This is a genomic window from Niastella populi (genome assembly GCF_002078015.1).
In the GTDB taxonomy this organism is placed as follows: Bacteria; Bacteroidota; Bacteroidia; order Chitinophagales; family Chitinophagaceae; genus Niastella; species Niastella populi.
The window spans coordinates 1-87,757 of sequence record NZ_LWBP01000201.1; the positions used below are offsets into that span (position 1 = coordinate 1).

Consider the following 87,757-nt stretch of genomic DNA (forward strand, 5'->3'; position numbering starts at 1 on the left):
GTATCCTATGTCATGCTATTTATCACTTAAGCGTTAAGCATTCAGCCTGAATTACCTCTGAAACCTTTATCTATACCCGTATCCTGAAAAACCGCAGGTAAGAACAGAATCCTTGCAGTTCCCAACCTAAGCCCGTTTATAATCCGAAACCCACAGAAAAGCGGAACGCTTAACGCCAAACGCTGAAGGCCAGATCCCGAGTTTCGAACTTGTATGAATTTATTCAGGAAACTCAAATTTCGAAAACCAGCGTTACGCGTTCAGCGTTATGCCAATCCAATGAAAGATCAGTAAAAACCCGCCTTTTGGAAACCCACCAAAAGACATTGTCCTCCCGACCAGTAGGGAGGATTTTTTTATTTATACATGCTTTTAAAGTATTGACCTGGGATCGTTGGAAGGATGCACTTTTATCTGCATCATGGTGGCTATGGAACGCGCCCGTTGTTTTATCAGTTCGGCATTATCGCCTTCGAACAGCTCATCCACCGTAGCCAGGAACAGCTTCAGCCATTGTTCAAAATGGCCCGCCGTCAGCGGTGACTTCTGATGCAACTGCACATGGGCCGCCATGGGGTTGCCCTTGAAGCTCCCGGTCTGGAACAGGATGTTCTCCCAAAATTCGTACATGCGCGGCAAATGAAGCTCCCAGTTCACCCGGGCAACATCGTTGAACAGGTACCCTATCGTTGCATCGGCCCTTACTTTGGTATAAAACGTATCAACAAGCAACTGTATGTCTGCCCGGTTGGCAATATCCATTTTCATAAGTCTTTTCTATTAAATTTTCTTACCGACCACCAAAGGGGCAGCAAAGCCCAGGCGATCATGATCAACACCGTAGCCATCATACCCCATTTGCTGCCAAAGAAATCACTGAAGATGGCACTGGTAGCGCCCATCAAAGCCGAAATATCGAGTTTTAACAGGATGAGGATGCGCGCCAGGTCTACAGGATTTAAACAACTGAACACTACCATTGGTTTTTCCATGGGATAATCCATAAACTGGAACAAAAGGAATAACACAATACCGTCAAAAATAAGGGTAAAATAGAACCATAATAAAATAGCAACACCAATTCCTTTTGCCTTATCCCTTGTCAGCACCGAAGCCAGCAGCGCAATGGCTACAAATACAATGGTTAACAACAATCCCATGGCCGTCATCATAAGCCCAACATCGGTTGGCGCATATATAAGCACCGGCACACCGCAACCCACCAGAAAAGCCACGCACATAGAAGCAGCCAGCCCCGTAAAAATACTCAGCCAGATATTTACCCGCCGCAATGGCTGCGATACCAGCAGTTCAATGAATTCGGCGGCATTATACACGTAGATGGTTGAAAAAACGATGCTCACCAGCGGCACAATGATCAATACCAGGTTCAGCAGGCTCAAAATGCCTTTAGATGGATTGTCCTCGAGGTTGAATACGCTGAATGAGATCACTGCCAGGAACAGTGTAAAGGCAATGATGATCCTGTTGCGTAAGAGGTCGAGCAATACGTATTTGATGATCTTTTTCATTGTTGATTGTTTACACCATGCACTTCGTTGTTGTGAATGGGGAGTGGTGGGCGGTCAATGGTCAATGGTCTCGCGATTGTTCAGATTTTATTACGACCTTGCCGGGCCGGAATCATTTGCCGTTTGCCGTTCAATTACCGGCACTCATAACCTGCGCAATGGCGCGTGATAATTTCTTTTCGCCCGTATCTTCCTGCAACTGGCCCAGCGATTTATGAAAACGCAGTTTGCCTTCTTCCATATAAATCACTTCCGTTACTATATCATCGAGATCGCTCAGGATATGTGAAGTGATCATCGCCAGTTTGCCCTGCTGTTTTTCCTTCATGATCTTTTCTTTCAGGATCTCGGTAGATAAGGGATCGAGGCCGGCCGTTGGCTCATCGAGGATCAGCACATCGGGATTGAAAAGAAAGGCCAGTGAGGCGCTTACCTTTTGCCGTGTTCCGCCCGATAAAGTGCCCATTCTTTTATGCATCATGCCATCAAGCCTGAATGAATGGATCAGTTCTTCATCGAGCGCACCAGCCGATCGCTTGCGTATGTCTTTCATCATATCGAGCACCTGCGCAATGGTCATATTTTCGGGGTAACGGCCAATTTGCGGCATGTAGCCAATGGCCGAGCGGTACTGCCAGTTATGGGCGATGTTCTGTTTGTTGAAGGTGATGAAGCCGCTGTCGGGCACCACCATGCCTAGCAGGCATTTGATGAAAGTTGTTTTGCCCGAACCGTTGGGTCCTATCAGCGAGATCGTTTGCCCTTTAGTACAGGTAACGCTTACATCGTCGAGGGCGGTAAGTTTGGAAAATTTCTTGGTTACATTTGTAGCAATGATCATAAAAGAAAATGTTACAGGAGTTACATGTTGCGGGTTACAGATTACCGTTTTCAGGTTGCCAGCGCCTGCATGTCGACCGGCGCGGCTCCCCACATTTTTACCCGGTAACCGGCAACGGTTTTATTTAAACGCTTTCATCCGGGGCTGATCGTCTTTCAGATTCTCGGGAATAAACCCGGGAATTGTTTTCTCTGCCTTATCGAGCAAACTGGTTATAAAACTGCGGAACAACATCATGGTGACCGGGTTGCGCTCGGCTATCATGGCGTATACACTTACCGGGCGGTACGGCACATCGCCTACCCCATCGCGGTTAAGATCATAACCCTCATATTTATCCCAGTAATTGCTGTTAAAGCTGTTCAATACCAACGAGCCATTTGTTGCCACATCAAAACTGTTTCCCAGGAAATTGTTCTGTGTTACGGTATTATCGCTGCAACTGGCCTGGATCTTCAATGCCCAGCCGTTATTGTGAAACACATTCTTAGCTACCTTTATACGGTTGGTACCTTCCATATAAATACCCGTGGTATTGCGAACAAACCGGTTATGCTCTATCCGGCTGTCGGAAATTTCTTTCAATAAAATGCCGTAGGCGGCGCTGCCCCAGTTTTCAATAAACGTGTTTTGCAACATGATAACGCCTTTGGAAAACATAACGGCCACACCGGCACCATTATCTTTGAACTGGTTGCCTACATAGGCATCGTCATTGGAGAACATAAAATGTAACCCGTACCGTACGTTGCCGGTACTGGTATTGTTTTTTATTATGGAATTGGTAACGAATTCGAAGTATATACCATCGCGGTGACCGGTAATGGTATTGTTCAGGATCTGCATGCTATCGCTCTTCCAGCAATGAATGCCGTTGGCTGAATTAATTTCATTGATGGCATTCGAGCGCAGCTCGTTGCCCGAGATGGTACAGCCGGTTGCATGCTGGCTGTAAATACCAAAGAAATTATCATCGAACCTGTTGTTGCGAATGGTTACGCTGCGGCTGTTGACAATGCGAATAGCCGCAATATCATTATATCCCGAGTAACCGCTGTGCTGAACGGCAAAACCTTCCACTACCACGCGGCTGCTTTTAATGATCATGATCTCATGCTTCTTCTGCCCGTCGAGCACGGGGTACCCGATGCCTTTCAGGTAAAGCGGTTTATTTACAATAATGGTGGGTTGCCTGTAAACACCCCGTTCTACCATGACCGTGTCGCCCGGCATTGCGTTGTTAATGGCCTCCTGAAGCGATTGCAACGGTCCTGCCGGACGAACGATCCATGTTTTGGCATTTGCCGTAATTGTAAATACAACAAGGCTTATGGCCAGGCAGAGGTTTTTCATATGATCATTGATTGATTTCATTCCATTGTACATTTTTTCCGTTCACCTGTTGTTTACATTGTTCCCTGCCTGCTTCTGTGGCAAAGGCGGCAATGTTACTTCCCATGGGGCTGTGCAGCTCACCGCTGGTCAACAGGAAACCGGTTTGTGCCTGTACAAATTTTGTTGGGGTACCATAATCAAGCAGGTAAACTCCTGCAACATTGGTTTTTACTGAATGGTCGGATCTTAAAAACGAGGATATGCAGTGTATGTCATCAAACCTGTATACTTTACCTTTTCCGGTGATGACCTCACCGCCGAACCGCTGATCTAAAATGGTCATTTTACAGAAGTCACAGGCATCCTTTCCGAACTGAATGGGTTGCGGACCGGTGCTGCAACTGCTGGCAAACACCATTATAAAGATGGCCGCGGTGGTTAAAACCGTCCTTACATTGGTAAACGATCTTTTTGTTCTTCTGCGCAATTCAAACCAGGCGATCAATACCATTATAACGCCTGCACCGGTAAAGATCCAGCCGCCGGTATCGGGTACTGACCATGCGCCGAAGTTGAGGAGCTGCTTATAGCCGATCAACGGCGGCTGGTACGACATACCGGGCACCTGTATAGGCGCGGAAGGGTCAAGGTTATGTCCGTAATCATATTCCCAGCGATAAAAATCGATCAGCGCCACCAGGGCAAACAACAGGTAACCTGTCACCCAGGTAATAAAGAGCCACCTGCGGTTCAGGAGCGCTGCCACCAACCCGATCAACACAAAGGCGCCGATTATATAGGGCAGAACAGTAAATTCAACAAAGTCTTTTTCATGCAGGGTACGCATGCCTATATAATGGTTCAACCCGTTCACTACTTCCACATCGCCGCCCAGTTTACCGGCATAGATCTTCAACCCGAGGCCTTCGGGATACTGCGGGGCCGACAATTCGATACGCCAGATGGGCAGGAACAATACTCCGATCAGCGACAAAGCGCATATAACTGTTATAATTCTTGAAGTAGTGGATAACCTGTTGTTCATAAAATTCGCTTGATCAACCGTGTCACGGTGTTGAACCGTGACACGGTTAGTTATTACCTGACAGCTTCTGCATCATTTGTTTTACCTAAACTAAAACTTAAGGGCACGTTATTACCGGGGGCCGATACCCTTATATACCCACTCATTTCCTGGTGCAATGCACTACAGAAGTCGGTACAATAAAAAGGATACACCCCTGGTTTTTCGGGCACCCATTTCAGGGTTTGCGTTTCACCCGGCATGATCAGCAGTTCGGCATTGTTGGCGCCTTTTACCGCAAAACCGTGTGGAATATCCCAGTCCTGCTCGAGGTTGGTGACGTGGAAGTATACTTCATCGCCTACCTTAACGCCTTCGATATTATCGGGGGCAAAGTGGCTGCGGATAGAAGTAGCATATACATGCACCTTATTGCCTTCACGCACGACCTTCGCTTCTTTTTCGCCTTTGGTTACGTAGGTATTGGTATTCTCCTCGATCTTGTACAGTTTCGTTGAGTTCTTCGACACCAGGTCGGCCGCAATGGCCTGCGCATAGTGCGGTTCGCCAATGGTTGGAAAGTCGAGGATCAGCTGCATTTTATCGCCGGAGATATCGAACAGTTGTGCGCTTTGCGCCAGTTCGGGACCTGTTGGCAGATACCTGTCTTTCGTGATCTTGTTATAGGCAATTACATATTTGGCATTCGGTTTACGGCTATCGCCGCCGGGTACGCACAGGTGACCGATCGAATAATAGGTAGGTACGCGGTCAAGCACTTTCAGCTCTTTGATATTCCATTTTACGATCTCGGAAGAAACAAAGAAAGAGGTGTAGGCATTTCCTTTTCCGTCAAACTCGGTATGCAAGGGGCCTAAACCTGGTTTCTGTACTTCGCCATAAAGCGCAGCTTCATATTTGATCACCGGTATGCCTTCAAATTCGCCGTCATAGGCTTTATCGGCAATGGCCTTTTGAATTTTTGTATAGGAAAACACAGGCACCAGGGCAGCCAGTTTACCACTGCCTACTATATACTCACCGCTGGGGTCAACGTCGCAACCATGCGGCGATTTGGGACATGGGATGAAATAACAGATATCTTTCAGCACGGCCGGATCGAGCACGGTCACTTCGTTCAGCATCTCCGATTTGGTCATATGTGATCTTTCGTCATAACGGCTGCGGCTGTACTTTACATTTTTCTTTACACCTTTGCCGGCTTTCAGGTACTCTTCCGCTTTCTTCCAGTTAACCGCCAAAATGAAATCCTTATCGCGCTGTGAAGCGTTTACTTCAAGCAGGGTATTGGCCTGTTCAGAATTATAACAGCTAAAGAAGAACCAGCCATGGCTGGGGCCTTTACCGGCATGGCTCAGGTCGAAGTTCACACCCGGGGTTTGCAGCTGGAAGGCGATATCCATATTTCCGGTGCCTTTATCAACGCTGATAAAGCTGAGCGAGCCTTTGAAATTCTGTTTGTAAGAACTGATGGGCACATCCTGGTTATCGCCTATCGGCACGCTGAACCGGGTTCCGGCCACTACGTATTCGGTATTCTCGGTAATGAAGGGCGAAGAGTGGTTACCCGCACTGTTGGGTAATTCAATGATCTCGGCTGTACGGAAGGTTTTGAGGTCAACACGTGCAACACGGGGAGTATTGTTGGCATTGGCAAACACCCAGCGGCCATCCACTTCACCATTGGTTTGTGACAGCTCGGTATGGTGCAGGTCGTCCCAGGGAACAAAACCATGCGAGGTGTTCAACATGCCTTTACTGTTCTCGCTGTAACCATAACCTTTTTCGGGGTCAACTGAAAATACCGGGATAACGCGCAGTAAGCGGCCAGAAGGCAATCCGTATACGGAAAGCTGTCCGCTAAAACCGCCTGAAACAAAATTGTAAAACTCATCGTACTTACCGGGCGCCACATACGCTTTGGCAGCGGCATCTCCGCTCACAGCGGTGGCCGCGTTATTGGGTTTACAGGCAGGAAGCCAGCAAGCCGCAGTTACAGTTAAAAGAAGGAATGTCTGATTGAAGGGTTTCATATACTAGTTTATTAGGAGCGTTTTATTTATTATGTTGATGTTTTTACGTTCATGAATGGCCTCGTGAATGGTCAATGGTCAATGCCCTCGCGATTATTCAGATTTTATTACGACCCTGCGCCGCCCGAAATTTGAGCCGATTGCCCCCGCCTTCGCTTACGCTTCGGACGGGCAAGGATTGCCGACCTGTTCGCCGTAGCCCGGCGAAGGCGAATTGCCGTTTGCCCGCGAAGCTGCATTCCATTATCCCATTATCACATTATCACATTAGCTAATTATTTCACTCCATCATTCTGCCGCATGTATTCATATACATTGCGCGCTTCTTCATCGCTAAGGTTCTGGTTGGGCATACGCACCAGGCATAATTCAAGCATGGCCTGCGCCTTGGCGTCTTTCTCCAGCATTTCATCAACATTGGTGATGAAGTTCAGGATCCATTCGGGTTTGTGACGCCTGGTAACATCTTTCCAGCCGGGCCCAACGAGTTTTTCATCGCTTAACTTGTGACAGGATGCACATTTGACATCATATACTTTCAATCCCGCTTCGGCCATTGGTTTATCGAGGGTTGCGCTAACGGCCACATCTTTAAATTTTCCGGCGCCTCTTTCAGGATCATAAGCAGGATTTCCCGATTCCGTTTTCGCCGGCGTTGATGCGGCGGGTGTTTCCTGTTTCGATGCATTACCCGAGCAGGCATATAAACCAACAGCCGCGCTCAGTATCAAGATCATTTTTTTCATACAGGTGATTTATTTGATTGTATTACAACACAAGATTACGCTGCCGCGGAGGGGGCCTTTATGATTGGAGTCATAAATGGGGTTCAGGAATTGAAAACCCGCTGTACACGCCATTGGCACATGACGATCATCATACCGGCCGAACGCGCTAAAAGCACGTATGGCATTGGGTTTCATAAGATCCACTGCCATCGTTCCGGCCGGGCTACCTGATTTAAATCATACCGGCTGCTGTATAAGATCATGTGCATACCTGAACACCCGGGTTAGTTTTGATACAGTTAATTAACCATCTATGATGATCGATATCGACCTGCTGCTCACCTGGGGCGCTACATATAAGAAAGTACAACATGATGAAATCATTTTTCATGAAGGCGGCTGCGCCAATTTTTATTACCAGGTGGTAAGCGGTTCGGTACGATGGGTAAGTATAAATGAAGAAGGCCGCGAGTTCATTCAATTAATGGTTGAAAAAGGTGAGAGCTTCGGCGAGCTGCCGCTGTTCGATGATGGCTGTTATGCGGCCACGGCCATTGCAGAAGAAGATACCGTCATCATCAGGTTGCATAAAAGTAACTTCCTGCAACTGCTTAAAGATAACCCCGACATTCATTTCGCCTTTACCAGGCTGCTGACCGAACGCATGCGGTTCAAATTCCTCACTATTCGCGAGCTGGCGTATTATAGTCCCGAACACCGCATTCGCACTTTGCTGACCTATTTCAGGAAGCACCATAAACATACCTGTCCGGTTTGCCACCAGATAAAACTTACGCGGCAACAAATAGCCGATATGACCGGCCTGCGTGTTGAAACGGTTATCAGGGCTATGCGGCATCTGCACGATAAAGGAGAACTGGTAATAGAAAAAGGAAAGGTGTATAGCCTCGAGAAATGAAAAATTAAAAATGAAGAACAGAGAAATGGCAAAGGAAATACAGAATAACGCATCCCGACGGAGCTCTGCTTGCCGGGATGCCGACCGAAGCGTCGGCATGTTCAATGTAGAATGTTGAAGTTGAAAACAGAACGGAGAACTGTAAATTGCTTTGTTGCGTCGCTGCCTTTAATTCTTCTTCAACAACAACATCGATCCACATAATGCATGGGAATGATAATTGCAGCCCTACTGCGGCAAGCACTGTTAAAAGAAATTGAACCATTCCCATTACATTGTTAATTCGATAAAAAACTTTTCTATGGCTATTCAAACCAATGCAGGCTCACAAACAACACCCCGTTCTTCGGTTATGCCCGATTCAAAACTGCATCAGTTCTTTATGCAACAGCTACAGGATGTGTACTGGGCCGAAAAGAAGCTGGTAAAAACATTACCCAAATTGTCCGATGCTGCAACCTCTCCCCGTTTAAAGCAAGCCTTTAACGATCATCTTGAACAAACCATCAACCATGTTACGCGGCTTGAAAATATCTTTCGCCTTTTAGGCGAAGAGCCCAAAGCCTTGAAATGCCCGGCTATGGCAGGCATTGTGGATGAGGGAGCCGATATTATCGATGAAACGGATGATGGCAGCGCACAACGCGATGTAGGTTTGATCTTTGCAGCTCAAAAAGCGGAGCATTACGAAATTGCTACTTACGGTGGACTGGTAACGTTAGCCCGCACTATGGGCCACGACGATGCGGCCGAACTGCTCGATCAAACACTAGCTGAAGAAAAAGTGACCGACAGCTTACTTACCCGGATTGCAGAAGAGGATGCCAATGTGAAAGCATGCAATGAAAAATACGAGGAATAGGCTGAATGCTAAACGCTTAACGCCTTCAGCAATACACCTTAACTCAATGCGTTCGATTCAATAAAAGCTGTTCGCACACCAAATAGCGCACAGCTTTTATTGTTTAGCAGCCCCTGTTATCACCGTTTATACTTCCGTTTGCCTTCCGTTTTCCACCCCGGCCTAAGCCTTTGCCTTCAACCCTCACCGTTTCGTGTTAAGCGTTCTGCATTTCGCGTTCCGCGTTTAGCGTTAAGGGGATTATAAATAATGGTTTTATGCCATACTAAGGGTCAATTAGTATTTGCTCTTAATAATATCCACAGTTGAAATTCGTTTGTGATTTTGAGCGTTAATATTATGTATCAATAAAGAGGCCGAGAGATGAAACTTCAACCATCTGATCAATTAACCAATGCCCAGGTAAAAACCGGGTTGCATTTGATATTAAAGGATGGCCTTGCTACCGAGACCATAAACACACTTACAGCCGGTACCTTTCTGGTTGCCATAGCCTTATACATGGGCGCCTCGAACGTACAGATCGGTGTGCTGGCAGCGCTCCCTACGTTAACCAATATATTTCAGCTGGTATCGGTATGGCTGGTGCAACGGTTCAATAACCGCCGCGCCATAACAGTAACCGGCGCCATTTGCGCCCGCGTCCCTTTATTATTGATCGGAACCCTGCCCTTATTGTTTTCCGATACGGCCAGCGTTTCAGCCCTTATTTTTCTTTTGTCGTTTCAATACCTGTTTGCCTCTATTGCCGGTGGCAGCTGGAACTCCTGGATGCGCGATCTTATTCCACAACAGATACTGGGCAGCTACTTCTCTCACCGCAGCCGCCTGATGCAAATATTGAATGTTACGCTCAGCCTGTTCATTGCCATGAGCATAGATCACATAAAGGAACATTATCCCGCCCATGAGATCACAGCTTATGCCTGCATGTTCATTATCAGCGGTATAGCTGGTATGTGGGGCGCTTATGCACTTGCGCGCACCCCCGAACCAAAATCAAAACCTATTAACGATAACATCGTTAAGCTTTTCAGCAAACCGCTCACCGTGCCCAATTTCAGAAAGCTGCTGGTGTTCAACTCCTGCTGGATCTTTGCGTTCAACCTGGTTACACCCTTCTTCTCGGTATACATGATGAAGAACCTGGGTTTACCACTGGTATATGTCATCAGTTTAAACATTGTTAGCCAGGTGAGCAGTATCACTTCTATAAAATTATGGGGAAGATGTTCAGACCGTTATAGTAACAAAACCATTATTCGCATTTGTGCTCCGGTATATATAACCTGCATTATGGCCTGGTCGGTGATCGGCATCATGAGTTCAGTATTCATGCTGCCTGTGCTGGTGATCATGCACATGCTGATGGGCGCTTCCAATGCAGGCATCACGCTTGCCCTGCAAAACGTTGGGTTAAAACTGGCTCCCGCCGATGAAGGCATCGTATACCTGGTAACCAAAAACATGTGCACGGCGGTATTTTCAGCAACTGCCCCGTTAGTGGGTGGTTTACTGGCCGATTTCTTTACCAGCCATTTTGTAATTGATTTATTCGGGCGCGGACAATGGAACCTGTTCTTTATGGCAGGCGCCGTGGTTGGTGTTCTTTCAATGAAATTATTAAAGGCCGTTAGTGAAGATGGCGAACTCGATAAAAAGTTGCTGGTTGCCGAACTGCAACATAATTTCAAAAAACGCGTACGCAACTGGCATCACCTGCCCATCTTACGCCGGTATTTTTATTTGCGCAAAGCTATAGTTTTCAAGAAAGGCCTCTCGCTTGAATTTGATGACCTCATTCAGTTCAAAGGCTGGAACGAAAGGCAGCCAAAAGCCTAAGGGCAAATACAGCTGCAAGCTGTAAGCCACAAGCCGAAAGCGAATACAAATACAGCTGCAAGCTGCAAGCCTTAAGCTGCAAGCAAATACAAATACAGCTGCAAGCCACAAGCTGCAAGCAAATACAAATACAGCTTAAATGCTACAAATACAGCTGCAAGCCACAAGCCGCAAGCGAATACAAATACAGCTGTAAGCCTTAAGCTGCAAGCAAATACAGCTTAAATGCTACTTCACCGGTTTTTGCCTTCCCTTTATCAACTCAATCACCTGTATCAACTTATCAACTCTCCTGTATTTGCTTTTTCATTTCTCATTTACCTGTATTTCACTTCGACGTTGGAAATTCGATATTCGACATTCTTCTGTTTCATTTCTCATCCTTCATTTCCAATTCCTCATTTCCCTGCTTTTCATCACCCTCAGCCGGTATCGCTTCGTGGTGCAGATCCTGAATAAACTGCATTTTCAGATGGTCATAAAACGAATGCCGGTCAACGAGATAGGAAACCATTGTAGCTATCATGCCAGCCAGCATTAAATGAAATATTACATTGTGGCGGTCGGTCATTTCAAGTACCAGTATGGCCGACGTAAACGGTGTGCGGGTAACACCGGTAAGAAAACCCACCATACCGGCCAGGATCAACAGGTTTACATTCGTGGCCGACACATTGAACCATTCGCCCATAACGGCGCCGATACTGGCGCCTGCCGCTAACGCCGGTGCAAATACGCCACCCGCAGCCCCACTTGTAAATGAAATGATTGAACCAACGATCCGCACAAGCGGCATATACCAGGGCAAATGTTTATCGGCGGTGAACAGCGCATGCGTCATGATGTCTTTGCCCGACCCTAAAGCCCTTTCGCTTATGAAGTAAGCCATGGATGCCAGTAACAATGCACATATTGTTAAATAAACAACACGTTTTGAAATATTGAACGAGCGCACCCATTTCATAATAGATAAAATTATCCGCGCCATGCCACTGCCTAACAGGCCGCTTACAACTCCTACAGCAATTACCCCAAAGAAAATATAACCCGATAAATTACTTACATCGGGATAACCGAGGTATAAATAGGGGCCCAGTAAACCCTGCGCTGTTAACCCCGCAATGATCACTGCTGTAAAAAGGGCGGTTTTGAAATAACTGATATGGGTACGGGTTACCTCCTCCATCGCAAACACCACCCCACCCAGCGGGGTATTGAAAGCGGCGGCCAGCCCGGCAGCGGCGCCGGCCTTTATCATATTGCTTTTTGAAATTTTGGGCCACCAGGAAGGCAATATTTGGTTGATAACCCTGAAAACGGAGCCGGCGATCTGAATGGTGGGACCTTCTCTTCCCACTACCCCGCCGCCAAAAACCATAATGATGCTGGATACCATTTTAAAGAAGATGATGCGTACGCTCAACAGCTTTTGCACCAAATGGTTGTATTTGGGTGTAGTTAGTTCAACTGCGGCAATTACCTGCGGTATACCACTGCCCCGTGCCCCGGGCGCAAACCTGAACACCAGCCACCAGGCAAGTACAAAGGTGATGGGCGTAATAATAAAAAGCCACCAAACGCCATGACGCATCACCCATTCGGTGCCCATTTCGGCCCAGGAAAACAGTTTGGTATACAACACCGCCAACAAGCCGGTTATCACGGATGCTATCCAAAAGGGAATGGCCTGTAACAGATTGGTTTTGACCCGTTCATTGTGCAACTGGTCGTACCCCCATTTTAAACGGAGGCGGAGGGCTTTGATGAGCTTCTTCATATATAATATCAGAGCCTGTTACTGCAAATACCAATCCTCACCAGTTGATCGGGCTCCCCGGAATGGTTTTCTGGTAGGTAAAACTGCAGAAAGATCGTAGGCAGAAAGTATCCAGGCTATTCGTGGGCAAAGATATGCACGGCGTAGCCACCCCCCGCATTAGAATAACATGAGAAATTGGCGCCTCGAACACAGTTTATCCCCCGGCAGGCAACGTTCCTAAAAACTTACTCCAAGCCCCAGCAGCGCATTTACCGAGCCGAACTTATATTTTTGGGTAACGGTAGTTTCGGGGCCGGGAACGGGTGTCATCGTATAGGCCGTGTAGTCTTTTTTGGCGGCGGCATTAAAAGAAATCACATCGAAAAGTACATATACCCGGCGGGTGACGTTATACTGCAATCCCAGGCTTACCTGGTAACAAAACATGGCAGGCAGTTTTTCTTTACTTACCCACCCCTGCGAAAAGGCCAATCCTCCCATACCGGTAATAGCCCAATCGTATGAAGGTATCGCTGTTTTACATATACCTGCACTGAGCTTCGTAACCAGGTTCAATTTATCATCGACCAATGGCGTTACAAAAAAGCCGCCGGCCATTAACTTATACATCTTCCATTTACCGGTATTTACGTAAACCCGGGACAAAGAACTGACAGGGTTCTTCGACAGGAAATCCCTGTACCCTTCCTCACTTTGCATATTTACACTATACCCGCCCGTGAGCAACAGTCCAACATTTTCTTTCAGATAAATACCTGCCGTTACATTGGCAGCCATGCCGGTTTTGGCCATGCCGGGCTGGTCTTCATCGAGTGGGCCGTTGTATGAGCTTTCAGCAAATTGTCCTATAGGAACAGACGCACCAAACGACACTTCAGCAAACATTTTTGGGAGCTTACGCTGGGCCTGCAGTGCGCAAAAGATGAACAGGAAACCGGTTAAAAGTATTAGTGATCTTTTCATATTTAGCATTTAATTGTTCCTGTACATAATGTGGCCATTAAATACAGGAACAGAATTGTGTTTCAACTTTCTGATGTAAAAGTCCGATCCCCCAACCGGCTAATGACCCACCCACCCTTTCACTTGTTGCATCAGGCGGCAAATAACAGCCAAAGGAAACGGTTAGCAATAATCGTATATAAAAAAAGCACCACTGCGTGGCGCCCGGAAACAATATAAAAATTTGCTCAGTTAATGTAAAATATCAATTTATGGAAAGTTTGCATAAGAGCGGGTAAAGGCAATAGGCGTTGGTGTATCAAAGTGTGTTTGATACTGCATGCAAAGGTATCAGGCTGCTCCTGAACAGAACAGCACTATACTTTTACGGGGTGAAGATTGCAATTGATCAGTGTTCATAAAAACGCCCTGCCACTGTTATATTACTCAACAGCAAGGGGATGTGATTTCCATCGCTCCAGTTTATGGATGTTACGGGTATAAAAGCCGGTAAGGAAACCCGGAAAACCTACTTCTTTTAGTTTTCCTTTTACCCGTTCCTTCATATCATCAACTGTAATGTTACGCACTGTGAATTTTCCGTCGAGGAAACAGTGACTGCAATACATTTTGCTTATGGTGCCATCCGCATGAGTGCCACCATTATCCCGTTTCATAGGCATACCGCAGGATTGACAGCATTTGTAGGCTCTTTCCATAACAGTCGATTTTTAGTATTAGGAAATTCGATTCGGAATATTTCTAATTTACAAAATTCTGCCGTACGACGAGCACCAAACGGCAATTGTTTCGATTTTTTTTGAATATTAAATCTGCACTGTGTCATTTTTTGCCCCATATGCGGACTTTTTACGCATTTTTAGCGCAGATCATTAAAATCGGTAAATAAAAAATTTATTAAGCCTTCAGGACAATAATGAACAGCTAAAAGGTTTTGACGCCTACGGCGGGTTAACGAGTTGATAAATTGGCAGGGCCTGCACCGATGAAATTGCGGGGGTTAGCCAAGGGGCAAAAAAGAAGCTCGCCACCGGCCGGGCAGCACACCTGTAAAAACAAAACAGGGAAGAAGCGTTTTACCGGCTTCTTCCCTGATACTATAAAAGTTTGATACCTGGTTACAACTCAACCCGCTTCATCCTTGGCACCAGGAAGTGCATGATCACCCATGCCAGCAGGTACACACTACTACACACGGCAAACATGATGTAATAGGCTACTTCAATTTTTCCGATCTCACGGTAGTGAACAAACAGGTTCTTTTGCACTACTGCCGAGAACAGGATTCCGCCCAATGCTCCAAACATACCGCCAATACCGGTTACCGATGCGGTTGTATGCTTGGGGAACATATCACTTACTGTTGTAAAGATATTGGCGCTCCATGCCTGGTGAGCCGACGCGGCTATACCAATTACAATTACCGCCAGCCACATATTTACATTACCGGCCAATTGTGCAAAGAAGATCGGGATCACAAAGAATGCATATATGAGCATAGACGTTTTACGTGCTTTGAATGGCGCCCAGTTGCTGTTGATCAGTTTCATTGGCAACCATCCGCCACCAATACTTCCGATGGTTGAAATGGTGTAAACAAGCGCCACGGGGAGTGCAACATCGGTTCCTTTCAACCCATACTGGCTGTTCAGGAAATCGGGTAACCAGAAAAGATAGAACCACCAGATGGGATCGGTAAGCAATTTACCTATGGCAAATGCCCAGGTTTGTTTATAGGTAAGCAGTTTGGCCCAGCTAACGCCTGGTCTTACCTGCTCCGAAGCCGGGGCTTCATCGATATCGCTGTGAATATATTCGTATTCGGCCTGAGATAATTTCTTTTGCTTTTTGGGTACTTCATAAAACATGAACCAGAGGATGAGCCAGATAAAACCCAGCGCACCGGTAATAATGAAAGCAGACTCCCAGCCCCAGGCCTTGGCCATAAATGGTACTGATGCCGGCGCCAGGATAGCACCGATATTCGCTCCTGAATTGAAGATCCCCGTAGCCAGGGCGCGTTCTTTTTTAGGGAACCATTCAGCCACTGTTTTAATAGCAGCCGGAAAGTTACCAGCCTCAAAAACGCCCAGGAAAGCGCGGGCAACGCCAAAACCTACTACGGTATTAACCGCAGCGTGCGCAACGGCAGCGGCACTCCATAAAGTAGTAGCTACCGCATAACCGATCTTGGTTCCTAATTTATCAACTATGCGGCCGGCCAGTAATAACCCAACGGCATAAGCGATCTTAAAGGCGATCTCCACATTGGCATAATCAGCATCATCCCATCCCAGATCGGTTGTGAAGGTTTCTTTTAATAAACTGATAACGGCACGATCGAGGTAGTTGATCGTAGTAGCAAAGAAGACAAGGCCGCAAATGGTCCACCGGTACTTTCCTATAGCTTGCATGTCAGTCCTTTTTTTAAGGGAGAAACTGGGAACAGGTGTGGCACACTTAGAAAGTGTGCCACACCTTCCAGCTTCAATTATTATTTGATATTATTTAGAATCTCAAGGACGGCTTTCGTCTGCGACGTAAGCTTCTCGTATTCCTGATTTTGCAGTACGGTTTTGCTGATGAGCTTACTGCCCATTCCTACCGCTACCACTCCGGCATCGAACCACTCTTTGATATTTTCAGCCGTTGTATCAACCCCGCCGGTTGGCATAAACAACAAGCCGGGAAACAATTCTTTAATGGCAGCAATATAAGAAGGTCCCACTACGCTGCCCGGAAAGATCTTCACCATTTTAGCGCCGCTCATTTCGGCGGTGAATATTTCCGTTGGCGTTAAACAACCGGGAATCCATAACAAACCGGCATCATGTACCGTTTTAGCCACAGGCGCATATACAACCGGGCTAATAATGAAATCAGCGCCGGCGCTGATGAATTTTTGTGCATCTTCAACGGTCTTCACCGTTCCAATTCCCAATAACATGCCGGGCATACTTTCGTCCACTACTTTACGTAATGCCTTAAAGTTATCTACCGCTTCAATGCCGCGGTTGGTATACTCCACCGCTTTGATGCCGGCATTGTACAATGCCTTCAATATATCGATGCTTACAGTTGCGTCTTTATGGAAATACAACGGCAGCATTTTCTGCTGCGTTATCTGACCTAATATATCCTGTTGATTCTTCATTATTTTTTAATAGATGCTTTTATGTCGTCTACCGATTTGTTGGTAGCGTCGCCTTTGATGAACAGTTTCTGGAAAGCGGCCGCCGTAGCGAACTCAAGTATTTCCTGCGGCGCCTGCTTTTTATAAAAGCCATAGATCAATCCCGCCATGTAACAATCGCCACTGCCCACTTTATCGACTACCGTTTCGGTTGTATAAACCTGCGAAACATGCAATTGATCATTGGTGTATAAAGTGGTGTAGTATAAAATGCCTTTATGATCGAAGCGGAAGGTGTTGGCCACTGCTTTACAGCGCGGGTATTGTTTTATGATCTCCTTTGAAGTAACCAGGGCCTGTTCGAGATACATTTCTTTTGTATCGGTAGTAACCAGGCCGGCATGCACCGGTATCTGCAACATCTTTTCGGCTGCCCATACATTACCCATGATCACATCGCAGTAAGGCGCCAGGCGCATCATCACTTCGTGTACCGGAACACCGTACTGCCATAATTTGGCGCGGTAGTTAAGATCGATGGAAACAGTGATGCCTTTTTTGTTACATACCTGCATTACCTCTGCACACACATCGGCGGCATCGGCATTGAGGGCCGGGCAAATAGCACTTACATGGAACCAGCTTACTCCTTCGAGTATGGTGTCCCAGTTGATGGTACCGGTTTGTAAACGGGCGAATGATGATTCAGCGCGATCGTAAATGACACCGGCATTCTTTACATCCAGGCCCTGCGGCAGATAATAAATGCCGATCCGCTGTCCGCCAAACTGAATGGCAGAAGTATCGATATTCCATTGCTTCAGTTGATTCACCAACTGTTGCGATAAATAATTATCGGGTAAACCGGTACAGTATTTCACCGGTATATTCCAGAGGGCCAGCGCCCTGGCTACATTCAGTTCAGCACCGCCTACGTGTACGGGCATCGATGATTTAGCCAGCCATTCTCCATCTGTATCGGGCGATAACCGAAGGAGTAACTCTCCAAAGCTTAGTACATTCCCCATTACCAGTTGAAGTAGGTTTTAGCGTTGTTAAAACAAATATCCTGTATTACTTTACCTACCCAGTCGATATCGGCAGGCAATTCGCCGTTTTCAATATCATCGCCGAACATGTTACACAACAAACGGCGGAAATATTCGTGGCGGGGGAATGAAAGGAAACTTCTTGAATCGGTTAACATTCCTACGAACTTGCTCAGCAGTCCCATGTTCGAAAGGGCGTTGATCTGTTTGGTCATGCCGTCTTTCTGATCGAGGAACCACCAGCCTGAACCGAACTGTACTTTTCCTGCCACGCTGCCATCCTGGAAGTTACCGATCATGGTAGCCATCAGTTCATTGTCGGCCGGGTTCAGGTTATAAAGAATAGTTTTAGCCAGTTGATTATCTGTATCGAGCCTGTTCAGGAATTTCGACAACTGACGGGCCTGTGAGAAATCGCCGATAGAATCCCAACCGGTATCGGGGCCCAGTTGTTTCAGCATGCGGCTGTTGTTGTTACGCAACGCGCCAAGGTGGTATTGTTGTACCCAGCCTTTTTCCCAATCCCAGCGGGCAAATTCAACCAGCATGGCCGATTTGAATTTAAGGTTCTCTTCCAGCGTCAATTCTTTACCGCTTCTTACTTTGTCGAAAGCGTTTTTGATGGCTGTTTCGGTATAATCTTCAGCATAGATCTGCTCAAGGCCATGATCGCTGACCGAACAACCCATGGTAGCAAAAAAATCGTGCTGCTTTTTCAATGCCTTCAGATAATCGGCATAACTGCCTACAGAGGTATTGGAAGCTGCTTCCACCTTTCCTACATATGCTTTGAATGCAGCGGCATCATCTACGTTCATGGCCTTATCGGGGCGGAACGCAGGTAATACCTTTACTTCAAAACCGTCGGCTTTTATCTTTTTATGGAACCCGAGGTTATCGATGGGGTCATCGGTTGTACATACCACTTTTACATTCATCTTCTGCAACAAACCGCGAACAGAGAATTCCTTTGTTTGCAGTTTCGCTGTAGCCTCTTCATAAACCTTTTTAGCGGTTTGGCCATCCAGGATGTCGTTCACCCCAAAGTAGCGTTGCAGCTCGAGGTGCGTCCAGTGATATAACGGGTTACGTAAAGTGTAAGGAACGGTTTCAGCCCATTTCTCAAACTTTTCGTAATCGCTTTTTTTACCGGTAATATAATCTTCATTTACACCTGCGGTACGCATGGCGCGCCATTTGTAATGATCGCCATACAACCATACCTGGGTAAGGTTTTCAAATTGGGTATCATTGGCTATCTGATCGGGAGGTAAATGGCAATGATAATCTATAATGGGCATTTGTTTGGCAAACTCGTGGTACAGTTTCTGCGCAGTGGGTGTTTGCAGTAAGAAATGCTCGTCAACAAACTTTTTCATGATGTGTGGTCAAAGGTGAATGGTGAATGATAATAGGTGAGTTGACTCGCTGCATTCACCATTCGCCTGCTATTTTAAAAATAATAAAATCCTAAACCAGGGGCCTCAGAACTATGAACTATGAACTATGAACTGAGAACTATGAACTGAGAACTAGAGTGAAACTCCCCGCTTCCAGGGAATGAAATCATCCTGCCCATGCCGAACGGCGCTTATCTCCAGTTCACCGCTGGCCACTTTGATCACATAGTCCAGAATGCGCTCACCAGCCTGCTCAATGGTTTCCTCCCCTTCGATGATGGTGCCGGTGTTGATATCGATGATATCACGCATTTTGTTATATAAAGCGGTATTGCTCGATAATTTAATTACGGGTGCAATGGGGTTACCGGTGGGTGTTCCCAAACCGGTAGTGAACAACACTACATTGGCGCCGCCGGCCACTTCGGCTGTGGTCGATTCCACATCATTTCCGGGTGTGCACAACAGCGTTAAACCGGGTTTGGTTACTTTTTCGGGATAGTCGAGCACATCGGCTACCGGTGAAGTACCGCCTTTTTTGGCGGCGCCGGCCGATTTAATAGCGTCGGTGATCAAACCGTCTTTGATATTACCCGGCGAAGGGTTCATATCGAAACCGCTGCCTACGGCTACGGCTCTTGCATTATAGGTCTTCATCAGGTGCGAGAAGCGTTTGGCCACATCTACCTGTATGCAACGGTCGCTCAGTTCCTGCTCAACACCGCACAGTTCGGGGAATTCAGAAAGAATTACCGAACCGCCAAGGCCTACCAGCAGATCGGAGGTATAACCGATAGCGGGGTTGGCTGAAATACCGGAGAAGCCATCGCTGCCACCGCATTCGAGGCCAATGCACAGTTTGCTCAGCGGTGCAGGCTCGCGTTTGGTTTGGTTGGCAAGGATCAAACCGGCAAAAGTATGTTTTATGGCAGCAGCCAGCAGATCAGATTCAAGCCCGATCTTTTGTTGCTCCAGGATGTACAATGGTTTTGCGAAACTTGCGTCGCGTTTTTTGATCTCCTCTTCGAGAATAGATACCTGCGCATTCTGGCAACCAAGGCTCAGCACGGTAGCGCCGGCGCAGTTGGGGTGCGTAATGTAACCAGCCAGCAGTCCGCATAATGCCTGCGCATCCTGGCGGGTGCCGCCGCAACCACCTTCGTGGTTGAGGAATTTAATACCATCTACGTTGGGGAATAACCGATTTGACTGTTCTTCCGAGGCTTCGGCGCGAATATCTGCATTCAGAATGTCTTCCACGCTTTTACCGGTCTTGTATAATTCTATCAGTTGCTGTGCCTGGTATTTGTATTTTTTGTTACGGCCGTAACCGAGGTCGCGCACCAGCGATTCCTGCAGCACATCGAGGTTGCGGTTCTCGCAGAATACCATGGGAATCACCAGCCAGTAGTTGGCGGTTCCCACCTCGCCATTGGGGCGATGATAGCCCATAAAGGTGCGGCCGGCGAACTTTGAAACGTCAGGCTTTTTCCAGTTGGTATTGCGCCTGGCGCTGATCTCGAAATCGTTGGCTGCGTGTTTTACATTGGCTGTAGAAATAAGGCCGCCTTTTTTAATGGGCGATTGCGCCTTTCCTACCAGCACGCCATACATAATGATGGAGTCGCCTGCGTTCAGATCGGTAGCTACGAATTTGTGCTTGGCAGTGATATCCTCAAGCAATGTATACTCCTGCCCGTTCAGTGATACCGTTTCACCTTTTGATAAGTTGGTAAGTGCTACTACCACATTATCATCTTCATGAACTTTTAAGACCTTTTTCTTCATTACGCCAATACTTTTTTGGTCTGATGTGTTTGAATTGTTTTAGCTACGCCGGCTTCCAGCAATGAGGCCATATTGTCTTTCACCGCCTGTGCAAAGCCGGGAATTGCGCTCAGATCGGCGCCCCACAGGGCAGTGTCGGCCAGAACTTCATCGGCCAGTTGAGCCGGTGTCGATTTGCTCCATTTTTCAAAGAAATAGGCCGCAAAGTCATCCTGGATATGGTATTCCTTACCCTGCCATTCGCCGTAAAATTTATCCTGTTTTTTAGTTACGGGCTTCAAAAATAACAGATAAGCGGCAAATCCCAGAGCAATATTCTCCGGCACTGCATTTATCCGTTCTGCATATTTAAGGATCACGGGCACATTACGCATTTTCATTTTTGAAGTATACTGCATGGTAATGTTTATCCAGTGGTGCTCGATATTCGGGTTGGCGAAGCGGTCCAGTACCTTATTTCCAAATGTTTGGGATACGCCCTGCTCTACATCGTAGGGAATGCCTGTAGCTATTTCATTTAACATCAGCCGGCTGATAAATGTTTGCATACCTGAATCGTCCATAGCCTGCTTCACGGTTCCGAAACCGCCCAGGTAGGCCAGTCCGCACGACAAGGTATGCGTACCATTCAGCATACGTAATTTCAGCTCTCTGAACAGGTTGATATCGGGTGCAATTACCACGCCTTCATCAACCGGGGCGAAAGTAAGCACCGATTTTATATGTTCGCCGCCCTCGATGGCCCAGAGGCGGTAAACCTCCGACATGGTGAGCAGCTCATCTTTATAACCAAATTTTTTCTCCAGCCCTTCGCGGAAGGCGCTGTCGGGTTTGCCGGGAACGATACGGTCGACCAGGGAACTGCAGAAATAGTTACAGTTCTCGAGCCACTGAATGAACGTATCGTCGAGGCCGTTCAGGTGGGCCAGTTCCAGTACGATCGATTCCAGTTTTTTACCATTATCGGGGATCAGTTCGGTGGGCACGATCACCATACCGCTCTGGCGGCTGCCGTCGAAAGCCTTGTAGCGCTCGAGCAGGAAGGCCAGCAGTTTGCCGGGAAACGAAACGGGCGGCAGGCGATGGATATCGTCCTGTACCAGCTGAATACCTACCTCGGTAGTATTTGAAATGATGATCTGCATGTTCGGATTGTGCGCACATTGCAGTATTTCGCTCCACTCATCCTTTGCGCTCAGCACGCGGCTGATAGAGGAGTTGATGATGTTCTCTTCCACTGTTTTGCCGTTATCCAAACCACGCACGCATTGCGTGTACAATCCATCCTGTTTATCGAATGCGGAAGAATCGCTGTCGGTTGATTTTACAACTACCACCCGGCCATTGAAAACGCCCTGGCGGTTGGCTTTATCAATAAAATAATCAGGTAACCCGCGCAACAATACGCCAGTGCCGAACTGTAATACTTTTTCAGGAAGATCAAATATTGATTCAGCAGGCGTTACTACGTCCTGCGCACTGATATTTTTCAGGTTATACCTCGAAAGGATCATACACTACGCGTTTAAAATTTAAAAATCTCTTTATTTAATGATCGGTGATCGTTTTATTGAACAGCCTTACAGTTCAACTTTGCAATATCTATCGTTCCGGGCTAATACCTGTCCTGCACTTACCTTGCCCCTGCTGTTTTTACCGCTTGCATCGTAGTGATGACCAGCGGCTAATATATTACTTCTTCGATGTCTGCAGCAGCAGCCATTTGGCCAGTTCGTAAGCTGCTTTGGCATTTTCATACTCAGCGGGGATCTTCCGGCCATCGGTGTACTCATTGTACAGCCAGGGATCGCCAACCGCAAACACGGTTCCTTTGCCATATTTTGCCACTGCCATTATGATATCGTTCTCCACTTTTACCAGCGGTTTGGCGGGTGCTTTTGCCTCAATTATGCTGATCTCTTTCAGATAGGCTTTTTTGGTTTGTTTGAACACCTCATTGCCGGCAGGAATGGGCACGGCGCCGGTTTCGTACTGGTTGCCTTTTACAAAGTTGCGGCCCCGGTTACTGAAGTTGATGCCAAAGGTATTGGCCAGTTTATTGAAATGCAACAGGTCGCAGTTTAAGCTGTCGTTGGCCATCAATACCAGCACACCGCCTTTCTTAACCCAGCCGGCAATAGCTTTTACATGGGCTTCCTGCACATAATTCGGGTTCCTGTTATCTTTTAACCCATCGGGGTCAACAACGATATATACATCGCTTTTTGCCAGGTTGGCTGCCGTGGGCGCCTCTTCCAGCGTACTGAGCTTTGCGCCGTAACTGCTGAAAATATCACCGAGGTAGCTGAACCCGTTATAGCTCATTTCGTTCCAGGTATAATGCGTGGGGTATTTGAACCCGTTCAGTTCTTTTTTGTCTTCGTGGTTGAAATAGTAATCAACCGTTACGGTTTTGCCTTTACCGGGAAATACCGAAGGATAATTTTCCATTTCAGCACCGGCCAGCAGGTAGGCGCCAACGCCTTTCCAGTCGTTGACGATCACCGGTTCGCTCATATAATAGGCAAAGCTCCCGTCGCGGTACGGTTTGCCGCCCAAACCTGAAACCTTTACGGTGCCTTTCAGTTGTACCTGGCCATCTGCATTTTTATCGACAAACCTTTTCAGAATGCCGGCATAACCTTTCTGCGCATTGGTCCAGTACGTGGCAGGCAAATACCCTTTGCGAACGCCTTTTGCCATGGTATATACCAGCATGGCGGATGCCGATGCCTCGAAGTAGTTCTTAGGTTCGTTCGGCATATCGATCACATCGTACCACAAACCGGTTTTGGCGTCCTGTACTTTGGTAATGGCTTTTGTGAAGCGGTTCAGGATGCCGATGATGGTATCGCGGCCGGGGTGACTGGCAGGAAAATAATCCAGCGCATCAACCATAGCCATTCCGTACCAGCCTAATGCCCGGGCCCAGATGTGGGGCGACAGGCCGGTTTCCTTATTGGCCCATTTTTGTTCTTTCGATTCATCCCAGCCATGGTACAGTAACCCTGTTTTGGGATCGCGGGCATGCCGCTCTATGGCTGCAAACTGGCGGGTGATATCATTGAAAACAGTATCTTCTCCAAACAGCATGGCATATTCGGCATAGAATGGCTGTCCCATGTACAACCCATCGAGCCATACCTGCCAGGGGTACACTTTTTTATGCCAGAAGCTGCCTTCGTTGGTTCGGGGGTGTGTTTGCAACTGGGCGCGCAAATGCTCCGCCGCTCTTTTATATTTTGCTTTTTCGGTTACCCGGTATAAAAGCAATAACTGTTTACCGTTATTTACGTGGTCGATATTATATTCATGGGGTTCATATCCTCTTATGTTGCCATCTTCGTCGACCCATGCATCGATGCTTTTTTGAATGTAATTGAAATAGGCGGGGTTGCCGGTGGCTTTCCACAACGATTCCATCCCTTTTAAAACAACGCCCATGTCGTAGCTCCATTTACCAGGTTTTTTGGCGGCAGAATCGTTCCACCAGCTCATAACCGAAGCAGCCATACCCTGCGACCAGTTCTCTTTACCTGGCACTATGCCCGATACTGCTGTACCCTGCTGGGCGAAGGCGTTTATTGAAACTGCACTGCTAATGACAAACAATACGTGTGAGATCTTCATGGTTATTTTTTTGAACAGGTTTCAGGTTTGCAAGTTACAGGTTTCAGGGGATGCGCAGGAGGTGTGCCACGGTTCGTTTGCGTCGCCTGGGTAACCGTGGCACACCTTTAAACCTAAAACCTGTAACAGTTTTATACTTAACTAATGCTTGTTATTTATTTTATTGTCACATTTTGTTCAGAAGCCCCAAACTCATACAGGATCTTTTCTTTGGCTTTTGAAGCATCGGTATTTTGAATATTGATGCTTTTTGTTCTTTCACCGGCCACTCTGAACAATAATTCCGAATCCTTTTTATAATTCAGCTTATCGAAAGTAAGGCGGTCGCTGTTGATGATATCTACAACGGGATTGGTGTGGTTGCTCAGTATCGTTATGTTCTTAAAGGTAATGCCCGATGCTTCCTGGCAATCGATGCCTTTTTCGGCCTGCAGCACCATGTTCTCGAGGTGAATATCCTTTACATGCATTTCGGGTAAACCGCGAATGAAAATGCCTTTGGCCGCACCGTTACAAACCACATTCTTTATCACAAAATTCCTGAACTGGGGAGTGGCTTCGGTCACCGGCAGGGTCTCTACTTTTGGCAGTTCTCTTTTTTCACCGGCGAGCGCAACCGGGTCAACCGACATATAATACATATCGAACAGGATCGCTTCGCCGGGGATATCGATCATTTGAATATTGTTGATATTGATATTCTCTACAATACCGCCGCGGCCGCGGGTTGTTTTAAAACGCAAACCGATATCGGTACCAATGAACGTGCAGTTGCTGATCCACATATTGCGGGCGCCGCCGCTCATTTCGCTGCCGATCACAAAACCGCCATGCGCGTGACGCACTTCGCAATCACGGATGATCACATTCTCGGTAGGCATGGCCCTTTCTCTTCCCCAACGGTCGCGACCGCTCTTCATACACAAACCATCATCGCCTACATCAAACTTCGAGTTCTCTATCAGCACATTCTTACAGCTTTCCACATCAATACCATCGCCGTTCTGTGCAAACCAGGGATTCAGTACCGTAACGTTCCTTACGGTGAGGTGCTCGCTCATCAACGGGTGCAAACACCAGGCTGCCGAGTTCTGAAAGGTTACCCCTTCGAGCAGGATCTTTTTGCATTTTGTGATCACCACCAGGTTGGGACGCAGAAAATCTTTAATGCTATTATAATATTCCGGTGTTCTGTCGGGGGTGATCTCACCGGGATTCTTCATTTTAGTGGGCTTCAGCCATTGTTCGGAGGGATACCACGATTTGCCGTCTTCGCTGACAATACCGCCGGAGGCGATCCATTTTTTCCACTGGCTTTCGGTAAGTTTTTCTTTTCTTACCTGGCGCCAGGCCTCGCCGCCGCCATCGATTACGCCATAGCCGGTGATACCGATATTGGTGGCATTGGTAGCCGAAATGGGCGACTCGTTACGCATTTGCGGTAATCCTTCCCAATTACCTGCTACCAGTTTATATTCACTGAAATCTTTTGTGAATTGTAATAACGCGCCCTTTTTCAGGTGCAGGTTCACATTGCTTTTCAGCACCAGCGGGCCGGTAAGCCATAAGCCGGCAGGAACAACCACTACCCCGCCCCCTTTCTTATTACAGGCATCGATAGCAGAATTGATGGCCTTCGTGTTCAACGTCTGGCCATCAGCAATGGCTCCAAACTTTGTAATGTAAACTGAATCTTTTCTAAAACTGGTTTGCTGTATCACCGGCAACCTGCCTTGTGCCCATATACCAGAAGAACATGCCATTAAACCAATTACTGCTGCTGCTTTAAACCAATTGTTCATTACACGTTGTTTTCTTCAATAATTTTTAAAATGCAAAGGTATGAGCCCCGGGGAACCAAACCGATGATTTAATGATCGGTGCGTACGCCTGCAGTAATTTTGGAAAAGGTGATTATCAGCGCGTAGCAATACAATCGTTTCAATAGATGAAAGTTACAAGTTACAAGTTGCAGGATACAGGGAATACCTCCCTGAAACCTGGAACCTGCAACCTGCAACCATTCATAATACCTGTTTTTCAGGGCAAGTGTACACAGATATTTAAACCCGCCGAAACGAATATGGAATTTTATTTACGCAAACGTTACCGGCAACGATAACATACGGGTTGAAAATAAAATGCTGGCAATCAGCGTAAAATTACCCAGAACCATACCCCTTTACGCGACTGCCAGCAAGAAGATTGGAAGAGCTTGTGGTTTGTAGTTCATAGTTTGTGGTTGTTCCCCATGTTGAACTTCACCTTAAATCCTTTGACCTCAGCACCTGAGAACGGGCAGGTTCTCCCAAAACTGCCGGTTTCTACAGGCCCCTGAAAGGTCAATACTATGCAAACCACACATCCCGTTTTGTTCTATACCTGTTAAATAACCGGTAACCGGTACCTGGTAACCAGTTCCTATTGGTATCCTTCATTTTGAGTGAACTCGCTTTTATTGGTAACCGCATCTATCTGGATCTGCGGAATGGGCCTTACCGTATGGAAAGGTTTTATAAATGCTGCCGCATCGGGATTCATTTTATTGATGCGGTCGATCAATTTATTGGTTCGCTTCAGATCGAACCAGCGCAATTGTTCGCCGGCAAGTTCTCTTGCCCGCTCATCGAGTATAAAATCGAGGGTTATATCCGATGCCGACACCTGCATCGCCGCTTCCTGGCCTGGAATAGCGGCCCGCGTACGGATCTTGTTAAGATAAGTAGCTGCCGGTCCCGGATTACCCAGTTTGAACGCTGCTTCAGCAGCTATCAGGTACATTTCGGCCAAACGAATTACAAAAACATCCCTGGCGCTTTGGGCTTCGCCCTGCACTGCACGTGTAGAATCCTTGAATTTCTTCAACGACACATAAAATTTCTTTCTCTCGTCTGTACCGCCGTTTGAGGTATAAACCCGGGGCATATCGTACGTCGTATATGGCTTTGCATTCATTTCGGCAACGTTCTGCGTGTCTTTGGCGCAATACGCTACGGTATCGCCTATTTTAAAAGTTGAAGTAAGGCCGGGGTTGAACAGGTTGCCTTTCTGCGTACCGGCTTTATTGCAATACCATACGGTTTGAAAAGACGACCGGTAGCGGGAATCGATCTTATCGTTGAACAGATCGAGTAGCGCCTTGGTTGGCATATAGCGGTTGAATGGCCGGCCATTGTTCACATCCCTGAACAGGATGTTTGAGTTTATCTGGTCATATACCATCAGGAACAGCAAATGCCCGCTGTTTGAACCGCGGGGATGCCCGTAAGGATAGGCTGATGTGCGAAGGTCGTTGTAAGTAAGGTTAGTGCTGTAATCGACGGCCCATATCACTTCCTTATTCTTCAGATTGCCCATATTCCACAGGTCGCCATAGTTCGGAACCAGTTGATAACCGTAGCTGGTAGTGTTGATCACTTCATTTGCCATGTCCATTGCCTGTTGGTTCATACCCCGGGTCAGGTACATCCGGGCCAGGAAGGCTTTGGCCACAGGTATGGTGGCACGGCCATATTCTGCGGAAGTGGCCGGCAGGTTTTTCACAGCATAATCGAGGTCTTCGAAGATCTGTTTGTAAAAAGTTTCAACCGGTGTTTTATTGGCGCTTGTAACCGCCCCTGCATTGGGCTCTGTTGTAAAATGCACTCCGCCCCACACTTCTACGATATGCCAGTTATAAAAAGCCCGTAAATAGCGTAGTTCGGCTTCACGGGCGGTTTTCTGCTGTGCGGTATAATCCGTTACTTTGGCTATGCCGGCGATACCGGTATTGCACAGGTTTACGGCAGCGTAAAAATTGGTCCAGATAAGCGACAATGCAGCCAGGTTCCCCTGCAGGTCTTTATAAGTTGACAGGGCAGGGTATACATCGCCGGTACCGCCGGTCCAGATATCTGTACCCATTTCCGAGATCTGGTAACCTTCTTCCTTTCCGTACCAGAAACGGGTGTAGGTATAGGCGGCATTTACCAGCGTTTCAAAGCCTTTGGCTGTAGTATATGCAGTAGAAGAGGTAATGCCGGATGGGTTATACTCCTCTAATTTTTTATCACATGAGGCGCTTATGACTGCCCCTGTCAGCAGCACAAGCAAGATCTTATTTATATTGTTTCTCATTTCAAAGCGATTGATTCAATTAAGAGATCTATATAAAAGGGCGCAATGCCCGGTGCTGTTAAAATTCAAGATTCAGGCCGGTAACAATTAATTTATTCAATGGCCGGTCTAATGAACCTTCCCCTTCGGGGTCATAATCGTCTATTTTAGAGAATGTGAAATAGTTCCTGGCGCTTACATACCAGCGCAAGCTGCCCACCCCAAACTTTTGGGTAAGCGTTTTGGGCAGCGTATATCCGAGGGTGATATTCCTGATCTTCACAAACGAGCCGTCTTTATAACCCAGTGTAGTACCACCGTACATTTGGGTGCGCGATGTTTTAGAGGTTGGCCGTGGATAATCGTTGCTGGGGTTCTCCGGCGTCCAGTAATTCACATTGGCGCCGTTCTCAATGCCGTTGATCTCATATTTGGCAGCATAATCGGAATTGATGGTTTGGCCCATTCTTGCAAACACATACACGTTCACATCGAAATTCTTAAAGGTAAAGTCGTTGCTGAAACCAACACTGTAATCCGGAACGGCAACACCTACTACCCGGCGGTCGTCGTTAGCCGTTATTTGTTTATCATCGTTCAGGTCTTTCAGCCTGATATCGCCGGGTACTCTTCCATACACTGCTGCCTGGCCCGAATCGGCGGTTTGCCAGATGCCCTGTTTTTCATAATCATAAAACACTTTGGTAGGAGAACCTATTATCCATCCGTTGGCAATGTCGTTTTGTTTACCAACCAGCTCAACAATGCGTTCTTTATTGCGTGTATAGGTGATATTGCTCGCCCACGAAAAATTGTTCGATTTAATATTTATAGTGCGCAGCGCGATCTCAAAACCCCTGTTGCGGGTTTTGCCCACGTTCTGCACTACTTTCTGGTAGCCTGAAGTTGGCGGCAATACCCGGGGCAAAAGCAGGTCGCGCGTTCTGGAATCATAGAAATCCACGCTACCCGTAATGCGGTTTTGCAATATTCCGAAATCGAGCCCGATGTTGCTGGTAGCGGTAAGCTCCCATTTCAGATCGGGATTACCCGTTTGCGGATCGAGACCATAAGAGATCGCCGACTGATCGTTCCATGAGAAGGGGATCAGTATCAGACCGCTCTGCGTTGAATAGGCTTTTACCGCAGCGTTACCGGCAACGCCATAGCTAAGCCGCAGTTTCAGATCGCTGAATGTAGACTGGCCTGCCATAAAATTCTCGTCAATCGCGCGCCAGGCAAAAGCTGCCGAGGGAAAGAAAGACCAGCGGTTTTGTTTCGATAACTGGGAGGCGCCATCTGCACGGCCCGTAAGCGTAACAAGGTACTTACCCTGGTAACTATAGTTCAGCCTGAAAGCACCCGACATCAGGTTACTGCCCACATAATTACTCCAGATACTAACGTTTGATGGATTACTGATCAACGCATACCACGACTGGCCGGGTAAAAGCTGCCCGGTACCGGTAGCGTATGAACTATCCTGTTTGTTGGAAAGATAACTGGTCACCAGCATTACATCGAGATTGTGCTCGCTTATTTTCTTTTGCCAGGTAACAATGTTCTCCCAAAGGATATCAACCTGGGTGGTATTGTTCACCCGCGACATAGAGCCCGTAGCCAGGTATCTGTCGATACTGTTCTCGTGACTGAACTGCCCGTTGCGGGAACTGCTGTTGGTTATACCGAGATTACTGCGCAGGGTAAGATCCTTCAGGGGTTTCCACTCGGCATATGCTGATGATAAAATACGGGTGGTGTTGAACTGGTTAATATAATTGCCCGGCACATCATTCTGCAGCGGGTTGGCCTGTGCGCCGCTTCCCGGGTTCTTCGACAAAGTACCATCGTCATTGTATGGAGTATAGTACGGGAATACTTTCATGGCGGATGTCAATACATTGTCGGCCCGCCGGTTCTCATCATAGTAGGTGACCTGGCTTTGCAACCCAACTTTTAAGGTGCTGACAATGGTTTGATCGATATTCAACCGGAAAGTATACCGGCCAGACTTGTCGTTCTTCAGCAAGCCTTTCTCTTTGAAATAATCAAACGAAAAGAACACTTTGGTTTTTTCGGAACCGGCAGCCACGTTCACGCCATAATCCTGTTGCGAACCATCATGCAGTATCGATCCGGGCCAGTCGATATTTACGCCATCCCTTACCGCCTGGTAAGCAGCGCCGAAAACGGTGGGATCATCGGCCGGCGAGCTCCAGGCTCCACCGGTACGGGCCACCTGCCTTTTCAGATCGGCCAGCTGCTGTGTGTTCATGGGGCGGGGATAGCCGGTGAGTTTGGTAATACCATAATAGGCATTGGCGCCTACGCGCACCTTGCCGGCCTGGCCTCTTTTTGTAGTAATGATAATTACGCCGTTAGCGCCACGGGAACCATAAATAGCGGTAGAAGAAGCGTCTTTCAACACTTCCATCGATTGTATGTCGTTGGGATTTATATCCTGGAAGTTCGAATACTGTATGCCATCCACTATAAACAATGGGTTGTTCTGGGCAAGCAGCGAGCGGTTACCACGTACGGTAATATTTACGTTTGAACCGGCGCCGCCGCTGGTGCGGGTGATATCAACTCCGGCTACCTTACCCTGCACACTTTCCATTACGTTACCTGCCGGCACTTTTTTTACTTCATCGCTTTTCAATGAAACAACGGAACCGGTAAGGTCTCTTTTCTTTACGGTGCCATAACCGATCACCACAATATTTTCGAGGCTCGATGCGGTAGATACAAGGGAAAGATTGATCTGTGTTTTGTCGCCTATTTTTATTTCCTGGCTTTCGTAGCCAACATAGGAAAATACAAGTATATCATCGTCCTCCGCTGTAATGGTAAATACCCCCTGCTCATTTGTTGTGGTGGCCTTTGCTTTTCCCTTTATGGTCACCGTTACGCCTGAGAGGGGACCTCCGTTTGGGTCAGTTATTTTACCGGTTACTTTTTTTTCGGCATTTTGCTTACGGGCATCTTCATTGATAACGATGAGCCCGTTGGACATGAACCGGTAAGTGAGTATGGTTTGAGAGAACAGATTGTCTAATGCCTGGCGAATGTCGACGTTTTCGAGGTTGATGGTCACTTTTTGCCTGATACCCGTTAACTGGTTGTTGTACAGGAAGCGGTAGTTTGTTTGCTTTTCAATATTGATAAGGATGCCGGCAATTTCGGCATTTTTGTACCGGAGGTTCAGCTTCTCCTGGCCGAATCCCCTGGCTGAAACCTGCAGCACACAAACAAGCAATAAGAAAGAAGTCATTTTCATAACAAGCAGCGCATTGGAAAGCAACGGGTTTTTTACACCCGTTATAAAACTTTTCATACATTAGTATTATTATGGGTTAAGAAATCACTATCCCTTCCCGCCTGCCAGCGGGATCGAGAGAATAAAACACCGAAAATTTTAACCTGTAATTCGCGGAGAATGCGCCAACATTCTCCGTTTTTTTTGCTTACGTAGGATGCATATTTATTTTATCGATTTTATAAACACCTCATTATTATTGATCGATACTTCAAAAGGAACAGCTTCTTTCAATGCCATAAAAGCCTGTTCAACCGTTTCGTTTTGCAGGGAACCGTTAAATACCAGGTGCCGGGCGGCATCGTCTTCAAAGTAAACCCTGATATTATACCATCTTTCCAGTTTAAGGGCCAACTGCTCGAAATTGTCGCCACGAAATTCGAGCCGGTTAAATACCCAGGCTGTTTCAGGATGTTCGTTCTCTTTTACCGTGCTGTCGATCCTTATTATTTGCTGGTTTGTTTGAAAAGAAGCGGTGGAAGCCGGATTCTTCACTATACCTGCATCTGCGCCGTTGGCAGGCAACACGATCTTTTCGTTGGGATGCAGATATACCGGCCCGCCGCTTTTATCGCCCTTGCGGGTGATTTGTACCAAACCCCTGATAAGCGTAGTTTCAATGGTTTTTTCTTCGGGATACGACTTAACGTTAAAGGCCGTACCCAATACTTTTATATCTATGCTGCCGGCATGAACAATAAAAGGTTTCCGCTGCTGCGTGGCAGCCGAGGTTACATGCACCACATCGAAATAAGCTTCACCTTCCAGTGTAACTTCACGCACCGGGCCGTTGAAACTGGCATATACGATGCGGGAGCCGGCATTCAACCAAACGGTTGAACCATCGGGCAGAATAGTTCTTGTTTTACTTCCTTTCGGTGCTACCACTTCATTGGCAGCAAGCGTATTTTGTTTTTTCTTCCAGGCCGCAAACAACCAGGTTCCCACGCCTATGGCGGTTACAATGGCAGCCGCCCAATATATTTTCCGCCATTTTCCAATGCGAATGACCTGGCCGCCTTCCTGCTTTACCGCAGTTTCGGCAGCCGCTAATTGCAGTATGCGGCTTACCTTGTCCTCAGCGGCGGGCTCTTCATGTACAGGCGTGTTCACAGACCATAACTGGTGCAGCATTTCATACTGCTGCATCAGTTCGGGATGCTGTTGTAATAAGATATTCAGTTCTTCTTTATCCTGTTCCGTAGCATCTCCGCTCAAACTGCGAGACAACAAAAACCAGATTCTTTCGGGTGTTTCCATTTGCGCCAAATGCGTTTATGACTATATGGACAGGCGTTTTTGAAAACACCATTAAAAGAAAATGAGATTTTTTAGAAAAAATATTGAATGACGAATTTCCAGGGAAGACAGGGGAATGTTGAATATCGAATATCCAATGTTGAATGTAGAAGGGAATACAGGAAATGAGAAATGAGGAATAAAAAATGAACAATGAGAAAGGGAATACAGAAAACAGAAGAATAACGAATGGTCATTGCAGCTGTATTTTGTATTCGCTTGCAGCTTGCAGCTGTATTGCTTGAGGCTTGCAGCTTGAAACTTGAAGCTGTATTTTGTATTCGCTTGAAACTTGCAGCTGTATTTTGTATTCGCTTGCAGCTTGAAGCTTGAAGCTTGCAGCTGTATTTTGTATTCGCTTGCAGCTTGAGGCTTGCAGCTTGCAGCTGTATTTTGTATTCGCTTGCAGCTGTATTTACTTTAGGCTTTTAGCTTTCGGCCTTCGGCTGTATTTTGTATTCTGCTAACCTGCAACTCGGTGCAGATCTTTTTTATGGCAATGGCCATTTGAACATCTACCGTATTGACGGAAATATTGAGAATTTCGGCTACTTCGCGGTGTTTGAGGCCGTCTTCACGCACCAGTTTGAAGATCATTTTACAGCGGGGTGGTAAATTATCAACTGCCTGTTGCATGCGTTTCATCATTTCGGCAGTTACCAGCAGGTTGTAAGGATCGGCAGCAATTTCGCCGGCTTCGATATCCAGGTCATCGAAGGGCGCCCTGATAAGTTCCGTTGCTTTTTGGGCAATGGCATTCAACGATCTGTTCTTGACAGCCACATATAAATATACAGTAAGGTTCTCGATTTCGTTTATGCGATGGCGGTTGCTCCACAATTTTACGAACACATCTTCTACAATTTCTTCAGCAGTTTCAGGCGAGCGGGTGATTGCACGGGAGAAATGGTGCAGCCGTTTGCTGAATAATTTGTATAGTTCTGCCAGGTATTGTTCATTTCCGGCATATATACCTTGCTGAATATGTGGCAGGCTAATGGTCATACATTTTTCATAAGCAGTCAATCGCCGATAAATGTAGTCATTTTTTCCTTACTACGAAAGTGTACCACTTACAAGTGTGCCATCCCTGCTTATTGGAATGGCACACTTGTAAATCTATTCAACTCTAAACCAATCGATATCGGCAAAACCGGCATCGTTGGTAACGGTGGTGCGCGTGCAAAACAAACCTACTTTGGCACCGATCCATCTTCCCGGCAAAGCGGTGAACACATCGCCGGCAGGCGAAAATTGTTTTCCATCTTCACTATAGGAAAAACTACACTTTGCGCCGGCATTTACCTGCACCCTGAAATAAGCCGTTGCTCCGGAAATTTTACCTATCACTTTTTCCTGCTCCGGTTTGCCGGCCTCGGCACCATTACAGATCACGTACGAGAGATACAATCCATCGTCTTTTTTCGTAAGCCCTACATATGCATAATCTGACCCCATTACGATCATTCCCACTTTTTCATTGGCCAGCCGCGGCTTGAAATCAAGCTTCGTTGTAACGGTAAATGTTTCGGCCGGAAATTTCTGCATCAGCACATTCGGCACAAACCATAAATTTTTTGCCGTATCTGACACCAGGCCTGAGAACAACCGCAGGTAGCCGCTGCCCGGGAAGGCCCAGTAGGGTTTGGGGTTGGCCTGCCATTGCCACTGCAATCCCATGGTATGGCCATTGAACTCATCAGACTCCTGTGGCGTTTGCACCGGGTATGTTTTACCGACATTTGGTTTTTTATATTCCATTACCGGTTCGCCCTTTCCGTCGCCATCTTTATCAACCCCGATCACCGGCCAGTTATTCACCCATTTCATCGGTTGCAGGTGTACGATCCGTCCGTATGCATTCACATCCTGGAAGTGCAGGAACCAGTGCTCACCGGTTTTTGTATCAACCCAGGCGCCCTGGTGCGGACCGTTAATGGCAGAACCGCCCTGGTCCATCACCACTTTTCTTTCATATGGGCCGTAAATATTCTTTGAGCGCAGCACCAGTTGCCAGCCTGTGGATACCCCACCGGCGGGAGCGAAGATGTAATAATAACCATTTCGTTTATACAACTTGGGGCCTTCCAGCGTTGGGTCCTGATCGTGACCATCGAACACCATAGCGCCCCCATCGAGTACTTTTGTACCGGCAGCATCGAGTCGTTTAATTACTACAATACTTTTTATACCGGCGCGGCTGCCGGCATAGGCATGCACCAGGTACACTTTCCCGTCATCATCCCACAAGGGACAGGGGTCAATCAACCCTTTGCCGCCTTCCACCAGTATGGGATCGGTCCAGGGGCCATTGATGCTTTTTGACTTTACCACGTAGATGCCAAAATCCGGATCGGGGTAATAAATGTAAAATTCACCGTTGTGGTGCCTGATGGCCGGCGCCCACACACCCATGCCATGACGGGTCTGTGAAAAATGATCGTATGGCGGCTGGCGCTTCAGGGCATGGCCGATGATGGTCCAGTTAACCAGGTCTTTTGAATGAAGAATGGGCAGGCCCGGAATACCATCGAAACTGGATGCCACGAGGTAATAATCATCACCTACCCGGCACGCATCGGGATCGGAGTAATCGGCATAGAGCACCGGGTTTTTATACGTCCCGTTCTTTTTGTCCGACACCCATACTTTTGAAACGTATGGTTGTTGGGCAACAGCACTTAAACTGATCAAAGAGAGACTTAGTAGAAATAAGTTTTTCATTACTATAAATGTTACTTTATCTTTTAGAACAGCTACAAGCGAATACGGCCTAAGGCTTAAAGCCGAAAGCAAATACAGAATACAGCTGCACGCGCAAACAACAACCAGTGAAACCACCAGTCAACTTGTTAACCTGTCAACTCGTTAACCCGCCTCTCTTTATCAACTTTATCAACATTATCAACTGTATCAACCTTATCAACTTCCCCTGTATCCCCTTTTTCATTCCTCATTTCACAAACCCCATCTCCACCAGCCACTCCTCACATAAGGTCGTCCACAATTGAGTGGAACCGGGATTGTTACGCAGCGCAATGTTATGACCGCCCTGCGGAAAAACATGAAAACTGGTTGAAATATTCTTCTCCAGCAATGCCTGGTAAAAATACAGGCTGTTGCGCGGGTCAACACCTTTATCATTAAACGCACCCGCAATAAAACAGGGCGGCGTGGTTGATTTTACCTGTAACTCCATCGAATACTTATCCACCATTTCTTTCGACGGCGTTTTGCCCAATAAATTTTCCCGGCTTCCCTTATGCGTATATTGGCCCATGGTAATCACCGGTGAAACAAGGATGGTAAAATCGGGGCGAAACGATATCACATTGAGCGAATCGCCAATTGCGCTCACATCATCGGTAATATTTCCCAATGAAGCCGCCAGGTGTCCACCGGCCGACACCCCCATTATCCCGATCTTATCCGGTTGCAGATTCCACCTGGTTACATTAGCACGAATGACCCTGATGGCTCTTTGCGCATCCTGCAGGGGACCGGTTTCCGGTTTTGCCAGATCGGGTGAGTTAGGCAACCGGTAGTTCAACACAAAAGCGGCAATGCCCATTGTATTATACCATTTGGCCAGTTGAAAACCACTGATCTGGTAGGATAAGTGATGATAACCGCCACCCGGACAAATGATCACCGCACATTGTTTATTCTCCTGCGCAGATGGAAAAAAGGCAAACATGCCCGGCACGCCCACCTGGTACACGCGTTCATTATTGATGCTATCTTTCAATCGCATGCCTTTCGTATTAGGCATTTTTCCCGAAGGCCACAAAGGAATAAACTCCTGCGCCTCTGATGCAATCGTGCTTAACAAAATCAAAAAAGTTAAGCAGCCAATCCTGTAATACATGCACAAAAATTTTGAAGCCAAGTTACATAACTTATTATGATCATAAAGGTGTACCACGATGTAAAGACGTGGCACACTTCATTATAGTTGCCGGCAACGGTATTATTGTTTTATAAATCGCAACATCACTTTATCAGACAACCGCTCCAGTTCTACAAAATACATTCCGTTCGGCAGGTCGCTAATGTTAATAGTTGTGTAATTGGTAGCAGGCCTGCTGCGCCATACGCCCATTAAACGGCCGCTTACATTGTAGATCCTTATATGCGCCGGCGTGTACAGTTTTGTATGAAAAATATTTACATAACTGCCGGCCGGGTTCGGATTGATCGTATACGTTCCGTACGCAATACCTGTCACCAGAACATTTAAACCGGCGGCGCCGTTGTTTTGTATCACCACATTGCCGTCATACGATCCTGCAGCCGATGCATTCAACCTGATCATAAGGGATTTTGCCAATGTACTTCCGGTAGCAACTGTAAGCGCAGGAACCTGTGCAGCGGTATACCATGTTTTGCCGGTATCAGCTGACATTTCATATGCCGCAGGTGGTGTTACGGTAACAGTGCCGGCAACGTTCGTGACAGACAACTTAAATGTTTGCGCATCGGTTGGCCTGCCCACGGTTTGTGAGAAAATATTTAAAACCCCGCTTGTGGTAACCACCGGTATGTTACTAGCAGTGGTACCGGTTACCGCCACATTTTGAGTAATGGCGCCGGTGCTTTCATGGGTTATATTACCGGCAGATGTGCCGGCTGCCGTTGCATTTAACCGAACCTGAATGGTTGTTGCGGCCACTACCCCATTTACTGCTATTAGCGTCAGCGGTGAGGCGTTGTCATACCAGGTTGTTCCGTTATTCGACACCTGGTAACCTGGGGGCGGCGTAATGATAATACCGGCCGAAAGGGCACTGCCCGATACGGAATATGTTTGTTCTACAGATGGTGTACCTGCGATATGCGAGAAGGCATTCAATGTACCGGCAGTTACGATAGCCGGTTCAGGCTCTTTGGTGGTAGTTCCCTTCACCATCACATTCTTCAGCTTGGCATAACGGCCCGGGCTACCAGAACCCGTGCAATGGTAAATGCGGAAGAAAAGCGTATCGCCTGCCGGCAGCGTAACACCGGCTGACCCATTGATGAGCATCGCGTACACATCTGTAGTGCCGGCTGTCTGATTGCTCACATCCACCGCATTGGTAAACGTACCGCTGGTGCCGGGCGTAACCGCCGTACCATTCTTTGCAACAACTTTTATTTCGGTTGAATCGGTTCTGAAACCCGATTGCGAATACACGACGGCCATTTTGGTTCCGCTCGAGGTATTGTAAAACGAGGTTGATAACAATATGGAATCGATGCGTAAAGTATACTTCGCATCTGCCACAATAGTGAATTGTTCATAATAAAGCCTGTTGAGCGTGCCCCCCGGCCCGCCGCCGGCGGTGGTCCATGAACCGGAGCCATCCGTTGACGAACCAAATGCCTGGCCATGCAATGCCGAATAAGCCGGTACGGCAGGCGCTGCGGCGCCATTTGAAATATAAAGGTTGTTAAACACAGGCATCGTTCCTACCACACCGGCAGCCCGCACATTGGCACTATCCTGGTTGTTCGTGGTAAACGGCCATTGCTCCAGCAATATGGCGCTGGTGTTCAGCGGGTCGGCCTGTACGGTTCCATTCACGGCCACATTCACACTATTCGCATTGGTTGATGAACAAACTATATTTCCGCCGATGGCGCCAACCGCTGTACCGTTGAGACGTACATAAATATTGGTATTGGCCAGCACACCACCCGTTTGCGTAACTACGAGTGGCGAACTGCCGGTAAACCAGGTCGAATTATTCGACGATACTTCATAACCGGCAGGTGGTGTAACCGTAATGCCTGCTACCAGGTTCTCGCCGGCCAGCACGAACGACTGCGCCGTTGAAGGCGTACCCAATCCCTGCAAAAAGCTGCCCAACACGCCCTGCACGGTAATGGTTGGTTTGCTGGTAACGAAAGCCGTATCTGATGTAGTGCTGGTATAACCGTTCTTCGACAGGCGAACGATATAATAATAGGTTTGTCCGGGCGGCGGAACACTTTCTGAAAAACTAAAATTACAGGCTGAGTCCTCGGTGCTTACCTGTGTATTTATTTTTGTGAAGCTGGTTTTATCGTTGCTGCGGTACAGATCGCAGGTGATACCACTCATTGGCCACGACAGGTTCCAGGTAAGGATTGTATTACCCGCACTTTTCTTTGCTATCAGGTTGGAAGCGGAAAGCTCCGGCGTAAAGGGAGCACTCAGTTCTGCCCATGTTGCGTAGGGGTTCCAGGTTGCCATGGCAGGCGTATTCGCATTTACAAACACCGTATCGTTGTTGTAATACTTAACCGCATCGGCAGCGGTAAGCTGTTTTGTCCACGCTAAACGGCCGCTGACATTTACCGGCGTGCCGTCATAATTTTTTGAGTTGTATTCGCCATACGTAATATAACCGGTATTGGTACCCGCATCCCAGGCGCTCCAGCCTTCCGCTTTAACGGTTGATCCCATTTGGGTATTCAGGAAAACGGTCTTGTTACGTGATTTAGCCGCATCGGCGGTACCGGCATCATTTTGCCAGGGCCGGCCAAGGGAATACAACGTAAAGCCCCGGTTCTTTGTGATCTTACAATCGCGGAATACGTAGCCATAACCAGATTCAGCTTTGGTGTTCACGGCTGTCACATAGCCGCCGGCAGCGTTATCGAGCCGGGTGCGCGGATAAATGATACAGGTATCGAAAATGATGGTGGATGAACCGAACAGGAAATCGGTATTGCCGTCGACATAACAATTTTTGAAATAACATCTTGTTCCTTTCACGTTACCTCCATAATAAGTGTCCTGCCCACCATTCATGCGGCAATTATAAAATACCACCCGGTCGCTGGTGGTATATACCGCTACCGCCTGTGGGCCATCGCCCGGCGCCGGCACCGCTGCATTGGCATTGATACCATAACCGGTGGCATTTTCAATTGACAGGTTCATGAACATTACATCGGGCGCATTGATGATCACCGTACCACAGGTAGATGTTCCATAGGTACCACCGGCGGGATTCGCTTTACCCGAATAATTATCGTATGAAATGATCGTTTCTGCCAGGCTCTCCCCTACCAGTTGCATGAATGGTTTATTACCGGGTATTGTTACCGTTTCAACATACTTGCCTTTCCTGATATAGATCGTATAAGGAGCTGTTTGCGCTGTTGGCGCCGCATTGATAGCCGCCTGTATGCTGGTATACTGGCCGCTGCCATCTTTAGCCACAACCGCTTTTGTACCAGCCGGCGGTGTGCTGCCCGCAGGCACCGTATTTCCGCTTACGGCAACATTAACAGTTGTTGCACCGGCGCTGCTTACCACTATGCTGCCGATGTAAGAACCGGTTGCGGCAGCGTTCAGCCGAACCAAAACAGCAGTGCCTGAAACAGTGCCGCCAGTGGGCGTTAACATAACTGCCGACGTGCTCCAGTTGGTTCCGTTATTAACAGATAGTTCATAACCGGCTGGTGGCGTAAGCGTAATATTACCGGTAAGGCTGGTGCCCGATACCGTTATGGTTTGGGAAGTTGCAGGTGAACCGACCGTTTGGGAAAAAGCGGTGAGCGTACCGGTAGCGCTGACGGCCGGCGCCGGCGTGGTGCTTTCATCGATCACCACATTTGCCGATACAGCGGTTGCCGAATAGTTATATGCCTTGTCGGCAGTAAATATATAGTAGTAATATCTTGTCGATGACAGCAAAGCAGGGTCGGTATCAGTATAGGTATTATTTGTTCCCAAATAAACCACCTGGTAGCCGGCGCCCATTGTATTGCCAACAATATAAACCCCGTTGGCATTGGGCACAGGTGCGGTAGACGATGTACTGCGCACTACTACATACCCCCCACCATCAACGCCGGAGGCCGGGGCCGTCCAATCGATTTTTATCGTATTGTTATTGACGTTACCGGCGGCAACGGGTGAAGTGGCGGCATCGGGTGCGGTTGCATCCAACGCATTACCGGCATATACTACAAAATCATCGATATCGAAAAATGGCGGCTGCGGGTTACTTGTTTTTATACCTGCATAGGTGCTCGTTGGCATACCGGAAGGGGTTGTAAGCGTTCCCGAGAAAAAATACCAGGTGCCCGGTGTGGTGGCTGCGCTCAATGAGGCCGTGGTTGTTGAACCGCTTGAATTGGTTCCCCCGGTTGAGCCGGCTATAGTTGCCCAGGCGCTCAGGACAGTTGTACTGGTCAATGCAGCCGGCGCGCGGTACCAGAACTGCACTACGTATGAAGTAGACGGCGCCAACGGCGTAGTAGTGCATACCGGTGAAAATATATATTTATTACTTGAACTGGCCTGGTTATAATGCAGGAATTTATCGCCTGTTCTCGCATCGGTCGATGCAATACTCCATGCGGCCGATACTTCCCATTGTGTGGTTGACGTATGTGATGTAACCGTTGTATACGACCCGTCGTTCTGCTTTTCAAAACCGCCATCCATATCGGCATTAAAACCAAAACCATTAAGATAAGTGGCAAACAGGCCGTTCACCGGCAGGCTGGTGGTAGCGGCGCCGGCGCTTACATGTGTGATATTACCGGCGTACGTGCCCTGGGCGGTTGCATTCAAACGCACCCTGATGGTGGTACTGTTTAATGTACCGGCTGTGGGTGTCAATACGATAGGGCTGGTACTGCCATACCAGGTGATGCCATCGGTTGACAGTTCATAGGAAGCCGGGGGCGTAATGCTTACATTTCCGGTAAGGTTGTAACCGGCCACTGTATAGGTTTGTACATCAGATGGACCGGCCGATGTTTGTGAAAAATACCCGATCGTTCCACCCACTGCAATGGCGGGGTCGGTATTCACCACGCCATTCAGATAATTCTCGAGCATCGTATACCCGGTGCCGTCGTAAGTATTTCTGTCGGCCGCATCATTGGGGTTCAAATTATTACTCAGCTCCCAGCTGTCGGGCATACCATCATGGTCTGTATCTACCGGTGCTGCAGTACTGTTCAGCGTGGGCCATGCATTCACGGTTAAGTTATAAGGAGTACCATGCGGATAGCCGCCCTGTACATCTATTATACGGCCTGTTCTGTTGCGTACGTCGTTTACGATGCGCTGATCGAGCGTATCGCGGCGGGGCAAAGTGGCGCCTGCCCCCTGTAGAACAGATTCAAATGCATCGGTAGCAGCCTGTGTGGTTACCGTATAACCCAGGTCGAATGGAGTAAGCGTTTTTACCAGCGCGGTATCACTGGCGGTGGTTTGCATGGTTACGCCCGACCAGTTGTTATTGGTATTTTGGGTAGAGCCATCGACATAATTCCCATTCACATGCCATTTGCCATAATCGATCGCATCTGTTTTGCTGGGGTTGCAAATGCGGTACTTGACACCAGACCCGGTATTGGGCCCCCACTTGTAATAATTGTTCACTACATTATAATTACCGCCTTCGCCGCCATATACGGTATTGATACCCCAGTTATACAACACGTTGTTGCGGTAGTCGACATTCTCAATACCTATGGTGCTGGGGGTATAGGTTCCTATGCCTGAAAAACGGGGATTGCGGTTGCGGCAGGCAGCATACAGGTTGTGATGAATAGTAGCTCTTTTACTGCCCTGGATACCACCGTAACCGTGTTGTTCATAATCGGTATCGCCGGTTTCCCAGTGATAGCTATAGTTCAGCGGTTCGGTTATAAAGCACCATTGTATGGTAAGGTTATCGCCACGGTAAATAGTAAGTGCTTCATCGGCGCTCCAGCTGATACTGCAATGATCGATGATGATATTATTGGCGCCCAATGCGCCAAATGCGTCATCGCCGCCACTTCCATCGACAGGGTTTCCCTGCGCATCTGTTTTTTTCTGGTTCTTATCGCCAAGGCGGAACCGGATGTGCCGTACGATCACATTATCGCCACCGATAGATACCGGGTGATCGGCGATACAAATGCCATCACCCGGCGCTGTTTGTCCGGCAATGGTGGTATTCGCCCTTATACTCAGTTTTGAATTGAGGTGAATGGTACCCGATACCCTGAACACCACCGTACGATACGTTGCCGTGGCAGACAAGGCATAACGCAGACTGCCGGGATTGTTATCATCGTTCAGGTTGGTGACCTCAAAAACGGTAGTTGGCGTAGAAGCCGTACCGCGGCCACCGGTGGTGAACATGCCGGCCCCTTCGGCGCCCGGAAACGCAGGTTGTTGCGCCCGGGTTGTAACCAGCGTGAACATTAAAGAAAACAGTGCAATGGCACAGCGGGTAAAGTTTCGCATAAGCAAACGTTAGTTGGTGAATGGTCAATGGTGAATGGTGAATTCGCACCTTCAACATCACACATGATTTAATTTTCAAATCAATATTTTTGAACAAAAGATCATTGCAGGGTAACCGGCAATCGTGAATCGTGTAATGCTCAATTTCATGGCCGCTTAATTAATTTCACGCTACTAAAAACGCAATAATCCCAGGCAAGCTTGCCACATCTGCATTGTATGCCTGCAACTGAAGCTATGCTTCATTCACAATTAATCCCGCTCTGCGGCATTAGCATATCAGCACATTAGCACATTAGCTAATTAGTACATTGCATTCATGTATTCGTACAGCTGTAAACTGACCTTACTTTCTGATCCTTTCGGCAAGGACGAGGTGTAAACTCCGGATGTTCTTCAAAACGATCTGTGCAATGATACGCGCGCCTAACTCATTGAAATGCGTATTATCTTCTTTTCCTTTAGGATAGTTGGGATGTTCATCGGGGGCCAGGTGGTTAAACAGGAGTTTTGACCGATCTACTCCCCATTGCTGAAACAAGGCCTGCGCTTCTTTATCAAGATCGATCAACGGTACATTATTTTCTTTAGCCACATCACGTACGATCTGAGCGTACACATCGTGCGTTCCAACTATATGACCGGTTGAATCGAAATTGCGGCGCGCCACCGGCGTCAGCAGCACCGGGCTGGCTTTCTTACTACGGGTATCTGCGATATATTTCACCAGGTTCGCCCTGAACTGGTCTTCCGTGGTATAACTTTTCTTTGTTTTTACTTCGTCATTATGACCAAACTGAATAAATACATAATCGCCTTCCTGCATGTTGGCCACTACCGGCGCCCAGCGATTTTCCTCCATGAAAGTTCTTGTGCTGCGGCCGTTCTGCGCGCGGTTATCGACCGTTACGGTAGAATCGAAAAAATAAACAAAAGGCATGCCCCAGCCATTTTCAGGATACGTACGCTCCGCTTTATTCGACATGGTTGAATCGCCTATAAGCCACACCGTGATCTTCTTTTTGGGTGGCAGGGCGAATGCTGCCAGTATCATTGACCCTATGAATAATATCCTGTTCATTAGTTCTTGTTTATAATTTGTCAACTGCCTGCGGTCGTGAAACGTGAAACGGCTAACGGCAAACGTGAAATGCTCTTACCTCATGATTCGCCATTAAACGCTCACATCGCTACTTCCAGCCTTCACCTCCCACTTCTTACTTCAGCCTTCCCTTTATCAACTCTATTAACCCTATCAACTTGTAAACTCGTCAACTCCCCGATCTACTTAACCAACCCATTCACATACATTTCTATATTGGTATATTGCTTTTCCAAAGTGCAGATTGCAGCATCTGCCGCATCCCCGGGGTTCAACCCATTCGCCGTTTCCCATTCATCGGGCATCCCGTCCTGGTCTTTATCGGGTAATGCCGGGGTCGCATTCAAAGCCGGCCAGGCATTTACGGTAGCTTCGTATGGTGTACCATGCGGGTAGCCACCCTGCACATCTATAAAACGGCCTTTCCGGTGTTTTACATCATCGATGATGCGTTCGTCGAGCGTATCGCGTTTGGGTAAACTGCAACCCACCTGTTTCAAGACCAGTTCAAAGGCTTCTTTGGCCGGCTGGGTGGTTACCGGTACAGTTGAAAATGGCGCTGTTGCTTTTGCCTGTGCGGGGTCATCAACGTTTTTACCGCCCATGCGTACCCCCAGCCAGTTGTTACTGCTTACCTCCTGCGATCCATCGACATAGTTTCCATCTACAAACCATTTTCCATATGCGATCTTTGGTGGTTTGCTCCAGGGGTTCACTACCTGGTACTTTACATTCTTCTTTGTTTCAGGTCCGCAGCGATAATAATTGTTCACGATATTATAGTTACCGCCTTCGCCGGCATAGGCATTGTTGCCGCCCCAGTTATAGATGACGTTGTTCCTGAAATCGACATTTTCTTCGGGGCTGTTTCTTATGCCATCGAAACGCGGATTGCGGCTGTTGCAGTGCGCAAAAAGATTATGATGGGCCGAGGTATGTTTTCCACCCCAGATGCCGCCATAGCCATGCCGCTCAAAATCCTTATCGCCTGTTTCAAAATGATAACTGTAGTTCAAAGGCTCTGCAATGAGGTTCCATTGTAAAGTGGTGCTATCGCCATTGTAAACGGAGAACGCTTCATCGGTGCTCCAGCTCATGGAGCAATGATCGATGACAATGTTCTTACGGCGGCTGCCGCCAAATGCGTCGTCACCGCCACCGCCATCGACCATGCCTTTGTTTTGATTTTTATCGCCCATGCGAAAGCGCAGGTAGCGCACAATGATATTGTCACCGCTTAAACCTACGGGATGATCGGCCAGGCAAATACCATCGCCGGGCGCTGTTTGCCCGGCGATGGTAACATTACCCTTTATTTCAAGTTTCGATTGTAAATGAATGGTGCCCGATACGGCGAATACAATTATACGCGGCTCTTTTGCCTGAACGGCTTTTCTAAAACTGCCCGGGCCATCGTCGTTCAGCGTATTCACGACTATCACCCTGCCCCCTCGCCCGCCCGTTGTATACCGGCCAAAGCCTTCAGCGCCGGGAAAGGCAATGGGTTGGGCAATTGCTGAAAACAATATAAACTGTAAGGATATTGTTAAAAAGATATAGTGCATTCTTTTCTTCATAATGTATCGATGCGATTCAGTTGAACCGCGTTTTTATTGCATCTGCAGCTTCGCTTACAGTTAGAACGCCCAGCGGGGGTCGCCCACCGGACCACCTGAACTGTTGCTTGTTCTTAGTTCAGAACCAGCCGGCAGTGTAAAATCACTGCTGTTGCCAGTCCACCCTGCGTCGACAGTTTTATTATTTTGCATCGTTACAATAGCAGGAAATGTAGCCGCCACTGCAGGAGAAGCGCCATTGGTAAGGTTAAAGGTATTGCAATAAGACATGTCTGCGGTCGCCGCGGTTGCACGCATAAGGGCTGTACCGCTGGTCGATCCCGGCATCGGTGTATTGCTGATAATGCTATTGCTGATGGTTAGAATAAGTGGATTGGCATTGGCATCAATAAAGAAATTGTTCCGGGCGTCACGGCCAAAACTATTGATGGTGCATTGATCTATTAAAATAGTCGGCGGTACGGCCACCGTTATATTCGTGCTCCAGCCGATAAAAGCGCGGCCCAGGTTGTACAGGGTGGAATTGGTAAATTCAAGTTTTTCGAACTGCAGCTTTTCCATAGTAAAGAATGTGTAGGCATTCAGCGATTTACAATCATACAGTTTGCAATTGTTGAATTTCATAGTACCAATCTTATGAGCGTTGTTAGCAGCCCTGTTGCCTCTGAAAATACAATTCCCCATGTCATGAACATAACAGTTCTCAACTATTATATCGGTGAAAGTAGCCGCTTCCGAATCACTGTTCAACCCTGTAAGATTTAGAAAGTACAGCGCCTGGGAAGCCGTGGCATTGGCAGCCGCGCCGTCGAACTCAATACCTTTTAACGTAATGCCGGCGCCGGTTCCTTTAAGGGTGATTTCCCTGTAGTTGACCTTTGTATCTGCCGGGTTACCCGATACCGACTGAATTGTAATTGTTTTTTGCAAAATGATCAAATTAACGAAAGCACCAGTGCCATCTACACAATTATAGGTGCCCGGGTCAAGACCAATTACATCGCCGTTTGCAGCATTATTGACAGCCGCTACCAAATCATCTGAAGGAGTTAAAACCACTGTAAATATACTTGCAGCGGGAGTAACGAAGTTCATTGTTCCTTTCACCTTGGTACCCGCTAAAATTATTGCATTGTAAGTTGTATTGCCTGTCAGCCCGGTAATTTGTTTAAATCCTGCCGCTACATCATTTGCATCAAGATCTACATCTATCTGAGACCCGCCGGTTGGCAGGAGAACAATTTTGGTTAAACCGCTTGTAATTCTCCACCGCAGGATAACGCTTTTGTCTTTAAGTTCCGCATCCAGTACCGGGAAAATGATCTGTTCGCCTGTAATAGAAAAACTGCTGCTGTATTCCCATTTAGAATCACCAATATTGTCAATTGCGTTGGCTTTTACGCGGGCAAAATATTTTTGCTTTATTACAAGGTTATCATCTGTGATCGACAATGTGGTTGAGTCAATGACAACAGAATAATCGATCCCTGATTGAAAGAGCGAATCTTTGGATATTTCTACCGTATACTGAACACCTTTCCCCGCGGTATAAAGCGATGCAGGCCACTCCAGCTTTACTGCAGTTTCACCTGATGCAGCGGTGATTTTGGCAGGCTTGAAAAATCTGTCGGGTTCAAAAACGTCTTCTACATCTTTCTTACATGACACATTCAATATAACAAGCGCCAGCAGCAGTAGTAATCCTTTTATAATTGTATTTATAGCTTTCATATGTGTAATAAGTTAGATATCCGTAATGCAATCATTCAATCATTAATACCCATAATCCTGAGAGAGATTAAAATTTTGATTCAGAATGCCTGTGTATATAGGAAACAACTCCCTGCTGTTTTCCTTGAATGCCAGGGCAAATCCCTGCCTTGAACCTGTTATGTACTCTTCGGTAACTGCCGCTCTCCAGTTTTTCTTTAAATGGCCCGACGGAGTTGTAGTTGTTTGATCAGGCTGGTACATTACTTTGGATACTTCTCCCCCATACAGGTTGAAATCGGCTATTTCGGCGGGAATGGTCCCGTTTTTCAGCTTATTGGCAATCGTATAAATGTATTGGGGTACATTGGCGTAACGGCCGGTTCCGGTCATAAATTCTCTCAGTTTCGCTCTGGTTTCGGTTATTTTTGAAGCCAGCAGGTTCCAGCGGATAAGATCGTATTTCCGAACTCCCTCACCGCCGAATTCAAGCAAACGCTCCTTTGCAAGTGCATTAAAAAAACCTGCTTTATCTGTAGGCGTTGTGCCCATTCTGCTTTCATAACCTGTATAAGCCCTTTTACGTACTGCCTCATAAGCGCTGATGGCCTGGGCAGATGGTCCGTTGTTCAATTCATTATCTGCTTCAGCAAACATCAGTAACACATCGGCATATCGCAAGATCGGCCAGTTGATCCCCAGCGTTTGGTTGGTGCCGTTTATGCTTGTCCAGTATTTCCGGTATTTTCCGTCGCGCATATCGGTAGCGCCTGTGAGCACTTTGTTATCGGTACCATCTACTTCAAAATAAGCAAGCGTTACATCACGGCGGCTGTCGCCAATGGAATCGAATTCATAAAAATAAGTCGGGATCGCAACAACGCCGCCATTAGCCGATCCATAAGATGAGTTGGCATTTATCCTTATTCCGTTGGCATACCCCAGTTTGCTGTCGGTTCTTGCATTACCGCCGAATGCGCCCGCCTCAAATATCCATTCGTGGTTGGCGTCCTGCCGGTTGCTGTTATGTAGGGTTTTGAAAAGGTTTTCAAAACTCGGGTTCAAGCCATGTTTACCGCTCTCCATAATTTCACGGCACTCATCGAGGGCAATTTTATAAAAGTCTTTATAATCATCTCTGCGTGTCATTACCTGCGGTTCACGTCTCAGCGAATAGCCGCCACGCGCCAATGCGATCCTTGCACGAAGCCCTTTTGCAGCTCCTTTCGTAATGCGGGTACTGAGATCCTCTCCCGCCTCGCCCCGCCAGGGTAACAGTTCGGCAGCTGTATTTAGATCCTCAAGCAGCACATTGTAAATCGAATCACGATCGGTTTTAGGCAGGTACAAATTGGAAACATCTGCAGAGGGCTGCAAATGTGCCGGCACATCGCCCCAGTTACGGATCAATTCATGATAAAACTGCGCACGCAACGTAAGTACTTCACCATATAACCTGCGCATAGCCGTCTTCTCTGCGGCAGTACCATCGTTGTATAAATCAGACAGAGGAATATATTTGATGCAGATATTGGCTCTTTCTATGCCTTCGTATAATTGTATGAAGGGTTTGTCTAATTCGGTGTTGTCGGGGCTTGCGCCATAACAGCTAAGCCCCCTTCTATCGAGCGGGTTATAGTCGCCCGATGTTTTAAAATCTTCTGCCGCCATGGGATACAAAAGCGAAATACGGCTTCCATAACCATTATCGCCCATTAACTTGTTGTAAACCCCAATTACAGCCGATTCGGTATATGACAAACTGGGGAATACCGCATCCTGTGAAACGGTAGAAGGGTTTTCTACATCAAGATATTTTTTACAGGATGAGCATACAATTAAACCTGTAGCTATTAATATAAGAAGTGCTGATTTTGAATTTCTATTTTTCATCGAGGCGATCGTTTAGCGGTTAAAAAGTAACATTTACACCAGCCAGAATATACCGGCTGCGGGGATAAGCGGCATAATCGACACCGGGAGTAAGCGGGTTACTACGGCGCGTATTCGCTTCGGGATCAAACCCTGAATAACCGGTCAGTGTCAGCAGATTATTTACGGTGGCATACACCCTGAACTGGGAAAACACTTTACTTTTTTTCAACAACCCATCGGGCAGGGAATAACCCAACGTCACATTGCTGATACGAAGGAACGATCCATCTTCTATCGCAAATGAATGCAGGAAGTATTGACCGGCGGATGGGGTCCAGTATTTTGTATTCGCATTTAATTCACTCAGCGCAACCGGATCAGTGACCTTCACACCATTATCGTCATACCACTTCCACCTGTCGTTCATTGAAGCAAGCATATTATTGTCGCGGTATAAATACTGGGTAGTAAATTCTATTTTGTTGGCGTTATACACTTTATTGCCAACGGAAAAGTTCATAAAAATACTGGCATCAAATCCTTTGTAACTAAACTGCTGGTTAAACCCGCCTGAGAACTTTGGCTGGGCATTTCCAAGTACGGTTCTGTCGCCGGCGCCTATCATCATATCGGCTTTATCGCCCAGTTTTTTTAGTTTCAGGTCGCCCGGCTGGGGATCCCTGTTTCCCAAAGCAACGTTTTTGGTGTTAGCGACATCTGCCTTTAACGTATACGCCTGGGTAGAGGCATTATAGTCAAAGTCATCTACGGTATAAAACCCGTCAGTAACATAACCGTAAAACTGTCCTATCGGCTGCCCTACCTGAACCAAAAAATCCTGGTAGGTAGCGCTTATCCAGCCGGCTTCCTCGAGGTAAGAATTTTTGGGCTGGCCGGAAGGATCGAGCCCAAGGCTAACAATTTTATTTTTATTGAAGGCCATATTGAAGCTCGCGTTCCAGTTAAAATCCTTATTTCTCATAACTGTTCCGTTTAGCTGTATTTCCAGGCCCTTGTTTTCCGTTTTTCCTATGTTCTGGAACTGTGTGGTATATCCGCTGGTTTGTGGAATATTCGCCTGCAGCAAAAGATCCCTGGTATTGTTAAAATACCAGTCTATTGTTGCATTCAACCGGTTCCTGAATAAAGCGATGTCTAACCCGAGGTTTCGTGAAACGGTGGTTTCCCATTTAAGGTTTGCATTCGCCAGTTGTAACGCTGCGAAACCCGGCGTAACGGATTCATTAAATGCATATCCGTCATTGCCTGATGCTGTAAACATTGTTTTATACAGATCGGCGCCGATCCTGTTGTTTCCCGCCGTACCGATACTAAACCGCATTTTCAATTCAGAAATAAAGTCGGCTTCTTTCATAAATTCTTCATCGGAAATGCGCCAGGCGAGTGCCATGGAAGGAAAATAAGCGTTGCGGTTTTCTTTTGCAAAAAGCGAGGAACCATCGCGGCGTAATGTGAAAGTTGCCATATACTTTCCGTCATATGAATAGTTTGCCCGGCTAAATACCGACAACAGCCGGTTTATCCCATGCGAGGTTGATGGAGCATCCTGTATTAATCCGGAAGGCGGCGTAGCTTTCTGAATACCCGCAAACGCCTGTTCCGGTGTAATATCTTTCGGCAGCCATTTGGTCGTAATATTCAAACTCTTCGACCTGGCCTCGTAAATTTCCTGACCCACCAAAACATCTATCTGGTGTTTACCAAAACCTCTTCTATAATTAAGCGTATTGGAATTGGTTAATGAAAGCCCGTCACCTGTTGTCATCTGAACCACCGGCATATCGGCATTCTGCCGCGCAATACCTGTAACTACCCCATTGAATGTATTCGTCTTTCTTTCTGTATTATTAATACCCAAAACAGTTTTATAAGTGAGCCCTTTTATGATCTCATAACTGAAATATCCATTTACGATCACATCGTTCCGGTAATCGTATTTTAGCTCCTGGTTGGCCAATAAAAGCGGACTGGTCAAATTGGTAAGGTTGGCATAATTTTCATCAAACTCATCTACCTGGCTTTCCAAACCCGGGGCAATAAAGGGCCTGAACCGTACGGAGTTCCTCAACCTGTTCGTTCCCTGTGTACCGGTGCTTGAAGTACCCACCCCATCTATCCGTTGACGGCTGTACCTTGTATTTATTCCAACTTTAAACCGGTCATTCACTTTATGATCAAGCTTCAGGGTTGCCAACGTTCTTTTAAAACCCGAATTCAACATGATCCCTTCTTCATCGGTATTATTCAGGCCAATGTTAAACGTGGTTGATTTTGTTCCACCGGTTACACCCAATACATGTGTCTGACTGAAAGCATCGCGGCCAAAAACCTTATCCTGCCAGTCGGTAAACGGCATACTTTTATACAACTCCAGATCTTCCCAACTTCCATAACGATCTCTGAAAGCATCTCTGGTTTCCTGGTTCGTGTTGTAATTATATATCTGGTACTGATACTTTACATAATCGTAAGGATTCATTACAGCGAGTTTGTTAACTATCTTCCTTACACCCGCAAATCCGTTGTAGGTAACCTTGGTTTTCATTTCATGGCCGCCCTTGGTAGTAATGATTATCACCCCATTGGCTCCCCGGGCCCCATATATGGCTGTTGAAGCAGCATCTTTCAACACGTTGATCGATTCTATTTCCTGCAACGACAATACCGATAAAGCATTTTCCATCTGAATGCCATCTACGATATACAAAGGCGAATTGTCCTGCGTAATTGAACCGCCGCCACGCACACGTACAAGTATATCGGCGCCAGGCCTACCCTCGGTGGTAGTAACCTGAACGCCGGCCAGCCGCCCGGTAATGGCTTCGGCAGCCGAACTCAGCGGTATGTCTTTCATATCTTTAGCTGCTACCGATGATACCGAACCGGTAACATTTCTCCGGCTTACCGTCTGGTATCCAATTACCACTACATCATCGAGGTTTGAAGAAAGTGTTTCAAGAAGAATTGAAACCGGTTTATTTCCATCGGTAGCAATTTCACGTAACCTGAAACCGGTTGATGAAACTACCAGTATCACTTTTCCCGTACCCGTAACAGGTAGCTTAAAATTCCCCGATACATCGGTTTGCGTACCTGTACTGGTCCCTTTCACCATCACGCTTACCGCAGCAAGCGGAACACCTTTTTCATCGGAAACAGTTCCGCTGATCGTTCGGGTTTGGGCAAAAAGAAATAGTGGAATGAAGAAATGAAGGACTACCAAAGTAACTCTCATATGGCTGGTCAATTTTGGGGGTTCATACTGCCTCAGGCGGCATTATCTGCCGGTTACCTGGAGTATCTGAATATTAAATGCAATCGTTTTTAACTTAATCCAATGTCAATTCTAGTGAGATATTTTTTAATTAATGAGAAACCACTGGCATTTTTCTATGCAATCGTTCCCGGCAACGATGTAAACCGCAGGGAACTAACAGGGTAAGCAATGTTACCGGTTGTTGGTTACTGGTTGCCGGTGCAGAAACGATGTTTAGGGCGAATGGTTTCCTGAACAAAAAAACCTGTTATAATCCGTGCCACGGTGTGCATTATCCCATTTTGCTAATTGCTTATTGCGCATTGTTAATCAATGCCCCCGGCTTTGCGCCAGCCTTCCGGGGCAGGCACTCACCGTTGCGGAAAGTTTTGAATACCAGGTTTTGCGCCGGCCTTTTCCCGTGCAATCAACCCCAGGTTCAATTGGAATATGAAATTGGTAAGCGTACCAGGTTTTGCGAACTCCTATAATTCGCAGTTCTCTTTTTGGCAACAGGCAAAAGCTGCCGGTTTTCGGTCTGTCCTAAAATTTGCAAATTTCTTCCCTGCCTGTTGTCTATCGCCTATGGCCAATTGGTTACTATATTGCAAATTGCAATTGTTTAACAGCCTTATAGAAAAAAGACTATTTTTATCGGTATATAGCAGCCATACTGTGAAATTTGAGACTGTAACCATAAAAGATATCGCCAGGGCGTTGGGACTTTCAACTTCTACCGTTTCGCGTGCATTGCGTGGTAGTTATGAGATCAGTCCCGAAACAAAAAAACTGGTGCTTGAATACGCCGAGAAAATCAATTACCGGCCCAACCCGATCGCTTTGAGTTTGAAAGAACGGAAAAGCCGGTCGATCGGCGTGGTAGTCAGCGAGATCGCTAATACGTTTTTCTCGCAGGCGATCAATGGAATTGAATCCATTGCTTACAACCGGGGCTACCACGTTATTATTTCCCAAAGCCATGAATCGTACGAGCGGGAAAAGGTGACCATTCAACACCTTGCCTCGCGTTCGGTTGACGGGTTGCTGGTATCGCTCTCGAACGAAACCATCGATCTGAGCCACCTGAAACAGCTTCACGAAAAAGGGTTGCCGGTTGTGTTCTTCGACCGCATTACCGACGAAATAAATACCCATAAGGTTACTGCCAATAATTTCAAAGGCGCTTATGATGCCACCCAGCATTTGATCAATAAAGGTTTTACCCGCATTGCGCATATTACCAATTCGCAAAACCTGTCAATAACCCGCGAGCGGTTGCAGGGGTACCAGGAGGCGCTGAAGAAGAATAATATCCCGTTTGATGAAAAGCTGGTGCACTACACCCTGCATGGCGGTATGATCTATGATGAGATCGAGGGAGAAATAAAAAAGATGTTCAGTGCCCGTCAAAAACCTGACGCTATTTTAACCGCCAGCGATCGCGTTACTACCTCCTGCCTTACGGCCCTGAAAGCTGCCGGTAAACGCATACCGGAAGATATTTCGGTGATAGGTTTTACCAATACCAATATTGCAGAGCTGTTCAACCCGCCTTTATCGGCTGTTCGCCAGCCGGCCTTCGATATGGGCCAGGCGGCTACGGAGCTGCTGATCCAGATCATCGAGAGCAAACGCCCCGTTACTGAGTTTGAAACGAGGATCCTCGATACGGAGTTGTTTACCAGGGAGAGTTCGGAGCACCCGCCAATACAGCCGAAAGCTGAAAGCTGAAAGCGAATACAAATACAAGCTACACGCTTCAAGCTGCAGGCAAATACAGGCGAAAGCTGAAAGCCAAAAAGCAAAAAAACTGAAAGTTTAAAGCATAAAGCGAAGTACATAAACAATACCCTATACACCTTTATCAACCCCGACTTCATCGGGGCAGGTTTTGTCAAACTGTTAACTTGTCAACATCTTCCCCTTCCTTCCTCCCTTTCCCCGCCGCAGCTACAATTCATCCCCCCCTTTCTGCCTGATTTTCAGTAAAAACCCGGTTATTTATCATATTTTTTTACCCCCATTTCATATGAAAATGGTGCTTTACCATATGCTTTCAACCTGTTTTCATATGAAAATGGTACTTGTTCATATGATACTACTACGTTTTCATATGAAAATGGAACGCTACCATATGATTTCACTATGTTTTCATATGAAAATGATACTCCACCATATGATTTAAATACGTTTTCATATGAAAAAGCGGTTCTGCCAAATTCTTCCGCCTCTTCCGTAATTATAAACGCTCATTTAAAATTGCAAACCATGCTTCCATAATCCTGGATGCCCCTTCCATAATTTTGAAACATGCTTCCATAATTTTGAATCCCCTTCCCTAATTACGGAATATACTTCCGGAATTTTGAAAACCCGCTCATAATTACGGAACGTACTTCCAGAATTTTAAATCCCCGTTTATAATTACAAATCATGCCTCAAGAATTATAAACGGCCATTACTAATTTCAAAATGACCAACAAATGTTATCAGCCGGTCCTTCATTATAAGCCCCACGGCTAAAGCAATGAGTGAATAGTTTGTTTTCATATGTGTGCTATTAACAAATTTTCCAATTATCTTCACCTCATGCTAACGCAGGATGAGATCAAGCAATTGGTAGCGAAACAGGCCGCCCAACTGGTTCAAAACAATATGACAGTTGGTATTGGTACAGGTTCTACGGTTTACTGGCTTATTATGGAGCTGGGAAGCCGGGTTAAGCAGGGGTTGTTCTTTCGCGCTATTCCCACCTCTAAAAAAACGGCCACCCTTTGCGCCCAACAAAATATTCCACTGGCCGCTTTGAACGACGTTACCGCTTTAGATATCACCATCGACGGGGCCGATGAAATTGACCCCAACCTGCAATTGATAAAGGGCGGTGGCGGCGCATTATTACAGGAGAAAATGGTGGCGGCCGCATCACGTGAACTGTTTATCCTTGCCGATGAAACCAAACTGGTACGTCAACTGGGCAAATTCCCCCTGCCGCTGGAAGTAATTCCATTTGGCTGGAAGCAGGTGCAGCGGCACATACAGGCAACCTATAATGTAAAAGCGTCTTTACGCACTAAAGATGACCAACCCTTCGTCAGCGATCATGGCCATTATATTCTCGACTGCCCCTTCAATAAAATTGAGCACCCCGGTATTTTAACGTATGACCTGAACGCCATCCCCGGTGTGGTTGATAATGGGTTGTTCATAAACATGGCCGATATGGTGCTGGTGGGATACGCTGATGGAAGAACCGAAACGCTGCAAAATAATACAGCTGAAAGCTAGCGGAAGGCAAAAAGCTGAAAGCGGAAAGCAAATACAATACAGCGCCGCACGGCAAGCTTCAGGCGCATGTAAATACAGCAAAAAGCCGAAAGCCTGAAGCTCCTCAACTAGTTAACCCCTCAACCAGACAACCCCGTCAACCAGTCAACTCCCCCTCCACCGCACTGATACAGTTAAAAAATCAGTAACTTTAACTATATCAGATCCTATAACTGAACCAACCACCAGATGCACAAAAACAAACTGAACGGGGCCGATCACCTGTACCTGCAGATCGCGGGAAACCTGGAACAAATGATCCAGAATGAAATACTGAAGATCGGCGATAAACTTCCCTCGGTTCGTATGCTGAGCAACGAATACGGCATCAGCATGGGCACAGCTTTTCAGGCCTATTATTATCTCGAAGGAAAAGGGCTTATTGAGTCGCGCCCCAAATCGGGTTATTATGTAAGGTTCAGCCAAAAGCGGTACCCTGCGCTGCCCGCCGCGCCCAAACCTGAAACGCTGGGTGATTCGGTAAGTGTTGATGAAATGGTGGCCGCCGTTTTTAAAAAATTAAGCGCCACCGATATTACCAACCTTGCCCTCGCAGCACCGGCTGTTGAACTGCTGCCATTGGCCAAACTCAATAAAAGCATAGTACATGCCTTTCGCAATTCCCCCACTAGTTGTATTCAGTATGAAGATGTACAGGGTAATCCTGAATTACGCAAGCAGGTTGCCCGCATGGCCTTTAACTGGGGCGGAAAAATAGCCGATAACGATGTGGTGATCACTGCCGGTTGTATGGAAGCGCTTTCGCTTTCGCTGCAGGCAGTTACCCGTCCGGGTGATACGGTGGCCATTGAAACGCCTACCTTCTTTGGCATTTTCCAGGTTATGCAAACGCTGGGACTGCATGTGATCGAGATCCCTACGGATGCGGTTACCGGCGTTGACCTCAATTACCTTGAGCAGGCCATTAAAAAATCGAAGATCAAAGCTTGTGTGTTTGTTCCCAGTTTCAATAACCCGCTGGGTTGTTGTATGCCCGATGAAAATAAAAAGGCGCTGGTTGAACTGATCACCAAACATCGCATACCCCTGATCGAAGATGATATTTATGGCGAACTGTATTTCGGCCATCACCGCCCGCGCTGTTGCAAAACCTACGATACCGAAGGCTGGGTGCTGTATTGTTCTTCCATCAGCAAATCGCTGGCGCCGGGTTACCGCATCGGGTGGACGATCCCCGGCCGCTTTAAAGAACAACTTATCCGACTGAAGATGCGGCATACCATTGCGGGTGTTACCATTACACAACATACCATGGCGCATTTCCTTGGCATTGGCCGCTTCGATTTTCATTTGAAAAAATTACGTACCGCACTGCACACGCAGCAACTGCGGTATGTACAGGGCATACTCGATCATTTTCCTGCCGATACCAAAGTATCGCGGCCGCAGGGCGGGTTTGTATTATGGTTAGAACTGAATAAAAAAGTGAATACATTTCAACTATACCAGGAAGCGATGAAGTACCAGGTATCGGTAGCGCCGGGAAGAATTTTCTCCATGCGCAACAGGTATAGTAATTATATTCGAATAGGCTATGGTCGTCCCTGGGGCGACGATGTTGAGCGGGGAATACGTATAACAGGGAACTTAGTGAAAAAAATGTGCTAAGCTAATTTGATAATTCGATAATGTGATAATTTGATAATGAATACAGAATAATGGATGCTTACGCGTGAGCTTCGCTTTTATAAGAACCGCTGCACATGAAGCATTATCAAATTCTCACATTATCAAATTGAATTTAAGGATGTTCAAAGTAAGCCTCTATATCGGCATTCGAATTATAATTGCGGAAAACATGCTGCGAGCGCATAGGCAAACGCAATGTACATCCTTCATCGAAGATGGCTTGCAGACTGTAATTCTCTAAACGGCCGATCATAATACGGCCGGCTACTTTTTCCAGGCCGGTGCGGGTATATATACCGCAGAACGGCTGGGCAAAATCCACATCCTGGTAAACATAAAAATCGAACTGGTTATCGCGCATATATTCCTGCAGCAGATAGTCGATGGATGCGGCATCGAGGTCGAGCATATCGCAAGCCAGCAACAGCAGGTCTTTATCGGGATATCGTTGATGAACGCTGAGCAGTCCTTTCAGCGGGCCTTCCACTTCAGCATTATCAACCACTAATAATTCGGGGGAAATCTCTTCAACGTAGGTATGCACCTGTTGCTCGTTAACCGAATAGATCACCGGGAGGTGAAACATGGCCAGCTTTTCATGCATATGCTTGGCCCATATGGTATTACGAATCGGCATCAGCCCCTTGTCGGAGCCCATACGTTTACTTTCGCCGCCACATAGTATTACACCCAACAAGTTTTCCATAATATAAATACTGGAATGTGATCAATAATAGCATTACTCGTGTACTTTGCGATCTGCATGCCCGAGGCTTTTCCCCGGCGCTATCACATCACGCACCAATTGCTTCACTTCTTTTATTTCAAGGAAACCGCCAACTTCTTTTCGATCGAATATCTTTTGCTCTCCGATGCAAATAGTATACCGGCCACTTACCTCACTGGGTTGCAGCAGCACACCCTGCAACTCATCGGCAAAGGTTGTCAACAACTCCTGTGCCATATAAGCCGCACGGAGCAGCCATCCGCATTTTGGACAATATTCTATAGTAATAGTGGGTTTCATGTAACAAAGATAAGGGTTCAGCAGCCAAGGCGCAAGCGCCCGGAACCAAACCCTCTGTTACACACGGTAGAAAAAAAGGTATGTTAAATATGATGAAATTTCAACATTTTCCTGTAACCCTAGGCCTTAACGCCTTCCCCCTGCACTGCCCGGAACTCCGATTTTGAGGATTCACATACCGGGCACTGATATGTATCGGGCAACAGGCTGAATGCCGTACCCGGCGCAATGTCATTTATGGTGTCGCCATATTGTTCATCATACACGGTAAAACAGTGCTTACACTGGTAAATAACGGGCATATTTACCGGCGCTTTGGCAACCGTGTCCTGCACTACTTCCTGGCGGTAAACGCTGTGCAGGATCTTATCGGCTTCAGTGGTAAGGTCATAAAAATATTTACATAGCGATATCAGGTAAGCGCCCAGTTCTTCTTTCTGCACCCCCTTGCGAAACAAGATATACTCGCGGCTGTTGGGATTGAAATCCTTTGTATACATGATATCGTACCGGTTCATGGCCGCGCTTTTATTGCGGCTGGCATTTTGCTGCCTGGCGATCACTACCCCACCAAACAAACCAAATAAACCCGATTTTGATTTTGTTTTGATGGCAAAGCTGAGCCCATGTGTGCGCACATCATCTTTATCGAACTGGCGAATGATATACCGTTTCAGGTTCAAACCTTCTTCGCTCAGATCTTCTATTTGCCAGTTCAGTTCATTGGCGGCATGATGCACGTTGATGCGATGCGTGTTCAAAACGTACTCCCATGCTGTACGGTCGTTCTGCGCAATACCTTTTACAATAAGCGATTTCCAGGGGGTAATGTAAAGCTGCCCCACCTTGGTCTTCAAACACAACGAAGCAATATCTTTCAGAAAGGAAACCGGGAAACATTCATCGCGGCGATAAATGCCCAGCCAGGTCTTCTCGCCATACCGGTTGAACCCTTCATAATAAGGCAAGGCAAACTGGGGAATGCTCAGTTCCGCAACAACCGGCTGCATAATGAACTGTTCTTTTTTATGCACCATATCATACAGTGCATCGCCATCGGTGAGTGTTTTATTTTCCATGATGGCGTCTTCCACCAGTTTGGTCATGCGCGGAATATCATCTGAATAGATCAATCCTTTCCAGCAATAGATAACCGTAGTTTTGGGAAAGCGAATGTAGAGGTACCAATAATTGTTTACCTGCGATGAAATGAAGTTGATATTGCCGGTAAAGAAGGGAATAAAGCTCTGGTTCGCATCAACCAGGTTCAGCTTCAGTTGCGGCCGGTAATCGAACAGGCCGAGGATATCTTTATATACCCCTTCACTTAACCAGTTGGCGTTTTGAAATACGTCTTCTGCCACGTATGAAGTAAGAATGTTCGCGTACTCATCTTTATTCACCTCATAAATAACCCCCAGCTGGTCAAGCGCTGCGCGAAATTCTTTTTCATTGGAACTTTCGGCGCGGCAATACAATTGCTGCCGGTTGCCAAACTGCACCTGCTCTACCCCGCATTTTTCCGCCGCTTCCATCCATGCATGCAGATCACCGGCGGGAATGATGCCACCGGGAAGATTGATTTTTATATGATGATACTTACGCATAAATTCTTACTCCTGGTTCTCAACTTTCAGTTTATGGTTTGTGGTTTGTGGGTCTTTAATTCCGGCCTCGCTTCTTCTTACCTCTCTGACTTTATGCCTCGTTGCCTTTTCTACTTTACCAACAAAGTGCTCGTCGCATTTGTCAATGTCTCTTCAAGGATCCTTTGCACTTCAGGCCGGCAGGAACCGCAACCCGTTCCTGCACCTGTCAGTGTGCACAGTTGTTTGAAATCGGTACAACCTTCGTTGATCTTATTCTTCAAATTCTCACTGCCCACATTATTACAGCTGCATACCAGTTTTCCAAGAACCGGATCTGCCTTTTTACCACTGCGCAACAGCTGCAGGCGTTTTTCATTCAGTTCGATCTTATTCGCGATCAGCTCCCTGAATTCCTGGAACTCACTTTTATCGCCAATGAGAATGGCGCCTACCAGGCGGTCCTGGTGAATGATACATTTTTTATAATACCGTTTTGCCTTATCGAGAAAGATCACTTCTTCATAATCGTCATTGGGACATTCGGGAATTCCTATGCTGCACAGATCGAAACCATGGATCTTGATGATGTTCATGAACAAACTGCCGGTGTAATAACTGGCGATATCGCCCATCAAATAGCGGGCTACCACGTGCGCCTGTTGTTCTGCCGCTGCGGTAATACCATATAAAACCCCATTGAACTCGGCAATTTCACCTATGGCAAAAATGTTCGGGTCGCTGGTTTGCAGGCGGTCATTTACGATCACTCCCCGCTGGCAATGCAAACCGGTTTCTTTCGCCAGCTCAATATTGGGAATGGTGCCTATGGCAAATACCAGCGCATTACAATCGATCACCTTTCCGCTCTTGAGGCGAATACCGGTGAGCTCGCTTCGGCCATAGAACAACTGCACTTCATCATCGTAATAAATATCGCATTGCTGATCAACCATCTCGTCGTGCAATAGCTGGCTTCCCAACGGATCGAGCTGCCTGTCGAGGAAACGCGAAATGCGTTGTATAATGGTAACCTTAACATTTACTTCCCGCAAACTGGCAGCCAGCTCAAGTCCGAGCAATCCACCACCTACGATCACCACATGGCCATCGGCCGGTACGTGGTTTTTAAAATCATCGGCATCGGTACGGCTGCGCATGGTAAAAATACCTTTCAGGCCGGGCACATTGCGCGGCACTGCAGCACGGCTTCCGGTTGCCATCAGCAACACATCGTAGTAAGTGGTGCGGCCGGTTGAATCTATCACACATTTATTCTGACGGTCGATCTTCTCGATACTTACGCCTTTATACAATTTGATATTGTAATCCGGTTCCTCCGCTTCCTTCATTTTTATCAACTGCTCCCAGCTTTGTGTACCGCTGATATAATCGGGTAACATCACACGATTGTAAAAAGGAAAGTTCTCTTTGCTGAAGATCACCAGTTCATCTTCGCTGTTTATTTCGCGGTACGACTTCACAAAACCAAAAGCACCGGCGCCGGCGCCAATGATCACTACCCGCTGGCGGGGCTTTTTATATGCCGCTACCTGTACCGCACAGTATTTGAAATCGGGCTCTTTTGAAAGCGGATCTAACATAGGGCTGGTAACGTTGTTGGCCCGGTTGAGATCATTATTCAATATTTTACCCCAGTGCATGGGCAGAAATACCACGCCCTTTTTTATTGTATTGCTTACCGAGGCCTTTACCTGTACTTCACCCCGGCGCGAATTTACTATGGTAATATCGCCATCTTTAATATGCAGGCGGCGCGCATCTTCGGGATGAATTTCAAGGAACGCCTGTGAAATATGTTGTTTGAGCTTGTTCACCTTGCCGGTTTTGCTCATCGTATGCCATTGATCGCGAATACGGCCGGTAGTTAGAATAAACGGAAAATCACCATCGGGTTTTTCACTGGTGAGGTCGTCGGGCACCGGGTGAATGATGGCTTTGGCAGAAGGCGTATAAAATTTTTTGTCGGTAAACAAACGCGCAGTGCCCTGGCCCGTTTCCCCTTTGGGAAAGGGCCATTGCACCGTCCTCCTGTTTTTTATAGTACTATAGTTTAACCCACTGATATCGATATTGGTGCCTTCGGTTAGTTTTGCATGTTCATCATAAATAGCGGAAGCGTCTTTATAATCGAAGCCATGATAACCCATTTTCTCCGCAAAGCGGCAAATGATCTCCGCATCGGGCAATGCTTCACCGGGCGCGTCTACAATTTTATTCAGATAAGAAATTCTTCGTTCACTATTGGTCATGGTACCTTCTTTCTCCGTCCAGGTGGCGGCAGGCAGAATGACATCGGCATATTTCAGCGTTTCGGGGCGGTTGCTCATTTCCTGTACTACCACAAACTTCGCTTTTTTCAGCCCTTCCTCGGCAACACGCACATTGGGCAAACTCACCAGCGGGTTGGTACAAATGATCCAGATGGCTTTTAACCGGCCATCGTTCAACGCATCGAACATTTCCGTTGCGGTTAACCCCGGTTTCGGGTTTATAGTGGTGCCGCCCCAGAATTGCGCTACTTCGGCCCGGTGCGCTGCATTGGCCAGGTTGCGGTGTGCCGGCAGCATGTTTGCCAAACCACCCACTTCACGGCCGCCCATGGCATTGGGTTGGCCCGTCAATGAAAACGGACCGGAACCTGGTTTACCGATGTGACCGGTGATCAGGTTCAGGTTGATGAGACTTAAATTCTTATTTACCCCAACAGCGCTCTGGTTAAGTCCCATGGTCCAAAAGCTCATAAAACCTTTGGCATTGCCAATATGCTGCGCTGCCAGTTTGATCGTTATTTCATCAACGCCGCAAATCTCTGCGGCTTCGGCCAGCGTGCGCTGAAAAACGATCTTTTTATACTGCTCGAACCCTTCGGCATGGTTCTTTACAAAATCAAGATCTACATCACCGTTCTCTATCAGCAACCTGCCAATAGCGTGGTTCAACGTTATATCGGTACCCGGGTTCAATTGCAAATGAACATCGGCGATGGAACAGGTATCGGTTCTACGCGGATCGGCCACAATGATCTTTACATTAGGATTAGCCGCTTTATGCGCTTCCACACGGCGCCATAAAACAGGATGGCACCAGGCGGGGTTGGCGCCGGTAAAAAATAAACAATCAGCCAGCTCAATATCGTCATAACAACCGGGCACACTGTCTTCACCCAGCGACATCTTATACCCAACCACCGCGCTGCTCATACACAACCGCGAGTTGGTATCTATATTATTACTGCCAATAAACCCTTTAATGAGTTTATTGATCACGTAATATTCTTCGGTAAGACATTGGCCCGATACATAAAAAGCAACGGAGTCAGGACCGTATTTATCAATAAAGGTTTTGAATACAGCGGCAGTACGGTCAAGGGCTTCATCCCACGATACCCGTTGCAACGGCATGTTCCTGTTGTAACGCATTTGCGGGTAAAACAGGCGATCGCTTTTGTCGTTAACCGTGTAATGCAGGTTCATGCCTTTGCTGCACAGCATGCCCTTGTTCACCGGATGGTTCCTGTCGCCTTCAACCGTTATGTTTCCCTTTTTATCTTTATTTACAACAATGCCACATCCAACGCCACAATAGCTGCAGGTCGTAGTCACTGATTCGGGATGCTGATTATTCATGATTATGCTTATTTGATACGGACTGTTTTAAGACAAGGTGCAATCAATAAAATATCCGAAAACCCAGTTGAATATTGAATGTGGAATGTTGAAGTATAATGCCGGGCCGTCATGACATCTTTCCAAATATGACTGTGTGTTACCTTAATGCGCTTAACCGCTTCAACACTCAACATTCAAGAATTTATTTTTTAAATATTATACTATGCAACAGCTACAGCCGGCTCCAGGTCACCTTTAACTTCTCCTTTTCTGAACCGGGTAATGAATATGACAACGGAAGCAAGAATTACAATGATACCTATATACCGGAAGGCTTCGATATAGGATATAGACTCCGATTTAAATAAAAAGCCGAAGGTCATACCGCCTAAATTGCCACCCGCGCCTACGATACCGGCAACCAAACCGCTGTTCTTTTCATTAATGAAAGGAACGATGCCATAGGTTGCGCCGTTAGCCATTTTCAAAAACAGGGCAAATAACAACATAGAGGCAATGGCTAACACCAACGTACCAGCCTGGGCAAATACCAGCAATCCCAGTCCTTCGAGCATCAACACAGAACCGAGCAGCAGCCCTTTACCACGCATACCGTATTTGCCGCCTACTTTGTCGGAAACGATACCACCCAGTGCACGGGCGAAGATGTTCATCATACCGAATATGCCGGCCCAGAACCCGGCGCTGCTTTGCGACAACTTAAACGTATCGACGAAATGCAATGAAGCTACGTTATCGAATGTGATCTCCATACCAAAGCACATTGCATAACCAATTGTAAGTGCCCATACACGCCAGTCGGCAAGAACTGACCAGTCGGTTTTACCTTTTGTGGCCCTGGTGCGGCCGATCTCATTATAGTTGCCGGCAGGAGTGTCTTTTGTGTACTTATGGTATAAAAAAGCGATGATCAGCATCATTACACCTGGTACGATCATGGCATAACGCCAGGCGCTATGAGGTGTATATCCAAAACCTACGATCGCTGCAAATATCAATGGCATTACCATATTCGTAACTCCGCCACCGAGGTTACCCCAGCCACCGGTAATAGCGTTGGCTGTACCTTTTATTTTTCCCACAACCATCATGGAAGTGTGAAACTGCGTAATTACGAATGAAGCGCCGATTACGCCGATAGCCAGTCGAAATAACAGGAATGATGTATAGTCATTGGCAAGGCCTACGAGAAAAACCGGAATGCTTCCGATCAGTAGTAAGCGCACCGCTGTTACACGCGGCCCCCAGGTATCGCACAACCGGCCTATTATCAGCCTTGCAATGATGGTAGAAGATACCGAAGCGATAATAGTATTACCGATCTGTGCCTTTGTGAGCCCGAGATCGGCACGTATGGTTGGCATAAGCGGAGCCAGGCCAAACCAGCCAAAGAAACAAACAAAGAACATCAACCACGTAATATGGAATGTTTTCATCTGGATGCCGCTGAGAGAAAATATTTTCAGTTTTTCGAGAGGTTGCTGATTCGTTACTGCCATAACTGTTGATTAAAAAGTTAAAAAAAAGTTTCTGCTTTCCTTATATCTGAAATGGTTGGCGTTATTTGCCTGCCGTGTTTTTAAAAAAGAAATCCGGACGAATATTGATCATCAGGTAGGCCCAGTTGGCATTGTGCCTTGCCTGGTCCATAGTGCCTCTTTTCACATACTCGGTACTGTTGTTCGCCTTCATAAAAGAGTAACCGAGTTCGAGGGTAGTGAATTTGTTCAATGAATAGTTAGCTGTGAAATCAAACTCATATCCTAAATTTTTATCTATGTTAACTTTATTGGGATCGGCCGCATTGGGTATATTTTCTGCCAGCCGGAAATTGTGTGCGTCAAGGCTTAAGGCGAGTACACTGGTCTGGTATTTTACTTTGAAGTAAGCATCCTGCAAACCACCTACAGGCGAACCGGTACCTACATAATAATAATCCATATATCCCCAATGTTTATGCGGTGTGCCATACAGGGGATCAAAGCGGTGCGATTCAGTTGCGGGGGTAGATGATGAATTACCCGATAAATAATCGAAGCCGGGACCAAAGCTGAATTTACCTTTCTGCAGTGTAAGCATGGCGGTAAAATGTGAAGCGGTAAGGTCTTTTCCATCGCGGTCTTTACCGCTTTGCAGGTAAGCGCCTACCTGCCAGAATTTTTTCAGACCGGCGGCACTGCCAATGGTTCCATTGATCATTAAACCATAGGTAAGCCGGCTGTTCACGCCTTTTACATCATATCTTCTGCCGAACACATACCCTGAAGATGCATTGCCCACAGAGTCGAGGCGGTATTTCGAGAAATCATCTTTAAAGAAAAGCCCGGCAAATTTCGTTTGGCCGAATTTGCGGCTCACATATAACATTTGAAAGCTTTTGTATTGCTGGTTCATGCCATTGGTGCTTACGGCATTGCTCAGCACGGGCGCACCGGCCTTACTGCTGGCGGCAGCGGTTGAACCATTGGGCGCCAGCGGTAAAAATCCCGAAGGGGTTGCTACCAGCGCTCCCATTGAATTGGTAACGTAGGGGGGCGCGTTACCTGCGGTATAATTCGTTCCCGTAATGCCAAATGCATCGGAATGCTGGTTGAAACCGGCGCCCAGATCGAGCTGCCAGCCATGGTGTAATGCCTTTACCAGTAAGGCATCGTGGCGGCGGGCCTGTTGTAACCAATCGAGGTCGCCCAGTAAACGAACATCATCATATATCAAAGCCTGGCGGCCGATCTTAAAAGAGAGGTTATCGATACCCTTTGTTTTAATGGTGGTATCTGCCACATTCATGAGCGTAACTTCCGCCCATGCTTCATGAACCATCAGCTTGTTTCCGTCGGCATTATTAATAGAGGAAGCATCCTGTCCCCATAAGCGGATATCCTGTACAGACAAGTTGAAGTTTACGCGGTCCCATTTGTAGCCGAACGTTAAACGGGTGCGTTGAGAAGTGAAAAAAGCAGCGTCAGTACCCCTGGCATTGAGCGTTCCGAGCCCGTCGCGAACTTCCGAACGGGTTCTCAACTGCCCCTGCAATGAAAATTGCGCGGCAACGTCGACAGGTTTCCCTAAAAAACTCACAACTCCGGTTACTGCCATGAAAATTAATTTTTTCATACTTTTGTTTTGGTTTTTTTAAGATGATGATTCATTTTAAAATTTGCTTACCCCGGCCAGACTGCCATCTGCCGGGGTTTTTTAATCGGCTGGCGTAGTTTTGGTTCTAACCATACGGTGAATTTTGTTACACAATCGGGTTTCGAAATATGGCAGGCAATCGTTAACAAAGTCATAAGCAGGCAACCGATAGAATCATCCTCTCTTCAAACCTGCCCCTCCGCCGCCGTTTGCGGCAAGGGGTTCACTTCTTATTGATCAATCATTTTCTACACCTATATATACCCGGTCATTTTCAATTTTTACGGGATAGGTTTTCAGATCGCCACAATCATCGCCGCTCAAACATTTTCCGGTATTGAGCGAAAATGTTTTTTTGTGGAAGGGGCATGCGACCTTCGGCTCGCCATTCTGGGTGCCGATCATACCGCGGCTTAAGGCCATTTGCATTCTGTGCGGACACATATTCTGTGTTGCATACCACTCTTTGCGGCGGCTGAAATTGAACAGCGCAATCTGTTCGTCCTGAAACTTTACACATACTCCACCATTCTCGGGCACATCGGATGTTTTGCAGGCTAAAAACCAGGTAAGTACTTTTTCTTGTATCATAACATGAACATTGTGTTTACAAAAAGAGATTCCCTATTCAGTTTTCACTGATCAAATTTTTCACTGGCATTCAATATGGGGAATAAAAAACCCTGCTGCATCTTTTTGATGCAGGCAAGCAATCGTTATTATACGTAGCGGGAACAGGCATTAGCCCGGCCAGCCACATAGCAAGTGGGTGTGTGAGTGTTTTAGTATCAGATGTTATCAGAAGAACTGGCAATGATCTTTCGATCCGGTGCATGTTGCCAGTTGAGTAGTTGCGTTTGTCCGTTGCTTACAGGCTGTCATTTCTGTTTCCTGTATCTGTATTCCTGTATTCCAATATCACATTATCACATTATCAAATTAGCTATTTCCATTCCTTCGCTCTTTTTTGTTCCCGCATGGGTTCAAATTGTATTGAAGGGTCTTTCGCCTCAGGTGCATTTACGAAATGGCTGAAACGCTTGCGGATCTCGGGATTCTCAACCGCTTCTTTCCATTCGCATTTATAGTTATCGACGAGCGTTTGCATTTCTGCTTCCAGTTGTTCAGCCAATCCCAGGCTATCGTTCACTACAACGTTGCGCAGATAATCGATGCCGCCTTCCATTTTGTTCAGCCAGGTAGCGGTACGGGTTAACGGATCGGCAGTTTTGATATAGAACATCAAAAAGCGATCGATATATTTAATACATGTTTCAGAATCGATATCGGTTGCGAGTAACAGGGCATGTTGTGGCTTCGAACCGCCGTTACCGCATACATACAGGTTCCAGCCTTTTTCGGTAGCGATGATGCCGAAATCCTTGCTTTGCGCTTCGGCGCATTCGCGAATACAACCCGAAACCGCCGATTTCAATTTATGGGGAGCACGCAAACCGCGGTATCTTTCTTCTATCTGAATAGCGAAGCTAACGCTGTCGTGCAGGCCAAAGCGGCACCAGGTACTACCCACGCAGCTTTTTACCGTACGTAATGCTTTACCATATGCATGCCCGCTTTCAAAACCGGCAGCGATCAGTTCTTCCCAAATAGCGGGCAGGTCATTTACGTGCGCGCCAAACAGGTCGATACGCTGACCGCCGGTGATCTTTGTATATAAATTGTATTTCTGTGCAACCTGTCCTATCACGATCAGTTTTTCAGGTGTTATTTCACCACCGGGAACACGGGGCACTACCGAGTACGTTCCGCCTTTTTGAATATTCGCCAGAAAACGGTCGTTGCTATCCTGTGCGGTATCGTTTCCTTTGGCCAGGATCATATCATTCCACAAACTGGCAAGGATAGAAGCAACCGGCGGTTTACACAGTTCGCAACCATCGCCGCTTCCCAGTTTGTTCAATACTTCATCGAAGGTCTGGAGCTTATGCACTTTCACCAGGTCGTACAACTCCTGACGGCTATAGTTAAAGTGTTCGCACAGTACGTTGCGAACATATTTACCCTGTGTTTTAAGCGTATGGGTTATGAGGTCTTTTACCATGGGAACGCAACCGCCGCAGCCGGTACCGGCCTTGGTGCATTTCTTAATTGCATCCATTGTTTCATTACCATCGCATACAGCACTGCAGATATCGCCCTTTGAAACGCTTTCGCAACTGCAGATCAATGCATCGTCGGGGAGGCCCGAAACACCGCCGCCGCCTTCATTACCTGAACCGCCGCGGGCGCCGAGTATAACATCTTCGGGATTTGGAGGCAATACCACTTTGTTCCTGGTCGTTTGCAGCAACATATTATAAGCGTCTGCATCGCCAACCAGCACTCCGCCTAATAAATATTTTCCGTCGGGCGAAATATTAATGCGTTTGTAAACACCTTTCATGCGGTCTTCCAGCACAATGCTGCGGCCTTCTGAGGCTGCCACAAAAGGATCGCCAAAGCTGGCCACATCAACGCCTATCAGTTTCAGCTTGGTGCTCATATCAAAACCGGTGAACGATTTGTCGCCTCCCATCAGGTTGGCAGCCACCACTTCGGCCATTTCATAACCGGGCGCTACCAGACCATAGATCATTCCATTATGCAAAGCACATTCGCCAATGGCAAAGATGAACTGATCGTCTGTTGCCAGTCTGTCGTTCACCACAATACCACCGCGATGACCGGTTTCCAGTCCGGCCAGTTTCGCCAGTTCATCGCGTGGTTTAATGCCGGCTGAGATCACCAGCATATCCACATCGAGTTTGGTATCGTCGGTGAACTGCATACCGGTAATGAACTGATCGCCGAGAATTTCGCTGGTGTTTTTGCCGGTATGAATGGAAAGCCCTAATGATTCGAGCTTTGACTTTAATATATTGGAACCGGCTTCATCTATTTGCCGGGGCATTAAGCGGGGAGCAAATTCAATTACATGGGTATTGGTAACACCCAGATCGATCATGGCTTTGGCAGCTTCCAAACCGAGCAAACCGCCACCGATCACCGCACCGGTCTTTGCTTTTTTAGCATGAGCCGTCATCATTTCGAGGTCCTCGATAGTGCGATAGATAAAAACGCCTTCTTTTTCAACACCGGGAATGGGTGGAACAAAAGCGGCTGAACCTGTGGCCAGGATCAGATAATCGTACGATTCGTTAATTCCGTGATGAGAGCGAACGGTTTTCTGTTCGCGGTCTATATATGAAACGGGATCGCCGAGGTAAAGCCTGATGTGCCGTTCGGCATACCACTCGAGCGGAGCCATTGTAAGGTCTTCTGCAGTTTTTCCGGCAAAATATTCACTCAGATGCACGCGATCATAAGCCGGGCGGGTTTCTTCACCAAAAACAACGATCTCAAATTGTCCCGGTTGGGCTTTGGCAGTTAGTTTTTCACAAAACTTGTAACCAACCATTCCATTGCCAATAACTACTATTTTCATAATCTGCGTTTTTAGGTCATTATTAAATTTCCGCAGGCAATCGTTAATATTATATAAAATCACATATAATGTCTACATGGCAATTCGCTAAAAAATATACCGTCGTTTTGTGATCTGTGTAATAAAAATACATTCTTTTTGTTATTATTTTTACTGGAAATTCAGATATGAGTAATATATTTATTTTACCAATATATAATTCGTTAGCTTTTTATCGCAATTTTGAGGGTGGAATTGAATGGGGTGATTTTATTTCGGAACTATTGCGATTTTGCAGACTCTTGTTGCCCGAAGAACATATATAATTTATTTTTACATATATACTATTCCCGTGAAACGAAACAAACATGGTTGTGATTTGAAGAGTTGTTTTTTATGCCAACTATGCTCGAAGGATTGGCTACCGGCGCTGGACACCCATCGCCAAAGCTTTCATGTTAACAAGGGCGAAATGCTTTTTAGCGAGGGAAGCGAGGTTACCGGTATTTACTTTATATATAAAGGCACCTTCAAGGTGCATAAAAAATGGACCGACGACAAGGAGCTGATCGTTCGGCTGGCCAAGGATGGCGCCATACTGGGCCATCGGGGTTTGGGTAATGACATTTATTACCCGGTTTCGGCCACAGCGCTGGAACCTTCTGAAGTTTGCTTTATCGATCTCGGCTTTTTTCAATCGACCCTGAAAGTGAACTACCAGTTCCTGTACGAGCTGATGATGTTCTTTGCCGGCGAATTGAAAGAATCGGAAAAAAGAATGCGCAATCTGGCCCATATGCCGGTTAAGGGCAGAATTGCCCAGGCGCTGCTTTCGATGCACGCCAAGTTTGGAACTACCGCAGACGGCTTTATTGATATAAACCTCAGCCGCCAGGACCTGGCATCGTATACCGGTACAACTTATGAAACAGTGTTCAGGATCATGAATGAAATGGTACAGGAAGGTTCACTTGCTTTACAGGGAAAACACATTTGCATTCTCGATACCAATAAGCTGAATGAACATGCCGGTGAATGATGTAGAAGTTTGAATTAATAAATATGTAGTACAGCGTTCAACCCAACACATATATAATATATATAAGTATACTTTTGTGGTTGAGTGCATTAAATAATTTATTTCGTGGCCAACTTTCCCATTCAACCTGAACTTATTGTGGCCGGCGCCGGCGCCGGTGATCCTGAACTGATAACGTTAAAAGCCTATCGGCTTTTACAGGAAGTGCCGGTAGTGTTGTACGATAACCTGGTGAATAAGACCCTGCTTGAATATACCAAACCCGGTTGCGAGAACATCTATGTAGGCAAACTTCCCTATGGCGATTATACACCGCAGGAACAAATTCACGAGCTCATAAAAGAGAAAGCATTTTCAAAAGGCAGGGTATTGCGCCTGAAGGGAGGCGATCCGTTTATTTTCGGAAGAGGTTTTGAAGAGATCCTGTTCGCCCGCAAACATGGCATACAAACCACTTTTATTCCCGGCATTACCAGCATGCAGGCAAGCGGCCTGTATGATATTCCATTAACATTCCGCAATATCAGCGAAAGCATTTGGGTGGTTACCGGTACCAAAAAAGACGGCTCGCTCTCTGCCGATCTGCAACTGGCTATACAAAGCAAGGCAACCGTAGTTATTTATATGGGAATGAAAAAACTAACCGAAATCGCTCACACCTATATCGATAAAGGCCATGGCGAAATGCCCGCTGCAATCATTCATTATGCCTCGCTGCCTTATCACAAACTGGCTAAGGGTATGATAAAAGATCTGCCCCGGCTGGCGGCGGAACAACAAATAACCCACCCGGCGTTGATCATTATAGGGCCCGTTACCAATACTGATTTTTTAATGGAAGCGCAATAACCAAATATATTCTGTTAATATATACTGTCGATTATTATAAAACGTTATATATTACAATTAAATAGCGCTCTGCTATTTAAGTTCAATAAGGATTCCTATCTATAACGGATGTACTAAGTTGCAGCGGCACACATCCTAAGTGATTCTATGTACAAGCTTCTACATATTGGATCGTATATTAACAAGTTTCGCACTTTTTTAATTGTCATTCAGGAACGATTGGGTGTTTATAATCAGGTGTTGCTTAAAATAGCATCACTAAGAAATTTGCGATTGCTGCGCCTCGAAATTTCTTGAAGTTACACAAAGGCTCTGGTTAGGCACTAAGAGCTCCCGGACCAACAAAACCGGGAGCTTACATATTTCGTTATGGAAATTTTATGCTCTATGCCAGTATTAACAGGTCAGAAAGATGGGTTGATAACTTCTTCCGGCCTGAATAAAAAGAAGGAAGTCGTTTATTCAAAACACTTTCAACACCCTTCTTTTACCTTGTCCTTACGCCCATTTTGCATACCCCGCGATATGCCGGCTATTTATAGCTGGGCATGGAAGCTAAGCCGTGCAGCCGGTACAGTTGCATCGAGTTATTTATATGCCGGCAGCTCTGATTTTGCCCGCTCTTTTATGGTATTGCTGAATAACCGTATGGCCCTTTGCCAGGTTGATATCTGTGTTGCAGATAAAGACGGGCTCTGCGAGAACTACCCAACTTCATCGGGCGATTACATTATACGGTTGCTGATGAATACCAATAAAAAAGCATTTCGCCCGCTTCATCTCAAAGCCCTGCAAACCTGCGTGGAATATTTCTTTCTATTCCCCGAGATCAATCAGATCATTGCAGAACCCGAAGCCGATAATAAAGTATATAACGAAATATTGCTGAAAACCGGGTTTCAGTTTGAAGAACAGGTATACAACCAATATGCGGCATGTAACCTGTTCATATGCACCAGAAATAGCTTTAGAGCAGAATAAAGCCAGGAACGAACATAAAGAAGAGATAAGAGCTACCACATTTCTCTTTGACCTTTTTTCGCTCATTGCTGGCGATGCCATTATAACCTTGTCCTGAAAACTAAGTGCGTAAAAAAGTAAAGCAATTTGCTTTTACATGTTCTTAGCCGTAACTGTTAACCTTGTCCAGCCTTGTCCTTAGCCGAGAGCAAAAAAGCGAGTAAGAGGGATATTAAGCGCTTTCCATAACCTCTTTTTACTCTTTTACTCCTTTACCGCTCTTGGTTTTCATTAACCTTGTTCTTATCATCAACCTTGTCCTTTATACTGAATGCCTGCAGCGGTATCTGAACGGTCATGGCACCGGTTCGCCTGCCTGTTGTTCGCAATCGGTACTTCAGCAATCCCTGGGTCGGGAGATACATTTTCCGACACTATCGATCGCCGGTTCGTTACCTTATCCATTTACAACCTTATCCCCCATGGGAAGATCCGTGGGCTACGAAGCAGAATTTTACGGGAATTTTAAACCATTGAGGAGGGAATCACAAAATGATTTCCTCCTTTTTTTATTCACCGCCGTGCTCATCTTCTCCCTTCCCGAAAACTGCTGGCCCGGCTTTATTAGCTTATACCTGCGCTTATCATCTGCTTATCTGCTTCATTTTCTGGGCTGTAGATTAATCTCTACATAGGTCCTGCATATTACAGGCATGAATTTTTTGCTGATATTAAAAATGGTTTATGACGCTGAAAGCTTTTTACCGGAAGTATTCAATATGGGCAGCCGTTCTGAATACAGTGGGCATCGTTCTCTTTCTTGTCTACAACCAGTATGAGAATAACTGGTTAATATATGTGGGCAACATGCTTTTTGTTGCCGTTGTACTCACAGGGGTGATCAGGGGTTATCACCGGGTGCACGATACCGCCAGCCTGCGATCTTCATCTATGATGGGTATCAAGATCACCATTTACGGCATACTGCTGGCGGTTGTAATGGCGGCCGTGGTTCTGGTGATCAATTCAATGTTCCAGGGCCTTAACGATGGCAGCAATCCACCGCAAAGCGGCCGGGGTGATGTACTGTTTCACATCTTCTCCAATACCATTGGCTCAAACGCGGTATTGGGAGCACTCGCATCCGTTCTTGGTGCAACGGTAGTTAAGAAGAATCAAAAGAATGAACACGGAAAAACATTATATTAATGCAATCAGGACAAAAGAAAAGAAAGATCCGCCCGGCGCAAAAGGTTAAAGAGAAACAGGGCAAGGAAAAGAAAATGCATCCGCAGCCGGTTTTCGAAAAAGAACGGGATGTATTGCGCCTGCGCAATAAAACAGCTGTTATAACGGGCGGCGACAGCGGTATTGGAAAAGCCGTTGCCATCGCCTTTGCCAAAGAAGGCGCCGATGTAGTAATTAGCTATCATGAAGATGATGAAGACGCGCGTTCAACAGCTGCACGAATTGAATCAATTGGACAGAAATGCCTGCTGATCCCCGGTGACATCAGCAAACCGGCCCACTGTAAAAAGATCATAGAAAAGACACTAAAACAATTCGGTAAACTCGATGTGCTGGTAAACAATGCCGGTATTCAGTTTCCGCAGGAAGAACTGTCGGCCATTACACCTGAGCAGTTGAAAAAGACCTTCGACACGAACATCTTCGCCATGTTCTACCTGGTGCAGGCCGCGGAACCTTATTTACAGGAAGGCGCATCGATCATCAACACCACCTCCGTTACCGCTTATCGTGGCAGTGCCCACCTGCTCGATTACTCGGCAACCAAGGGAGCCATTGTAAGTTTTACCAGGTCATTATCGGCTTATTTTGCGAAACATAAAATAAGAGTGAACGGTGTGGCGCCGGGGCCGGTATGGACTCCGCTGATACCCGCCACCTTTCCCCCATCGCACGTTTCAACATTCGGTTCCGATACGCCGTTAGGCCGTGCAGGTGAACCGGTTGAAATAGCAGGCAGTTATGTTTTTCTGGCTTCTGACGAAGCATCATACATCACCGGACAGGTTTTTCACCCTAACGGTGGTGAAATTGTAAACACTTAAATAAATAAAATGAAAGCTCTTGGAATTGTACTTATTGTCATTGGCATAGCCATGATACTGATAAGAGGGATAAACTTCACCACGGAAAAAGAAGTGGTTGACGTTGGCCCTATTGAAATAAATAAGAAAGAAAAGAAAGCGGTAGGCTGGCCCACCTATGCTGGTATTGCGGTAGCCGTTGTTGGCGCAGTAATACTGGTAACTTCTACCCGCAAAACCACGTAATAAGCCACTTTCCCTCTATGGGGATTTTTATGCACAGTACCGAATCGGTACATTCTTATTATTCAACGTATTAATTGCGGAATAGGATTTGAAGATAATATTCCAACACAATCTATTACTTATTTAAAATTTATAATCATGACTACAACAACTAAAGTTATTCTGGGCCTGGTAGGCGCCGCTGCGGTTGGCGCTGCAGTAGGTATGTTATTGGCTCCCGAAAAAGGAAGTGACATCAGACAGAACATAAAAGACTCTGCAGGAAAATGGTCTGACAAGCTTAGTGAAATGTGGCAAAATGGTAAAAAAACTGCCGAAAAAGCCTCTTCAAGGATTCAAACCGAAATGTAATATAATTCCGGTTTTATCTGCCGAACCATATCGGGGCGGGCCACAAGCCTGCCCATTTTTTTTGCCCTGGTGCCAGGCTTTTGTATTAACATGACAGTTCTAAATAAAAAAGCTGCCCCAAAAGGAGCAGCCTGCTTATCCTAATAAAAATATCTCCGTTGCTTACAACTTCACCAGCTTCAATATCACTTTCTTATTTCCCTGCCATACGACGGCGGTATAAGTTCCTGCGCGCCAGTAAACGCCTACGGTAACAGTTGCATTATTGCTCACATTGTAAATTGAGCTCACCACCTTTCCTGACGAATCATAGATATGAATGAAGATGGAATCGGTATTTGCACTTGTTATCCTCAACTTGAACGTAGTGGTTGATGGATTAGGCATGGCAACCGCAGTAAGCACTCCCAGATCGGGTTGTTTTATTTCGATCACCGTAACTGTCATCTTGTGTGTATCTACCGCGCCCTTATCGTCGGTAACCGCCAATCTGAATACATAGGTACCGGCTACCATGTTTCGCAACTCGGTTGTTGCCGCATTAGGTGTAACCAGTGTAAAGGTAGAAGGACCGCTTACTTTTGTCCATTTATAAGAAATGATCCGGCCATCGGCATCATATGATTTTGAACCATCCAGTGTAACGCTGGCAGTTGGCAGCTGAACCGTAATATCACTGCCCGGATCGGCTACCGGCGCCTGGTTACCAGGTGACGCAGCATTGTTCACTACAATGGTAATATCGTCATTAGCCGTTGCCCCGCTGTTATCAGTTACAGTTAACCTGAACACATAGGTACCAGCTACGAGGTTATTTATTATGGTAATGGCAGAACCGGGGCTTGAGATCAGGAACTGCGACGGGCCGCTCACCTTCGACCAGGCATATTTTGAAATATAACCATCGCTGTCTTTTGAAGCCGACCCATTCAAAGTAACGCTGTTCGTTGGTAACGTAATGGCCATATCGGTTCCGGCATTGGCAACCGGTGGTTTATTCGATGGCACATTCGAATTGTTCACGATCACATTTACATCGTCTGTAGCAGTGGCGCCTTTATTATCAGTTACCGTCAATCTGAACACATAAGTACCCGCAACCAGGTTGCTAAGTCCTGATGTAATACCGGCAGAATTTGCCAGCGAGAAGGTTGAAGGACCGCTTATTTTAGCCCATGCGTATTTAACTATAGAACCATCAGGATCGCTCGAGGCGCCTCCATTGAGGGTTGTTGAATTAGTTGGCAGGGTGATGCTGATATCGGATCCTGCATTGGCAACAGGCCCCAGGTTGGCAGCTATCACGGTTACTGTTACTTCATCAAAACCAGTAGCGCCTTTATCGGCAGTTACCTGTAAGCGGAAAACATATACCCCTGCAGCCAGACCGGTTACGGTTGGCGTAGCAGCGCCGGCATTTACAATGCTATATTGAGAAGGACCTGCCGTTTTTGTCCAGGCATAGGTTACAATTTTTCCGTCAGCGTCTCTTGAAGCGGCGCCATCCAGGGTAACCGAGTTGTTAGGCAAGGTGATGGTGATATCAGTACCTGCATTGGCGATAGGCGGTTGATTGGTTGGCGGCTGTGTACCAATAGGATCTGAAAAAAGTTGCCCCATAGGAACATACTCCAGCGGAAGGCTGGCGCTTTGCCACATCAACCCGATATTCGAGCGGTTATCCGTATTGAAATACTCCATCTTAATATCGTACTTCTGTCCACCAATAAGGTTTACAGGAGAAGATCTTAAAATACCCGGGTATTGTTCTTTCCAGCTGTCAATGATCAGTTTTCCATCAACATACAGGCGAAGACCGCCGCCGGTTTCCACCTGGAAAGTAACGGCTTCAGAATAATGCGGCATTACTTTTCCCGACCAGCGAATAGAATAGCTGCCGCTGGTAATTTTATAGTGTACTCCTAATTGATTCCAGTCGAGGAAACATACGCAAACGTCGGTTCTTGTAAATGCGGCTCTTGATAAAGCGGCATCGTTGAAGTATTCTGCTTTCAGGCCATTTCCATTGCCCCAGATAGTTGGCGCAAATGGAGCAATATTTGTTTTGCCCGATTTGGTAAGCATGTAAGGCTGTCCCGTAACTGGTTGCACCCTTATCACCTCATTTGAACCGGCAAGCGGGCTTAATAAATAATCCACTGCGCTGGTAAGCAGCGACAGGGCGCCGCCGGCGATACCTGAAGTAGTACATTGCAGAATGTCTGCTTTTTTTACGGCGTTGGGCGATTCATTTGAAATACCTGCTCTTCTGTGACCGGTAATGGTACAGTTCCTGATCATTACAGGCAATTCACCATCCAGCGGGCCTTCTTCCATGCGAATGGCATAATCCAGTCCGGCAGCATCGATGATCAGGTTTTCGAATTTCACCCGCATACTGTTACCAGAAGAGGCTTTGATCTTTATTTCGCTGTTATATACATAACCACCGCGGTACAGGTAAGAGTTAGAATAGGCGCCATGATAGATGCCCATTTCATTATTATAAAGTACAGAATCTTCAATAACGTGCAGTTTTAAGTTATTTTGCCAGGTTACCAGTCCGCCGCAACAATTGTGCGCCATATTGTTCTTAAATTCCCAAACGCTTTCAATCAACCCTTCCTGCCAAAAATAACCGCCACCATTCCGGAAATCACCGGTCATACCGATGGCTACATTATTATTACATACATTATCATCGCCAACGCCCAATAGAAAGGCGCTTACTGTAAATGTGGGTGCATCGCCGTTGTCGATATCGGCGGCATTGTGCAAAAATGAACCTTTTGCCACAATATTGCCATCCCAGGTAATGCCATGGGTTAAATCGAGCACATCCCACCAGAAGGCGATCTCCATGAAATTGTAGGCGGTATTGCCTTTCATGGTTATGCCATTTGAACCGTGGGGAACATAACTGTGGCTTCCGGTATCACGAATAACGCAACCCTCAACTACTGAACCTACACTTCCATTGCCACAATGGTGAAAGTGAATGCCATATCTGCCCAAAACAAATTCGGGGGTAGAATCACCGGTGCGGTTCTTACGTGGCCCGATGTAGCGGATCTGAATATTTTTTATTGTTTGTGGTACTGACGTACGAATAAAAATGTGTGTTCTTCCCGAAGCGGTTCCTTCAATGCGCACATTTCTGGTGAGATTGATCACTTCGGCACTCCACGTATTATTTATTTGCGGGTGGGCGCGAAGCGTTCCGGCACTCAGCGTAACAGACGATCCTGAAATGCTGGTTATCTTACGATCTTCGAAACCATTGGTAAAAGCGCTGCCAACCGCAGGCGCCTCCGTTGGCGCAATGGTGATATCATCATCGGCCCGCCAGCCCGAAGGGGTGCTGTTCAGTGAAATGGTACTGGTACCTGAAGAAATATGACCGGCAGCACGTACAAACGAAGTTTTGGGCGAACCGATCAGGTCGAGCAAACCCGAGCCCATGGCCCACAAACCAACGTCGGCTGTAACTACATCCATACCGCCGCCTACGAATTTGCTTTCGTCGATATTGATGAACTGTAAAGTATGGACTATGCTGGCCGATGAGGGACGCATGGATAATTTTCCTTCAACCACCACATTACCTGAAGATTGAAGCGTGGCATTTCTGCCCGTATCAAATTGTAAAGTGGCTCCGCTGCTGATGCTGACGCCTGCATAACTTGCTGTAGTGAGATCGTATGTAACAGTATGACCAGAAGAAATAAGAGGAGTATCTGAGGGCCCTGGCAATTTTCCACCCCATGTTGCAGGATCAGACCAGTTACCTGACTGCACAGTGGAAATGGTACCTAACAGTGCGAAAGTTTGTCTTGGCGCACACTCTATCGTCTTGGCACGGACTTCTTGCTTCTTCGCTCCCAATTGAGACGTAATAGCCAACCCGGTTGCAGTCATTGACGCATCCCGTAGGAATTTCCTTCGAGTAGTGTTGATCATAGGGATATTTTTACGTTTTTCTTAAAGAGTAGTTTCACGAATTAACTAACAAACATGGTGCCTGAAAGCATGTTGATAAAAAGATTCATAAAAAAATAGACTAAAGTCAAACACATTTTTCCGAATTGAAATATGTAAGATGCGCTTCGCTTATTTCTCTCATTCATCATTTCATAGAACCTGCGTTCCTGTTAGTATTCATAATAAACAGTGTTGCAATGCGAAAAAGTATAAGGAAGAAATTTAGATTTGAAAAAGCAGTAGACACTCGTATAATTACCGGCGGAAATTACTATTTCATTATGAAGATAGTCCTATAAAATAATAAGCATTAGTACTTAGTTATTTGCAGAAAACAGCTGATGCACAGCCACCTGAGGCAACGCCTGAAAGAACGAAATAGTACGACTGCAAAAAAAAATAATGCGGTGACAGACAGGCCGGAAAACAAAAATGCCGGTTCCATTAAGAATAATCTTAATAAAACCGGCGACACATATAATAATAGAAGAAGAAAAAGAATCGGGATACCAGTTAGTATCCATTAACTGTATGCGATACAATTTATTTATTAAAAACCCGCAATTAATTCAGCAGGCAACATTCCGGTAATTTACTTACAACTCAACAAAACCATGACCTACCTCAGTATTTTTTCAAAACGGTTGAATACTTTTATAAAGCCCCAAACGCAAACCTTAAATTTCCAGAACGGAAATACCCCGCTCACATGGATCCGGCTCACAAACAAAGAATGTTGAAGCGGCAGTTTATCAACCCAGTTACTTACCCTGAACGCCAGCCTGATATCATGCCGTTTCAGTAATTCGAACATTGCCTGTCGCTTATTCTCATCCTTTTGGTTATAGGCCCCGAACGTGTACGCATGGCAGGGTTGTACCGGAATACCCAATTCCTTTAACCGCTCCTTCGTTTTACTGATATCCGTTTCAATTTCGGCCAGGCTGAGTTTTGAATAGCTCTGGTGGCTGTAGGTGTGTAAACCGTATTGTACCATATCCTTACTCATGGCAACCGCTTCATCAACATGCATGAATTCGCCCATTGGGTTAGGATCCATGTGCCTGTTATCAGGCGACTGAATAAAACCGGCAACCAGAAAAATGTTCGCTTTGATGTTATATGCTTTCAGGAGCGGGTACAAACTGGTAAAATTATCGCGGTACCCGTCGTCGAGTGTGATCATTACAGATTTGCGGGGCAACGGCTTTTTTTGTTCAAGATGCGCAATTACATCGCTGATAAAGACAGTGGTATACCCCTTTTTGTTCAGGTAATCAAACTGCTCACGCAACTGGCTGGTGGTAACTGTAAGAAAATCCGCATCGTTGCCGCTGCTTATTTTATGGTAATTCAATACCGGCAACCCGCCAAAAAATGACCCCATTTTAATTACCAGAACTACTATTACTACTACCAATAATGCTACAACTAAATACACCATTATTTATTTATCATTTAACCGGGTTATTTACATATCCTTCCACCGCGTTGGCCCTCGGAATTATTTCAAGGGAACGGTTATTGACCACCAGACTGTTGGCAGGAATATCGGAATTGATATAGGAGTTGGGGGCAATCAGTACATTATCCCCTATCCTGATGTTACCAACCAGAACCGACCCTGTGCCGATCCAAACATTGTTTCCGATCACCGGGCATCCTTTTTGCCTGCCCCGGTTGGTTTGGCCAATGGTGACCCCATGTTCGAGGTTACAGTTCTCACCAATGACCACCCTGCCATTAATTACGATCTGGCCAAAATGGCCCAGGAATAGCCCTCTGCCGATTTTCGTGGCAATGGGAATCTGGAAGCCATATTTGAACTTGTAATGCTTCAGCAGCATCCGGTAAAACATTCCCGCTATTGAAAACTTCTTATACCGGGCACATTTTCGTAAAATGTAGGAATACCTGAAGCCGGGTACCTGAAGACCTTTAAAGAACGTTTTTCTATCACTTCTTCCAAAATAACGATAAAGGTCTGCTTTGATCAACTCTTCCATTTCTTTGATTATAAGGTTTAAAATAGAGATACGTGGTAAAGAAAGGGAGTACGGACATTAAATGAGCCTATTTAAAGATACGTTCGAAGCGTTGTACAATACGGATAAAGCCTGTAAGGGCCATCCTGAATTTGAACATAGAATAAGCACCGTTCATATGTAACCGGTTCAGCAGTAAACGGTTCATATTTTTCATGGGCATTTTATTTAACCGGTCGCCTACTTTAAAGGCATACCTTACCCCATACTTTTTCAAAATGCCGAACACTGCCTTTTGTTTAACCGGGTCGTCTTTCATATAAGCCGCAAAAGAATAGGCAAAACAAGGCTGATAGGGAATGCCGAGGTCATCGAGCCGCTTTTTCGATATACGCATATCCTCATCGATCTCTCCCAGCGTCATTTTATGATAGCTCTGATGATACATGGTATGCAGCCCATACTGTACATGATCTTTACAGATCTCCTTTGCCTCTTCCACCAACATGAACTCCCCTTCCGCCCGCGGCCCCAGATTATCGTGCGTTTGAACAAACCCGGCCACGATAAAGATATTCGCCTTACAGTTGAACTCCTTTAATAAAGGATACAGATCGGTATAATTATCGCGGAAGCCGTCATCGAGCGTGATCATGAGGGGTTTGGGCGGCAGCGGCGTGCCCTTCTCTATGTAATCGATCATATCGCTGATAAAGATCGTATTGTACCCTTTTTTTGTAATGTACTGCAGGTGCTCGCGCATGCGCGAAGTGGCCACAGTTAAAAAATCGGGCTTTTTTGTGCTGCTGATCTTATGGTAAACCAATACCGGTAATCCTTTGAAAAAAGGCCCCGCATATAAGTACATAAGAATAAAGGTTATTACCAGTATCACAACTGGTATTATAATATATACCATGGACTGGGATATTATTGATGAATAAATAATTTATATGGTATAGATCACCAGCACGAATGGCACAATGCCAATACCGCTGTTGTGTTTGCACAACTGCTTAAGGTATACAATCAGGTTTTCTTCAGATAATGAGGTCGGTGAGTTCTTTGGGATTTGGGTGGGTGCAAGAAAGAAAATAAATCCGTGAATAACAAGTTTACCTGATAAAAAAATAAAACAGGCAACAACCAATATAATACATTGTCAAACGGGTTTCATCAATATACTATGGTTGCTGCCTGTGAGGTTGGTGTTTCAATCGGCGGCCGTTGCTGTTAAGGCCTTATTAAGTTGCAAATCGAGTTTTTCGTATTGAGAATTCTTGCTCTTGAATTCGGGAACCAGCTCTTTCATTTTCTTCACGATACCATAGTTGTCTTCAAGGCGGCTCATGCTTATCAGGTCTTCAATATCTCTTACTACTTTATGCGAGCAGGGTATTATCTTGGCAATTTTGATCTTCTCGTGGTGCGTGGGCAGCGTTTTCTCTTTTTCGTTCAGCAGTTCTTCATACAACTTCTCACCGGGGCGCAAACCGCTATATACGATCTTGATATCTTCATCGGGCGTTAAACCGGCGAGGCGGATCATCTTCAGCGCCAGGTCAACGATCTTAACCGGTTTGCCCATATCAAATATAAAGATCTCTGCTCCTTTGCCCATAATGGCCGCTTCCATTACCAGTTGCACCGCTTCGGGTATGGTCATGAAATAGCGAGTGATCTCAGGATGCGTTACGGTAACCGGCCCGCCCTGTTGTATCTGTTGCCTGAAGCGCGGGATCACACTGCCGTTTGAACCAAGTACATTGCCAAAACGCGTAGTGATGAATTTGGTTCTTGTAGCGCCGGCACCATGTTTGCCATCACCGTTTATCAATCCCATAATGGTTTGATCAACCAGGTTATCGGCCACACTGCTCAGCGACTGAACGTACATTTCGGCGATCCGTTTGGAGGTTCCCATAACATTGGTTGGGTTCACCGCCTTATCGGTAGAGATCATTACAAATTTGTGCACGTTGTATAAAACGCTCAGGTCGGCGATGATCTTCGTTCCCATTACGTTGGTAAGAATGGCTTCCGACGGATGTCTTTCCATCATTGGCACGTGCTTGTACGCCGCAGCGTGGAATACAAAGTGAGGACGGTACTCGCGGAAAGGGATCTGCATCCGGTTTCTATCGCGAATATTGCCGATAAAGATCTTTATGTCAGACTCAGGGAATTTTTCTTCCATCTCGAGCTGCATCTCATGCAAAGGAGACTCGGCCTGATCGCACAGCACAACCATTTCCGGTTTGAACGATAACACCTGGCGTACGATCTCGGAACCTATTGAACCGGCGGCGCCGGTGATCAATATCCTTTTACCGGTAAGTTCGCTGGAAATTTTTTCGTTATTGATAATGATGGGCTCGCGTTGTAAAAGGTCTTCGATCCGTAATTCCTGAATCTGTTTCAGGCTAAGTTTACCATAGATCCACTGGTCGGAAGGGGGAACCGTAAGTACTTTGATGCCGAACTGCAAACATTTTTCAATAACCACTTTTTTATCCTTGCTGTCGAGCTGCTCGTTCATGAGAATGAGCTTATCGATCTTCTTTTTTGTTTTCAGCAAAGGCAGTTCCCTGATATGGTACACTCTTTTTTGCTGAATGGAAACATTGGCCTTATTGATATCGGTATCAACAAAACCGGCAATTACGAACTTATTGGTGATGCTCGACTCAATGGCCTGTTTTACCAGCATAGCTTCGGTATCGCTGCCGTAGATCAGTACATTCTCTTTTAAGACAATGGCGTTCTGTTTTATATAGTAATAAAACCCGCGCACCATAGAACGCAACATCATATGAAGTGTACAACTTATAAAGAAGTTGATCAGCAATACGCCTGAAATGTTAAGCGTGTTAATATGGTATTCGCGGTTCACAAGAAACACTACTGCAATGGGATACAAAACACCGGTGATGAGCACAGCGAGCGAAATACGCATCATGTCATACACATTCGAGAAGCGAAGCATTCCCGTGTGTATGCGCATGCAGTAAAATACCGGCAAAGAAATGCAGCAGTATAAAATGGTGTATATAAAAAAGTGGCCGCGCAGGATGGCTGAGAATTCAAACTGCTTTACGATAAAATATGATAACGTAAAGGAGAATCCGGTTACAACCAGATCGATGATCAATATAACCCACCTGGGTACTGGCCTGGAGAATGACAGAAACTTCTTCATGCTATTAGCAATATGTTTACAATGTTGTTGTTTCGAACGCGGATTTTCCAGGAAATAGATGAAACTACCATCAGCGAAAACAATAGATGGTCAGGCGAAATGGATATTGCGCAGGAAATATGGATCCAGGGTTAATGAATGCACAGAAAAATGGATTGTAAATCGCAGGATGTTCAAAGGATTAACACAACAACAACAACATTTTTATACGTCTTTGCACAAGGATATTGATATATAATATATATAGTAGACTAAAATAGAGGACAAAAGATGGATTTGTAATTGAGATACATTTCAAAGGATCGGGATACAATTTCTCAGGAGTTAAGAATCCTGTACACGTGGTTAATTATCGGAAAGGACCGCTTCAGTTACCAGGTAGGAAATTCATAGGATCATTGAGAGAGTTGAAATCAGGAGGAAAGTTACGCAAGAAATTGGATTATTGGCAACATTTTTAAATGATTTTTTGATATTCACCACTTCCCTTATGCGGTTTACCACCCTGTTCAGTTCTTTTTCGGTCAGGTTTGAACCTGAAGGAAGACACAAGCCTTTTTCGAACAAACGTTCGCTTACACCACTTCCGTAATACAAATCATTTTCGAATATGGGCTGCAGGTGCATGGGCTTCCATAATGGACGGCAGTCGATATTATCGGCATGAAGCGCCTCCTGAATATCTATCATGGAATACTCATCACTGTCTACCAGAATGGTCGATAACCAGTGATTACTGTAAAACTCTTTCCCGGGATCGGGAGGGAATTGAATGCCTTTCACATCGGCAAAGGCCTTTTTATAGAAATCATAATTATAGCGGCGTTGTGCAACGCGGGATGACAGCACTTCCATTTGGCCGCGGCCAATACCGGCGCATACATTACTCATACGGTAATTATATCCAATATGTGAATGCTGATAATGTGGAGCATGGTCACGGGCCTGCGTAGCTAAAAAGCGCGCCTGCTTTACGTATTCTGCATTGGCAGAAATAAGGGCGCCGCCACCTGAAGTGGTTATAATCTTATTACCATTAAAAGAAAGAATGCCGATTGTACCAAAAGTGCCAACAGCCTGGCCTTTATAGGTTGAACCCAACGCCTCAGCCGCATCTTCCACAACAGGGATGCCGTACCGGTTAGCAATGGCCATGATCTCACTCATGCGCGCAGGCATTCCATATAAATGAACTACAATGATCGCTTTGGGCTTTTTACCATTTTTAATACGGTCCTGAATGGCCGCCTCAAGATACTCCGGCGACATGTTCCAGGTGCTTTCCTCGCTATCGATAAAAACCGGGGAAGCGCCCTGGTAAGCTATCGGGTTGGCAGAAGCTGAAAATGTCATTGACTGGCATATAACTTCATCCCCGGCTTTAACGCCAAGAATAACCAATGCCAGGTGTATTGCAGCAGTTCCGGAACTCAACGCTGCCACGTGCACATCGTTACCCAAAAATTTCTCCAGGTCCTGCTCGAGACCGTTCACATTGGGGCCAAGCGGCGCGATCCAGTTTGTAGCAAATGCTTCCTGAACATATCCCATTTCCTTTTCTCCCATGTGCGGGGACGACAACCAGATTTTCTCTTTCATTTTCGCAAATTATAATGCATTTACAGAAAATACAAGTTCTGCAAAGCAGATTAATTTATTATTACTTCCTGTCTATTTTTTGATCAAACTTATGGCTGGTTCAACTTTATTATCCTGCCCGGATTACCAACCACTACCGCAAAATCAGGTACATCGCGAATGATCACCGATCCTGCCCCAATCATTACCCACTTACCTATACGAATATTCTGCATCACACATGCGCCAATTCCAATTTGCGTTCCCCCCCCCACCTGTACGTTACCGGCAACAGCGGCGTTGGGAGAAATATGAACAAATTCTTCCAGCAAACAATCGTGATCTATTGAGCAA

At 46.4% G+C, this 87,757-nt stretch carries 59 protein-coding genes; 13 read left to right on the forward strand and 46 right to left on the reverse strand.

The genetic code is table 11. From position 1 onward, the window contains the following. Positions 1 to 372: 372 nt before the first annotated feature. The 7 genes from A4R26_RS23535 to A4R26_RS23565 form a co-directional block, all read right to left on the reverse strand. Positions 373 to 768, reverse strand: a complete 396-nt coding sequence (locus tag A4R26_RS23535; RefSeq protein WP_081168989.1) for a group III truncated hemoglobin — start codon at positions 766 to 768, stop codon at positions 373 to 375. Beyond that, positions 765 to 1,532 (reverse strand): ABC transporter permease, encoded by a 768-nt coding sequence (locus A4R26_RS23540; protein WP_081168990.1) that lies wholly within the window; start codon positions 1,530 to 1,532, stop codon positions 765 to 767. Before A4R26_RS23540 ends, A4R26_RS23535 begins: the two co-directional genes overlap by 4 nt. A gap of 130 nt (positions 1,533 to 1,662) precedes the next feature. Next, on the reverse strand, positions 1,663 to 2,373 hold the full coding sequence (locus A4R26_RS23545) for an ABC transporter ATP-binding protein (protein ID WP_081168991.1): 711 nt from the start codon (positions 2,371 to 2,373) through the stop codon (positions 1,663 to 1,665). Positions 2,374 to 2,493: 120 nt separating this feature from the next. Next, positions 2,494 to 3,726: a nitrous oxide reductase family maturation protein NosD gene (locus A4R26_RS23550; protein WP_081169047.1), complete on the reverse strand. Its 1,233-nt coding sequence runs from the start codon at positions 3,724 to 3,726 to the stop codon at positions 2,494 to 2,496. Between the two features lie 4 nt (positions 3,727 to 3,730). Then, a complete protein-coding gene (locus tag A4R26_RS23555; RefSeq protein WP_081168992.1) occupies positions 3,731 to 4,753 on the reverse strand; it encodes a nitrous oxide reductase accessory protein NosL in 1,023 nt (340 codons plus the stop codon). A gap of 53 nt (positions 4,754 to 4,806) precedes the next feature. After that, a complete protein-coding gene (gene nosZ / locus A4R26_RS23560; protein ID WP_081168993.1) occupies positions 4,807 to 6,786 on the reverse strand; it encodes a Sec-dependent nitrous-oxide reductase in 1,980 nt (659 codons plus the stop codon). A gap of 275 nt (positions 6,787 to 7,061) precedes the next feature. Further along, positions 7,062 to 7,532: a c-type cytochrome gene (locus tag A4R26_RS23565; RefSeq protein ID WP_081168994.1), complete on the reverse strand. Its 471-nt coding sequence runs from the start codon at positions 7,530 to 7,532 to the stop codon at positions 7,062 to 7,064. Positions 7,533 to 7,827: 295 nt separating this feature from the next. Between A4R26_RS23565 and A4R26_RS23575 the strand changes: the two genes are divergently transcribed. Next, on the forward strand, positions 7,828 to 8,433 hold the full coding sequence (locus A4R26_RS23575) for a Crp/Fnr family transcriptional regulator (protein ID WP_242674999.1): 606 nt from the start codon (positions 7,828 to 7,830) through the stop codon (positions 8,431 to 8,433). Positions 8,434 to 8,437: 4 nt separating this feature from the next. Here A4R26_RS23575 and A4R26_RS23580 read toward each other — a convergent pair whose 3' ends face one another. Next, positions 8,438 to 8,698, reverse strand: a complete 261-nt coding sequence (locus tag A4R26_RS23580) for a hypothetical protein (RefSeq protein ID WP_081168997.1) — start codon at positions 8,696 to 8,698, stop codon at positions 8,438 to 8,440. 36 nt (positions 8,699 to 8,734) lie between these two features. Here A4R26_RS23580 and A4R26_RS23585 point away from each other — a divergent pair, with 36 nt between their 5' ends. Beyond that, positions 8,735 to 9,295 carry a YciE/YciF ferroxidase family protein gene (locus tag A4R26_RS23585; protein ID WP_081168998.1) on the forward strand — a complete coding sequence of 187 codons (561 nt, stop codon included), beginning with the start codon at positions 8,735 to 8,737 and terminating at the stop codon, positions 9,293 to 9,295. A 363-nt stretch (positions 9,296 to 9,658) separates the two neighbouring features. Continuing rightward, entirely contained in the window at positions 9,659 to 11,137 is a 1,479-nt protein-coding gene (locus A4R26_RS23590) for an MFS transporter (protein WP_081168999.1), read from the forward strand. Between the two features lie 370 nt (positions 11,138 to 11,507). On the opposite strand, the gene A4R26_RS23595 is transcribed toward A4R26_RS23590, so the two are convergent. The 23 genes from A4R26_RS23595 to A4R26_RS23705 form a co-directional block, all read right to left on the reverse strand. Beyond that, positions 11,508 to 12,914, reverse strand: coding sequence for a chloride channel protein (locus A4R26_RS23595; protein ID WP_081169000.1), 1,407 nt, complete (start codon positions 12,912 to 12,914; stop codon positions 11,508 to 11,510). Between the two features lie 219 nt (positions 12,915 to 13,133). Next, positions 13,134 to 13,880: a hypothetical protein gene (locus A4R26_RS23600; protein ID WP_081169001.1), complete on the reverse strand. Its 747-nt coding sequence runs from the start codon at positions 13,878 to 13,880 to the stop codon at positions 13,134 to 13,136. Positions 13,881 to 14,302: 422 nt separating this feature from the next. Continuing rightward, positions 14,303 to 14,578 (reverse strand): zinc ribbon domain-containing protein, encoded by a 276-nt coding sequence (locus A4R26_RS23605; RefSeq protein WP_081169002.1) that lies wholly within the window; start codon positions 14,576 to 14,578, stop codon positions 14,303 to 14,305. Between the two features lie 420 nt (positions 14,579 to 14,998). Continuing rightward, positions 14,999 to 16,294 carry an MFS transporter gene (locus A4R26_RS23610; protein WP_081169003.1) on the reverse strand — a complete coding sequence of 432 codons (1,296 nt, stop codon included), beginning with the start codon at positions 16,292 to 16,294 and terminating at the stop codon, positions 14,999 to 15,001. 80 nt (positions 16,295 to 16,374) lie between these two features. Further along, positions 16,375 to 17,034, reverse strand: a complete 660-nt coding sequence (locus A4R26_RS23615) for a bifunctional 4-hydroxy-2-oxoglutarate aldolase/2-dehydro-3-deoxy-phosphogluconate aldolase (RefSeq protein ID WP_081169004.1) — start codon at positions 17,032 to 17,034, stop codon at positions 16,375 to 16,377. Beyond that, on the reverse strand, positions 17,034 to 18,041 hold the full coding sequence (locus tag A4R26_RS23620; RefSeq protein ID WP_081169005.1) for a sugar kinase: 1,008 nt from the start codon (positions 18,039 to 18,041) through the stop codon (positions 17,034 to 17,036). The genes A4R26_RS23615 and A4R26_RS23620 overlap by 1 nt, the downstream gene beginning before the upstream one ends. Then, positions 18,041 to 19,441: a glucuronate isomerase gene (gene uxaC / locus A4R26_RS23625; RefSeq protein WP_081169006.1), complete on the reverse strand. Its 1,401-nt coding sequence runs from the start codon at positions 19,439 to 19,441 to the stop codon at positions 18,041 to 18,043. Before uxaC ends, A4R26_RS23620 begins: the two co-directional genes overlap by 1 nt. Before the next feature lie 153 nt (positions 19,442 to 19,594). Then, positions 19,595 to 21,250 (reverse strand): UxaA family hydrolase, encoded by a 1,656-nt coding sequence (locus A4R26_RS23630; protein WP_081169007.1) that lies wholly within the window; start codon positions 21,248 to 21,250, stop codon positions 19,595 to 19,597. After that, positions 21,250 to 22,764 carry a tagaturonate reductase gene (locus tag A4R26_RS23635; RefSeq protein ID WP_081169008.1) on the reverse strand — a complete coding sequence of 505 codons (1,515 nt, stop codon included), beginning with the start codon at positions 22,762 to 22,764 and terminating at the stop codon, positions 21,250 to 21,252. Before A4R26_RS23635 ends, A4R26_RS23630 begins: the two co-directional genes overlap by 1 nt. Positions 22,765 to 22,942: 178 nt before the next feature. Beyond that, entirely contained in the window at positions 22,943 to 24,880 is a 1,938-nt protein-coding gene (locus tag A4R26_RS23640) for a glycoside hydrolase family 88/105 protein (RefSeq protein WP_081169009.1), read from the reverse strand. Between the two features lie 155 nt (positions 24,881 to 25,035). Beyond that, on the reverse strand, positions 25,036 to 26,682 hold the full coding sequence (locus A4R26_RS23645; protein ID WP_081169010.1) for a glycoside hydrolase family 28 protein: 1,647 nt from the start codon (positions 26,680 to 26,682) through the stop codon (positions 25,036 to 25,038). Positions 26,683 to 27,301: 619 nt separating this feature from the next. Continuing rightward, on the reverse strand, positions 27,302 to 28,996 hold the full coding sequence (locus A4R26_RS23650; RefSeq protein WP_081169011.1) for a RagB/SusD family nutrient uptake outer membrane protein: 1,695 nt from the start codon (positions 28,994 to 28,996) through the stop codon (positions 27,302 to 27,304). A 58-nt stretch (positions 28,997 to 29,054) separates the two neighbouring features. Next, on the reverse strand, positions 29,055 to 32,312 hold the full coding sequence (locus tag A4R26_RS23655) for a TonB-dependent receptor (RefSeq protein ID WP_081169012.1): 3,258 nt from the start codon (positions 32,310 to 32,312) through the stop codon (positions 29,055 to 29,057). A gap of 147 nt (positions 32,313 to 32,459) precedes the next feature. Then, positions 32,460 to 33,524: a FecR family protein gene (locus A4R26_RS23660; protein WP_165760393.1), complete on the reverse strand. Its 1,065-nt coding sequence runs from the start codon at positions 33,522 to 33,524 to the stop codon at positions 32,460 to 32,462. Between the two features lie 489 nt (positions 33,525 to 34,013). Next, on the reverse strand, positions 34,014 to 34,598 hold the full coding sequence (locus A4R26_RS23665; protein ID WP_081169014.1) for an RNA polymerase sigma-70 factor: 585 nt from the start codon (positions 34,596 to 34,598) through the stop codon (positions 34,014 to 34,016). 114 nt (positions 34,599 to 34,712) lie between these two features. Beyond that, on the reverse strand, positions 34,713 to 36,317 hold the full coding sequence (locus A4R26_RS23670) for a glycoside hydrolase family 43 protein (RefSeq protein ID WP_081169015.1): 1,605 nt from the start codon (positions 36,315 to 36,317) through the stop codon (positions 34,713 to 34,715). A 229-nt stretch (positions 36,318 to 36,546) separates the two neighbouring features. Then, positions 36,547 to 37,425 (reverse strand): alpha/beta hydrolase, encoded by an 879-nt coding sequence (locus A4R26_RS23675; protein ID WP_242675000.1) that lies wholly within the window; start codon positions 37,423 to 37,425, stop codon positions 36,547 to 36,549. 138 nt (positions 37,426 to 37,563) lie between these two features. Beyond that, positions 37,564 to 43,821, reverse strand: a complete 6,258-nt coding sequence (locus A4R26_RS23680; protein WP_081169017.1) for a pectinesterase family protein — start codon at positions 43,819 to 43,821, stop codon at positions 37,564 to 37,566. Positions 43,822 to 44,167: 346 nt separating this feature from the next. Further along, positions 44,168 to 44,902, reverse strand: a complete 735-nt coding sequence (locus A4R26_RS23685; RefSeq protein ID WP_081169018.1) for a rhamnogalacturonan acetylesterase — start codon at positions 44,900 to 44,902, stop codon at positions 44,168 to 44,170. Between the two features lie 203 nt (positions 44,903 to 45,105). Further along, positions 45,106 to 46,500: a pectate lyase family protein gene (locus tag A4R26_RS23690; RefSeq protein WP_081169019.1), complete on the reverse strand. Its 1,395-nt coding sequence runs from the start codon at positions 46,498 to 46,500 to the stop codon at positions 45,106 to 45,108. Between the two features lie 60 nt (positions 46,501 to 46,560). Next, positions 46,561 to 48,231, reverse strand: coding sequence for a DUF4957 domain-containing protein (locus A4R26_RS23695; protein ID WP_081169020.1), 1,671 nt, complete (start codon positions 48,229 to 48,231; stop codon positions 46,561 to 46,563). Positions 48,232 to 48,273: 42 nt separating this feature from the next. Further along, entirely contained in the window at positions 48,274 to 50,103 is a 1,830-nt protein-coding gene (locus A4R26_RS23700) for a RagB/SusD family nutrient uptake outer membrane protein (RefSeq protein ID WP_081169021.1), read from the reverse strand. A gap of 19 nt (positions 50,104 to 50,122) precedes the next feature. Next, positions 50,123 to 53,341, reverse strand: a complete 3,219-nt coding sequence (locus tag A4R26_RS23705) for a SusC/RagA family TonB-linked outer membrane protein (RefSeq protein WP_081169022.1) — start codon at positions 53,339 to 53,341, stop codon at positions 50,123 to 50,125. A gap of 696 nt (positions 53,342 to 54,037) precedes the next feature. Between A4R26_RS23705 and A4R26_RS23710 the strand changes: the two genes are divergently transcribed. From A4R26_RS23710 to A4R26_RS23720, 3 genes are all read left to right on the forward strand, one after another. Then, positions 54,038 to 55,093 carry a LacI family DNA-binding transcriptional regulator gene (locus tag A4R26_RS23710; protein WP_081169048.1) on the forward strand — a complete coding sequence of 352 codons (1,056 nt, stop codon included), beginning with the start codon at positions 54,038 to 54,040 and terminating at the stop codon, positions 55,091 to 55,093. Between the two features lie 858 nt (positions 55,094 to 55,951). Further along, on the forward strand, positions 55,952 to 56,650 hold the full coding sequence (gene rpiA, locus A4R26_RS23715) for a ribose-5-phosphate isomerase RpiA (protein ID WP_081169023.1): 699 nt from the start codon (positions 55,952 to 55,954) through the stop codon (positions 56,648 to 56,650). Positions 56,651 to 56,878: 228 nt separating this feature from the next. Then, the gene (locus A4R26_RS23720) at positions 56,879 to 58,318 is read left to right on the forward strand and encodes an aminotransferase-like domain-containing protein (protein ID WP_081169024.1); all 1,440 of its coding nucleotides are present in this window, start codon (positions 56,879 to 56,881) and stop codon (positions 58,316 to 58,318) included. Positions 58,319 to 58,451: 133 nt separating this feature from the next. On the opposite strand, the gene mobA is transcribed toward A4R26_RS23720, so the two are convergent. The 8 genes from mobA to nirB form a co-directional block, all read right to left on the reverse strand. Further along, positions 58,452 to 59,045: a molybdenum cofactor guanylyltransferase gene (gene mobA, locus A4R26_RS23725; protein ID WP_081169025.1), complete on the reverse strand. Its 594-nt coding sequence runs from the start codon at positions 59,043 to 59,045 to the stop codon at positions 58,452 to 58,454. Positions 59,046 to 59,078: 33 nt separating this feature from the next. Continuing rightward, positions 59,079 to 59,366, reverse strand: coding sequence for an Rdx family protein (locus A4R26_RS23730; protein ID WP_081169026.1), 288 nt, complete (start codon positions 59,364 to 59,366; stop codon positions 59,079 to 59,081). A 119-nt stretch (positions 59,367 to 59,485) separates the two neighbouring features. Continuing rightward, entirely contained in the window at positions 59,486 to 60,973 is a 1,488-nt protein-coding gene (locus tag A4R26_RS35975; protein ID WP_081169027.1) for a rubredoxin, read from the reverse strand. A 110-nt stretch (positions 60,974 to 61,083) separates the two neighbouring features. After that, a complete protein-coding gene (locus A4R26_RS23740) occupies positions 61,084 to 64,602 on the reverse strand; it encodes a nitrate reductase (RefSeq protein WP_081169028.1) in 3,519 nt (1,172 codons plus the stop codon). A gap of 203 nt (positions 64,603 to 64,805) precedes the next feature. After that, positions 64,806 to 66,104 (reverse strand): MFS transporter, encoded by a 1,299-nt coding sequence (locus A4R26_RS23745; protein WP_081169029.1) that lies wholly within the window; start codon positions 66,102 to 66,104, stop codon positions 64,806 to 64,808. A gap of 61 nt (positions 66,105 to 66,165) precedes the next feature. Next, the gene (locus A4R26_RS23750; RefSeq protein ID WP_081169030.1) at positions 66,166 to 67,719 is read right to left on the reverse strand and encodes an alginate export family protein; all 1,554 of its coding nucleotides are present in this window, start codon (positions 67,717 to 67,719) and stop codon (positions 66,166 to 66,168) included. Between the two features lie 258 nt (positions 67,720 to 67,977). Next, positions 67,978 to 68,331 (reverse strand): nitrite reductase small subunit NirD, encoded by a 354-nt coding sequence (nirD, locus tag A4R26_RS23755; RefSeq protein ID WP_081169031.1) that lies wholly within the window; start codon positions 68,329 to 68,331, stop codon positions 67,978 to 67,980. Positions 68,332 to 68,683: 352 nt separating this feature from the next. Then, positions 68,684 to 71,185, reverse strand: coding sequence for a nitrite reductase large subunit NirB (gene nirB, locus A4R26_RS23760; RefSeq protein WP_081169032.1), 2,502 nt, complete (start codon positions 71,183 to 71,185; stop codon positions 68,684 to 68,686). A 331-nt stretch (positions 71,186 to 71,516) separates the two neighbouring features. Here nirB and A4R26_RS23765 point away from each other — a divergent pair, with 331 nt between their 5' ends. From A4R26_RS23765 to A4R26_RS23795, 7 genes are all read left to right on the forward strand, one after another. Next, positions 71,517 to 72,203 carry a Crp/Fnr family transcriptional regulator gene (locus A4R26_RS23765; protein ID WP_081169033.1) on the forward strand — a complete coding sequence of 229 codons (687 nt, stop codon included), beginning with the start codon at positions 71,517 to 71,519 and terminating at the stop codon, positions 72,201 to 72,203. Positions 72,204 to 72,308: 105 nt separating this feature from the next. Beyond that, complete coding sequence (gene cobA, locus A4R26_RS23770) at positions 72,309 to 73,052, forward strand: uroporphyrinogen-III C-methyltransferase (RefSeq protein WP_081169034.1); 744 nt, start codon at positions 72,309 to 72,311, stop codon at positions 73,050 to 73,052. Between the two features lie 387 nt (positions 73,053 to 73,439). Further along, positions 73,440 to 74,033 (forward strand): GNAT family N-acetyltransferase, encoded by a 594-nt coding sequence (locus A4R26_RS23775; protein WP_165760394.1) that lies wholly within the window; start codon positions 73,440 to 73,442, stop codon positions 74,031 to 74,033. 723 nt (positions 74,034 to 74,756) lie between these two features. Continuing rightward, a complete protein-coding gene (locus tag A4R26_RS23780; RefSeq protein ID WP_081169036.1) occupies positions 74,757 to 75,221 on the forward strand; it encodes a hypothetical protein in 465 nt (154 codons plus the stop codon). Continuing rightward, the gene (locus A4R26_RS23785; RefSeq protein WP_081169037.1) at positions 75,221 to 76,084 is read left to right on the forward strand and encodes an SDR family oxidoreductase; all 864 of its coding nucleotides are present in this window, start codon (positions 75,221 to 75,223) and stop codon (positions 76,082 to 76,084) included. Before A4R26_RS23780 ends, A4R26_RS23785 begins: the two co-directional genes overlap by 1 nt. Before the next feature lie 9 nt (positions 76,085 to 76,093). Further along, positions 76,094 to 76,309 carry a hypothetical protein gene (locus A4R26_RS23790; protein ID WP_081169038.1) on the forward strand — a complete coding sequence of 72 codons (216 nt, stop codon included), beginning with the start codon at positions 76,094 to 76,096 and terminating at the stop codon, positions 76,307 to 76,309. A 138-nt stretch (positions 76,310 to 76,447) separates the two neighbouring features. After that, positions 76,448 to 76,660 (forward strand): YtxH domain-containing protein, encoded by a 213-nt coding sequence (locus A4R26_RS23795; protein WP_081169039.1) that lies wholly within the window; start codon positions 76,448 to 76,450, stop codon positions 76,658 to 76,660. A gap of 162 nt (positions 76,661 to 76,822) precedes the next feature. On the opposite strand, the gene A4R26_RS23800 is transcribed toward A4R26_RS23795, so the two are convergent. The 7 genes from A4R26_RS23800 to A4R26_RS23835 all read right to left on the reverse strand — a co-directional run. Further along, positions 76,823 to 80,620, reverse strand: a complete 3,798-nt coding sequence (locus A4R26_RS23800; protein ID WP_081169040.1) for a PKD domain-containing protein — start codon at positions 80,618 to 80,620, stop codon at positions 76,823 to 76,825. Between the two features lie 640 nt (positions 80,621 to 81,260). After that, positions 81,261 to 82,085 (reverse strand): polysaccharide deacetylase family protein, encoded by an 825-nt coding sequence (locus tag A4R26_RS23805; protein WP_081169041.1) that lies wholly within the window; start codon positions 82,083 to 82,085, stop codon positions 81,261 to 81,263. Between the two features lie 10 nt (positions 82,086 to 82,095). Beyond that, complete coding sequence (locus A4R26_RS23810; RefSeq protein ID WP_081169042.1) at positions 82,096 to 82,647, reverse strand: serine acetyltransferase; 552 nt, start codon at positions 82,645 to 82,647, stop codon at positions 82,096 to 82,098. Positions 82,648 to 82,714: 67 nt separating this feature from the next. Next, on the reverse strand, positions 82,715 to 83,494 hold the full coding sequence (locus tag A4R26_RS23815) for a polysaccharide deacetylase family protein (protein WP_165760395.1): 780 nt from the start codon (positions 83,492 to 83,494) through the stop codon (positions 82,715 to 82,717). A gap of 345 nt (positions 83,495 to 83,839) precedes the next feature. Next, entirely contained in the window at positions 83,840 to 85,825 is a 1,986-nt protein-coding gene (locus A4R26_RS23825; protein WP_081169045.1) for a polysaccharide biosynthesis protein, read from the reverse strand. Positions 85,826 to 86,212: 387 nt separating this feature from the next. Then, positions 86,213 to 87,424: a DegT/DnrJ/EryC1/StrS family aminotransferase gene (locus A4R26_RS23830; RefSeq protein WP_081169046.1), complete on the reverse strand. Its 1,212-nt coding sequence runs from the start codon at positions 87,422 to 87,424 to the stop codon at positions 86,213 to 86,215. Between the two features lie 89 nt (positions 87,425 to 87,513). Continuing rightward, the coding region (locus tag A4R26_RS23835) for an LbetaH domain-containing protein (protein ID WP_500684387.1) at positions 87,514 to 87,757 on the reverse strand (244 nt) is incomplete at its 5' end.

Coding starts and splice junctions, on each gene's coding strand:
- A4R26_RS23780 (WP_081169036.1), top strand. CDS start 74,757: ATGACGCTGAAAGCTTTTTACCGGAAGTATTCAATATGGGCAGCCGTT.
- A4R26_RS23630 (WP_081169007.1), bottom strand. CDS start 21,250: ATGAAGAAAAAGGTCTTAAAAGTTCATGAAGATGATAATGTGGTAGTA.
- A4R26_RS23535 (WP_081168989.1), bottom strand. CDS start 768: ATGAAAATGGATATTGCCAACCGGGCAGACATACAGTTGCTTGTTGAT.
- A4R26_RS23600 (WP_081169001.1), bottom strand. CDS start 13,880: ATGAAAAGATCACTAATACTTTTAACCGGTTTCCTGTTCATCTTTTGC.
- A4R26_RS23575 (WP_242674999.1), top strand. CDS start 7,828: ATGATGATCGATATCGACCTGCTGCTCACCTGGGGCGCTACATATAAG.
- A4R26_RS23580 (WP_081168997.1), bottom strand. CDS start 8,698: ATGGTTCAATTTCTTTTAACAGTGCTTGCCGCAGTAGGGCTGCAATTA.
- A4R26_RS23540 (WP_081168990.1), bottom strand. CDS start 1,532: ATGAAAAAGATCATCAAATACGTATTGCTCGACCTCTTACGCAACAGG.
- A4R26_RS23720 (WP_081169024.1), top strand. CDS start 56,879: ATGCACAAAAACAAACTGAACGGGGCCGATCACCTGTACCTGCAGATC.
- A4R26_RS23695 (WP_081169020.1), bottom strand. CDS start 48,231: ATGAAAGCTATAAATACAATTATAAAAGGATTACTACTGCTGCTGGCG.
- A4R26_RS23785 (WP_081169037.1), top strand. CDS start 75,221: ATGCAATCAGGACAAAAGAAAAGAAAGATCCGCCCGGCGCAAAAGGTT.
- A4R26_RS23650 (WP_081169011.1), bottom strand. CDS start 28,996: ATGAGAAACAATATAAATAAGATCTTGCTTGTGCTGCTGACAGGGGCA.
- A4R26_RS23800 (WP_081169040.1), bottom strand. CDS start 80,620: ATGATCAACACTACTCGAAGGAAATTCCTACGGGATGCGTCAATGACT.
- A4R26_RS23670 (WP_081169015.1), bottom strand. CDS start 36,317: ATGAAAAACTTATTTCTACTAAGTCTCTCTTTGATCAGTTTAAGTGCT.
- nosZ (WP_081168993.1), bottom strand. CDS start 6,786: ATGAAACCCTTCAATCAGACATTCCTTCTTTTAACTGTAACTGCGGCT.
- A4R26_RS23700 (WP_081169021.1), bottom strand. CDS start 50,103: ATGAAAAATAGAAATTCAAAATCAGCACTTCTTATATTAATAGCTACA.
- A4R26_RS23680 (WP_081169017.1), bottom strand. CDS start 43,821: ATGCGAAACTTTACCCGCTGTGCCATTGCACTGTTTTCTTTAATGTTC.
- A4R26_RS23615 (WP_081169004.1), bottom strand. CDS start 17,034: ATGAAGAATCAACAGGATATATTAGGTCAGATAACGCAGCAGAAAATG.
- A4R26_RS23810 (WP_081169042.1), bottom strand. CDS start 82,647: ATGGAAGAGTTGATCAAAGCAGACCTTTATCGTTATTTTGGAAGAAGT.
- uxaC (WP_081169006.1), bottom strand. CDS start 19,441: ATGAAAAAGTTTGTTGACGAGCATTTCTTACTGCAAACACCCACTGCG.
- A4R26_RS23815 (WP_165760395.1), bottom strand. CDS start 83,494: ATGTACTTATATGCGGGGCCTTTTTTCAAAGGATTACCGGTATTGGTT.
- A4R26_RS23585 (WP_081168998.1), top strand. CDS start 8,735: ATGGCTATTCAAACCAATGCAGGCTCACAAACAACACCCCGTTCTTCG.
- A4R26_RS23635 (WP_081169008.1), bottom strand. CDS start 22,764: ATGATCCTTTCGAGGTATAACCTGAAAAATATCAGTGCGCAGGACGTA.
- rpiA (WP_081169023.1), top strand. CDS start 55,952: ATGCTAACGCAGGATGAGATCAAGCAATTGGTAGCGAAACAGGCCGCC.
- A4R26_RS23775 (WP_165760394.1), top strand. CDS start 73,440: ATGCCAGTATTAACAGGTCAGAAAGATGGGTTGATAACTTCTTCCGGC.
- A4R26_RS23745 (WP_081169029.1), bottom strand. CDS start 66,104: ATGGCAGTAACGAATCAGCAACCTCTCGAAAAACTGAAAATATTTTCT.
- nirD (WP_081169031.1), bottom strand. CDS start 68,331: ATGATACAAGAAAAAGTACTTACCTGGTTTTTAGCCTGCAAAACATCC.
- A4R26_RS23805 (WP_081169041.1), bottom strand. CDS start 82,085: ATGGTGTATTTAGTTGTAGCATTATTGGTAGTAGTAATAGTAGTTCTG.
- A4R26_RS23605 (WP_081169002.1), bottom strand. CDS start 14,578: ATGGAAAGAGCCTACAAATGCTGTCAATCCTGCGGTATGCCTATGAAA.
- A4R26_RS23645 (WP_081169010.1), bottom strand. CDS start 26,682: ATGAACAATTGGTTTAAAGCAGCAGCAGTAATTGGTTTAATGGCATGT.
- A4R26_RS23665 (WP_081169014.1), bottom strand. CDS start 34,598: ATGACCATTAGCCTGCCACATATTCAGCAAGGTATATATGCCGGAAAT.
- A4R26_RS23545 (WP_081168991.1), bottom strand. CDS start 2,373: ATGATCATTGCTACAAATGTAACCAAGAAATTTTCCAAACTTACCGCC.
- A4R26_RS23595 (WP_081169000.1), bottom strand. CDS start 12,914: ATGAAGAAGCTCATCAAAGCCCTCCGCCTCCGTTTAAAATGGGGGTAC.
- A4R26_RS23750 (WP_081169030.1), bottom strand. CDS start 67,719: ATGAAAAAATTAATTTTCATGGCAGTAACCGGAGTTGTGAGTTTTTTA.
- mobA (WP_081169025.1), bottom strand. CDS start 59,045: ATGGAAAACTTGTTGGGTGTAATACTATGTGGCGGCGAAAGTAAACGT.
- A4R26_RS23730 (WP_081169026.1), bottom strand. CDS start 59,366: ATGAAACCCACTATTACTATAGAATATTGTCCAAAATGCGGATGGCTG.
- A4R26_RS23705 (WP_081169022.1), bottom strand. CDS start 53,341: ATGAGAGTTACTTTGGTAGTCCTTCATTTCTTCATTCCACTATTTCTT.
- A4R26_RS23685 (WP_081169018.1), bottom strand. CDS start 44,902: ATGAACAGGATATTATTCATAGGGTCAATGATACTGGCAGCATTCGCC.
- A4R26_RS23655 (WP_081169012.1), bottom strand. CDS start 32,312: ATGAAAAGTTTTATAACGGGTGTAAAAAACCCGTTGCTTTCCAATGCG.
- nirB (WP_081169032.1), bottom strand. CDS start 71,185: ATGAAAATAGTAGTTATTGGCAATGGAATGGTTGGTTACAAGTTTTGT.
- A4R26_RS23620 (WP_081169005.1), bottom strand. CDS start 18,041: ATGGGGAATGTACTAAGCTTTGGAGAGTTACTCCTTCGGTTATCGCCC.
- A4R26_RS23555 (WP_081168992.1), bottom strand. CDS start 4,753: ATGAACAACAGGTTATCCACTACTTCAAGAATTATAACAGTTATATGC.
- A4R26_RS23690 (WP_081169019.1), bottom strand. CDS start 46,500: ATGAAGAAAAGAATGCACTATATCTTTTTAACAATATCCTTACAGTTT.
- A4R26_RS23790 (WP_081169038.1), top strand. CDS start 76,094: ATGAAAGCTCTTGGAATTGTACTTATTGTCATTGGCATAGCCATGATA.
- A4R26_RS23825 (WP_081169045.1), bottom strand. CDS start 85,825: ATGAAGAAGTTTCTGTCATTCTCCAGGCCAGTACCCAGGTGGGTTATA.
- A4R26_RS23830 (WP_081169046.1), bottom strand. CDS start 87,424: ATGAAAGAGAAAATCTGGTTGTCGTCCCCGCACATGGGAGAAAAGGAA.
- A4R26_RS23550 (WP_081169047.1), bottom strand. CDS start 3,726: ATGAAAAACCTCTGCCTGGCCATAAGCCTTGTTGTATTTACAATTACG.
- A4R26_RS23610 (WP_081169003.1), bottom strand. CDS start 16,294: ATGCAAGCTATAGGAAAGTACCGGTGGACCATTTGCGGCCTTGTCTTC.
- A4R26_RS23590 (WP_081168999.1), top strand. CDS start 9,659: ATGAAACTTCAACCATCTGATCAATTAACCAATGCCCAGGTAAAAACC.
- A4R26_RS23640 (WP_081169009.1), bottom strand. CDS start 24,880: ATGAAGATCTCACACGTATTGTTTGTCATTAGCAGTGCAGTTTCAATA.
- A4R26_RS35975 (WP_081169027.1), bottom strand. CDS start 60,973: ATGCGTAAGTATCATCATATAAAAATCAATCTTCCCGGTGGCATCATT.
- A4R26_RS23795 (WP_081169039.1), top strand. CDS start 76,448: ATGACTACAACAACTAAAGTTATTCTGGGCCTGGTAGGCGCCGCTGCG.
- A4R26_RS23740 (WP_081169028.1), bottom strand. CDS start 64,602: ATGAATAATCAGCATCCCGAATCAGTGACTACGACCTGCAGCTATTGT.
- A4R26_RS23565 (WP_081168994.1), bottom strand. CDS start 7,532: ATGAAAAAAATGATCTTGATACTGAGCGCGGCTGTTGGTTTATATGCC.